Raw genomic sequence first — 110,876 nt, 5'->3', positions numbered from 1 at the left:
TGGTACGAGGTGGCGGTCAGCGCGAGCGGGGTCGACGGATCGGGCACCGCGACGCCGAGCTGGGTCAGCAACGCGGTGGCTGCGACGGTGTTGCCGGTGTAGAAGCCCGGAGCCGGGCCGCTGTTCACGGGCACGGTGCCGAGCTTGCCCAGGCTCAACGTGCTGTTGCTCCACCACTCGTTCGGCGTGTCGCTGGTGTAGGTCACGCCGCCGTAGACGAAGCTGCTCGGCGCATAGATGCACGGTGATCCGCCGCGGGTGGCGATCATCGCTTCGAGGGTCGTGACCGGCAGGCCGTTCGTCGAGGCGTTGGGCGACCTGCAGCCGGTGCCGGCGGCTGGGCAGTCGCATCGCCGCCCGCTGCCACCTCCGCGCTGTACTGCATCACGGTGTTGCCGAGACCGGGCGGGTTGTCGGTGCCGGAGGGGTAGTACGAGATGGCCTCGCTCACCGGGGTGTTGGTGGTGTAGAAGACCGAAGAGCCCGCCGGGAAGACCGCACTGCCGAGCGCCGCCGTGTCCGTGATCTCGAGGTTGCTGTAGCCCGCCGCGCGGATCTGGGCGTAGACCTCGGCCATCGACTTGCCGCCGACCTCGAAGCTGACGCGCACGCTGCGGCCGGTCTCGCGTTGGTCGCAGTAGCTGTAGGTATTGGCGCCGAGACTGTCGCGGACACTCGACTTGCTCTCGAAGTTGACCGGACAGCTGGTCCAGGCGCTGCCGTTCCAGTTCAGGTCGGCGTTGCGCCAGGGATCGCTGCCCGAGCTCCAGGTGGCGAGCTGGCCCGCCACCATGCGCTGACGGCGGTCGACATAGCGCACCTTGTTGTCCGCGTCGGGCGCGCTCTGAGCCTCCGTGCTTGTCAGCACCCGCAGCGCGTAGCTCGTGCCGCTCGTGTAATTCAGGCTCATCAGCTGCATCGACGCTGCGGCCGATGCCGCCGCGGCCGGCGCCGGCGCCTGGTTGTTGACCGCGACGACGGTGACGGCGCCCGCCGCGGTCAGCCCCTCGCTCGCCACCAGCGCAGTGACGGCGGCGGCGATCGCGGCCTCGGCGTCCGCCGGCGAGGCGGCGGCGCGCACGGCGGGGTCCGCCGCCGCGCCGACGATCGAGGGCAGCAGTTCGAGCAGCTTCATCTGCACGATCTTGTCGAGGTCGGCTTGCGTGATCGTCGCGCCGTCGATCGCGGTCGTGCCGAGGGCGGGTGCCAGCGCGGCGGCCTGCTGCTGCATCGTGACGACCACCATGCGCGCCAGCGTGGCGGGTGCCAGGCTGCCGTCGGTCGGTGCGGGCGCCGTGGTGTAGTCCTCGTACAGCGAGCCTTGAATTCCGGTCGCTTCTTGCACGACGCGGGCGGCGTCGGCCGAGCCGGTGCCGCTGCTGGCGATCGTTTGCTGCACCAGCGTGGTCAACGGGCTCACCACCGTGGCGTGGTCGGCCGGCGCGGACATGACGTAGGCGATCGTCACCGACCCGTGGTCCTTGTCGACCGCGTCCGTCCCGACCATCGCGACCAGCGGGCAGCGGCCGGCATCCGCGTTCGGCACCGCCAGCGTCACCTTGCCGTCGGCGTCGGTGCGGCCCTGCGTCTCGTCCGCATCACACGAGTTGTTGGTGTTCTTGTCGATGCAGACCAGCGCGTTGCCGATCGCGCCATCGATGACGGTTGTGGTGAGGGCGGTGGTGGTCGGCGCGTCGTCGCTGCCGCCACCGCAGGCGCCGAGCGCGAGCAGCGTGGCACTGGCGAGCGCGGTCTTGAGTCCGGTGAATCGAGTGGTCATGACACATCCCCTGGTTGATGTCGACAACCGGCGGCGCATTCCGGCCGGTGACCCTCAGCGAGAGGGCCACGCGACCATATCGGGGCATGTGTCTGAAGGCTTCCTCAAACGAGCGGAGAAGCTGCGAGTTCAAGCGGCGCGGCTGCGCCCTGGGCCAGCGGATCGGCCGGGAAGAAATAGGCGAGTCGTTGTCGCATCAGTTCGGGCTCGATGGCGGCGTCGTACCCGCCCTTGCGTCGCTTGATCATCGCGCCCCACGGCAGCGCGTCCGTCTCTTCGGACAGCTTGCGCAAATAGTCGCGGGTGCTGCCGATCTGTCGGGCGGGGACGCCCCCGACGATGCTGCCGGGCGGCACGTCGCGCACCACCACGGCGCCGGCGCCGACGATCGCGTCGGGCCCGATGGTCACGCCCCGCATGATCAGCGCGCCGTGGCCGATGAACACGTTGTCCTTGACCGTGATCTTGCCGACGGCTTCCACACTCTCGCCGTAGGCGGCGTAGAGCACTTCGATGGCGCCGTCGTGACCGATGAACGTGCAATCCGCCAGGACGACGTTGCTCCCGATCGTCACGTAGGCCGGATCGGTGAATGTCACGCCGCGGTTGATGCGGACGTTGTTGCCCACCGCGTGAAGGCCGCCATACAGGCGGAGGTACTCGCAATACTCGCGCGAGTCGGGCTTGCAGATCCGCAGGTAAAGCGACTTGAAGCGCCCATGCCGCAGGGCCAGGCGGCGAAGCAACCGCTTGATCATCGAGAATTCCCAGAAGACATTGCGCAAGTATGGGTGGCGCCCGCGGCGCTGATTCCCCGAACCGGCGCGGATTAGTCCTCCAGTTCCGCCTTCGCCATCTCCACGTCCAGCCGCTCCATCGCGTCCAGCGGCGTCACGGCGGCGGCGTCCTCGTAGAGCTTGGTCGCTTCCTTCATCTTCTTGTCGCCCTCGAGCATCACCAGGCCGTTGGCGTACTCGACCATCGCGATCGCGGAGGTCGGGTTCAGCTTCAGCGCGGTCTTGAACATCGACAGGCCGGCGTCCTTGCTGGCGCCCTGGGTGCGGCCGAGCAGCGAGCCGACCTTGTCGATCACTTCGGCATGGAAGGCGCCGAGCGCGATGTGCGCGTCGGCGTGCTTGGGGGCGAGCTTGATCGCGGTCTCGAGCGCGCTCTTGACCTTGCTGCCCAGGCCCTGTGCCAGCGCCTTCGCGATGCTGATGCCCTGGCTGTAGCGACCGAGCGCATACGCCATCAGGTAGTAGGCGTTGGCGTTCTTCGGATCGGTGCCGATCTGGGCCTCGGCGCGCTCCGCCACTTCCATGAACAGCGCGAGCTTGGCCTTCTCGCTCTTTTCGAGGTAGTTGGCGTAGATCGCCTGCGCCTTGTTCGCGACCGTCACGCCTGCGCCGCCGGCCTTGAGCCCCGCCTCGGTCGCCTTCTGGAACTCCCCGGCGTGGAACAGCGCCCAGGCCGCGAGCACCTTCGCGTCGCTCGGGAGCGGCTCCGCGTCACCGGCGTGCAGGCGCGCCCAGTTCTTCTTGAGGGCGGCGGCGTCGTAGGCGTAGTCGGCGCTGTCGTGCGGGAACGCGGTCCATTTGGTGGCCATGGTCAGTCTCCTTTGCGGTAGTTGCCGACCAGCGTGTGCAGGTGCGCGCGCTGGTCCGGTTCGAGGTAGGGCGAGAGCAGGCTGAGCACGTGGAAGGCGCCGCGCAGCAGTGCGGCGCCGGCGCTCTCGGGCTCGAGCGCATTGCGCGGGTCGCGCACGTACTCGTAGCTCAGCCAGTAGGTGAGCACGACCACCATCGCGGTGGCCACCGGCTCGACATCGCGGATGTCGATCCGCATCGCGTTGCTGCGGGCCAGGCCGTCGAGCACCTGCTGCACCGCCTTGCCTTTGTTCTTGAGCACGAACTGGAAGTGCGTCTCGAGCCGCCGGTTCTTCGACAGCAGATCGTTGAGGTCGCGGTACAGAAACCGGTAGGCCCAGATCAGCTCGAACAGCATGTGGAAGAACAGCCAGGCATCCTCGACGTTGCGCACGTCCTCGGCGGCCCGCATCAGCTCGGTCAGGCCGCGCTCGTAGCGGTCGAACAGGCTGTTGATCAGCTCGTCCTTCGCCGGGTAGTGGTAGTAGAGGTTGCCGGGGCTGATGCCGAGCTCGGCCGAGATCAGCGTGGTCGACACGTTGGGCTCGCCGAAGCGGTTGAACAGCGCCAGCGTCACCTCGAGGATGCGTTCGGCCGTGCGGCGGGGCGGCTTGCGCGGTTCCTTGGGGGGCGTGGGCATGGGGCGGTGGGCGAGGTCTCGGCGGGCAATCTAGCATCAACCCACGGTGCGGCGAATCGGCATCGGCCATAAGTCTGGGCGCTGCCTACAATCCTCCGCTGCATGCCAGCCATCTCATTCCAGAACGTCTCGAAGACCTATATCGGCAAGAGCGGCGCCGTCCACGCGCTCGACGACGTGAGCTTCGACATCCAGCCCGGCGAATTCTTCGGGCTGCTCGGCCCCAACGGCGCCGGCAAGACCACGCTGATCAGCATCCTCGCCGGCCTGGCGCGCGCCAGTGCCGGGCACGTCAAGGTCCTCGGCCATGACGTGGTGAGCGACTACGCCGCGGCCCGTCGCAGCCTGGGCATCGTGCCGCAGGAACTGGTGTTCGACCCGTTCTTCAACGTGCGCGAGGCGCTGCGCATCCAGAGCGGCTACTTCGGCGCCCGTGTCGACAAGAAGGCCAACGACGCCTGGATCGACGAACTCTTGGCGAACCTGGGGCTGGCCGACAAGGCCAACGCCAACATGCGCCAGCTCTCGGGCGGCATGAAGCGCCGCGTGCTCGTCGCACAGGCGCTGGTGCACCGCCCGCCGGTGATCGTCCTAGACGAGCCGACCGCCGGTGTCGACGTCGAACTGCGCCAGACGCTCTGGCAGTTCGTCGCGCGCCTGAACCGCGAAGGGCACACCGTGCTGCTGACGACCCACTACCTCGAAGAGGCCGAAGCGCTGTGCGGCAGGCTGGCGATGCTGAAGCAGGGTCGCGTCGTCGCGCTCGACCGCACGTCCGCGCTGCTGGCCGGCACCGCCAGCACGATGCTGCGCTTCAAGATGGACGCGCCGTTGCCCGCGGCGCTGGCCGCGCAATCGCGCGTCACCGGCCGCATCGTGCAGATCACCGCGCACGATGCGCACGAGGTCGAGACCATCCTCGGCGTGCTGCGCAACGCGGGTTGCCAGCCCGAGGACCTGGAGATCGGCCGCGCCGACCTGGAGGACGTGTTCCTCGAAATCATGAACGGGCCGCCGCGCACCGTGGCTCAGGTGAGGGTGGCGGTATGACGACGTCGACGCTGCTGTCTGGAACGAGCACGCTCCTCTACAAGGAAGTGCTGCGCTTCTGGAAGGTGAGCTTCCAGACGGTCGCCGCGCCGGTTCTGACCGCGATCCTGTACCTGCTGATCTTCGGCCACGTGCTCGAGGACCACGTGAAGGTGTTCGGCAGCGTCGGCTACACGAGCTTCCTGATTCCGGGGCTGGTGATGATGAGCGTGCTGCAGAACGCGTTCGCCAACAGCAGCTCGTCGCTGATCCAGAGCAAGATCACCGGCAACCTGGTGTTCCTGCTGGTCGCGCCGCTGTCGCACTGGGCCTGGTTCCTGGCGTATGTGGGCGCGTCGGTGGTGCGCGGGCTGGTGGTCGGCGCGGGCGTGATGGCCGCGACCGTCTGGTTCGCGCCGCTGCACCTGGCCAACCCGCTGTGGATCGTCGTCTTCGGCATCGCGGGTGCGGCGATGATGGGCGCACTCGGGCTGATCGCCGGGTTGTGGGCGGAGAAATTCGACCAGATCGCCGCGTTCCAGAACTTCATCATCATGCCGATGACGTTCCTCTCGGGCGTGTTCTATTCGGTCGGCTCGCTGCCGCCGTTCTGGAAGGCGGTGAGCCACCTGAACCCGTTCTTCTACATGATCGACGGGTTCCGGCACGGCTTTTTCGGCGTCAGCGACGCGTCGCCGTGGACCAGCCTCGCGGTCGTCGGCGGCAGCCTCGCCGTCGTCTGCGCGCTGTGCCTGCACCTGCTGCGGATCGGCTACAAGATCCGCCACTGATCACTTGTCGTAGATCGCCTCCAGCGACCGGAATCCCTTGACCTCGAGCGGGTTGCCGAACGGGTCCTCGAAGAACATCGTCCACTGCTCGCCGGGCTGACCCTCGAAGCGCAGGCTCGGCGGGACGATGAACGCGACGCCGGCGGCCTGCAGCCGCGCGGCCAGCGCCTGCCAGTCGGCCAGTTCCAGGATCACACCGAAGTGCGGCATCGGCACCAGGTGCTCGCCGACCCGGCCGGTGCGCGCAGTCGCGAACGGCTCGCCGAGGTGCAGCGAGATCTGGTGACCGAAGAAGTCGTAGTCGACCCAGGTCGGCGCGCTGCGGCCCTCCGCGCAGCCGAGCGTCTCGCCGTAGAAGCGGCGCGCAGCGTCGAGGTCGCGCACGTTGAAGGCCAGGTGGAAGATGCTGTTCATGCGCCGATTATCGATAATCGGTCCATGACCCATGGCATGCGCAAGGGGCTCACGTCGTACGGCGACGCCGAGTTCTCGCTCTTTCTCCGCAAGGCGTTCATCAAGGCGATGGGCCTGTCGGACGACGCCCTCGCGCGGCCGATCGTCGGCATCGCCAACACCTACAGCGACTACAACGCCTGCCACGGCAACGTGCCCAAGCTGGTCGAGGCCATCAAGCGCGGCGTGATGCTCGCAGGCGGGCTGCCGATGGAGTTCCCGACGATCTCGATCCACGAGTCGTTCGCCTACCCGACCAGCATGTTCCTGCGCAACCTGATGGCGATGGACACCGAGGAGATGCTGCGCGCGCAGCCGATGGATGCGGTCGTGTTGATCGGCGGCTGCGACAAGACCATCCCGGCGCAGATGATGGCCGCGGCTTCGGCCGACGTGCCGGCCGTGTTCGTGCCGGTCGGGCCGATGTTGGTCGGTCATCACAAGGGGGAAGTGCTCGGCGCCTGCACCGACTGCCGGCGGCTCTGGGGCGAGCACCGCGGCGGCCGGATCGACGCGGCCGAGATCGAGGCGATCAACGAGCGCCTGGCGCCGACGGCCGGCACCTGCATGGTGATGGGCACGGCCAGCACGATGGCGTGCATCGTCGAGGTCATGGGGCTGGCGCTGCCACGCTCCGCCACGATCCCGGCGACGCACGCCGACCGCCTGCGCAGCGCCGAGGCCAGCGGCAGGCAGGCGGTCGCGATGGCGATCAGCGGCCACCCGTTGCCCAGCGAGGTGATGACGCCGGCCGCGTTCCGCAACGCGCTGATCATCATGCAGGCGATCGGCGGCTCGACCAACGGGCTGATCCACCTGACGGCCGCGGCCGGCCGCCTGCGCATCCCGATCGACCTGGCCGAGGTCGACCGGCTCGGCCGCGCGGTGCCGGTGCTGGTCGACCTGAAGCCCAGCGGCGCGCACTACATGGAGCACTTCCACTGGGCCGGCGGTGTGCCGCGCCTGCTGCACGAGTTGCAGGACCTGCTCGATCTCGACGCGCCGACCGTGATGGGCGGCACCCTGCGCGACTGCATGAACGGCGCCGAACTCGACCCGGGCCAGCAGGTCATCCGGCCGCGGTCGGCGCCGATCAACGCGCACGGCAGCATGGCGGTGCTGCGCGGCAACCTGGCGCCGCGCGGCGCGATCATCAAGCAGTCGGCCGCGTCGCCGCGCCTGATGAGCCACACCGGCCGTGCGGTCGTGTTCGACTCGGTCGAGGACATGACGCTGCGCATCGACTCGCCGGAGCTCGATGTGACCGCCGACGACGTGCTCGTGCTGCGCAACGCCGGCCCGATCGGCGCGCCCGGCATGCCCGAGGCCGGCTACCTGCCGATCCCGCGCAAGCTCGCGGTGCAGGGCGTGAAGGACATGGTTCGCCTGTCCGATGCGCGCATGAGCGGCACCGCGTTCGGCACGATCGTGCTGCACATGACGCCCGAGGCGGCGATCGGCGGGCCGCTGGCGCTGGTGCGCAATGGCGACTCGATCCGGCTCGACGTGGCCGGGCGGACCCTCGAGCTGCTGGTCGACGACGCGGAACTGGCGCGCCGCCGGGCCACGCTGCCCGCGATCAGCCCGGGCGCGGCGCCGGTGCCCGACCGCGGCTACGCGGCGCTGTTCCACCGCAGCGTGCTGCAGGCGGACCAGGGCTGCGACTTCGATTTCCTGGTCCCCGGGCCGCTGCCCCTAAAATAGCGCCACCATGGCCGACCCCACCCCCGACGACGTCCAGCGATTCATCGCCCAAGGGCTGGCCTGCGACCACATCGACGTCGAGGGCGACGGACGCCACTTCTTCGCGACCATCGTGTCGGCCGAGTTCGAAGGCACGACCCGCGTGGCCCGCCAGCGCCGCGTCTACCAGGCCCTGGGCGATAGAATGCGCGAGCAAATCCACGCGCTGTCGATGAAGACGCTCACGCCGGCCGAATGGGCCCGTTCCACCACCGCCGCCGAGCCCGGCGCGGCATCCGCACACCACCACTGAACCCGGCCGCAGGGTTCCTGCGGCTGTCGGCGTGGTGACGGCCAGCCCCGATCCACCTGCGCCGAAGGCCGCGTGAACCCTGGGGCTGCCGAAACCCTATGGACAAACTCCTGATTCGCGGTGGCCGCCGGCTCGAAGGCCGCGTCACGATCTCCGGTGCGAAGAACGCGGCGCTGCCCGAACTCTGCGCCGCGCTGCTCAGCGCCGAGCCCGTGACGCTGCGCAACCTGCCGCGCCTGCACGACGTGCGCACTGCGCTGAAGTTGCTCGGCAGCCTGGGCGTCGCGATCGACCGCGATCCGGCACACGCCGAGGTCGTGACGCTGAACGCCGCACAGCTCACCTCGCGCGAGGCTTCGTACGAACTCGTGAAGACGATGCGCGCGTCGATCCTCGTGCTCGGCCCGCTGCTCGCGCGCTTCGGCGAAGCGCGCGTCTCGCTGCCCGGCGGCTGCGCGATCGGCTCGCGGCCGGTCGACCAGCACATCAAGGGTCTGCAGGCGATGGGCGCGGAGATCACCGTCGAGCACGGCTACATCGTCGCGAAGGCCGCGCGCCTGAAGGGCGCACGCATCACGACCGACATGGTCACCGTGACCGGCACCGAGAACCTGCTGATGGCCGCCACGCTCGCCGACGGCGAAACCATCCTCGAGAACGCGGCGCAGGAGCCCGAGATCCCCGACCTGGCCGAACTGCTGATCGCGATGGGCGCGAAGATCGAAGGCCATGGCACCAGCCGGATCCGCATCGAGGGCGTCGAGCGCCTGCACGGCGCCACGCACACGGTGATCCCCGACCGGATCGAGACCGGCACCTTCCTGTGCGCCGTGGCGGCCGCGGGCGGCGACGTGCGGCTCGAGCGTGCGCATGCCGGCCACCTGGAAACCGCGATCGAGAAGCTGCGCGAGGCAGGGGCGCAGATCGAAGTCGGCAACGACTGGATCCGCGTGCGCAGCGCAGGGCGGCTCAAGCCGGTCAGCTTCCGCACCAGCGAGTACCCCGCGTTCCCGACCGACATGCAGGCGCAGTTCATGGCGCTCAACTGCATCGCCGAGGGCACGTCGGTCGTCACCGAAACGATCTTCGAGAACCGCTTCATGCACGTCAACGAGCTGGTGCGGCTGGGCGCGAAGATCGAGGTCGACGGCCACACCGCGGTGGTGCAGGGCGTGTCGCAACTGTCCGGCGCCACCGTGATGGCGACCGACCTGCGCGCGTCCGCGAGCCTCGTGATCGCGGGCCTCGTGGCCGAGGGCGAGACCATCGTCGACCGCATCTACCACCTGGATCGAGGCTACGACCAGATGGAAGCGAAACTGCGCGCGATCGGCGCGGACATCGAGCGCACATCATGAGCGGCGACATGATCACCTTCGCATTGCCCAAGGGCCGCATCTTCGACGAGATCGTCCCGCTGCTGAAGGCCGCCGGCATCGAGGTGGCCGAGGACCCCGAGAAGACCCGCAAGCTGATCGTCGGCACCAGCCGGCCCGACGTGCGGCTCGTGCTGGTGCGCGCCTCCGACGTGCCGACCTACGTGCAGCACGGCGGTGCCGACCTGGGCGTGGTCGGCAAGGACACATTGCTCGAGCACGGCGGCGCGGGCCTGTACCAGCCGCTCGACCTGAACATCGCCAAGTGCCGGATGAGCGTGGCGGTCCGGGCCGACTTCGATTACGCGGCCGCGGTGAAGCAGGGCTCGCGCATCCGGGTCGCGACCAAGTACACCCAGATCGCACGCGATCACTTCGCCAACAAGGGTGTGCACGTCGACCTGATCAAGCTGTACGGCTCGATGGAGCTGGCGCCGCTGACCGGCCTGGCCGACGCGATCGTCGACCTGGTGTCGACCGGCAGCACGCTGCGCGCGAACCACCTGGTGGAGGTCGAGCACATCATGAACATCTCGTCCCGGTTGATCGTCAACCAGGCCGCGCTGAAGCTCAAGCGCGCGTCCGTCCGCGCGATCATCGATGCGTTCGAGCGCGCGGTGGGGCCGTTGCCATGAGCGCCGTGAACATCCGCCTGCTCGACACGACGGCGGCCGACTTCGAGCCCGCGTTCCAGCGCGTGCTGCACTGGTCGGCCGAGACCGACGACGCGATCGAGCAGCGCGTCGCGGCCATCCTCGCCGACGTGCGTGCTCGCGGCGACGCGGCGGTGCTCGAATACACCGCGCGCTTCGACGGCGTGTCGGCCACCAGCGTGGCCGCGCTCGAGATCCCGCGTGCCGAACTGCTCGCCGCGCTGAACGCGATCCCCACCGCGCAGCGCGATGCACTCGAGGCCGCCGCGCAGCGGGTGCGCAGCTACCACGAGCGCCAGCTCGAAGCCTCGGGCCGCTCGTGGAGCTACCGCGACGACGACGGCACGCTGCTCGGCCAGAAGGTCACGCCGCTCGACCGCGTCGGCATCTACGTGCCGGGCGGCAAGGCGACCTACCCGTCGAGCGTGCTGATGAACGCGCTGCCCGCCAAGGTGGCCGGCGTCGGCGAGATCGTGATGACCGTGCCGACGCCTAATGGTGAGCGCAACGCGATGGTGCTGGCCGCCGCGGCGATCGCCGGCGTCGACCGCGCCTTCACGATCGGCGGCGCGCAGGCGGTCGGCGCGCTGGCCTACGGCACCGCGACCGTTCCGGCGGTGCACAAGATCACCGGCCCCGGCAACGCGTATGTCGCGAGTGCGAAGCGGCGCGTGTTCGGCGTGGTCGGCATCGACATGATCGCCGGTCCAAGCGAGATCCTGGTGCTGGCCGACGGCACGACACCGCCCGACTGGATCGCGATGGACCTGTTCAGCCAGGCCGAGCACGACGAACTGGCGCAGAGCATCCTGCTGTGTCCGGATGCCGCCTACATCGCGCAGGTGAAGGCGGCGATCGACCGGCTGCTCGACGCGATGCCGCGGCGGGACGTGATCCGCGCGTCGCTCGAAGGCCGCGGCGCGCTGATCAGGACGCGCAGCATGGAGGAGGCCTGCGACATCAGCAACCGCATCGCGCCGGAGCACCTCGAGGTCAGCTCGCGCGACCCGCACCGCTGGGAGCCGCTGCTGCGCCACGCCGGCGCGATCTTCCTTGGCGCCTTCACCAGCGAGAGCCTGGGCGACTACTGCGCCGGCCCGAACCACGTGCTGCCGACGTCCGGCACCGCGCGCTTCTCGTCGCCGCTGGGCGTGTACGACTTCCAGAAGCGCAGCAGCCTGATCGAAGTGAGCGAGGCCGGTGCGCAGCAGCTCGGCCCGATCGCCGCCGAGCTGGCGTACGGCGAGGGGCTGCAAGCCCACGCGCGCGCCGCCGAAATGCGCCTGAAGCGTTGACACGAAGTTCGTGTAGCACGAAAATAGTGTCGATGAAGAACGTGACCGTGACGATGGAAGACAGCGTGGCCGACTGGGCTCGCATCGAGGCCGCGCGCCGCAACACCAGCGTCTCGCGCCTGGTCGGCGAGATGCTGGCCGAGAAGATGCGGCACGACGATGCCTACGAGCGTGCGATGAACGAATGGCTCAGCCGTGACCGCACCTGGAAGTCCGACGGCCGCCCCTATCCCCTGCGAGACGAGATCCATGACCGCGGTCTTCGTTGACACCAACGTCCTGATCTACAGCGAGGACGGTGCCGATCCTGCCAAGCAGGTAAGCGCCATCGAGTGGCTGCAGGTCCTGTGGACGAGGCGCTGCGGGCGCCTGAGCGCGCAGGTGTTGAACGAGTTCTACGTCAACGTGACGAAAAAGCTCAGACCTGCGATGGCGGCGGGCGACGCGCGGGCGGAGGTGCGGCGCTACCAGCGCTGGCAGCCGTGGGTGCCGGACCACGCCACGGTCGAGACGGCCTGGGCGGTCGAGAGCCGCTTCGGCTTCAGCTATTGGGATTCGCTGATCGTCGCCTCCGCCAAGGCCCAAGGTTGCCGCTATCTGCTGACCGAAGACCTGCAACACGAACAGACGATCGACAGCGTGCAGATCCTCAACCCATTTCTTGTCGGGCCCGACGTGCTCGACGCCCCTGCCGCATGAGTTCCCTTCAGCACCGGATCGACCGCGTCATCCGCCGGGACATCCAGTCGATGCACGCCTATGCGATCCAGGACAGCACCGGCCTGGTCAAACTCGACGCGATGGAGAACCCGTTTCGCCTGCCTGAGCCGCTGCAGCGCCAACTGGGCGAGCGGCTGGGCCGGGTCGCGATCAACCGCTACCCGGTGGGGTGCGTGGCCGACGTGATCGCCGCGCTCACGGCGTACGTCAAGTTGCCCGCCGGCTGCAAGCTGATGCTGGGCAACGGGTCCGACGAACTGATCTCGCTGCTCGCGATGGCGTGTGATCTGCCCGGGGCGAAGATCCTCGCGCCGCTGCCGGGCTTCGTGATGTACGGCATGTCGGCCAAGTTGCAGGGCCTGGGGTTCATCGGCGTGCCGACCACCGCGAGCTTCGAACTCGACGAGGCCGCGATGCTGGCGGCGATCGAGACGCACCGCCCGGCGATCACCTACCTGGCGTACCCGAACAACCCGACCGCGAACCTGTTCGACACCGGTGCCGTCGAGCGCATCGTCGCCGCCGTCGGCCGGCAGGACGGCCTGGTCGTGATGGACGAGGCCTACCAGCCGTTCTCGTCGCGCACCTGGATGGACAAGGTGGCGCAGCACGAGCATGTGCTGGTGATGCGCACACTCAGCAAGTTCGGCCTGGCCGGGGTGCGCCTGGGCTACATGGTCGGCGCGGCGGCGCTGATCGACGAGATCGACAAGGTCCGCCCGCCCTACAACATCAGCGCGCTCAACGCCGAGGCGACGCTGTTCGCGCTCGAGCATGCCGCCGAGTTCGCCGCGCAGGCCGAGGTGCTGCGCACCGAGCGCGCCGAGCTGCTGCGCGTGCTGGCCGAGCTGCCGGGCGCGCAACCGTTCCCGAGCGAGGCGAACATGATCCTGGTGCGCGTGCCCGATTCGAAGCGCGCGTTCGAGGGCATGAAGGCCCGCGGCGTGCTGGTCAAGAACATCGAAGGGCTGCACCCGTTGTTGAAAAACTGCCTGCGCCTGACGGTGGGCACGCCCGAGGAAAACATACTGATGATCGACGCGCTGAAAGCGAGCCTGTGATGACCGAACCGACCGCTCCCCGCCTGGCGGAAGTCGTCCGCAACACCAACGAGACGCAGATCCGCGTCGCGCTGAACCTGGACGGCACCGGTGCCGCCAGGTTCTCGACCGGCATCGGCTTCTTCGACCACATGCTGGACCAGATCGCCCGCCACGGCCTGATCGATCTGGACATCGAGGCCAAGGGCGACCTGCACATCGACGGCCACCACACGGTCGAGGACGTCGGCATCACGCTCGGCCAGGCCATGGCCAAGGCGGTCGGCGACAAGAAGGGCCTGCGGCGCTACGGCCACGCGTACGTGCCGCTCGACGAGGCGCTGTCGCGCGTCGTGATCGACTTCTCCGGCCGGCCGGGCCTGCACATGCGGGTCGACTTCAAGAGCGGCATGATCGGCGCGCTCGACACCCAGCTGGTCTACGAGTTCTTCCAGGGCTTCTCGAACCACGCCGGCGTGACGCTGCACATCGACAACCTGCACGGCGACAACGCGCACCACCAGTGCGAGACGATCTTCAAGGCCTTTGCGCGCGCGCTGCGCATGGCGCTGGAGATCGATCCGCGCGCGGCTGGCGTGATCCCGTCGACCAAGGGGTCGCTCTGACATGAAGCGCACCGTCGCCGTGGTCGACTACGGCATGGGCAACCTGCGCTCGGTGTCGCAGGCGGTCATGCACGTGGCGCGCGACACCGACTTCGAGGTGATCGTCACGTCGAACCCCGACGAGGTCTTCGCCGCCGAGCGCATCGTGCTGCCCGGACAGGGCGCGATGCCCGACTGCATGAGCGAACTGCGCCACTCCGGCCTGCAGGAGGCCGTGCTGCACGCGGCCGCCAACAAGCCGCTGATGGGCGTGTGCGTCGGCATGCAGATGCTGCTGACCACCAGCGACGAAGGGCCTGCTGGGGTCGGAACCCGGGGCCTGGACCTGATCCCCGGTGGCGTGCACCGCTTTCAGCTCGAAGGTCAGCTTCAGCCCGACGGCAGCCGCTACAAGGTTCCGCAGATGGGCTGGAACCGCGTTCTGCAGGTGCGGCCGCACTCGATCTGGGAGGGCGTGCCCGACGGCGCGTACTTCTATTTCGTCCACAGCTTCTACGCGCGCCCGTCCGACCCGCGCCACAGCGCGGGGGAAACCGACTACGGAACGCGCTTTACCTGTGCGCTGGCGCGAGATAACATTTTCGCGACCCAGTTCCACCCCGAAAAGAGCGCCGACCACGGCTTGGCGCTCTACCGCAACTTCCTCCACTGGACTCCCTGAGCGCGTTTTTTGCCTCGCCCCGGCCATGCTGTTGATTCCCGCGATTGACCTGAAAGACGGTCACTGTGTCCGCCTCAAGCAGGGCGACATGAACGACTCCACCACCTTCAGCGAGGACCCGGCACGCATGGCGCGGCGCTGGGTCGACGCCGGCGCGCGCCGCCTGCACCTCGTCGACCTGAACGGTGCCTTCGCCGGCAAACCGGTCAACGAGGGCGCGATCAAGGCGATCCTCGCCGAGGTCGGCGACGAGATCCCGGTGCAGCTGGGTGGCGGCATCCGCGACCTCGACACGATCGAGCGCTACCTGGACGACGGGTTGAGCTTCATCATCATCGGCACCGCCGCGGTGAAAAACCCGGGCTTCCTGCGTGACGCGTGTTCCGCGTTCGGCGGCCACATCATCGTCGGCCTCGACGCGAAGGACGGCAAGGTCGCGACCGACGGCTGGAGCAAGCTGACCGGCCACGAGGTCGTCGACCTGGCGAAGAAGTTCCAGGACTACGGCGTCGAGGGCGTGATCTATACCGACATCGGCCGCGACGGCATGCTCAGCGGCATCAACATCGACGCGACCGTCAAGCTCGCGCAGGCGCTGACCATTCCCGTGATCGCCTCGGGCGGCCTCAGCAACATCGCCGATATCGAGCAACTGTGCGCGGTGGAGGACCAGGGCGTCGAAGGCGTGATCTGCGGCCGTGCGATCTACAGCGGCGATCTCGATTTCGCTGCTGCGCAGACCCGCGCCGACGAGCTCAACGGCGCCTGAGCGCGATGCTCGAAGGCCCACGAGGCAAGCCCTGACATGCTTGCCAAGCGCATCATCCCCTGCCTGGACGTGACCGGCGGCCGTGTCGTCAAGGGCGTCAACTTCGTCGAGCTGCGCGATGCCGGCGACCCGGTCGAGATCGCCGCGCGCTACAACGACCAGGGCGCGGACGAGCTGACCTTCCTCGACATCACCGCCACCAGCGACGGGCGCGACCTGATCCTGCACATCATCGAGGCGGTCGCGTCGCAGGTGTTCATCCCGCTGACGGTGGGCGGCGGTGTGCGCACCGTGGCCGACGTGCGGCGGCTGTTGAACGCGGGCGCCGACAAGGTCAGCTTCAACTCCGCGGCGATCGCCGACCCGCAGGTCATCCACGACGCCTCGGCCAAGTACGGCGCGCAATGCATCGTCGTCGCGATCGACGCCAAGGCACGTGCCGATCGCAGCGGCTGGGACGTCTACTCGCACGGCGGCCGCAAGAACACCGGGCTCGATGCGGTCGAGTGGGCGAAACGGATGACCGCACAGGGCGCGGGCGAGATCCTGCTGACCAGCATGGACCGCGACGGCACCAAGATCGGCTTCGACCTGGCGCTGACCCGCGCCGTCAGCGACGCGGTCAGCGTGCCGGTGATCGCCTCGGGCGGCGTGGGCGCGCTCGAGCACCTGTCCGAGGGCATCCGCATCGGCGGCGCCGACGCGGTGCTGGCGGCGAGCATCTTCCACTACGGCGAGTTCAGCGTCGGTCAGGCCAAGGCGCTGATGGCACGCGACGGCATTCCGGTTCGGACATGACGGCAGCCGCACGGCGCAGTGAAGTGCGCCTGATCGGCGGCCAGTGGAAGCGCAGCAAGCTGCCCGTGGCCGACACGCCGGGGCTGCGCCCCACGCCGGACCGCGTGCGCGAAACCCTGTTCAACTGGCTCGGCCACGACCTGGCCGGCTGGCGCTGTCTCGACGCGTTCGCCGGTTCCGGTGCGCTCGGCTTCGAGGCCGCTTCGCGCGGTGCGTCGAATGTCGTGCTGCTCGAACGCGACCGCCGGCTGGCCGCCGCGCTGACCGCTTCCAAGCTGCGCCTGAAGGCCGACGCGCTGCGCATCGAGAACGTCGATGCGCTCGCGTGGATGGCGCGCTGCCCGCCGGATTCGTTCGAGCTCGTGTTCATCGATCCGCCGTTCGACCTGCCGTTGGTCGAGCCGTCGCTGGCGTTGGCGCAGCGTCTGGTGGTGCCCGATGGCTTCGTCTATGTCGAGGCGGGGCAGGCGATCGCCCCGCCGCCCGGACTGAGATTGCACCGCCAGGGCCGTGCCGGCGCCGTGCATTTCCACCTGTTGCAGCGAGCCGACTCGGCCTGAATCGGCCCGGCTACACTGCGGCCGGAACCAACCGACGGGAGCGCCCCTTGACCTCCGTGACGAAACTGACTGCCGTCTACCCGGGCACCTTCGATCCGATGACGCTCGGTCACGAAGACCTGATGCGCCGCGCCAGCCGGTTGTTCGAGCGTCTGATCGTCGCGGTCGCCGCGGGGCACCACAAGCGCACGATGTTCACGATCGCCGAACGGCTCGACATCGCGACCGAACTGGCTGCCAAGTACCCGAACGTCGAGGTGATGGCCTTCCGCGGCCTGCTGCGCGATTTCGTCGTCGGCAACGAAGGCAAGGTCGTGGTGCGCGGGCTGCGCGCCGTCAGCGACTTCGAATACGAATTCCAGATGGCCGGGATGAACCGCCAGCTGATGCCCGAGGTCGAGACTGTGTTCCTCACGCCCGGCGACCGCTACCAGTTCGTGTCGGGCACCTTCGTGCGCGAGATTGCCACCTTGGGCGGTGATGTCTCCAAGTTCGTGTCACCCTCGGTGCTGAGTCGCCTGCATCAACGCGTCAAGGCGACCGAGGACTGAGCGAGACGTTCCACCATGGCCCTGCTGATCACCGACGAATGCATCAACTGTGATGTCTGCGAACCCGAGTGCCCGAACCAGGCGATCTCGATGGGCGTGGACTTCTACCAGATCGATCCGGCCAAGTGCACGGAGTGCGTCGGCCATTTCGACGAGCCCCAGTGCGTGCAGGTCTGCCCGGTCGATTGCATCCCGGTGAACCCGGAACACGTGGAATCCAAAGAGACGCTGTGGCAGAAGTACCGCCGGCTGCAGGCCGCGGCCACGGCGGGCTGACCTGCCTCAGGCGCCGCTGCGGTGCGCGCGCGGCGCGGGCTCGATGACGAGCACCTCGACGGGTTGAAACGGCGCTGTCGCCAGGCGCTTGCCCTTCTTCTTGTGCTGGACGGTCGGCCTGACCAGCGCGACCTGACGGACAGATGGTGCGCCGCCGAGGTTCGCCGCTCCGGCGGGGCGCACGTCACGCGCTTGCGCCAACCGATCGCGTCGCATGTCGTCGGCGAGGCGCCTTTCATCGGCCGCCACACGTCGTGCTTCTGCATGCTGGGACGCGGTGCGCGAGTCGTCGATGTCCACCGCACGTCCTTGTGCGCAGGCCACCTGGGAGTACGCGTTGCCGCAGCGGTAGACCGTTTGCGAGAGCGCGGGGGTGACGGCGAACGCGACGAGCAGGGCAATGGCGAGCGGCTTCATTCGTCTTTCTCCTTCGGTGGTTCCGACGCGGGAGGGCGCGGCGGCTTGGGCCGCGGCGGCTTGGCATGCACCTTCATCAGCGCGCGGTCCATGTCGCCGGCAAGCAGCAAGTCGAGCGCGGTCAGCGCCTGCTCGATCGACTTGTCGATCGCTTCGCGGTGCTCGGCCATCGGCTTGCGCAGCACGTAGTTCACGACCTCGGCCTTCACGCCCGGATGACCGATGCCCAGCCGCAGCCGCCAGAAATCGGCACTGCCCAGCTGCGCCTGGATGTCCTTCAGCCCGTTGTGTCCGGCGTGGCTGCCGCCGAACTTCATCTTCATCTGGCCAGGCAGCAGATCGAGCTCGTCGTGCGCGACCAGGATCTCGGCCGGCGCGATCTTGAAGAAGCGCGCCAGGGCGCCAACCGACTTGCCGGACAGGTTCATGAAGGTCATCGGCTCAAGCAGCCAGAGCGGCCCGTCGGGTCGGTTCACGCGCGCCGCGAGGCCGAAGTAGCTGCGCTCCGGAACCAGGTTCGCCTTCAGCTCGCGCGCGACCGCATCGATGAACCAGAAGCCCGCGTTGTGGCGGGTGTCTTCGTATTCAGGGCCCGGGTTGCCCAGGCCAACGAGGAGTCGAATCATGGTGCGGATTATCGAGTGGGGCAGGCGAAAAAAAGCGGAAGTATAGACAAAACAAACCCAAAGGCTTATGATCGCTTCAACGACGGAGCAATGACATGGCCGAAGCGATTCTCAACCAGCCGCACTTTCAAGACCCGGACGCCGCGCGCGACTTCCTCGAATCGGTGCGTTGGGCGAACGGCGTTGTCTGCCCGCACTGCGGCGTGATCGACAAGTTCTACAAGCTGGTAGGCGCGGCCCATCGCCCGGGCCTCTACAAGTGCTCTGAATGCCGTGAGCAGTTCAGCGTGACCGTGGGCACCGTGTTTGAGTCGAGCAAGATCAAGCTGCATATCTGGCTTCAAGCCTGCCACCTGATGAGCGCCAGCAAGAAGGGCATTAGCTCCAAGCAACTGGAGCGCATGCTTGGCGTCAGCTACAAGACCGCATGGTTCATGTCGCACCGCATCCGGGAAGCGATGAACGTCGCTCCTTCGGGCCAGCTTGGTGGCAGCGGTTCGCCGGTTGAAGTCGATGAGACTTTCTGGGGCAACACCGGCAAGCAAGCCAAGGGCGCGCGCGGTGGCGACCACAAGATGAAGATCGTTTCGCTTGTCGAGCGCAACGGCGAGAAGCGTTCGTATCACGTTGCCGACGTGACCGCCAAGACTGTCGCCCCGATCCTGCGCGCCCAGATCGACAAGAAGGCTCGCTTGATGACGGACGAGGCTGCGATCTACACCAAGGTCGGCCGCGAGTTCGCAGAACATGGTGTCGTGAGCCACGGCAAGGGCGAGTACACCCGTGGCGACGTGACTTCAAACACCGTAGAGTCGAGCTTCGCTATCCTCAAGCGTGGCCTGTACGGCACCTTCCACAGCGTCAGCGAGCAGCATCTGCAACGCTACGCGACCGAGTTCGATTTCCGTTGGAACAACCGCCAAGCGCTTGGCGTCAATGACGTTCAACGCACTGCCAAAGTGCTGATGAACATCGAAGGCAAGCGCCTCACGTACCGAGCCTAGATTGAGCGCAACAAAGTCTGGAAAGCCATCAAAGCCCAAGCCGCCGAGCGACGGGCAAAGCGGCGACGGGATAGGGTTTGACGAACTGGTCAGGCGGATGCTCTCGACTCCCCCGCCTCCGAAAAAAACAGCGGGCAGAAAAAAGCCCGCCTAGGCGGGCTTCTCTAGCGCGTAGCGCTGAGTCAAGCGGTAGCGCGCGACTTGTTCGCAGCCAGTTGACGTGACATCTCGTTGACCATCGCGCTCAAGTCCTCGCAAGAGCGAAACAGTTCTTCCAGCAAGGCGGAATACTCAGCCTCACTTTGAGGCTGAGCAAAGCCGTAGATGTTGAAGTTCAGATCTTTCATCGTGCTTCCTTTGCTCATTAAATAACGCATTGCTTTTCGAGCGCCGCGAGGGCTTCTTCGTAGTCGCCCCGTTCTCCTGCCAACAACGCCGAACCCAGACGTTCCATATTTGTGATCTGACTCTTCGCGTTCAAGAGTTGACGCTGTTGCTCGTAGGGTTGATCGAACGCATACAGCGCGTCGATCATCGCTCCGATCACTTTCAACAACTTGACCATGTCGTGAATGTTCGGCGACGGAAGATCACCCAGGGCCTCAAAACCGTACAGCTTCGCATCCCGCAGAACCTGGTTGCTGCTGCTGAAAACGATCGCCCAAACAGCTTCAATCCGAGTCTTTTCCCCGTCGCTGATCACTACTTCGGTCATCGCAAGCCCCGTATTGGCAAACCCGCGATTCTACAACCTTGTAAACGCTCAATTCTTAATTCTTGCCGACACTCCGAACGTACAGGTCGTTCAACAGCGTGTCAATCGGCTCCGTCCTACGCCTATTCGGCACCGGTACAACCATCTTGACCGATTTCCATGTCGGGAATGTTGCGCTGCGGCAAAGCCCATGCCAACCCCCCAAGCCGGCGGAAGGTTGCTCTAGGCGGACGAACGGCATCCCGCCGTTGGTCTAAAACGCCAAAACCCGCGCGGGGCGGGCTGGTGGGTCGCTTAACTCGTTGATATCATTACAAGTGCATCCGGCGGGGCTCGAACCCGCACGCTTCTCAGGGCTTCAGTTTTAAAGACTGCCGCGTGTACCAGTTCCGCCACGGATGCATAAGTAAGTGTTCGCCAACCGGCCTCTAGCTCGTGATCTTTCTCAGGGACACGTCGAGCTAGGGGCCGTTCCTATTCCGCCCCGGTTACGGCGAACAGATCGCCGGGGCCGACCTATCTCCTCACAGCGTTCTCCTTGCGGGGCGGCATCAGTTGCCCTCCAACAAGCGCTCGATCCGCTCCATCAGCTTCTCATCCAGTTCGCCTTTCTCGCTCTTTGCCTCAAAGAGCTTGATGAGCGTGGCGACGTACTTGGCCTTCACGTCGGACAGCGCAACATTGGCGGCAGCAGGCTTGAACACCGGGCTTGCAGCCGGGGGCATCCCGCCGTCATCGCCACCACCACCGCCGCCGCCGCCGCCGATCATCGGCATCGCCGGCTCGTCGTTGGAGGCCGATGGAGGTGCCGGTGTAGCGTGGATCATCGGCAGGATCAGATGGGTTCGCGCGCCCAACTTGGTGGCGAAGAAGCCAGCGGTGTCAGCGCTTTCCAAAAGCGACCGATAGGCCAAGTCCACCCGGGCCGGGACGATGCCGTACTGGTTGCGCAGCGCGTTCTTCATCCCGAACTCGGGAGGCAACTCGCGCCCCCTGAAATCTTCGTAGATGCGCTTGAACAACTCGACGTTGAAGAACGCCTCGATAAGCGCCGTTTTTGCTTCGTGCGGATACACTGGCGACAAGATGCGATGCGCCAGCGGGGTAGGCGCGAACAGATTCCCATTCTTGGCGATCAGGCCGAAGGTGCGGGCCGCGCCCACCTTGGTCAGGTAGGCCCCGTTGTTGGTGCCCTTGTAGCCCAGATACGCGGCGAGGTTGTCGGCAGCGGCAGCGCCGCCGCCCTTCACATGGATCGCTCGCGGCACCTCGATAGAAGTCGCCAAGTCGTATCCGGGGAAGCGCACCTCAGACCGGGCGGACGGCACGGAAGGTGACTGATTCGGAAGAGGCTCAACTGCCATGACGTTTACTCCTAAGCGGATGACTAGTTGCGAAGTTTACTCGCAATCAGTCATAGTAGAAGTAAACCGGCGCTAGATCATCTTCGCATAACGAATCGGTTTGTTATGCGGCCGATTTCTGGGTTCGTTTAGTACATACTTCCGAAAAAAAGCCCCACCGAGGTGGGGCCGCGTATCACCCTGACGGGTGCGCTCGCTCTTACTTCTTGTTTTGCTTTTCGGTCTTCTTGGCCTTGCTCTTCTCGGCCGGCGCGGCGGTCACGACCGGCGCGACGATCTCTTCTTCAGCGGCTTGCGCCACCGCCGAGACGATCACCGGGTTCGGCTTGCCCTGCGTCATCACCTTGATGCCGGCGGGCAGCTTGATGTCGTTGACGTGCAGGGTCTGGCCCTTGGTCAGCTCGGCCAGGTCGATCGTCAGGAACTCGGGCAGCTGCGAAGCCAGGCACGAGATGCGCAGTTCGGTCGCGACGTGGTTGACGACGTTGCTGTCGATCTTGACGGCCGGCGAGTTTTCTTCGTTGATGAAGTGCAGCGGCACCTTCTTGACGATCTTGGTCGTCGCATCGACGCGCTGGAAGTCGACGTGCAGCACGATCGGGCGGAACGGGTGCATCTGGTAGTCGCGCAGCAGGACCTGCTCGGTCTTGCCGCCGAGGTCCATCTCGAGCAGCGACGAGTGGAACGCTTCCTTCTTCAGTGCGAAGAAGAGGGCGTTGTGATCGAGCTCGATCATGGCCGGGGTGCCCGCGCCATAGACGATCCCCGGAACCTTTTGCGCATTGCGCAGGCGGCGGCTCGCTCCGGTCCCCTGCAACGTGCGCTCGTAAGCGGTGAATTTCATTGATAGCTCCAAATGTGAAGGCCCGCGACCAGGTCCTTCGTAAAACGCGCGGCCAACCGGCCACGCGACGCGGGGGCGAACCCCCTTGTTCTGCTAGAAGTTCGAGTTCTGTTCGGCGAACAGCGACGTGACCGACTCGCCATCGGAAATGCGGCGAATCGTCTCGGCGAACAGGAAGGCCACCGACAGCTGGCGCACCTTCGAGCAGCTCTTGACGTCGTCGTTCTGCGGGATCGTGTTGGTGATCACGACCTCGTCGAGCTGCGAATTCTTGATGCGCTCGACCGCCGGGCCCGAGAACACGGCGTGGGTGCAGTACGCGAACACGCGCTTCGCGCCACGTTCCTTCAGCACCTCGGCCGCCTTGACCAACGTGCCGGCGGTGTCGGTCATGTCGTCCATGATCACGCAGGTGCGGCCGTCGATCTCGCCGATCACGTGCATCACTTCCGAGACGTTGGCCTTCGGGCGGCGCTTGTCGATGATCGCCAGGTCGCAGTTCAGTTGCTTGGCCAGCGCACGGGCGCGGACCACGCCACCCACGTCGGGCGAGACGACCACCAGGTCGTCGTACCGCTTGCTTTGCAGGTCGGACAGCAGCACCGGCGACGCGTAGATGTTGTCGACCGGGATGTTGAAGAAGCCCTGGATCTGGTCGGCGTGCAGGTCCATCGTCAGCAGACGCTCGACGCCAACGGCCTCGAGCATGTTGGCGACGACCTTGGCGCTGATCGGCACGCGGGTAGAGCGCGGCCGGCGGTCCTGGCGGGCATAGCCGTAGTACGGGATCACGGCGGTGACGCGGCGCGCCGAGGCGCGGCGCAGTGCATCGACCATGATGCACAACTCCATCAGGTTCTCGTTGGTCGGCGCGCAGGTCGGCTGGACGACGAAGATGTCGCGGGCGCGGACGTTCTGCTGGATCTCGCAGTCGACTTCGCCGTCGGAGAAGCGGCCCACGCGGGCCTTGCCGAGTTCGACGCCGAGGTGGGTCGCGATCTCCTGCGCCAGCGCAGGATTCGCATTCCCGGTGAACAGCAAGGTGTTGAACAGCACGTTAGTCATCCCGGGATTCACGAACGCCCGGGGTGCCGGGACCAAGCCACCCGGCCGTGCCGGGATCAGAACCGCCCGGTGCTGCCGGGCTCAAAACGTTTGGCAGGGGAAGAAGGATTCGAACCTTCGCATGTCGGAATCAAAATCCGATGCCTTAACCAACTTGGCGACTCCCCTACACAGGTCGACAGAATCGCTCCTGCCCACCGCAACTGCTTCAGTCCGCGGCCCACCCGACGAGCGGGTGTTCATCGAGGCTGCGGCACATCCTGCCGGTCCACCCCGCCGCCAGCGCCGGCATCTCTGCCGAGGGTTGGGCGCCCGTGCCCGCTCTCGCGAACACCGCACTGCCCGAACCCGTCATGCGGCTGTTGCCGAACTGCTGCTGCAATATCGACGCCGCCTGAACCACCTGCGCGCATTCTGCCTCCGCTGCTGCCTGCAGGTCGTTGGCCCCGTAACCGGGTTCCAGGTAGCCCTGCGGGGCGTTTCCAGCGAAGCTTTCAAGTATAGCAGCTTCGGGGCGACGAACCAGCAGCGGGCTGGCAAAAATGGCACGGGTTTCGATCGCCGCAGGCGGCTTGACGACGGCCAGCCACTGCGCGGGGACGGCGACGGGCGTCAGGCGCTCGCCGATGCCTTCGGCCAGCGCGTTGTGCCCACCGACAAAGAAGGGCACGTCGGCGCCGAGCTTCAGGGCCAGCCCGAGCAGTCGCTTGCGGGGCCAATCCAGCTGCCACAGGCGGTTCAACGCGAGCAGCGTCGAGGCGGCGTCGGAGCTGCCGCCGCCCATGCCCGCGCCCCACGGCACCGACTTCGTGATCGAGATGTCCGCGCCGAATTCGGTACCGCTCTCGGCCTGCAGCAGCCGCGCGGCGCGCAGGCACAGGTCGTCCTCCGGCAGCGCAGCGCCCAGGTCGTGGCGTGCCAGCCGGCCGTCGCTGCGGCGCTCGACGTGCAGCGTGTCGCCCCAGTCGATCAGCACGAACAGCGACTGCAGCAAGTGGTAGCCGTCGGCACGGCGCCCGACGACGTGCAGGAACAGGTTCAGTTTCGCCGGCGCGGCGATGTCGTGGAACGCGGTCACGCTCACGGCTTCTCCAAGCGCGCGCGCACCGTCACCTGCGGTGCGCGTTCACGCCGCGCGACGACCCAGCCTTCGTCGAAGCGGGCGAGGTCCACCGCCCAGCCGAGTTGTGCGAAGCCGCTCGAGGTGGCCCCGGCCGTGCTCGGCGCGCCTGGCCAGGGCCGGCCGCGCAGCCAGTCGAACAGGGCGGCCAGCGGCACGCTCTCGCCGAGCACCTCGCGGGTCAGTTCGTCGAGGTCGGCGAACCGCCGCTCGCCTTGCGGCGTGCTGAGCACCACCGCGCCCGGCGCCCAGCGTGCCTGAGCGACGGTGCTGCCCAGCGGCGTCGTGAGGTTCAATCGCCCGGCGCTCGGGCCACCCTGCAGTTCGAAGGCGGCATTCTCGGCGCGGGCCGGCGTGTTGTCGCCGGCCTCCACGCGCACCGCGAGCCGGCCCGACAACGTGTCGCCGGCCGGCGGCGCCAGTTGCGAGACCGATGCGCACCCCGTCATCAGCAGCGCCATCGCCAGCGCCGCACCCCGGACGCGCCAGTTCACAAGCCGACGCGCAGCCGCGCCAGGGTCTCGCGCAGCACCTCGTTGTTGGCGTCGCGCTTGCGGCCCTCGGCGAAGATGCGGCGCGCCTCGTCGGTCTGGCCGTTGACCCACAGCACCTCGCCGAGGTGCGCGGCAATCTCGGCATCGGGCTGGCCGCGATACGCCTCGCGCAGCAGGCGCACCGCCTCGTCGCGGTTGCCCAGGCGGTACTCGACCCAGCCCAGGCTGTCCGTGATCGACGGTTCGCCCGGGCTCAGCTCCAGCGCCTTCTTGATCAGCGTGCGCGCCTCGGGCAGGCGCACGTTGCGCTCGGCGAGCGAATAGCCGAGCGCGTTGTAGGCGTGCTGATGGTCCGGCTTGAGCTCGATCACCCGGCGCAGCAGGCGCTCCATGTCGGCCAGGCGGTTGAGCTTCTCGGCCATCATCGACTGCTCGTAGATCAGGTCGACATCGTCCGGGAACTTCTTGTTGCCCTGCGCCAGCACGTCGTTCGCATCGCGCCAGAGCTTGGCGTCGCGCAACACCTGGGCCTCGGCCAGTACCTTGCCGCGCGCGTCGTCCGGCGTCTTCTCGGGCAGCCGGCGGATCAGCTCGCGTGCCTGCGCGACCTTGCCCTCGCGTGCGAGCAGCGACGCGCGGCGCGCCTGGACCTCGAGCGCGCGCTTCGGGTTGTCGATCTTCGCGAGCCAGGCTTCGGCGTCCTTGAAGTCCTTGCGCTGATCGGCGGCCTGCGAGAGCAGCAGGTAACCGCGGGTCAACGCCTCTTCCTTCGAGGCGGGCGGCGGATCATCGCCATCGTCCCTGGTCGCGGCGGCTGCCGCGGTGTCGGTGGCCGGCATGTCGGAGGCCTGGATCAACTCGACGTACTTGGTCAGCGCAGCCGTGGCGGCGTCCGGCTCGCGCAGTTGAACGTGCAGCGCGCCGAGCGTGAGCCAGGCCTGCGGCAGCGTCGGCGAGTTGCGCGTCAGCGTCTCGAGTTCGGCGGTGGCCTCCACCAGCCGCTGCGAGCCGAGCAGCGTGCGCACGTAGATCAAGCGCACCGCATTGCTGTCCGGCTTGGCAGTCAGGTGGTCCTTGACGATCTCCTCGGCGGCCGGCGTGCCCGGCAGCATTTCCAGCGCGAGCCCGGCCGGCGCTTCGGCGCTGCGGTCCATCTCGTGCGCGCTCTTGGCCAGCGCGAGCGCCTTCTCGCCGTTGATTGCGCCCAACCAGCCGCGACCGATGGCCACACGCGCCGCGACGCGCGTCTCCGGCAGGTCCGCATACGGCAGCAGCACCTGCTCGATGATCTGCGCCGCCTGCGTGCGGTCGCTGCTGCGCGCGAGGAAGCGCGGCAACGCGTTCATCAGCACCGAACGTTGGTCCACCGGCGTCGCCTTGATCAGCGCCTGCAGCGGCTCCACCACGTCCGCGGTGCGGTTCAACTGCACCAGCAACTGGACCTGGAAGCGCAGCGCGTCGAGCGAATCCGGCGCCGCCTGGCGCCATGCGCGCACTGCCACCAGGGCCTCGTCGCCGGCGCGGGCCTGCAGCGCGATCTCGGTGGCGCGGCGGAACAGCTGCTCGTCCTTGGTGCGACGGGCGGCATCGAGGATCAACTGATACGCGGCCGCCGGATCGCCTTCACGCAGTTCGATCTCGCCGATCAGCAACTGCTGGAACAGCGGCGCGTTGAGGGCCGAGTTTTGCACCTTCGATGCGGGCTCCGCGACCTGCGCCTGGGCCGCCGAGGCGGAGATCAGCAGCGCGGCCAGCAGCGACGACAGCGCCGGTGCGCGAGGGTTGGACGAAGGCATGGAAGTGCTCCTGAAGCTGCGTTTCATTCTAGGTGGGCAGGGTGCGACCGCCGCAGGCCCCGATAATTCCCCGCATGCCCGAACTGCCCGAAGTCGAGGTCACCCGCCTGAGCTTTGCCGAGCGCATCCGCGGTGCCCGCGTCGAGGCGGTGCGCCTGGGCAAGCCGCTGCGCTGGCCGCTCGGCTGCCCCCCCGAGACGCTCGTCGCGCAGGCCGTCGGCGAGGTCACCCGACGCGGTAAATATTTGTGGCTGCCGCTGGAACGCGGCGGACTGCTGATGCACCTGGGCATGTCGGGTTCGCTCGCGTTCGACCCGGTGGTCGGGCTGCCCGGGCCGCACGACCACTTCGACCTCGTCACCGCGCGCGGCACGCTGCGGCTGAACGACCCGCGCCGCTTCGGCGCCGTCGTCTGGTCGCCGGCGCTCGACGCGGGCCCGGCCGCCACGCTGCTCGCCGGGCTGGGGCTGGAGCCGTTCGATCCGGCGTTCGACGGCGCCCACCTGCACGCCGCGCTGCGCGGCCGCCGCGTGGCCATCAAGCAGGCGCTGCTCGGCGGCGCGATCGTCGTCGGTGCCGGCAACATCTACGCCTGCGAGGCGTTGTTCGAGGCCGGCATCGATCCGCGCACGCGCAGCGATCGACTCAGCCGCCCGCGCTGCGACCGGCTCGCAAAGGCCGTGCGCGACACGCTCGCCCGCGCGCTCGACCTCGGCGGCTCGACGCTGCGCAACTTCAGCGACGCGCACGGCATGGCCGGCCAGTTCCAGCTGCATGCGCGGGTCTACGGGCGGGAAGGCCAGCCTTGCGTGCGTTGCAACGGCACCATACGGCGCATCGTTCAGGGCCAGCGCGCGACGTTTTTCTGCCCCGGTTGCCAGCGCCGCTAGTCACAATTGAGCAAAGATTCGCGGTTTGCCGCGAACGCCGTGGTGAGCAGATGTTTCCCCCGGTTGCGGGGACACCCCCTGCGCTACCATGGCCGCCCATCGGAGCTCTGCCCAGCCAAACGCCCATGACGCCTTCGTTCGCGATCAGCCTCGACGCCCTCAGCGGCTGGCGCATGACGCTCGGCCGGCGGCTCGACGATGTGTCGCGCTACCTGGCCGATCACGACATGGTCGATGCGCAGGCGGCCGTGCAGCTCGGTGCGCTGGGCGAGCGCCTGGCGAGCGAGAAGCTCGTGGTCGCATTCGTCGCCGAGTTCTCGCGCGGCAAGTCCGAGCTGATCAATGCGATCTTCTTCGCCGACACCGGCCGGCGCGTGCTCCCCGCGACGCCGGGCCGCACCACGATGTGTCCGGTCGAACTGGCGTGGGACGGCGAGGAGAACGCGGCGCTGATGCTGCTGCCGATCGAGACCCGGCTCGAGGGCCTCTCGCTCGCCGAGTTGCGCACGCAACGCCGCGCGTGGACGGTGCGCCCGCTGGAGATCAGCGACCCCGAGCGCCTGGCCGAATCGCTGCAGGAAGTGACGCGCACGCGCTGGGTCACCCGCGACCGCGCACGCGAACTCGGCTTCTGGGACGACGATCACCCCGACGACAACCCGCCGGTCGACGACGCCGGCCGCGTCGAGGTGCCGGCCTGGCGCCACGCGCTGATCAACTACCCGCATCCGTTGCTCAAGCAGGGCTTGGTCGTGCTCGACACGCCGGGCCTCAACGCGATCGGTGCGGAGCCCGAGCTGACGCTGAGCCTGCTGCCGAGCGCGCACGCCACCGTCTTCATCCTCGGTGCCGACACCGGCGTGACCAAGTCCGATCTCGGCGTCTGGCGCGATCACCTCGGCACGCACGCGCCGGCCCGCTTCGTGGTGCTGAACAAGATCGACGCGCTGCGCGACCCGCTCGCGACCGAGCAGCAGGTCGATCTGCAGATCGTCGCGCAATGCGCCGACACCGCGCGCACGCTCGGCATCGACGTCGACCGGGTGTTCCCGCTGTCCGCGCGTCAGGCGCTCGCGGCGCGCGTCGCCGGTGACGACCGGGGCCTGCTCGAAAGCCGCCTGCCGGCGCTCGAAGCCGCGCTCGGGTCGCAGCTGCTGCCGCAGCGCCGCGAGGTGCTCGAGCAGGTCGTGCTCGAGGGCGCACAGCAGCTCGAGACCCACGTCAGCCGACGCCTGGGCGACCATCGGCGCCAGCTCGCCGAGCAGACGCTCGAGCTGCGCGGCCTGCGCGGCAAGAGCAGCGGCAAGCTGCGCCTGATGCTCGCGCGCGTCGATGCCGAGACGGCGGAATTCGAGCAGTGCACCGTCAAGCTGCAAGCATTGCGTGTCGTCCACAGCCGCATGCTGAAGGATGCGCTGCTCGGCCTGTCGTCCGACCGGTTGCGCGACGAGGTGGCTGCGATGCAGGCGCAGATGCATGCCTCGCTGCTGAACCTCGGCGCCAAGAAGTCCTTCGTCGCGTTGTGCGGCCGGCTGCGCCAGCTCCTGGACGGTGCGCAGACCCGCAGCAACGAGATCCGCGACATGCTCGGCGCCTCGTTCAGCCGGCTCAACGGCGAATTCGGCTTCAGCCTGTCGATGACGCGGTCGCCCGACCTCGGGCGCTTCAGGACCGAGCTCGACGAGATCGAGAGCAACTACGTGCAGTACCTCGGGCTGACCCATGCGCTGCGCCTGTCGCAGCCGCGGTTCATGGAGCAGTTCCGCCGCATGCTGGTGTCCAAGCTGCGCGTCGTGTTCGAGAACGCGAGCGCCGAGCTCGAGCTGTGGAACAAGGCGACTTCGTCGCAGGTCGATTCGCAGCTGCGCGAGCGGCGCCGCAACTTCCGCCGTCGCCGCGAATCGCTCGAGCGGGTGCAATCCGCCGCCAGCGACCTGGAGGCGCGCATCGCCGAGCTCGAAGCGCAGGACGAGCGCCTGCAGGGCCTGGCGCGCCGCGTGCACGAGCGCTTCGATGCGTTGCGCGACCAGGCGCGCGCGGGCCCGGTGGCCGGCAACGACCTGATCTCGCTCGAGTTGCCCGCCGCGCGTGCCCAGGCCTGAGACCGGCGCGTCGTTCGCGACGCGCCTGATCGACTGGCAGCGCACCCACGGCCGCCACACGCTGCCGTGGCAGAACACGCGCGACCCGTACCGCGTCTGGCTGTCCGAGATCATGCTCCAGCAGACCCAGGTCGCTACCGTGCTCGGCTACTACGAACGCTTCCTGCAGCGCTTTCCGGATGTCGCCGCGCTAGCCGCCGCGTCGCTCGACGACGTGTTCGCGCTGTGGAGCGGCCTGGGCTACTACAGCCGCGCGCGCAACCTGCACGCCTGCGCGCAGGCGGTCGTCACACAGCACGGCGGGCGCTTTCCGGCCGGCAGCGCGGCGCTGATGACGCTGCCCGGCATCGGCCGCTCGACCGCCGCGGCGATCGCGGCGTTCTGCTTCGGCGAGCGGGTCGCGATCCTCGACGGCAACGTCAAGCGCGTGCTGACCCGCGTGCTGGCGTTCGAGGGCGACCTGGCCGAGGCGAAGCAGGAGCGCGCGCTGTGGGCCGAAGCGACCGCGCTGCTGCCGGAGCGCGACATCGAGTCGTACACGCAGGGGCTGATGGACCTGGGCGCGACGCTGTGCACGCAGCGCTCGCCGGCCTGCCTGCTGTGTCCGGTGCACGCGCTGTGCGCGGCCGAGCACGCCGGGACGCCGCAGCGCTACCCCGTCAAGACCCGCAAGCTCAAGCGCGGCACGCGCGAGCACGTGTGGCTGTGGCTGCGGTCGAACGACGAGGTCTGGCTGGGGCAACGACCGGCCACCGGCGTATGGGCGGGCCTGTGGAGCCTGCCCGAGTTCGAGTCACGTGCCGCGTTCGACGCGGCGAGTGCCGGCTGGCCCGGCGCCGCCGAATCGCTGCCCAGCTTCACGCATGTGCTGACGCACCTCGACTGGACGCTGCACCCGGTCCGCTGGACGCTGCCCGAGCGCCTGGATGCCGCGCAACGCAACGCGCTGACCAGTGCCTGGCCCGCCGGCCGCTGGTTCGGCCTCGACGAAGCGCTGGCGCTCGGCCTGCCGGCGCCGCTGCGCAAGCTGCTGCTGGCGCACGCCGCACCGGCCGACCCGGTCAGCTGAGGAGCCCCTTGCTGCGCAGGAATTCGTCGACCAGCTGAAGGCGCACGCCAGCGTCGGGCAGTTCCATCAGCTTCTGCTTCGCGGCGCGCGGCAGCGGCAGGATCTCGCACCAGCGGTTCGCGACCCAGCCCGCGTCCTCGAAGTGGTAAGGCGACTGGAACGGCGCCTCGCCCTGCGCCTTCAGTGTCGCGATCGTCGTCGCGAGCGCGCGCACCGTCGGCAGCATCGCCGGTGCCGGCGCGACCACCGGGTCATCCTGGACGTCCGTCACGTCGGCCACCCACAAGCCGTCGGGCTGCTGTCGACTGGACTCGATGCGAAAGCGCTGCGTGCCGGCGCAGCGCACCTGCAGGATGCCCGGCTGCGCGCTGTCCACGTCGAGCACGGCGGCGCGCGTGCCGATCGCCTCGAACGAGACCGCCGTGGCGCGCGCGCCGGCCTCGCTGCCCCGGTTCAGCATCACGACGCCGAAGCCGGTGTCGGTGCGCAGGCAGGCGGCGATCAGGTCCACGTACCGCGCCTCGAACACCTTCAGCCCGAGCAGCCCGCCCGGGAACAGCACCGCCTGCAACGGGAACAGCGGCAGCGTCGCGGTATCAGTCACGCGCGTCGAGCTCGCGATGCCGGATCAGCGTCGCCGACCGACTGCGGAACCGCTCGGCCAGTACCTGCGCGAAATACACCGAGCGGTGCTGGCCGCCGGTGCAGCCGATCGCCACCGTCAGGTAGCTGCGCTGGTCGGCCTCGAAGGCCGGCAGCCAGCGTGCGATGAAGGCCTCGATCTGGCCGAGCATCTCGCCCACTTCGGGCTGCGCGCGCAGGTAGTCGGCGACCGGCGCGTCACGCCCGGTCAGCGGGCGCAGTTCGGGCACGTAGTGCGGGTTCGGCAGCACGCGCACGTCGAACACGTAGTCCGCGTCCAGCGGCACGCCGTGCTTGAACGCGAAGCTCTCGAACACCAGCGTCAGCCGGTTGCTGCCGGCGCGCACCAGGTCGCGAATCCACAGGCGCAGTTGCGCGGCGCGCAGCTGGCTGGTGTCGACGACGGTCGCGAGTTCGCGCAGCTCGGCCAGCAGGCCGCGCTCGATCTCGATCGCGTCGACCAGCGCGTGGCGCGCATCGGGTTCGTCGGCCCGCACCTCGGCCGAGAGCGGATGCGGGCGGCGCGTCTCGGAGAAGCGCCGCACCAGCGCGTCGGTGCTTGCGTCGAGGAAGATCACCTGGATCGCGATGCCTTCGCCGCGCAGCTGCTGGATCAGCGGCAGCAGGTGCGGCAGCGAGCCGGCGCTGCGCACGTCGACCGCGATCGCCAGGCGCCGGTCGTGCCGGCCGTGTTCGATCTGGAGGAACTCGCGCAGCAGTTCGGGCGGCAAGTTGTCGACGCAGAAGAAGCCGGCGTCCTCGAGCGCATGCAGCGCCACCGACTTGCCGGAGCCCGAGATGCCCGTCACCAGCACGATCTCGCGCGGCGACGACGTGAAGGCGGCGGCGTCGCTCATGAGCGCTTGCGCCCGCGTGGGGCCGGCGTCGCGTCGGCGCCGACCGACAGCATCTCCTGCGCGTGCGCGAGGCTGGTGTTGGACAGGCGCTCGCCGCCCAGCATGCGCGCGACCTCGGCCACCCGCACCTCGCCGCCGACGGCGTTGACTTCGCTCAACGTGAGCCCGTCGCGCAACTGCTTCGAGACGACAAAGTGATGATCGGCGCAGGCCGCGACCTGCGGCAGGTGGGTGACGGCCAGCACCTGCCGGTCGCGGCCGAGCTGTTTCATCAGCCGGCCGACCGTCTCGGCCACCGCGCCGCCGACGCCGGCATCGATCTCGTCGAAGATCAGCGTCGCGGCCGCGTCCTTGTTCTGCAGCTGGCTGGTCGTCACCGCGATCGCCAGCGCGATCCGCGAAAGCTCGCCGCCGGACGCCACCTTGCCGAGCGGCCGCGGCGTGCTGCCCGCATGGCCGGCGACCAGGAACTCGGCCGACTCGGTGCCGAACGATTGCGGGGCGTCCTGCTTCAGCAGCGCGACCTCGAACGCGCCGCCGGCCATGCCGAGCTGCTGCATCGCCTGCGTGACCGCGCGGGCGAGCTTCGGCGCGGCGGCGCGGCGGGCCGTGGAGATGCGCTTGGCCTCGGTCTCGAAGGCGGCCAGGGAGCGCGCCACGTCACGTTCCAACGCCTCGAGATCGGCCGCCGCGTCGAGCGCGCGCAACTCGGCCTGCCACTGGGCGAGCACGGCGGGCAACTCCTGCGGCGGGCGCCGATAGCGCCGTGCCAGGCTCATCCAGGCCGACAGCCGCTCGTCCAGCGCCTGCAGCCGCTGCGGCTCCAGGTCGGTGTGGTTCAGGTAGCCGCCGAGCGTGTGGGCCGCATCCTGCAACTGGGCCTGCGCGCTTTGCAGCACCTCGATCAGCGACGCCAGTTGCGCGTCGTACGCGGCCACGCCTTCGAGCGCGTGCAGCGCGCGGCCGGTGAGGGCGTCGGCGTTGTCGTCGGCGTCGGAGAGGGCATCGAGCGCGCTGCGCGCCGCATCGATCAGCGCCTGTCCGTTCGCGAGCTTCTTGTGCTCGGCCTCGAGCTCGGCCCATTCGTCGTCGCCCGGTGCGAGCTTGGCGACCTCGCCGATCTGCCACGCCAGGCGCTCGCGTTCCCGTTCGAGCCCCGCCTGCTGCGTGCCGGCGGCGGCCAGCGCCTCGGTGGCGCGCTTCCATTGCGAGAACAGCGCGCCCAGCGGGGTGCTGTCGATGCCCGCGAACGCGTCGAGCAGGCCGCGTACCGACGGCCCGCGCGTCAGGCTCTGCCACGCATGCTGGCCGTGGATGTCGACGAGGTGATCGGCGGCCTCGCGCAGCTGTGCAATCGTCGCCGGGCTGCCGTTGATCCATGCGCGGGTCTTGCCCTGCGCATCGATCGTGCGGCGCAGCAGCAGCGTCTCGGCGCTCTGGAATCCGCCTTCGTCGAGCCAGCCGGACAAGCTCGTCGGCGTGTCGAACTCGGCGCCGATCTCGGCCCGCGCCGCGCCTTCGCGGACCACGCCCGCATCGCCGCGGCTGCCGAGCGCGAGTTGCAACGCGTCGACCAGGATCGACTTGCCCGCGCCCGTCTCGCCGGTCAGCACCGAGAAGCCGGCGTCGAGTTCCACTTCGAGCGAAGCGACGATCACGAAATCGCGGAGGGACAAGCGCCTCAACACCTCAGTTCACCCCGGAGTTCCAGTGCAGCTTGCGGCGCAGCGTCGCGTAGTAGCTCCAGCCTTGCGGATGAAGGAACCGCACCTGGTTCGCCGACCGCCGCACCCGCACGCGGTCGCCGTGCAGCAGGCTGGCGAGCGACTGCATGTCGAAGCTGACGCTCGCATCGCGCCCGGCGACGATCTCGATATGGATGTCGCCGGTATCGGGCAGCACGATCGGCCGGTTCGAGAGGTCGTGCGGCGCGATCGGCACCAGCACCCAGCCCTTGATGCCAGGATGCAGGATCGGGCCGCCGGCCGACAGCGCGTAGGCGGTCGAGCCGGTCGGCGAGCCGATGATCAGGCCGTCGGAGCGGAAGTTCGCGACGAACTCGTCGCCGATGTCGACCTTCAGCTCGACCATGCTCGCCGCCGCGCCGCGGCTCACGACCACGTCGTTCATCGCGTAGCCCTCGAAGATCTGCGCGTCGTCACGCCAGACGCCGCCTTCGAGCATCGTGCGGCGTTCCTCGATGTAGTCGCCGGCGACCATCGGCGCCAGCGCCTCGGCGAACTGGCCGATGTTGATGTCGGTGATGAAGCCCAGCCGCCCCTGGTTGATGCCCACCAGCGGGGTGCCGTAGCGGGCGAGCTGGCGCGCGATGCCGAGCATCGTGCCGTCGCCGCCGACCACCACCGCGAGGTCGCAGGCGCGGCCCAGTTCGTCGACCGTCAGCGCACCATAACCGTCGATGCCGGTGTTCAGCGCGGTCTGGCGCTCGAGCGAGACCTCGAGCCCCTGGCGCACCAGGAACTGCGCGATGTCCTCCAGCACGCCGCGGATGCCCTGGGCCTGGTACTTGCCCACGAGCGCGGCGTGACGGAAGGGGCTGGACATGCGCGGGATTACACCACAGCACCCCCTGCAAACCGGCCTGGAAAGGGCCCGCCGCCTACAATGACGACATGCTGGACGAGCGCGCGAAAACACTGCTGAAGGCCCTGGTCGAGAAGTACATCGCCGATGGCCAGCCGGTGGGTTCGCGCACCCTGTCGCGGGCCAGCGGCCTGGAGCTGTCGCCGGCGACGATCCGCAACGTGATGGCCGACCTGGAAGACCTCGGCCTGATCGTCAGCCCGCACACCAGCGCCGGCCGCATCCCGACGCCCAAGGGCTACCGCCTGTTCGTCGACACGATGCTGACCGCGCAGCCGCTGGCCAACGCGCCGCCGACGCCGCAACTGCCGCCCGACCAGCCGCAGCGCGTGATCGCCAACGCGGCGCAGCTGCTGTCCAACCTGTCGAGCTTCGTCGGCGTGATCACCGCGCCGCGCAAGGCGAGCGTGTTCCATCACATCGAGTTCATGCGCCTGAGCGAGCGGCGGGTGCTCGTGATCCTGGTCGCGCCCGACGGCGACGTGCAGAACCGCGTGATCTTCACCGCTCAGGACTACACCCAGTCGCAGCTGATCGAGGCCAGCAACTACCTGACCGCCAATTACCGCGGCCGCACGATCGAGGAGGTGCGCGAGCGCCTGAAGACCGAGGTCGACGCGCTGCGCGGCGAGATCGCCACGCTGATGCAGGCCGCGGTCCAGGCCGGCAGCGAGGCGCATGCCGACAGCCAGGAGCAGGTCGTGATCAGCGGCGAGCGCAACCTGCTGACGGTGCAGGACTTCTCCAGCGACATGGGCAGCCTGCGCAAGCTGTTCGACGTGTTCGAGCAGAAGACGCAGCTGATGCGCCTGCTCGAGGTCAGCAGCCGCGCCGAGGGCGTGCGCATCTACATCGGCGGCGAGAGCATGGTCGTGCCGTTCGAGGAGCTGTCGGTCGTCTCGGCGCCGTACGAGGTCAACGGCCAGATCGTCGGCACGCTCGGCGTGATCGGGCCGACCCGCATGGCCTACGACCGCATGATCCAGATCGTCGACATCACGTCGCGGCTGGTCACGAATGCGCTGAGTACCAAGTAGCGCCGCGCCGCGCTGCCTACAATCCCGCACGCCGGGCCGCTAGCTCATGATGGTTAGAGCAGCAGACTCATAATCTGTTGGTGCCGTGTTCGACTCACGGGCGGCCTACCAGTAAGTGCTTGTCAGACATAGTTTTTCTGGCAGGCGAGATGAAGTGTGGCGCATCCCTGCGGGCCTGACAAGGTCCGTGTAGCCATCATGTAGCCAGATTGAGCGGACGCGGGTTTGCGTCCCATGGACCGGTCCTCGAGCGACGGCCCTCGTCCCGCATCGGGCGGGTCTTTGACGAGGCGTTGCCTGCCGCTTCGAAGGGGCTTCGAAGGGGTGGATGGGCGATCCGAAGGGCCTTCGAAGGGCCTCCGAAGGGGCTTCGGCCGGCGGTGGCTCGCACGACGCGGCTGGTGACCGGCAAAGTGTTCTATGTGGCGCCCGACCGCACGCTGGATCGTGCGACCAACCAGCCCTTCTACGTGGCGCTGGTCGAGGCCGATGCCGCCTCGCTGGCCCAAGCGGGGGAAGTGAACTGCAGGCTGGCATGCCGGCCGAGGTCTACATCAAGGGCGACGAACGCACGCCGCTGCAGTATCTAGTGGAACCGGTGACCCAAGTGCTGCGACGCGCTGCGAGAGAGCGCTGACCGCGTTACGTGCGGCGTGGCGCTGCCTTGCCGGCCTACGTTCAGCGCACTAGGCGCCGTACCCTTTCATTCCTCATCGTCGTCAACCGACGGGTCTCGTGAGCCGGGATTAAGCATCAACCAGTCGTGATGCTGCTGAGCATCGAGACCGAGTGGCATCTCGTCGTCGTACTGCGGTGAGCCGTCGAGGCCGACACACGTCTTTGGGGCTATTGGCCTCTTGGCTCCCATCGCGAAGATGAGGCCCTGGTTTTCCTCGGCAAATCTGCGGCCCAGATCCGGATCGAAGCCTTTGCGGATTACTCCCATCGTTTATCTCCTCACGCGGAAGCGCAAGTTTGGCGCAAATTTTCGTGGTCGTCAGTCCTGAGATGATGGCTGCGAACAACGTCCTCGAACTTCTGGGGGAGGGCGGTTCGGCCAAGTGGTGTGGGCGTCCATCGCGAATTGCCAATGCGGGTTGGCAGCGCCGAGGTTGAGACGATCGAATCGCCTCGAACCTGATGGTCGCCACCGGCCGGTGGTGGCCGGCTGTGAGTACGCGCTCGAGCCGGGCAGCCGACACTCGATTGTTGGGGTTCCTCTAGCCCGCTCAGGCTTCCGTGTATCCGCGATACCCCATCATGTCCGATAGCTGCCTTGCCACGTCGCGGACCTGCTCACAGACTGCCTCAATGTCAGGGCTGCCAAGTGGCTCCAGTCTGCCGATGTAGGGCACCGTAAGCGCGGCAATCACCTGCCCAGTAACACCGAAGACCGGGTGCGCGATGTTGGTGACGGACGCCGTATGCCGGCTCGGCATCACCGTGTAGCCCTGGGTGCGCAGCTCTTCCAGTCGGCGCAGCAGCTGCGCAGGGTCCATGCCCAGGTCGCCATGCGTCTTGATCTGCGCCGCCAGCATGCGGGTGCGCTCGGCTTCGTCCCGGAACGCGAGGAGTACGTGGCCGGAGGCAGTCTCGGTGAGGCCCATCACCGCGCCTAGCTTCAGCCCGAATGACCAGAGCCCGGGGCTGTCGATCTGCGCCGCGACGATGATCCGGCCGTCGAAATGAGTGCAAAGGTGGCATGACTGCTTGGCCCGGTTCGCCAGCTCTCGCATCAGCGGCAGAGCGGTCGCCACCAGCGATTTCAGCGGCTGCTGGTGGTGGGCGAGTTCGAGCAGCTTGAGGGTCAGCGCGTAGCGATCGGCTGCGTCGACCTGCACGTAACCACGCTGCTGAAGCGCCACCGCCATCCGGAAGATCTCGCCGACCGTGCGGCCGAGCTTTTTCGCGAGCTCGTTCAGGGTCAACCCCTGCGACTCGTCGACCAGCGCTTCCAGGATGTCCAGCCCCTTTTCCAGGGCAGGGGCGGAATAGCGCGTCGGCTCGTCGGCCGGCAGGGCAGTGGCAGCGTCGTTGCTCATGGCCACGGATTCTGGCACCGAAATTTCATTTCGCCAATGAAATTGAGCCTCGTACGCCGTCTCTTCGTACTTACCCCATGGCGCCGCTTTTAGCTATGGGAGTACAACTGCGGCTCCTAAAATCGATCTAAAACAACGTTTCATCCATAAAACGTTATCCGCCCATGACTTTGGACTTCACCTCTATCTGGCCCTACTGGCGCGACCTCATGGCCGGCGTCTGGTTGACGATCGAGCTGTCGTTCGCGTCAACGCTGCTCGGCTTCCTGCTGGGGACGCTCTGCGCCATCGGCAGCGGCAGCCGACACAGCTGGGTGCGCGGGCTGGTCGGCGCGTATGTCGAGACGATCCGCAACACGCCGCTGCTGGTGCAGATCTTCATCGTGTACTTCGGCCTGGCCACGCTCGGCCTGCGGATCGACGCCATGGTCGCGGCGATAGCCGCGCTGGTGATCAACATCGGCGCCTACACGAGTGAAATCGTGCGGGCCGGGCTGGAGGCGATCCACAAAGGCCAGATCGAGGCCGCCGAGAGCCTGGGCCTGTCGCCGTGGCGGGTGATGCTCGGCATCGTGCTGCCGCCAGCCATCGAGAAAGTCTATCCCGCCCTGACCAGCCAGTTCGTGCTGCTGATGCTGGCCACCAGCGTGACCTCGCAGATCTCGACCGAGGAGCTGACTGCGGTCGCGAACCGCATCCAGTCCGAGACCTACCGCAGCTTCGAGATCTACATCGTCGCGGCGGTCGCGTACATGCTGCTGTCGCTGCTGATGCGGTTGGGCTTCTGGGCGCTGGGGCAGATCCTGTTCCCGCGCCGCCGCCGGCTCGGCACCTCGCTCTGACCCGACGCGAGAACGCAAGTGCACATCACTACGCTGTCATGGCCGCACCTGGCCTCCCTGCTGCAGGGCGCGCTGTGGACGATCGCGCTGTCGCTGCTCGCCTTCCTGTTCGGCGGCATCGCCGGCATGGCGGTCGCGCTGATGCGCACCGCGCGGGCGCGCTGGGTGCGCCAGCTGTCGGGCCTGTACGTGCAGATCATCCAGGGCACGCCGCTGCTGATCGTGATTTTCCTCGCTTATTTCGGGCTGTCGGTGATGGGCTTCAACCTGCCGGCGATCGTCGCCGCGAGCCTGTCGATCACGGTCTACGCGGCCGCCTACCTCGGCGAGATCTGGCGCGGCTGCATCGAGGCCGTGCCGCGCACGCAGTGGGAGGCGGCCGACACCCTGGGCTTCAGCCGCGCCCAGAGCTTGGCGCTGGTGATCATCCCGCAGGCGATGCGCATCGCGACGCCGCCGACCGTCGGCTTCATGGTGCAGATCGTCAAGAACACCTCGATCGCGTCGATCGTCGGCTTCGCCGAGCTCACCTACACCGGCAAGGTCATCAACAACTCGACCTTCCAGCCCTTCGTCGTCTACGTGATCGTGGCGGCCATCTACTTCTGCATGTGCTACCCGCTCTCGCGGTGGAGCCGCGCACTCGAAAGGAAGCTCAATGTCGCCCATCGTTGAACTGCGCGACGTCCACAAGAGCTTCGGCCCGGTCAAGGTGCTGAACGGCGTCTCGTTCTCGGTCGACAAGGGCCAGGTCGTCGCGATCATCGGCCGCAGCGGCTCGGGCAAGAGCACGGCGTTGCGCTGCATCAACCGCTTGGAGACCATCGACCAGGGCGAGATCGACGTTTGCGGCCATGCGGTGCACGACCCGGCGCTGGCGCTGAGCGCGATGCGCGCCGATGTGGGCATCGTGTTCCAGAGCTACAACCTATTCCCGCACCTCACGGTCGAGGAGAACATCACGCTCGCGCCGCGCTGGGTCAAGAAGCAGCCCACCGCCACAGCGCGCGAGACCGCGCAGCGCGTGCTCGCGCAGGTCGGGCTGGCCGAGAAGGCCGCGGCGTATCCCGAGCAGCTCTCCGGTGGCCAGCAGCAGCGCGCCGCGATCGCGCGGTCGCTGGCGATGTCGCCGCAGGTGATGCTGTTCGACGAGGTCACCTCCGCGCTCGATCCCGAACTCACAGGCGAGGTGCTGCGCGTGATGGAAGGCCTCGCCCGAGACGGCATGACGATGCTGCTCGTCACGCACGAAATGTCGTTCGCGCGCCGGGTGGCCGACCTGATCGTCTTTATGCACCAGGGCCGCGTCTGGGAGACCGGCCCGGCCGAAATCCTCGACGCGCCCCGAACCGCCGAGCTGCGCCAGTTCGTCGGCAGCGGCCTTTGATCCTTCGTCCCCGCCTCACTTTCTCACCGAACCGACCAGGAGACTCCCGATGAAACCGATCCGCCGAACCTTCAACTTGCTGACGCTTGTCGACGCCGCTGCCCTGCTGGTCGGTGCGCCGGCCGCCCGCGCCGACGACCTCGACGCCATCCTCGCGAACAAGAAAATCCGCATCGGCGTGGATTTCAGCATCCCGCCATACGGCCTGGTCGACGAGAACATGAAGCAGGACGGCTCCGAGATGGACTGCGCCAAGCTGCTCGCCAGCGACCTCGGCGTGGCACTCGAGATCGTGCCGCTGACCGGCGCGAACCGCGTGCCCTTCCTGCAGACGAACAAGGCCGACGTCGTGATGGCCTCTCTCGGCATCACGCCCGAGCGCATGAAGGTGATCGCGTACTCGAAGCCGTACTCGGTGACGCCAGCTGCGGTCGGCGTGCCCGCGCGCGTGAAGATTGCCGCGCTGCCCGACCTGGTCGGCAAGCGGGTCGGCGCCACCCGGGGCACCGTCAACGAGCAGCTGCTGACGCAGCAGGCGCCGCAGGGCACGAACATCATGCGGTTCGAGGACGACTCGGCCTCGACCACCGCGATCCTGTCGGGCCAGATCGACGCATTCGTCACCTCGCCGGCGGTGCTCTACGCGCTGAACAAGAAGGACCCGAGCATCAAGCTGCGCGCCGCGATCATGCTGAAGTATTTCAAGGTCGGAGCCGGCGTGCGGCAGCAGGACACCAAACTGCGCGACCGGCTCGATGTCTGGGTAGACACCAACATGAAGAACGGCAAGCTCCCGGCGATTTACACGAAGTGGTTCGGCGGGCCGCTGCCGATCGAGCAGCTCAACGCGAAGGAATGAGGCAGACGCGATGAGCATCAGAACGCGCCACCTCGAAGACTACGTGCTCGGCGAAGCACGGGAGACCTTCGGCCGCACGATCACCGAGACCGATATCGTCGTGCACGCCGGCCACACCGGCGACTTCTTCCCGCACCATGTGGACGCCGAGTTCGCGAAGACGCTGGCCGGGGGCCAGCGCATCGCGCACGGCACGATGGTGTTCGCGATCGGCATCGGTCTGACCGCCTCCGAGATCAACCCGGTCGCGTTCTCCTACGGCTACGACAAGCTGCGCTTCGTCAAGCCGGTGCACATCGGCGACACGATCCGCAGCAGGGTCAGCATCACCGACGTGCGGCCCGATCCCAAGCGGCCCGGCTTTGGCCGGGTGACCGAGCATGTCGACATCGTCAACCAGCGCGACGAGACGGTGCTGGTCTGCGACCACCTGCACCTGGTCGAATCGAAAGCGAAGCCCGCATGAGCGCGCCGGTCATCCTCAAGGGCATCACCTGGAACCACACCCGCGGCTTCTGCCCGAAGGTGGCGACCGCGCAGCGTTGGCACGAGTTGAACCCTGGCATCGAGATCCGCTGGGAGAAACGCTCGCTGCAGGCCTTCGCCGACGAGTCAATCGAGGACCTCGCGAAGCGCTTCGACCTGTTGGTGATCGATCACCCCTCGATCGGCGAGGCGGCGGCGCACGGCATCTTCAGGCCGCTCGAAGGTCTCGTGTCGGCGGACGCGATTGCCGATAGCGCGGCGGCCAGCGTCGGCGCCTCGCATGCGAGCTACGAGGTCGACGGCCACCAGTGGGCGCTGCCGGTCGACGCCGCCACGCCGGTCGCGAGCTGGCGGGAAGACCTGCTCCAGCGCCTCGGCGTCGGCGTGCCGACAACCTGGGGCGAGCTGCTCGTGCTGGCGCGGCGCGGTGCGGTGGCGGTGCCTGCAATCCCGATTGACAGCCTGATGAACCTGTACATGCTCTGGCTCGACGAAGGCGAGGCGCCCGGCTCGTGGCCCGAGACGATCGGCCGGCGCGAGGCCGGCCTGGCCGCGCTCGAAGCGTTGAAGGAACTGGTCTCCGCCTGCGATGCCGCCTGCCTGACCCGCAACCCGATCCAGACCTACGAGGCGATGACGCAGGGGGACGCGATCGCGTATCTGCCCTTTGCGTACGGCTACTCGAACTACGCCCGCCCCGGTTACGCCCGCCGTGCGTTGCGCTTCGGCGGACTTGTGCGCCGCATTGCCAAGCTGCGCTCGACGCTCGGCGGCGCCGGCATGGCAATCTCGGCACGCAGCGCGCATCCGCGCGAAGCCGCTGACTATTTGGCCTGGGTGATGAGTGCGCCAGTGCAGCAGGGACTGTTTGCCGACGCCGGCGGCCAGCCCGGGCACCGCGCGGCCTGGCTGGCCGACGAACCGAACCGGACGACCGGGGGCTACTTCGCCGCCACGCTGCCGACGCTGGACGACGCCTGGGTGCGCCCGCGCTACCCCGGCTACATCGGGTTCCAGGACGCCGCGGGCCACGCCGTGCACGCGTACCTGCGCGGCGAGACGAGCGCAGGCGCTGCTTACGAACGGCTCGATGCGCTGCACCGCGCCGCACACCGGGCGGCCACGCAGGGGGCCGCGTCATGAAGCCGCTGCAGGGCCTGCTCGTCCTCGACTTCGCCCAGTTCCTCGCCGGCCCGTCCGCAGCGATGCGGCTCGCCGACCTCGGCGCCACGGTGCTGAAGATCGAGCGGCCGCAGACCGGCGACATCTGCCGCCAGCTCTACATCACCAACCTCGAGCTGGACGGTGACAGCACGCTGTTCCACACCATCAACCGCAACAAGCGCAGCTATGCGGCCGACCTGAAGAACCCGGCCCATCTGGCGAAGGTGCGCGCGCTGATCGCCCGCGCTGATGTGATGATCCAGAACTTCCGCCCCGGCGTGATGGCCAAGATCGGCCTCGACAGCGCGGCGGTGCGGGCGCTGAACCCGCGCCTCGTCTACGCCAGCGTCACCGGCTATGGCGACGAGGGTCCGTGGGTCGACCTGCCGGGGCAGGACCTGCTCGCGCAATCGCGCTCCGGCCTGACCTGGCTCAGCGGCGACGCCGACGACGGCCCGGTGCCGATGGGCCTGTCGGTCGCTGACATGATGGCCGGCGCGCACCTGGTGCAGGGCATCCTCGCTGCTTTGGTGCAGCGCGGGGCGTCCGGCCGCGGCGCCACCGTCGATGTGAGCCTGATGGAATCGGTGCTGGACCTGCAGTTCGAATTTCTCACGACGCACCTGAACGACGGCGGCCTGCTGCCCCAGCGCAGTGCCGTGCGCAATGCCAGTGCCTACTTGGCCGCGCCGTATGGGATCTATGCCACCGCTGATGGCCACTTGGCGCTCGCGATGGGCGCCATTCCGCGGCTGGGTGAGTTGCTCGGTTGCGCAGGGCTCGCCCAGTTCACCGATCCGAAGTCGTGGTTCGAACGCCGCGACGACATCAAGGCCGTGTTGGTCGAGCACCTGCGCCACGAGACCAATGCGCACTGGCTGGCGCGCCTGGAGGCGGCCGACTATTGGTGCGCGCCGGTGATGAACTGGCGCGAACTGCTCGCGCACGACGGATTCAAGGCGCTGGACTTCCTGCAGACCGTCACGCGCGACAACGGCTCCAGCCTGGTCACGACCCGCTGCCCGATCCGCATCGACGGACAACGCCTGAAGGCCTCGCGGGGCGCGCCTCGGGTGGGCGAACACAACGAAGCAATCGAAACTGAGTTTGGAATTTGAGAGAAAGACTTGGCATGCTTGAAGAGCTTTCGCCGCGATGCGACTTTTAGCTCTAGGAAGTCACACCTTGTGAAAGCCGGGCGAGTGCCGGCCTAAGACGACTGCTTGCAGTCACTCGCGCCCCAAGGCCGAGGGCCAGCTCGCGGCCACTTCCAGTCATCCGAGCGATCAAGAAATCGCGATGCCGATGACCGGTTTCAAAGTACAGCCGCCATAGGGCGACGGCCGCTCGAACGCAGCAATTCTCCAAAGCGGACGCTCACGGTCTTGCTGCCACGATCGCCATCCGATGCACGCGGTACGTCAGCAGTTCGATCTACCGACCTGGCGTTGCCGACCCATCACGGACTTTGACAGGATCGAGTTGGTCGCCGTAGAGCCGTCATTCAATGTTGAGGCAAAGGCCGGCTCGCCCGTGACATCCAGCAGCGGCACGAGCTGCTACCCGAACTTCCCCGTGTCAGTCGCGCTTGCCATGATGGTCGCATCGGCGAAGACCAGGGCCGCACCGCCGAGCACGGCGACGGCCGGCCATTTTCAGGCCGACCGGAAAGACAAGCCGCCTGTGCAGGCTGCGGATGAGTAACTCGGCCGCCAGTAGGTTCGGCACGAAGAACAAGACGAGCATGGCCAGGTCAAAGGGCCCGCTGGCGCCGTCTGCGTTTACTCCGATGCAACCCGCCCATTCCGTCCCAGCGATGCAGGGCGCGATGGCGGTTTAGGATCGGGCCCGATAGCAGGATCGGCCAGGCCAGCACCAGCACCACTCCCATAACGAAGGGCAGCCCAATGCCGACATCGGCGATCAAGTCCGATTGCTGAAGAAGCGGCTGATCCAGCCAAGCTGTAGGTCCCGGTCCGATCGCGCAGGGCGCATGATTGCGCCCAGGGCGGGTCGGACTTGGTGATTCAGGGCGATCCTGCCCCTGTCGGCTTCACGGGACGATGCGCAGCACGCTGCCATCCCCAGGCGTGGCGCTGAGCGTGACGTTGGATGTGTAGAGCGCCCCATCGGGCCCGACCACCAGTCCGTTGGGCAGGCTGGCGAACTTCACGGCAAGCTCCTTGCGCTCGCCCGTTGCCGGATTGAACGACACCAGATTCGCGTTGTCGGTCGTCCACGCCTCGTCGCGCGGGAAGATCTCCACGGCGTACAGGCTCTCGCGGTGCCACGCCAGTCCGACGATCGGGTTGCGCGACTTGAACGGCAAGGTGTAGTCCGCGAAGTCAGCCTTGAACACCGCCAGCTCCGACGGTCCGCCGTCCTCACCAAAGGTACCGACATAGAACCTGCCGCGGTGCTGCGTCATCACGATCGGATTGTGTTCGGCTTTATCGCTCGACATGTCGTGGGCCAGCCCGATGGCGCCGGTCGCCGGGTTGACCTTCACCAACATGCCGCGGTTCGTTTCGACCACGTACAGTTCGTTCTGGTAGCTGATCATCGAGTGGAACACGCCGCCGGGCTCGAGGTCTGTGGTGGCCGGGTTCGTGTCCTTGATGAAGTGCGGTGGGTTGGCCGCGAGCCAGGCGCTCAGGTTCGCGACCTGGGTGGTCGAGCCGTCCGCGTTGATGCGAATGATCGCCGCATCGCTGCCGGGCAAGCCATGCGAACAGCCGCCCATTTCGATCAACAAGTACAGCGTGGTGTTAACAAACGCCAGATCGGTGGGGCCATAGTTGCCCCCATACGCGTCGGTCATGCTCGGCAGGCGGTCGGCGACCGTCTGCTTGCTGCCGTCAGGCCTCAATCGCAACACGCGGCCGGTGTAGCCGGCCGTGTAAGGGCTATAGATGTTGATGTTGGTTGGGCAGTCGGCCGTGCCCAGCGGGGCCATCGTTCCGCCCGTACCGGCTTCTGCTACATAGAGATCGCCGTCCGGACCGAAGGCCAGACCGCGAGGGCTGGTCAGGCCGGTCGCGTAATTCGTGACGACAACGGAGCCCTGGGGCTTGCTGCCGGGGCTGCGCGCAACGCTCAGCGCAGTCGGGCGGGTGCCGGCGGTCGATGCGCGGCCATCGTCGCCACCGCCGCCGCAGGCGGTGACGAGCAGGACGGCAGCGACTCCGGGGAAGGCGCATATGATGAGTTTGCGGATCATGTGGGTAACTCCTGGTGGGTTTAGCGGATCGATGCCGGCGCGGCAACGTCGTAGTCCGTTCCGGCCACGTCCCGGAACAGCAACATGTGTGGGATGCGGGCCGAAGCGCCCGGATGGAAGCCGGTTTCGGTCGCGAACTCCTTTGGGTTGCGGAACGTACCGAAAACCATGTCCCACAGTGGGAGGTCGGAGTAGTTGTGGCGGTGGACGCCGCGGGCATGGTGCAGGCGGTGACTCTCCGGGCGCTGCACGATGTAGCCCAGCCACTGCGGTGTGCGGACGTTGGTGTGCTGGAATACCGCCAGCAGGGTTGTCGCGTACATGAACCAACTGACGGCCTGAGCGCCTAGACCCACGCCAATGGTCAAGGTAAGGCTGCTGAGGAGGGTCCAGCCGACGATGTCCAGCGGGCTGAAATAGAAGGCCCCGAAGCTGTCCACGCGCTCAGCGCTGTGGTGCATCTGATGAAAGCTGCGCCACAGCCAGTTTGCGCTGTGCATGGCGCGGTGCCACCAATAAACCAGGAACTCATAGAAGAGCACTGCGATGGCGCAGCCCCAAGCCGGGTGGACCGATTCCAGGTTGAAGAGCTGATACTTCGACAGCGTCGCGTTCCACAGCAGCGGCAGATAGGACGAGAGGAAGAAATAGAAGGCGAAGACGAGCAACGCACGCGTCCGCCAGCCCGGCACCCGAGGGAGCGGGCCAGCGGGGAAAAGGGCTTCGAGAACAATCAGTGCGCCATAAAGCGCAAGGACCGTGAGCGAAACGGGGTCCAGCAGGATGTCCAGTGGGGTCGGCATGAGGTTCCTCCTCGTGGTGGTGGGCTGTGCCAACGATGCAGGGGGTACGCGCTCGATGCATGAGGCTTCGATAATCGATGCGTAATCTTTCGATAACGGATTCCGTGGGGCTTCCATGAAGTACCAAGTCGGCCAGTTCACGATTGACACTGCCACGTTCCGAATCGGTGCCGGGGATACCGTGATACCAGTCGAGCCCAAGGTCTTCGACTTGCTGGTGCACTTGATCCGGCATCGCGACCGGGTCTTAACCCGGGAGGAGCTGTTCAAGAACGTCTGGGAGGGTCGTGAGGTCTCAGACGCCACCCTCAGCAACCACGTCAAGAGCGCTCGCAAGGTTCTGGGCGATAACGGCGATCTGCAGCAGACCATCCAGACCGTGCGCGGGCGGGGCTATCAGTTCGTCGGGCCCGTGCGGGAAATCCCGGATGCCGTCGCCGGTCCCGAGCCGATTCCTGCGCCGGATCCGATGCCTGACCGGTCGGAGCCGGTGGCAGCCAACCCGCCCGCGGCCCACCACCGTTGGCGCGTTCACCTGGTCATCTTGGCCGTCCTGCTGCTGTCCAGCGCAGCGACGGCGTGGTACTTCTTGGCCGCCCCGGCCGGCAAGACAGCGGCTGCTGGCCAGCCTTACGTTCTGGTCGTGCCCTTCAATGTCTCCGGCAGCGCCGCCGAGACCTGGCAGCCTTCCGCTGACCAGACCACCCGCGAGGTGATCCGCAACCTGCGCCAGGTCTCCGGGTTGCGCGTCGTGCCGGTGACGTCGGCATTCACATTCAAGGGCAAGAAGTCGCGCGACTACATCCGCGCGCAGCTGCCCGACGTTCGCTACGTTCTGGACGGCGTGGTCAACATTGCCGAGGACAAGACGCTGCGCATCACCGTGGAACTGGAGGATCTGCAGAAAGGTGGCGTCGTCTGGGACCGGGATTACACCGGTCGAATCGACGACACGAACCTTTTTGCCATCCAGTCGGGCATCGCCGCCGCAGTATCACAGTCGCTGAAGGTGGTCGTACTCGACGACGAACTCCGGGCCCTTGGCCAACTGCCGACAGCCAATCTCAAGGCCTACGAGCTGTATGTGGAAGGGCGACACCAGTTGGACCTGCTCAGCCGCGAGTCGCTTCCGAAAGCCATCTCGCTGTTCAAGCAGGCGATCGTGCTGGACCCGAAGTTCTTCGACGCCTACATCGCCCGCAGCGACGCCTATCGTCAGCTGTTCGCCTACTACGAGCCCCCGATTAATCTGCTGCAGACCGTGATCGACTCCATAGCCGAGGCGCGCGAGTTGCGTCCCGATTCCGCCGAAGCTTGGTCATCACTGGGGCTGACCTACGTCATGGCCTGGCGGTGGAAGGATGCTTGGATTGCCTTGAACACCGCGAAGCGGCGCGACCCCACGCTGGCCCAGACCGAGTTGGGCTTCGCGCTCTATTACGCGGGCTTGGGCGATGCAGATAAGGTGAAGCGTGCGCTGCAGACGGCCAATCGCCTGGACCCGCTGAACGCGGAAATGGCGGATTGGGGAAACTGGGCGCTGTTCATGGTGGGCGAGCCCGACGCGGCGCGCACTTGGTCCGAACAGAAGATGCGGCAGCACCCAGACATCGGGTTGGTCTTCTCCGGCGCCGGCGTCGGGGCTTCGATTGTCGGTGACCATGAACGTGCGATCAAACTCGCGGAGCGAGGAGCGGAACTCGACGGTTCCGCTGTTGCAATGATCATGTTGGCTCAAGCCTATGGCTATGGGGGATTGAAGCACAAGGTGTTGCCACTGATGGAAAGGGCAGAACGCACCGGCTCCTTCGCATGCCCCTATGAATCGGCTGCTGCTTATTTGAGTATTTCCGAGAAGGAGCGCGCCATCGCGCTTCTGGGCGAGGCGGTCGAGAAGCGCTCCAACTGCCTCATCTTCCTCCGCAACGACCCGCGCTGGGCGCCGATTCGGTCCGACCCTCGCTTCGCGGTGCTCCTTCGACGCGTGGGATTGGATGACACTTCGCTGGCTTCCTACAAGCGCTGACTGTCGGCGTACACGATCGCGAGCTCGTGGCCGACCTGAGAGGGCCGGCCCGCCGAATTGCTCGCTCCAAACCGGCCGGCCAGCTCTTGATCTTGTCCTTCAGGAGGGTCGCATCGATTTCGACTACGACAGCACCCGCTCTCGTCCAGCTTCAGCCACTTGGCGCGAAGGCCATCCCAACTCGACCGAGGCCTATGTCCAGGGCGACAGAACCTTGCGCACGATCCGCTGCAGACATTGCGGCTGCGTTACTCACTGGGAGCCTGTCGAGGTGGTGCCCGGCGCCAAACACGGCGTCGGTCTAGGAAACTTCGATCCGGAGCTCATCGCTTCCGTACGCGTTCGCAAATTCGACGGCGCGGACACTTGGACATTCCTGGAGGAATGAGCGAGTCTGTGACTCTATCGGCTCGGATGCCGAGCGACAGTTTCCCTGCTTTTCATCTGACGCCGCGAAATTCGGATCTGGATCGGTGGTGACCAACCCTCCGCCCACTCGCTGCCGCAAAGCTGACCTTGGCATCGAACTAGCCTGAAGCACTCCCCCGTTGCACCCGGAGCCGGACGACAGTCCAGATTGCTGGCCCGACATCGGCCATTCGAAGGGATGCGCGACAGGTTCATCATTCAATCCAGTCAGAATCGCTTACCCTGATGTTGCCGGCTGCAGCGCAGCTTAGGAAGTCGTTCTCTCCCAGCACAGGTCACAGACTCATGCTCATGCTCCAATGAGCCTGGGTCGGTCGATCACCTGGGGCGGGCCAAGACGAGTAGGCCGGGCCATGCCGGTCCCAGAGGTGTGTGCACCATGAAATGCGGAAGCTGCGGTTGTGCGACGCGCGACGGACTACGCTTCTGCGAGGCCTGCGGTACCGCACTGGAAAAGAAGTGCCCAGGCTGCGGCGCCACAGCGAGCGCCGTGGCGCGCTTTTGCGGCACCTGCGGATCTACGTTTCGGGCCAATCCGAGCGCGCCGGCCCTTGTCGCGACGCCCGCCGAAGAATCGCCACCGATTCTTGGCGACGGCGAGCGCCGGCAGCTTACTGTGATGTTCGCTGACGTCGTCGGCGCGACCGTGCTGTCCGGACACCTCGACCCCGAGGCTTTGCGTGCACTGCTGCGCGCCTATCAGCACGTTTGCGTGGAATGCACCGAGCGTTACGGAGGCCACATTCACCAATATGCAGGCGATGGCGTGTTGGCCTACTTCGGTTACCCGGCGGCGCACGACGACGACGCCGAACGTGCAGTGCTGGCTGGACTGGCTATTGTCGAGGGTACGCAACGCCTGGCCTTGGACCTGCGACAACGCGGGGAGGAGGCGATCGCCGTGCGTGTCGGCATCCACACTGGCCTGGTGGTGGTCGGCGAAATGGGCGCCGGCAACGTGCGAGAAGTGCATGCGATTGGTGAGACACCGAACATCGCTGCACGTATCCAAGGTGAAGCGGCGGCCGATTCGGTGTGCATCAGTGCAGCCACAGCGCGTCTGCTCGGCCCCCGGTTTCCGACGCGGTCGATGGGTGCGCGGCCGCTCAAGGGTGTGGCCAGGGAACTTAATCTCTTCGCCATCGACGCCGCCTTTGCGGCCTCAGGCCCGGAGGCGAGACGGCCTACCGCGACGCTGGTTGGGCGCGAGAAGGAACTTCTGCATCTGCAGGAACGCTGGACGCTGGCGCGCAGTGGACATGGGCAGGCCGTCTTGATTTCCGGCGAAGGCGGGATCGGCAAGTCGTGTCTGCTGGCGGCATTTCGCGAAAGCGCGGGCGCCGACGGGCCGGCCTGGAGAAACGTTTTCTGCTCGCCCTTCTTCCAGAACAGCGCGCTGCATCCGATGATCGACCTGATCGAGCGTGGCGTGCTACGCGACAGCGGCGATTCACCTGCCGAGCGTTCCGGGGCGCTTTCGCGCGCGCTCGAAGTGGCGGGTCTTGGCGACGAGACGACCTTCGCACTGCTCGCGTCGCTGTTGGGCGTCGCAGGTGCGAACGAGGAATCATTGCACGGGCTCGCGCCCGACCAGCGCAAGCGCCGCACACTGGACGCGCTGATCGCCTGGCTCGGCGCCGACGCTCAGCAGACGCCGCTGGTGATGCTGGTCGAAGACCTGCACTGGGTCGATGCCTCGACCCGCGACCTGCTCGGCACGCTGCTCGAGCGTATCGCGCAGATGCCGATCATGGTGGTGCTGACTTTCAGGCCCGAGTTTGTTCCGGCGTGGGCGCTTCACGGCCAGGTCTCCACTCTGCCGCTCTCGCGCCTAACGCCCGAACAAAGCACGCAGGTGGCCCTGGGCATCAACGGCGGCAAAGAGTTGCCGCTGCACATCGTTGAGGCAGTGGCACGGCGCACGGACGGCGTGCCGCTGTTCGTCGAAGAGCTGACCAAGGCAATGATCGAAGCTCAGGTCATCGCCGAGCGAGAGGTGCCGGCGCTGCGAACTGACGCCACTGCCGCCGCGTTGGAGGTGCCGGCCACTCTGCGCGATTCGCTCACCGCCCGGCTGGACCGTCTTGGCGACGCAAAGATGGTGGCGCAGGTAGCGTCGGTGCTGGGGCGAGAGTTCGACTATGCCGTGCTGCACGCGATCTGCGGTCTGCCACATGCCGACCTGGAGGAAAGACTGGCGGCGCTGAATCGCGCAGAGATCATCCATCAGCGCGGCGTTCCGCCGCGCTCGCACTACGTCTTCAAGCATGCGCTGATTCAGGAATCGGCATACGACACGCTGCTGAAGAGCACGCGCTCGCAATATCACCGGCTTGCGGCCAATGCCTACGTGCAAACATTTGACGAGTTAGCGCAAGCACATCCGGAACTGGTAGCGCACCACTACAGCCGTGCGCTGATGCCGGCGCAAGCCATTGATTACTGGCAGCGCGCGGGTGACGTGGCCATACTGCGCTCTGGCTACAGCGAAGCCATCGGGCACCTGGGTGCAGCGCTGGAACAACTGGCCCTGCTGCCCGAATCGCCGGAGCGCACAAAGACGGAACTCGTGTTGCGCGTAACGATTGGCCCGGCGTTCTTTGCAACGAAGTCCTTCGCGCCCGAAACGGTAGACAACTATGCGCGTGCGAGCGGCATCGCGGAGACCTTAGGCGATAGTCCAGAGGGCTTCATGGCCTTGTGGGGCGACTGGATCACGAAGAACGGCACCTCCCGCATGCTCGAGGCGGCCCGGCGCACCGACGACTTGGTGGCGCTGGCTCGGCGGTTGGGCAACGAGGAATTTGTGCTCCAGGCGCATCACGCGCGCTGGACCAACTCCTACATGATGGGTGACGCGCGCGCCAGCCGGACCGATACATTGGTCGGCATTCGGCTTTACGACCGCGAGCGGCACCAGCATCATCGCCACATCTACGGTGGCCACGACCCTGGAATCTGCGCCTGCGGCACCGGTGCCAATGCGGCGTGGTTGACGGGCTATGCCGACGAGGCCTTGCAGCTTGCGGACAGGGCCGTTGCTATCGCCGAGGAGATCGAGCACCCGTTCAGCCAGTCCATTGCATGCATGTGGGCGACCCTGGCTGCCTGCGGAACACGCGACTACGCGCGGGCGCGGGAGCGTGCCGAGACCTTGCTGCAGCTGGCAGACCGGCACAGCTTCCCGGTGTGGCGGGGTGTGGCAATGGTGGCTTGCGGCGCCTGCCGGGCCCTTGCGGGCGAGACCGAGTTCGGACTCAAGTTGATCGGCGAGGGGCTCGTCGAACAACGCCGGAACGGCAATGGGAGCTGGCTCGGATTCACACTCGTGACAGCCGTGACGGCCCACATGCAATGCGGCAACCTCGGTCGTGCGCTCGAACTCCTGACGGAAGGGCTGGCCCATGCCGAAAAGTCTCATGCCAGGGTGCTGCTCCCGGAGATAGAACGTCTGCACGCGGAAGTGCAGCTTCTCACCGGACAGATCGACACGCGGCAGGCGATCTTGCGCGTCGAAGCAGCTGCGACGCACGCCAGGCAACAGGGGGCGCTAGCCCTCGAGTGGCGCGCCACGATGGCGCTGGCGCGTTTGTATGCAGGGGTCGGACGCGACGACGAAGCCCGCGCGATGCTGCGCGGCAACTATGCAGCGTTCACGCAAGGGTTTTCGTCGCCTGACCTCGTCGAAGGCAAACAGCTGCTGGATGGCATGAGCTGAGCTCGCTCGCCAAGATCGCTGCGTGAGGTGCCTGAAAGCAGTCCGTGGCCAGTGGCAGGAAGTGGCCGGCACCGGGTCTACGTCGGAGTCGCCGCAAGCTGACTTTGGTCGGCGCGGCTATGGATCCGAATGTCGGCCTACTGGCGTTTTCTCGTACCGCCGGTGCCGGCCAGAAGCAGCCGTTCGCGTCAGGCTGCTTTGGATGGTGCCGGGGGCCGCCAACCATTGTTAAATCGGATAGGCGCGCTCCCTCAGTTCCCATTGACTGCGCGAGCTTCAGCGGCTGTGTCCAGTTACTCTCCGAAGCCGCTTGTTAATGCCGCGCCCCGGCAGTTGGCGAGCCCGCGTAAGCCTCCCGAGAACCCTTGACGGTGACTCGATCGTGCAGCCTCAACCGCCAGCTGCGCATTGCATCTAAGTCGCACTACGCAGGCAGCGCCCCGGAAGTGCAGACTGGGCTAAGTCCCTTGCCGGCGGCGGGCCACCGCGCCGAAGGCGGCCACGCCCAGGAGCATCAGCGCATAGGTAGAGGGCTCGGGCACCGCTGCGACTGCGACGCCGCCCCCCACGTAGTCGAGCGAGATGGCGGCAGTGGCAACGGCGACACCGTAATCAATCGGCCCGGCACCTGTGCCGCTGAAGTCGCCGTTGCTCCACAAGTTGACCACTTGGCCGTTTCCGATGCTGAACATCAAACCATAGATGTCGAGAAAGCCGCCGTGAACCGGGTAGTCGGAAGCGGTCGGCGGCGAGCCGGCTGGATAGAACAGGTTGTCGTAGCTCAGCGTGCCGGTATGAGGCGGCGGAAGCCCGGCAGCCACGGAAAACCGGCTGAAGTCGTTCGGCGCCAGCAGGTTGTCTGCCTCAGGAGTGTCATGCGTGATGGGCACCAGCGGCCCAATAGCGGCATTAACGATGTTGAGCCCGTTATTCGAATCTGAGAACGTTCCGCTGATTCCCGTGACCTCGAAGGCCTGCGGGTACTTCGCATCAGTTGCAGCACCGTAGGTCAGCGTAACGGCGCCACTGACGCCCGAACCCGAGAATGTGAAGCTGAAAGATTGCGCAGCAGATTGCAGCGGGTACGACGTGGTCAAGCAAAGCGTGGCCAACAGGGCGAGAGTCTTCTTCATGGTGTAAGGAACTCCTGTGGGTTGACTAGAACCCGAACAGTCGACACCGGGTGCCGCGCAATTCGGGGCATCGGATTGTGATTTTGGGTCAACTGGGCCGACGCCGGCTCCCCCTAGATTGCATCTAAGCTCTCGCCGGCCAGGGACGCCCAGTCAAATGTTCCTAGAGCTTTGTCTCGTCCGATTCGAAACCACCTTCGCGGTCACCCTTTCTTTTTTTCTCAAGACTGCCCCAAAAGGAGTTGATGTCGCGCATGGGCTGTATGCGGCGTAATCTTCGTTCCGTCAGTCCACGGTGAAGCGCATGCCGACGATTTTCCCGGCGATGTGCTGCAAGAGCGTCACCTCATCCCGCGCATATTGATCGATCGTGAAAGTCCCCTCGAAAGTCGATCCTGAAGCGCTCAGCGTCACCGTCTCACGAATGATCCCGGGCCCCACATAGGCCGCCGGGGCAACCGGGCCACCTTGCGAGGCAGGCGTATCGGAGCTGGCGTACGCCAACGCAATGTGCTTGAGCTTGTAAGTACGGCCGCTGACATGCTCCCACACACCCATGCAGACATCACCGGTGCTGGGAGCGCGGCCGCCGGAGACCAGAAGCTCGGTACCGTCGCTGTGCCATTGTTGAGTTCCGAAATCCACTACGGCGCCGAATGGAACGGGATGGGGATAGGCCGTTCCATCCGAGACGAAGGTGACTCTCCACAGGCCAACGATGCCAGCGCCGTGCTGGTGGTCGTCTGAGACCCTGACGAAGCCTTCCGCGCCTGGACGGTAGACGGCCGGAATAAACCTGGGTGGACTGTGTTCCTGGCTTGCGGGCGTAGGCGAACTCGTCCGGTCAAGCCAGCTGCACCCTGCCATTGCTTGACTTGACATGACCGAGCCCAGACAGATCAATCCGGCCAACAAGGCAGGGCGTGCGTACAGTTGCGAAATTCTCGTTGCGTGCATGCGAATCTCCGTGAAGAAGCAAGGGAACTTGCCGACCCATTGCTGGCTGGCCGGCATTGCCAGATTGAACAAGCCGAAGCTACCGTCCGAGGGAGGGAGTGGACCGAACTCTTGGCTTCGGAAGGCCGCGCTGCTACCCTAGACGGACCGGCGGAATCGGCCACCGAAAGCGTGCCGAAAGTTCGCCGATAGCGCGCCGAGATCAGGCGCCGCGGAAGGAAGAACCAAGTGCTGGCGACCGATCTCCGCGGACCGCACCCCGACATCCTCCTGTTCGAGGGGTTCAGGCTCGACGTTGCGCGTGCCGACTTCACGCGTGACGGCAAGGTTGTCCCCCTCCGACCGAAGGTATTCGCGCTCCTGCTTTATTTGGCGTGTAACGCTGGTCGTGTCATTTCGAAGGCGGAGTTGCTGGCGCAGGTATGGCCGGGAGTCGTCGTTACCGACGACTCCTTGAGCCAGTGCGCTGGTGAATTGCGCGCGGCACTCGGCGAGCGGGGTCCCGTCTTGATCAGAACGCTGCCGAAGCGCGGCTATCTCTTTGACACGGTGGTGACTGGCGAAGTGGCACCTCCGCAGACAACACCGTCGGCCGGTAATGCGGGCGTTTCAGTGTCGTCCCAACAACCTCAACCTCGCGCCGGGTTGCTGGCGGCGACGGTTACGGCCATCGCTCTCGCGTTTGCTCTATTCATCATCGGTGGCAGTTCGCTCGATTCTGCGAGACCACAGCGTATCGATGCAACGCTGGTCGCATGGCGCTCGATGGTGGTCATGCCGTTTGTGGACATGAGTTCACCTAAAGCGTCGTATTTCGCTGATGGCGTGACCCAGGAGATCGTCGACACCCTCGGCCGCCTACCCGATGCGTTGGTGATCGTTGGCGCTTCCGGCAACCGGCCCGATGAGGCGACGGTCAGTGCCAGGAATGCTGGCCGCGAATACGGCGTTCGTCACGTCCTGACCGGGTCGGTGCAGCGCGATGCCGAGCGGACCGCCATAACGGTACGAATGGCGCGCACCGACACCGGCGCGCTTGTATGGAGCGAGCGCTTTGAAGTGGTCAAGGGCGATGCGCACTGGGTGCACGACATCGCCGAACGTGTCGCCGCGTCACTCGAGATCAAGCTCGCTCGGAGCGCGATCGATCCGAGCCTGCGAGTTCGCAGCGGCGAGGCAATGGATCTGTGGATGCACGGCGACCACTTGATGCGTCATGTCAAATCGCATTCCGAGTTGCTTGAGGCACGGCGCGACTTCGAGGCAGCGCTGGTAGCAGACCCGCAGTCGCTGCACGCGTTGAGCATGCTTTCGATGACGCACGTCAGCGAGGTTCTTTATCGCTGGAGCCCTGACCGTGCGCGCTCACTTGCGCTGGCCAAGGAGCTTGCGCAACGCGCCCTCAGTCTTGACCCGGATCACACCCTCGCGCTGGATGCACTGGGCAACGCCTACTCGTTCGACTCCGATTTCGATGCCGCCTATGTCGTTTTCAGAAAGGCACTCGCAGTCAACCCCAGTAGCGCTAAGGCGCAACTGAACATGGCTTCATTGCTGTACTTCATGGCTCGCTTCGAAGAGCTCAAACCGTACATCGCCAATGTGATGCGACTCGGCCGACTTGACGCGACGATTGTTGGCAAGGCCCACTCCATCCTCGCCTTCTCGCTGATGGCGCAGGGGAAAGATGAAGAGGCGTACCGGGAAATGCGGCAGGCTGTCATCGCTGCGCCGTCGCTGCCCGGCGCGCGGTACGGGCTAATTTCAGCTGCCGCACTCACCGGACGCATTGACGAGTCACACCGACTTGTCGCAGAGCTGTTGCGGGATAGACCCGAAACGACCATTGCACTCATCCGTTCTGCCCGCTCCTCCGCGAACTCCGAGTTTCGGAAGGGGCATGCGCACTACTTCGATGGCCTGCGCCTTTCCGGCCTGCCCGAAGGTAACGGCGCAGGGCAAAAAGTTGCGGCCACGATCGACCCCAATAGGAAGTAGTTTCCTGCGTTCAGATGCACCTTCCGCCAGGCCATGCACGGGAACGAAGCTCACTACCGAGGGCCTATTTGCCGGTACGCAAGCTGACGAAGACGTCGCCCGGATCTTCAGGCGTGAGCTTGCGACCGAAGTAAAGCCGCTTGCCGTCACCAGACAGGGACGCGCGAGTCTCGGAACCGGGCGTGTTGATCGATGGGTTGTCGATGCGCTGCGGCGTCGACCAGGGCGCGCTGGTGCTCGACCGGGTCGAAACATAGATGTCTTGGTCGAACGGGGAGTTTCCGGCACGGTTCGAACTGAACACGATCTCGAGACCGTCCTGACGGACGCTGGGCATGCGGTCATCGGATGGGCCGCTCAATTCTGTCACCCGGGTTCCCGCCAACACAGTGCCATCTTCCAGGACCTTGCTGACATAGATGTCCTGACCTTGGCTGCCCGGATAGCCGTTGCTGGAAAAGTAAAGGAATCGGCCGTCAGAGGTATGCACGAGCGACGGGCTGTATTCGGCCCCGGCGGTATTCGGCCCGGCCGGATAGCACCCCAGGTTGAGGGGCGGCAACGAACCACGCACCGGGTCTTCCTGAGTGCGCAGCCCGGCGCAGGAACTCCCGGCGGTGCCGTGGGAGGCGTGTCACCGGGATGGCAATCGCTCGCTGATGGCATCGAAGAGACGAAATACAGAACGTCGCCCGTCAACGGCGTGGGGCAATAGTCGAACTCCGGCGTGTTCACCGTCTATCGGACGGGGCTTGGCGATCCACGCCCTAACTGCGCTTGGATGCGATCGGCGTTGGAAGCACCGTTCGCTGTGTGGTCGGCACGGCGGCAGTCGGCCACAAGCTGACCTCGGCCAGCGGCTGCTTTGCTGCAGCTCAGTTTCGTCCTCGTGCTCGTCGATGTCGACCGACCAACGCGACTGCACATTTGGCGGCACGGGCGGTACCTGAACCAGCTCGTAGAACTGGGGCGCGTCCGTCGTTCACGATCCGGCATTTTTCCCGCCGGCGGCTACTGCATTTCGCTCTTCCAGCCGATGACCAGGACATCGTCGCGCTCTCCTCACGGTCGACTAAGGTCGGGCCTCAGCGGCACAAGCGCATCACAGGAACCCGATCGAGATCCAGGGAATGAATGCTATCGCGACAAGGCCCAATAACAGGACGCCAAGATAGAGCCAGATCCGCTTCAGGCCCGCCTCTGACGGTACTTGGCCGATGATGCACGCCGCGTAGTAGCACAGCCCGAACGGCGGAGCGAAAAGGCCCAGACCCATCGCCAAGATGACGACCATTGCATAGTGAACCTCGTGGATCCCGAGTTGATGCGCGATCGGGAACAGCAACGGGCCGAAAAGTACGATCGCAGGAATGCCTTCGAGAACGCTGCCCAGCACGATGAAGGCCACGATCGAAATCAACATGAAGCCGGTCGCGCCACCCGGCACACCGGCCATCTTGACCGCGAGGTCATGCGAGAAGCCTGACTGCGTCAGCGCCCACCCCATTGCACTCGCGGCCCCGACGATGAACAGGATCGCGCCCGAGAGCGACGCGGTCTGAACCAGCATCGGAAGCACGGCCTTCCACTTGAGACCGCCACGGTAGATGAACAGGCCGGCGATGACCGCGTAGGCGATGCCGATGGTCGACACTTCAGTGGCAGTGGCCACACCTTCGACAACCGCGCTGCGAATCACGAACGGCAACGCCAGGGCGGGCAGCGCGACCATGAACGTCTTGCGCACAAGGCTGAAAGGCGCACGCTCGACAACAGTGGCGTCCTCTTCACGGCCTGCGCGCCACCGCGCGACGATGCCGAGCACGACCGCCAGCACGATCGCAGGTAGGATTCCCGCGGTGAAGAGTGCGGCGATCGAGATGCCCGTGACAGACGCTATCGCGATCAGCACGATCGAGGGCGGAATCGTTTCGCTCATCGCACCCGAAGCCGCCAACAGAGACACAAGTTCGCCGTCTTTCATGCCGCGCTTGCGCATTTCCGGGAACAACACCGGAGCCACCGCGGCCATATCTGCCGTCTTTGATCCCGAAATGCCGGAAACCAGCAGCATCGCGCCAAGCAACACATACGACATGCCGGCACGCACGTGGCCGAGCAACGCGGCTAGGAACTCGACCATCACGCGGGCCAGGCCGGTGGTGTGAACGAGCTGCCCCAGCAGTACGAACATCGGCACCGCGAGCAGAATCAGGGTGCTCATGCCTTCATCCATTCGACCGACCACGACTGCGAGCGGTGTCGAGGTGCAGGTCAGCAAGTACGCGGAGGTGGCGAGCGAGAACGCGAACGCGATCGGAACCCCGGCCATCACCGAGGCACCGAGCAGGCCGATGAAGAACACCAGCAGCGCGCCTTGCCCCATGGCCGTCAGGCTCGGCGCAGCAAGGTAGCACCCGCCGGCAATCGCCGCCATGATCGCGGCGATGCCGATCAAATCTCGCTTTTCGTGGTGGACTATTCGCAGCAAGCAACTCGCGAACGCGATCACGAAGCCAAAGGGAATGGCCAGAGCCCTGACCATTCCGGACCAGCCCAGCGCGGGCGTTTCGACGAAGGCCTGATCCTGCAGATACTCATAGGCCGGGTGCAACGCCAGGCCCAGGAACGCCAGGGTCGTTCCCACAGCCAGCGTTTCCGCCCAACGCTGGGCTCGCGGCCCCATCAGGAACACGAAGAACGTCAGCCGCATGTGGGTGCCGCGCTGCACCGCGAGTGCGCTGCCCAACATCGCCAGCCACAAGAAGAGGATCGAGGCCAGTTCGTCCGACCAGATAAGCGGCCGATGGAACACAGCTCGCGCGACGATGCCCGAGAGCAGGATCCCCACCTCAGCCAGCACGACAGCCGCAGCCAGGATTTCAACGCCACGTCGCAGCCATCGTTCCGCGATGAACTCGGGCGCCTCCGACAGCGGCGCTTCGATTTCATCACCGGCGCTCAACGTAAGGTGTGCGCCGGCCGCGGTCATGACAAAGGTCCGGTGATGGATTCGAGCACCGCCCAGTTTTCCGCCCCGAACTTGTCCTTCCACTCCTTGTAGAAGCCAGCCTTGGAAAGCGCGGCACGGAAACCGGCGCGGTCGGGCGTCTCGAAGGCGAGACCCTTGCCGACGAGTTGCTCTTTAAGCGACGCGTTGAGCTTGTCAACGTCGGCGCGCTGCTCCATGCTGGCGCGGTCGAACTCGCGACGTACGATGTCCTTCACGTTGTCGGGCAGCGCACCGAATGCACGGCGGTTGCCGAGCAGCCAGAACGGATCCCAGATATGGTTGGTCTGGGAGACGTACTTCTGCACTTCGTAGAGCTTGCCCGCTTCGATCGCGACAAGGCCGTTCTCCTGCCCATCGACGAGCTTGGTTTGCAACGCGGTATAGAGCTCGTTGAAATTGATCGAGGTCGGTGTGGCACCCAACGCCTTGAACAGCGAGGTGAAGATCGGCGACACCGGCACGCGGATCCGGTAGCCCTGCAGATCAGCCGCCGACTTGATAGCTTTTGACGAAGACGTGATCTGCCGAAAGCCATTGTCGGAGGCTTTAGATACTGCGACGAAGCCGGCCTTCTCGATCTGGCCGCGAATGTTCTTGCCCAGCTCGCCGTCGATGCCAGACCAGACCTGGTCATAGCCAGAGAACGCGAACCCCACGTTCGTGAGCGCAGCGCCGGAGACGACGGTGGACAACACCGAACCCGAGATGTTCAGAAACTCGACACCCCCGGATCGCACCTGGCTCAACAAATCTGTATCGGAGCCGAGTTGGCTGGCGGGAAAGAACTTGATTTCGAGACGTCCAGAACTGGCCTCGAGTATGCGGTCGCAGGCTTGCTTCAAGCGCGGATTGATCGGCTGCGTAAGGGACTGACCGGTCGCAAGCTTGTAGGTAAATTCGGCGGCGCTCGCGTCCCTCATCCCGATCGAGAACAACGGCAGCGCCGCGGTCGTTTGCAGCAATGCGCGGCGCGAGATGCCGCTGCGCGGCTTCGGTGTCGTCATGGTTCTTGTCTCCTGGCGTTCGTGGCGCTTTTAGGCGGGAGCGAGACCCTCTTCGAGGTCTGAACCCACCGATCCACGAGCCAAAGGATAGAAGAGCGCTCGTTGAAGTGCCATTGAGTTATTCTTCCCTATCGTGAAGGCCGTCTAATCAATCGTATGCCCTTGCCCTTGCGCGCGATTGTGGTGTTCCATGCCGTGGCCCGCAGCGGCAGCCTGTCCAAGGCGGCAGCGGAGTTGTACGTCACAGCCTCGGCCGTAAGTCAGCAGATACAGGCTCTCGAGGTGCATCTTGGCACCACGCTGCTGAGCAAAGCGGGACGCGGCATCGTGCTGACCGAAGCGGGCGAACGCTACTTCGAGATGATCGGCGACCAGATCGAGCACATTTCTGAAGCGACGCAGCGCATCCGGGGCTTTCGCTCCCGCTCGATCCTGACGGTGCGGGCGACGCCAACGCTCGCTTCCAAGTGGCTGTTGCCGCGGCTGAAGGGATTTCTCGACGCAAACCCCGACATCGAACTGCGTCTGAACGGCACGACAGAGCCCACGGATTTTTCCCGCGAAACGGTCGATGTAGAGATTCGCCACGGCGAGGGCCGGTGGCCAGGTGTCTTCGTCGAGGGCTTGGCCGAAGAGGCCTTCCTGCCAGTCTGTTCGCCGTCATATCTCGCGCCGGCCAGCATCGACGCGACCGACGTCCCGCAGCATCGCTTGATCCATTCAATAAAGTCGCAGGTGCAATGGGCGCAATGGTTTTCGCTCGCCGGCGCGCCGCCGGCCGTGGACTGGCGTCGGATCCTGTTCGATCGCAGCCACATGGCCATCGACGCCGCAGCCGATGGGTTCGGCCTGTCGCTGGAAAGCACCCTGATGATGTGGCGCGAATTGCGTGACAGCACGCTGATCTGCCCCGTGCGCAACCCGCCCCGCGTGTCGTTGACGACGCAGTGGATAGTCTGCCCGTTCGACCATCTCCATAAGCAGAAGGTGCGCTTGTTCCTTGAATGGCTGCGGGCCGAGCGTGCCGCGTGGCAAGACCAGCGGTCGTCCACGAGCACGGTTCAGACAATTTAGGCGCTCTAACTTTTCGGGTCGGAAATCTACGTTGTCCTAATCGAAGTCGGTTTCTAAACTGACCGTCAGAAGTCGCGATGCTCGCGGGCTTCACAGACGCACAACGAAGGACGACAAACCCATGAATCTTTACACCATGCTGGCCGCGCGTGCCGCGGCAGGGCGCCCTGTGCGGGTGGGCCTGATCGGCGCAGGTAAGTTCGGCTCGATGATCTTGTCCCAGGCCCGTCACATCAAAGGCATGCACATCGTCGGCGTGGCCGACCTGGACGTGACTAAAGCGCGCGCCTCGTTCGCACGCGTGGGATGGGGAGAGGATAGCTACTCGGCCAAGACCTTGGGCGACGCGATCAAGACGGGCAAGACTTGCGTGCTCGACAACGCTGCGGCGCTCGCCGAGTGCGACGAGATCGAATGCATCGTCGAAGCGACCGGCCATCCGATCGCTGGCGTGCGCCACGCGCTGGCCGCCATCGACGGCAACAAGCACGTCATCATGGTCAACGTGGAGGCCGACGCGATGTGTGGGCCGCTGCTGGCCGCGAAGGCTAAGGCGAAGAACCTGGTCTACAGCATGGCGTATGGCGATCAGCCGGCGATCATCTGCGAGTTGGTCGACTGGGGGCGCTCGTGCGGATTCGAGATCACTTCCGCCGGCAAGGGGATGAATTTCGAACCGCGCTACCGCTATTCGACGCCGGACACGGTCTGGGGCTTCTTCGGCTGGACCGAAGAAGAAGTAAGGGCCGGCGACTTCAACCCGAAGATGTACAACTCGTTCACCGACGGCACCAAGGCCGCGATCGAAATGGCCGCGGTAGCCAACGGCACCGGCCTGGATTGCCCGGACGACGGCCTGGCGTTCCCGCCGACCGGCCTGCACGATCTGGCGAAGGTGTTCCGTCCCGCCGCCGACGGCGGGCGCCTGGCGCGCAGCGGACTGGTCGACATCGCAGCGAGCCAGGAGCCCGACGGCCGCGAGGTCTTCAACAACATCCGCTACGGTGTGTTCGTCACGTTCAAGGCGCCGAACGAGTACGCGAAGGCCTGTTTCAAGCAATACGGCTTGTTGGTCGACCCGTCGGGTTGGTATGGATCGATGTGGAGGCCTTTCCACATGATCGGCCTGGAGACCAGCATCAGCATTCTGTCGGCCGTGTTGCGAGGCGAATCGACCGGCTGCAGCAAGGAGTTCCGCGGCGATGCCGTGGCCACAGCAAAGCGTGACCTTAAGCCGGGTGACTATCTAGATGGCGAAGGCGGCTTCGCGGTCTGGGCCAACGCCATCCCGGCGTCCCGCAGCTTGCAGATCGGCGGCCTGCCGATCGGACTGGCGCACAACGTCAAGGTCAAGCGCGCGGTCGCGAAAGACACCATCGTGACCTTTGCGGACGTTGTGCTGGAACGCGATCTGGACGTCGTCGCCTTGCGTCAGCAGATGGAGCGGGACGCCCTCGGGACGATGAAGAGTGCCGCCTGAAGTGCGGTGCCTTGTCATCGTGGCGGAGTTCGAGGTCAAGGCAGCAGAGTTCGCAGACTTCATTGCCCTCGCTCGCCGCTTCGCGCGGGAGTGCCTCGCGAGCGAGCCGGGCTGCCGGCAGTTCGACGTCGTCGAGCTCGAGTCGCCGGCGAACGGGGTGCTTTTCTACGAAACCTATGACGACGCCGCGGCGTTCCAGGCGCACTGCGCATCAGAGCATCTGGCGCGGTTCAAGTCTGCATTTCCACCCATGATCATCGGCGAGCGGCCGTTGCGAACAGGACTGATATGAGCGCGCCACTCTCGGTCGGATTTGTCGGTACCGGCATCATGGGTGGCCACATGGCGCGCCGCCTCGCCGCCGCGGGCCACCGCGTGAAAGCCTGGAATCGCACGCCGGAGAAGGCGCAAGCGCTGAGCGATTGCGGGGTTGTCGTTGCGACGCGTGCAATGGACGTGGCACGAGAGGCCGACGTCGTGCTCTGCATGCTCAGTTCCGGTCCGGTCTGTGACGACGTCTTGCTCGGCAGCGGGTCGGTCCTCGCTGCGATGCGTCCGCGCAGCATACTGATCGTGATGAGCTCAATCCCTGTGGAGTCGGCACGCCATCAGTCGCGCGAGGCCGCCGCACGCGGTGTCGACTATCTGGATGCACCGGTGTCTGGTGGAGAAGTGGGCGCCGAGGGCGGAAAGCTAGCGATCATGGTGGGTGGCGAGGAGTCAGCATTCGAGCGTTCACGCGCTGTATTCGAGACCATGGGGCGGCCGGTTCGCGTCGGCCCGGTGGGATCGGGACAGCTGTCGAAGCTCGTCAACCAGATGATGGTTGCCAGCTCGATCTCATCGGTCGCCGAAGCTTTGCTGTTCGCGGAGCGTGGCGGTGCAGATCCGGCAAAAGTACGCGAAGCGCTGCTTGGCGGATTCGCCGACTCCACCGTACTCCGCCAGCACGGTCAACGCATGATCGATGGCAACTTCGTTCCCGGTGGGCCCGCCAAATACCAGGTTAAGGACACCAGCACGGCACTCGCGTTGGCACGGAGCATTGGGCTGGAATTGCCGATCCTGGGCCTGGTCGATCGCCTTTTTACCGACATGGTCGCCCACGGCGATGGCGACCTCGATCACAGCGCCATCCTTCTTGAACTTCGACGCCGGCAACCTTCGCGGCACCGGCAAAGCTGACTTTTCGACAGTCGACAGTTGGCCGAGGCAGACACCCTCCGTTCCGGATGAACGCAAGCATCGCCCGGAAGACGTGCAAGGCGTCGTGGGTGAATGCGCCATGAGTGCGTTTCCCAGATGATTCGCCCATCCGAGCGTGAATCACACCAGTCGCACCCGTCAGTGTGTCGCCGCGAGCCGATCACTCGATGCGTACGATGAATGGATCAATCACCGCGGAGTTCACGTGACAACAGTTCTCGACAAAGAGGTCAAGCGGCAGATCACCATTGACGGTGTTGAATACACATTGGCGCTTGATCCCGAAGGCTTTCGTTTGACCGGCAAAGGCAAGCGAACTCCCGAGGCGCAACTCCGCTGGAGCGACCTGCTAAGCGGCGATGCCGCGTTGACAGTTGCCCTCAACGCTTCTCTAACAACAAAGTCCGCTTCCAAGGCTGGGCGAGGACAAGTGTCGGCGCCGACGAATCGCGGGGTGACAAAGAAATCGCCGCGCTAGATTTGGAGTGGGGCGTCACGCGAAAGAAATGCGGTAGCGGCCCGAGTCACACAAATGAACCGCCCCGGAAATCGCGGAGGCCATTTGGTTTAAGTCAGACCGCCCCCGCGACGGTTTGACTGGCGAGATGCCGGTAGTAGTTTGCCTCAGCCTCTGCGGGCGGGATGTAGCCGATCGGCTCAAGCAGTCGATGGTTGTTGAACCAGGCGACCCATTCGAGCGTCGCCAGTTCGACAGCTTCCTTGGTCTTCCACGGCGCGCGGCGATGATCAACTCGGCCTTGTAGAGCCCGTTGATGGTCTCGGCCAGCGCGTTGTCGTAGCTGTCGATCGGTGGCCGACCCTGAGCCGCCAACCGGTCACTGATGTTGCCTCTTTAGAGATGCCGGCCGGACCGGCACGCAGGCACCCGAATAATCCGGGCCTCCTTCTTAACGCGCGGATCGTCCGCCTGATTGACATAGGTGAAGGTCCACGGCCCTACGCCATGCGGTTGGAGCACGGTCTCACCCTCGCTCCACGCGAAGTGGCGCATCTCAGGCGACCAGTGACCGAACGTTCCTGGGCATCTCACGCGTCTTCGACACGTCGAAAGTTTCGCCCATGCCCAGGTCGAAGTCCCCGAGATGACCGTTATTCGCTCCGCCTTTGGATGATGGGGCGCGATCTTGAAGCCGTCTGGAAAACACAGCCGCATGACGAACGGGCCTTCCTTGGCAGGGTCGCCTTCCAGCACCGCGAACTTCGCGCCGGGCTGCATCGAACCGGGTCCATCCCGCTACTTAATCTCGGTAGGCGAATAAAGGGCAATGTCCTGGCCAAAGGTTGGAGCGGCAGGGGAGCGAGTGCGCTTCCCTGGCCATGTTGAGATCAGCGGTGTCTGGACCCACCCCGACTTCGGCGGAAGGGGTTCCGCACCGCGGGTGTCAGCCGCAGTGACGGCCGAAATCCACCGACGCGGCGAAAAACGACCGTTCCTGCACGCCCGGGCGACGAACACTGCTGCGATCACGCTCTACGAGAGCCTGGGCTTCGAAGTTCGCACGTAGGTGAGTGTCGCGGTCTCCTGCGCGGGCCAGCCTAAAGTAAGGCGGGCAGCCGTCGATACGCGCGCTATTGGCGCCGGCTGGGTTCAGTACGAAGCGAAGCAATAGGACAACTCCGGCGGCCTCAACGTGGATACGACGGGCGGGTTCCCAGCATGTCATGCTCTACCTTCGATAGGCCGGCTCCGGCGCGATGTTTACAACGGCCGTGCGCCCGTTAAATTTGCATTCGTCGCTCGCCAAGACGACCGACGTAGTGTGTGCGGAACCAGTCTGGCATCGCGGATGTGTCCGGCGGGCCGAACGCCAGCCTCTGCTGCGTCAAGTCCGCGAAGACCGCCGTTGCGAAGTCGCCAAAGGCTCTAACTGCTGCTGAGCTGCGGCCGCCTCGTCTGTACATAAGCGAGATTGGCGGTGCTTCATGCCCTATCCACTCCACCAAAACCTGCTCAAGCCGGGCCTGAAATAGCCATGGGAGCAGCGTGATGTCGTTCGCGAAGATGATGCCCTCGCCAGAGGTAGCGGCGAAGGCCTGCGAGTCCCGGTCATCGAAAACCACGGCCGGCTTGACGTCCACCTCGCGCTTCTCCTCACCGCGACTGAATTTCCAGCGATCCAACACCACGCCGCGAGGGACGCGGTGCGCGAAAACGGTTAAGCCCACGAGCTCGCTCGGGTCTGTGGGCCGGCCATGGCGCTGCCAGAATGAAGGCGCGGCGACGACGGAATGCCGGCCGCGCGCAATCTGATGGGCGACCCAATCACTCGCCTCTTGCCAGCCCACCACGAGCAGTACGTCGCACACGGAGGCGGTCGGCTCATAGGCATAGTTCACCGAACGAAATTCGAGCTCCAGCTCGGGTTGGTTGCGCCTGAACTCCTCTAGTCGAGGCAATAGGCAGTTGAGCGCCACGGTTCTCGAGATCCCTACGACCAGACGGCCGCGGGCCTTCGTTCGCCCGTCGGCCATGGACTGCTCAGTCTCGCGCAGCTCTGCGAGCATCCGCGTGCACGTTTTCAGGTACCTATCACCGTCTGCGGTCAGCAGCACGCGCCGGTGCTCCCGACGCAGCAGCACCGTCTGAAGTTCGCGCTCCAGCGCTGCGACCATCTTGGTCACTGCCGGTGGACTCACGTCGAGCTGACGAGCGGCCGCGCTAAAAGAGCCGGTGCCGACGACTTTCACGAAGTATTCGATTGCTCGCAGTTTGTCCATGGTTGCGTCGGGTGTCATTAACTAATGGTTAATCGTCGATGAATTCGAACTCTCTTGTCCAGCGACTTCGCGCGCACTAAGGTCGGCAAACGGCATTAACGCCAAACTCAGGAACAAAGCATGAATCGACGGGAGCACTTAGTGCATATGGCAGGGTTGAGTGCTGCACTGATGGCGCACAGCGCGCGTTCGCAGTCTCCTGGCTGGAGCCCTCAGCGGCCAGTGCGCATCATCACCGGCGCCACCGGCGCGGTACTGGACGTGGCAGCCCGACAGATTGCAGACCGGATGGCGACGCCGCTTGGTCAGCCAATCCTTGTCGAGAACAAGCCGGGTGCCGGTGGTCTGGCGATGATGGACGCAGTGGCGAGGGCGGTGCCAGATGGCCACACGTTGGGTTTAGTGAGCTTTGTCGAGCTGACAGTAAATCCTTGGCTGTTCGAGCGCATCTCCTATGACCCGGTGCGCGACTTCGCGCCGGTCACGGTGCTGTATACCGGGCCTCAACTGCTCGTTGCGCATCCTTCGATGCCCGCACAAAGCCTCGCCGACCTGATACGACATGTCAAGGCCGAGCCCGGGCGCTACATGTATGGCAGTTCGGGCGTTGCAAGGCCGCCTCATATCTTTATGGAAAAGTTCAAGCTGGCGACCGGGCTTCAGATCCCGCATGTCCCTTATCGGGGCGGCCCGCCACTCATGCAGGCGGTCATCGGCGGCGAGGTTCCACTCGCGATGGAAGGGACTTCGGTGACTGTGCCACTCGTCCAGGCTGGGCGACTTAAGGCTCTTGCCGTCACGGGCGACAAGCGCTTGGCCGCTCTGCCTGACGTCCCCACCTTCACTGAAGCGGGGGTGCCAGGAATCGGGCTGGCCTGGGTCGCCCTGATTGCGCCGGCGGCCACGCCGCCGGCTGCGGTGGCTCGGCTTCAGTACGAAGTCGCACAGCTCTTGAAGTCGCCGGAGATTCGTAACGCCTACGAACCAGCAGGGCGAACCCCTGTTGGCAACACCCCGCAGGAGCTCGGACAGTGGATTAGCCGCGATCTGGCGGAGTGGCGCACAGTGGTGCGAGACGCCGGCATAAAACCCGAGTAGAGCCTATGGACGCCACCGATCCTCAGCACCTTCTGGACCTCATCCATGGCTGCTGGACCACTCAAGCACTGTGTGCCGCCGTCGAACTGGGTGTCGTTGACGCGCTCGTCCCAGGACCGCTAGATGCGAGGGCGCTCGCCGACCTCCTGGACACCGACAAGGACGGTTTGGTTCGTCTACTGCAGGCGCTGGTGTCGCTGGGCATTTGCGCACTGGAGCGCAATGCGACTTTTGGCCTGACCGACACGGGTCGGCTACTTTCGAACGACCATCCGGCGTCGTTAGGCGCCTGGGCGCTTCTTGTCGGACGACAACTTTGGGTGCCCTGGCACGGGCTCGCCGAGAGCGTGCGCACGGGCCTCGGCCATCACGCGCGTACGGGCACCGACCGGTTCGAGGTACTTGGCACAGTGCCCAGTGACGCGGTCACGTTCCATTCAGCTATGGCTGGGCTGACTTCCATGGTCGTCTCATCGGTGGCGGAGGTAGCGGCGGATTGGCTTACCGGGCCCGGTTGCATCGTTGATGTCGGAGCTGGACAGGGTCTGCTGCTCGCGACGCTTTTAAAGCGAAATCCGCGGCGTGTCGGTGTTGCCTTTGACCAAGCGCATGCGCGCGAGGGGGCGCAACGCACTTTTAAGCACGCCGGCCTCGAAGAGCGTGCAGCGTTCATAAGCGGTAGTTTCTTCGACTCAGTCCCCGCCGGCGACGTCCTCTTGCTCAAGAGCGTATTGCACGATTGGGACGATGCGCGCTGCAAAACAATTCTGGAGCGCTGCGCCACAGCGATGAAAATGGGCGCCGTTCTGCTGGTTGTCGAACGCGTACTACCTAACGTACTGAACGACGCCCTAGACGACCGGCGGATCTGTCGCTCCGACCTGAACATGTTGGTCGGCCCCGGTGGAAGAGAACGTACCCAAGCCGAGTTCGCATCGCTGTTCCAATGCTCCGGGCTGGAGACGTCCGCTATTCAATCGCTCGCAGGCGGATTCAGCCTACTGGTTGTTAAGGCTGGGCGCATCCGCACACCCACATGTGAGTTCGCGTCAGCGACGCCGTCCTATCTGGCGGCGACATGACCCCGGAGCAAACGTGTGTGCCGCCCGGTTGGACGCAGAACTGCATCCAAGCACTGAGGCGACGTGATCCATCGCTGCCGCCAGGCGTCGCGGAGGAGTTGGCGAAACAGATGGCTGGCCTTGGACTCTGGCGCGAGAACGGTCCCGCAGGGGCGGTGAACTCAATCTGCGATCCGCTCCGAGGGGCCGCGGAGTCGCCTTAGCGGCCGTTCCAACCTCGGCTGCACCGCCGAGTTCCACCACAGCATCGACAGCGGGCGGTCCCATTTCTTAACGGCGAAGAGAGGCAGTCCTCTGCGCGCCGGGACAGTTCCTTTAGGTTCCCAAGGCTATTTCTCCTCCCGGGCTGTTTGCAATGATGTAGGAGCAGGAGCGATGGTGCACGGCAGCACACGCCCCCCCGGCGGACTCAACGTTTCCGTTCGTCATAAATCGGCCACAAGCAGTCTCCCGCGACAGTCCGCTTTCAGTCGCGCGACCTTGCATGTGCTGTACCGGCTAGCCCATCAGCGCGACGGGGTCACGCTCCCGAAACGCCTCGCCCGCTTATCATCGGCGTGTGAAACGCCTGTTCGTCCTGCTGATGATCGTGCTGCTGCCGCTTCGCGGCTGGGCGGGCGATCTGATGGGCGTGCAGATGGCGGTTGGCGGCCTCGCCTCGCAGGCCACCAGCGCGATGCCGGTCGACTGCCCGATGAAATCGATGCACGCGCCGGCGATCGCCGACGACGCATCGCCGGCGCCCGCCGGCACCGAAGGCTGCACCTCGTGCGACCTTTGCCTGCCGATGGCGGAAGTGGCGAGCCTGCGCTTCGACGTGGTCACCCTGGCCGTGCATGCTGCGCCGCCGATGGGCGGATTCGCGTTCTTCAGCGCCTCGCCGGCGCTCGCGTTCAAGCCGCCCATTTCCTGATCTCCAAGCCCGAGTTGCGTTCGCGGTTCGCCGCGCCGCCGAACTGAATCGTGGCCCACCCCGGGCCAATGCTGGAGATTGCATGAGAGCACTGTTTTTGGCCGCCGCCTTGGCCGGTGCCAGCCCCGCGTGGGCGGCGACCGAATGGGTGCGCGGCGAGGTCGTACGGCTCGACCCCGCGCGCAGCCGAATCACGCTTAAGCACGCGCCGATCAAGCTCGTGAAGATGGCCGCGATGACGATGCCGTTCAAGGTGCGCGACGCCGCGCTGCTCGAACCGCTGAAGGTCGGCGACCGGGTGCGCTTCGAGGTGCTCGAGCACGACAGCGAGCTGATCGTGCAGGCGATCGAGGCGCAGCGATGAGGCGGCTCGCCGTCTCGATCGTGTGGGCGTCGGCGGTCGCGTTCGGCCCGGGTGCCGCCGTCGCGGCGCCGATGGGCTTCAAGGGCAGCGTGATGGCGATGGGCGACCTCGGTCCGAACTGGCGCGAGTCGTGGGCGAACTACGCGTTCACGGCGCGCGACGCGATCGGCGCCGGCGGCCTCTACATGCGCTCCGACGACGAGACGAAGACGCGCACGCTGGCGGAGCTCAACTACACCCGCCTGCTGCAGCGCTGGAACCTCGAGGACGCGCAGGCCAACGTTTGGCTCTTCGCCGGCATCGGCTCGATCCGCGGCAACGACTTCGCAGGCTCGAAGCTCGCCTGGGCGCCGGGCGTGCAGGTCGACTTCGAGACCACGCGCGTCTACCTCGCCGCCACCGCGCGCCTGTACCGCGCCTCCGGTCTGAACCACGACTTCGGCTCGCTGCGCGCCGGCTTCTCGTTCTACGAGGTCGACTACGACGAGATCCAGCCCTGGCTGGTGCTCGAGGCGCGGCGCATGCGCGGGCTGTCGGACAAGACGGAGATCACGCCGATGCTGCGCCTCATCCACAACCGCTACTTCGTCGAGCTCGGCGTCAACACCGCCCGCCAGGCGCGCGCCAACTTCATGTACGTCTTCTGAAAGGAACACCCCGATGAACCACACCACCAAACTCCTGATCACCGCCGCGCTCGCCGGCATCGCCACTTCGTCATTCGCTGCCACCAGCGTGAAGGCAAGCGTCAACGGCATGGTCTGCGCGTTCTGCGCGCAGGGCATCGAGAAGCGCTTGTCCAGGCTGCCGGCCACTAAGGCGGTGTATGTCGACCTGAAGCAGAAGGTCGTCGCGGTCGAGGCCAAGGACGGCCAGATGCTCGACTCGAAAACCATCACCGCCGAGATCACCGACGCCGGCTACGACGTGACCCGGCTCGAGACCGTCGAGCTGTCGGTCGCCGAGATCAAGGCGGCGACGAAGGGGAAGAAATGAGCCCCGACGGCAGCGTCGAATCGCGCGCGAGCCTGTGGACCTCGCTGCTGAGCCTGTTCGCGAGTTCGAGCACGCTGGTCTGTTGCGCGCTGCCGGCGCTGCTGGTCGCGCTCGGCGCGGGCGCGGCGCTATCGTCGCTGGTGTCGGCGTTTCCGCAGGTCGTTTGGCTGAGCCAGCACAAGGAGGCGCTGTTCGTGATCGCCGGCCTTGCGATGGTGGTGAGCGGCGCCTTGCAGTGGCGCAACCGGAACGCGCCGTGCCCGACCGACCCCGCGCTGCGCCGCGCGTGCCTGCAGACGCGCCGCGCCTCGCTGCGCGTGTACGGCTTCAGCGTGCTGGTCTACGTGGTCGGCGGTTGGTTCGCGTTTGTGCAGCCCTGGTTGGGCGAGAGGTGAGACAGGCGCGACGGTCCGCTTAGTTCTACCCGAAGAGACGGCGTGACTGGCTTTTGTGGGTCGAGATGGTGATCTCGCGCCCTTGAGGATCCGCCGTTCAGCCCGTGCCGGATTGAACGGCTGCTGTCGGCGTTGGCCACGAACAGGCAGTCCCGGCCAGTAGCAGGCATCGGCGAACGTCTGCTCCCCGAGGCGCCGCGCCTTTCTAAGCACCGACCGGCTTGCGAGGGGGCTTTCCCGGAGCGCAAATATGGCCGTTAGGGATGCATGTCCTGTGCGTGACGTCGTCGAGGATTACCGTTTATGAACCGCAAGGTGCTGGCCTCTATCGAGAATTTCGACTGCTCACACTGCGTGGACATACTCGTGCGCGACGACAGAACTTTCGGGTTCGAAGAGTTCCGCGGAGAGCGGACGGCGCCGGGCGATGGCAGTCGCTAGGCAAGCGCCAGTCGCTAGTGTTTGCCTCTGGCGAGGAGGCGCTCACCAAGGCGAAATGCCGGATACCGTAGCTCAAAGCGTCAGAGTCCTGGCGATGGTGAGCTGCTGCGAGATCCATTGCGAACGAGTCTCGGCCAGAAGCTGCCCGCAGCAAAAGCGCGCTTTTCCTTACGCGATCGCTGGATCAGCTCGCCGACGCGATAGCCGCTTCCAGCGCTTCCCAGGTGTAGGGCTTGCGCAGCACCGTGGGGCCCGCGTCGGGGTGATTCGGCGCCCTGATGCTCTCCAGCCCGGTGGCGAAGACCACGCGAAGCGTGGGCCGCAGCGCGCGCGCCTCCGCGGCGAAGACGTCGCCGGATTCGCCGGGCAGGCCGATGTCCGTGATCAGCACATCGACCTCGTGTTCCGCCAGGACGACGAGGGCTGCCTCCGCGCTCTCTGCTTCCTGCACGATGTGGCCGTGCATCCGCAGCTCCTTCGCGATGGCATAGCGCAGGGCGGGGTGGTCTTCAACGAAGAGGATGTGCACGCTCGTTCTCCTTGCCCGCCATCAGCCGCTGGACCACATGCACCAGTTCGATCGCCCGGACCGGCTTCGAGCAATGCGCGTCGAACCCGCGCGCGAGCGCGAAGACCCGGTCCTGCTCGCGCGCGTACGAGGTGATCGCCACGGCGGGCACATGGCGCAGCGTTGCGTCGCTGCGGATCTGCTCGATCAGCGCGTAGCCGTCCCTGCCGGGCATGCCGATGTCGCTCAGCAGCACGTCCGGCAGCTCGTTCTTCAACGCGGACAGCGCCTCCTCGTAGTTGGTGGCCACGCGCACCCGGGCGCCGCGGTCCCGCAGGATCAGCGACAGCGTCGCGCCGATGTCGGGGTCGTCCTCCACCACGAGCAGCGAGGCGCCCGCCAGCGTGGCGTCCGCATCGCCAGTGTCCAGGTCTGCGGGGTCCACGCTGGCCTCGTCGCCGCCGGGGCCGGCGGTCGGCATCCAGACGTCGAAGGTCGCGCCGTGGCCCAATCCGTCGCTGTGGACCGAGACGGCGCCGTCATGCGATTCGGCCAGGTGCCGCACAATCGAAAGCCCCAGACCCAGACCGCCGTGGCGCCGGTTGCTGCCGGCGTCGGCCTGCGAAAAACGATCGAAGAGATCGGGCAGGAACTCCTTCGCGATCCCGACACCGTGGTCCGAGAACGAGAGGCGCAGGCCGGCGCCCTCGGGCTTCAGGGCGATGGCGATCGCGCTCCCGGGCGGAGAGAACTTGATCGCGTTGCCGAGCAGGTTCGAGGCGATCTGCTGCAGGCGCGCGGGATCGGCGCGAATGACCGGGCAATCCGCATCGACGCGCAGGTCCACGGTCACGCCCCGGTCCTTGATCGAGGCTTCCGACGCCTCGACGACCGATTGAACTATCTCGGGAACGTTCACTCTGGTCAGCGAAAGCCGCATCTTGCCGAGGTTGATGCTGGACATGTCGAGCAGGTCCGAGACCAGTCGCGCCTGCAGCGCGAGGTTGCGCTCGATGATCTCGAGGCCCTTCTGCTGCTTGGCTTCGTCCAGCGGGCCGCGCCGGAAGATCTGCATCCAGCCGATCATCGTGGTCAGCGGCGTGCGCAGCTCGTGCGACAGCACGGCCACGAACTCGTCCTTGATCCGGCCCAACCGCTCGGCATCGGCGCGCGCGGCCCGCTCGCGTTGCAGGGCCAGCTGGCGCTGCTCCTCGAGCAGCACCGGGGCGGTTACGTCGGTCGCCAGCATCATGTGCACGCCGTGCTGCAGGAGCGGCAGCATGGACCAGTTCACCCGCAGCGTGGAGCCGTCGCCGCGCAACAGCGGGAACTGCAAGTCCTCGCCGGTCGGCGCCTCGATCGCGAGGAACGCCTGCGCGGCCTCGCGGAACTCGCCGGGAACCCACTCGCTCAACGGCCGACCGACCACGTCCCCGGCCGCGCGGCCCAAGATGGACAGCATGCAGGGATTGGCCTCGATCACGCGGCCCGACAGGTCGAGCAGGCACATGCCGATCGGCGCACGCTCGTACATGGTGCGGAAATGCTGCTCGCTTCGCCGCAGCGCCCCCTCGGCCACGCGCGTTCGCACCAGCGCCTGGACGGTGGCCACCAGCACGGCCGGGTCGACGGGGTGGGTGAGGTAGGCATCGGCCCCGGAGTCGAGGCCGCGCACCTTGTCCTCATCGGTCACGTAGGCCGCGCTCAGGTGCAACACCGGCAGGTAGTCGACGCTGTCGCGCGAGCGGATCTGTCGGCACAGGTCGAACCCGTTGATGTCCGGCAGGTACACGTCCAGCACCATCGCCGAGACTGACGCGTCCGCCAGCTCCAGCCCGCGCGCGCCGCTGGCCGCCTCGCGGGTCTGGAAGCCGGCGTGCTGGAGCCAGCGGATCGTGGTGTAGCGGCTGACCGGGTCGTCGTCGACGACCAGCACCACGTGGTCGGCGCGATCGATGGGGTTGAACCCGACCGCCTCGCTCATGGTGCCGTGGCCGCCTCGGAAGGCGGCTCCGCCGGGAGCGTGACCCAGAAGACCGAGCCCTTGCCCTGGTCGCTCGAGAACCCGACGCTGCCGCCCAGCAGCTGGGCGATCCGCTTGCTGAGCGACAGGCCCAGCCCAGTACCGCGCAGCCGCTTCTGCAGCGGCGAGTCGACCTGCACGAAGTCGTGAAAGATCGAGCCATGGGCCTCGGGCGCGATGCCGATGCCGGTGTCCGAGACGGCGAAGGTGATCGTCGCGTCATCGTTCAGCACGGCCGAGACGCGCACCTCGCCCTGCACCGTGAACTTGAGCGCGTTGGAGATGAAGTTGCGCAGGATCTGCGAGAGCTTGCGGTCGTCGGTGAACAGGCGCGGCACGCCCTGCGGCTCCTCGAAGATCAGGTTTACCTCGGGGTTTACCAACACCGGGCGGAACATGCCGCGCAGCGCGGAGAACAGGTCGACCATCTCGAACCAGGCCGCGTTCACGTCGACGCGGCCGGCCTCGACCTTGGCCAGGTCCAGCAGGTCGTTAACCATGTCGGAGAACTCGCCAGCGGTGTCGCTGATGAAGCGGATCTGCTTCTCCTGCTCGGGGGTCAGCGGGCCGTCGGCGTGGCTGAGCAGCAGGCGGGTCAGGCTCTGGAACGAGGCGATCGGGGTGCGAAACTCGTGGCTCATGTACGCCAGGAACCGGCTCTTCAGTTCGGTGGCCTGGCGCAGCTGGTCGGCCTGCGCGTCGAGCTCGCCGTAGAGCGCGACGACCCCGCGGTTCGTCTCCTCGAGCTCGGCACGCAGCGCCTCGAGTTCCGCGTCGCGCTCGGCCAGTGCGATCTGCAGGCTTTCGATCGAAACGTCGACATCAGCCATGGCGGACATCGGCTAGTGACACTGCATCACCACGACGGTCGCGTCGTCGCGTCCGCGCAGCTTGGTGTGGATGAGATGGGCGGCGAGGATGATCGGGTCGCACGACAGCAATTCGGGCACCTCCTTCAAGTCCCAGCGACTGGCGATGCCGTCGGAGTGGGCCACCAGCACCGCATGGTCCGGCAGCTCGTAGACGACTTCCTGGATCTTACGGATCTGCACGCCCACCGTCCCGTGCTGCGAGAGCAGCGAGCGGTCCTGCACGCCGCTGAGGATGCGCGCGGCGATGTTGCCGGCGCCGCAGAAGCTCACCGATCGGGCCGCCACGTCGATGTCGATTGACGCCAGCGCGGCACCGCGGGTCGACCGCAGCGCCGCGTGGCAGCGCTCCACGACTTCGCGCGCGTCCGCGCCGGGGTGCATCGCGAACACCTGCATCGCCGCATCGGCGGCCTCCGCCGCATCGCGCCCGTGCCCGAGGCCGTCGGCAACGATCATCGAGGCGCAGGTTCCGTCGCGCCTGCAGGCCCAGGCGTCGCCGGAGACCGTCTCGGCCGGGGCGGCGACGCAGATGCCGGCGTACGCGAGCGAGTCGTCGTGCAGCGCGGTCTCGGCCAGCGATGAACTGTCCGCCGTGAGGCGCGCGACGATCACGCTGCACGCTCCCGGCTTGGAGAAGATCAGGAACTGGGATGCCGCACGGCGCACGGCGCCCAGTCCGGTGCCGGCGCTGCCACCGGTCGAGACGCCATCGGACAGCGAACGCGCCACGTCCCGCATGCCGGGCCCGCGATCGACCGAGATGACCTCGATCGTGGCCATCGCGGCGTCGGCCCGCAGGCCGATCAGCAGCTGGCCGTCCTGTGCATGCCGCACGAGGTTGGTGGCGAGTTCGGTGACCACCAGCGCCAGCCGACCGAGCGCCAGGTCGTTGAATCCCGCTTCGGTGGCCAGCCGCGCCGCTTGCCGGCGCGCATCCCCGATCTGGCTCGACTCGAGCATGGGACAAGCCAGGTGTGGAATCACGAGCTCATTTCCAGCGGGCGATCATCACCGACGTGCCTGCGCCCACGGCGGTCTCGATGGCGAATTCGTTGACCAGCCGCTTGCTGCCCGACAGGCCGATGCCCATGCCCTTGCCCGACGTCCAGCCGTCGGTCAGCGCGCGTTCGATGTCCGGGATGCCCGGTCCCTGGTCCTCGAACCACAGGCGCAGGGCGGTGCGCAGGCCCTGGGGCTGGATCTCCCAGCGCATGTGGCCGCCCCCGCCGTAGACGACTGTGTTGCGGGAGAGCTCGCTCGCCGCGGTAATCATCTTGGTCTGGTCGACCAGCGAGAACTTGAGCTCCTGCGACAGCTTGCGGACGGTCTGCCGGCACAAGACGATGTCCGGCTCACCGCGCAACGGGATCGATCCCTTAGTCTCCATGGGCGTCGATCCCGTCGCCCATGGACGCCAGCATTTGCAGGCCGCGCTCCACGTTGAGCGCCGTCTTCACCCCCTCCAGCGACAGGCCCAGTTCGACGAGCGTGATCGCCACCGCGGGCTGCATTCCGACAACCACAGTCGCCGCGCCCAGCACGCTGGCGATCCCGGAAATGCCGGCGAGCATGCGGCCGATGAACGAATCGACGATCTCAAGCGCCGAGATGTCGATGACCACGCCAGTCGCGCCGATCGCGTCGATTTTGGCCGACAGGTCGTCCTGCAGCGCCAGTGCGGTCTGGTCCTGCAGGTCGACCTGGATGGTGACGAGCAGGCACTTGCCCATCCGCAGGATGGGGATCCGCTGTTGTCCGTCGGACATGGGGGTCAGGCCTTGTTGCGCGTGACGATGTAGCCGCTGCGCTTGAGTGCCAGCGCCAGCGCATCGGCGAGCGAGGCCTTGGTGGTAATCCCCTGCAGATCGATGCCGAGGTGCACGATCGTCTGCGCGATCTGCGGGCGCACGCCGCTGATGATGCAGTCGGCGCCCATCAGGCGGATGGCGGTCACGGTCTTCAGCAGGTGCTGCGCCACGAGCGTGTCCACGGTCGGCACGCCGGTGATGTCGATGATCGCCAGCTCCGAGCCGGTGTCGACGATGCGCTGCAGCAGCGATTCCATCACCAGCTGCGTGCGGTAGCTGTCGAGCGTGCCGATCATCGGCACGGCCAGCACGCCCTCCCACAGCTTGACCACCGGCGTCGACAGCTCCAGCAGCTCCTGCTGCTGACGCTCGATCACCGCCTCCCGGGAGCGCTGGTACGTCGTCAGAGTGTGCTGCGAAATGCTGTCCACCAGGGTCGAGATCGCCCAAACGCCGCTGGCGAGCCGCGCCGGGTCGTCAGCGAACCGGGCCTGGATGCGCTCGAACAGCGGCCGCTTGAGCGCCAGCACGAAGGCGCTCGTCTGGGCCGCGCTGATGCCCTGGGCGGCGCCAGACTTCGAGATGTCCTCCAGCGTCTCCCGCAGCGTCGTCCAGGCGCCACCTTCTAAACCGGCTGCGAGCTTGCCGCTGCGCAGTCCTTGCTCGAGGCCGTCGATGAGTTTTTCCGTGTCGGCGGCCAGCGTTTTAGTGGTGGTGCTCTGACCGGCCGATGCGCGGATCTCTCCGATCCACGCTTGCAAGATCGCGGGGCGGTCGTCTGCCAGAAGCTGACCGATAAGGAGGAGTTCTTCGCTCATGTGCATGTCGTCGAGTTGGAGGCCGCCCGGCGCGGCAGCCGCGATTATGACGGTCCCAAGACACAAACGGGTTGCAAACGGAGCGGCGGCAGAACCTGTTCCCTTTGCCGATGGTGGAGCGAAACGCGGCGCTTTTAGCGAAGGCAAGTCGCATGTTGAGCGGCATCTCTCGGGCGTCGGGATCTCACTGGAGGATCGCTGCGGGTCGTGGCTGACTCTGGCGGCTTCGATCAGCCGTCCGAGAACTGCCGTTCAAGTTTGTCGGCAGCACAGCTGACGTTCGGGAAACCCGGAGCAGAACCGCTCCAGTCTTTGAAGGCTTCCAGTAGCACGCCGCATTGCTGCCAGGCGCCTCAGTCATGCGAGCCTGGCCTTGCCGAGGGGGACTGTGGATGGGCCGACCGTTCCAGGAACGTCATACTTGCTGTGAGGCGGTTGAATTCCTAACCGCGGAGACACCGATGCCCGACGCCGCCCTGCTAAAGCCGCTGTGCGAAGACCTGGCGCTCGCGCTGCGCGCGGCCGCCCATCACGGTCTGAGCGAAGGCGTGTGCAACCATTTCAGCGTGGCGCTGCCGGACGACAGCCGCAGGTTCCTGATCAACCCGCGCGGGCTGCACTGGAGCGAGATCGGCCCCGACGACATCGTGCTGATCGACGAACACGGCACCGTGCTGCAGGGCCGCCACCGCGTCGAGCCTACCGCCATGTTCATCCATGCCGCAGCGCACCGCATCACAGGCCATGCGGTGGTGCTGCACAGCCACATGCCCTATGCCACCGCGCTGACGCTGACCAGCGACCGAGCGCTCGACACCTGTTCCAGCCAAGGCGCAATGCGCTTTCATGGCCGCATCGGCATCGATGCCGACTACAACGGCCTGGCGTTGGACTGGGCCGAAGGCGAGCGCATCGCGCGGTCGATGCAGGGCAAGGACGTGGCCTTCCTCGGCAACCACGGCGTCATCGTCTGCGGCGCGACCGTGGCGCATGCCTATGACGACCTGTACTACCTGGAGCGCGTGTGCATGCACCANGTGGCCTTCCTCGGCAACCACGGCGTCATCGTCTGCGGCGCGACCGTGGCGCATGCCTATGACGACCTGTACTACCTGGAGCGCGTGTGCATGCACCAGGTGCTGGCGATGAGCACCGGCCGCCCGCTCGCGCGGGTCAACGAGGAATTGTCCGCGCATGTGGCCCGGCAGATCCAAGGTGAGCGCGAGCAGTCTGACCTCTACTTCGAGGCGCTGCGGCGGATGCTGCCGACGCCGCGGTGAAACTCGCCGTCGGACTCGCCTACCAGGGCATGAAATGAGTGCGAGCGACGCCTTGCATTCGGGCATCACCTCGATGGCCAGATTGTGGCCCAGAGTCGCGTGTGTCGACAGCCTCATGCTCTCGGCCAATAGCTGTCGCTGGCCTTCGGCAGCTTCTCGCCATGCTTGTGAGGACGGTGATCGGCGATCGCGACGCTGTCTGAGTTCAGCACTTGCGGTGCCATGCGGACCGATTGCGACAGTCGACTTTTCGAGTAGCTACTTCAGCCAGACATTCAACTGCTTCGCTCGCCGATCCGGGCAGGACATCGGGCCGGTGTACCGGTCTGATGACAAGCGTCCTGAAAATCGACACTCCAGACCGTCGAACTTCAATGTGGCTTGCAAGTCGGACCGCGACTCCGACAGTTTCACGCGAATGTCGCCCGACTTCTCTTCGGGACCGTCTTGGGTACAAACACCTGTATGACGCAACAGCAGCGGACCCCGAAATTCTTTCGCTCGATCCGAAGGATTCACGGCCACATCGGCCGACATCTCCCACTCACCGAGATCGCCAAAATAGCCGAAGAGGCGCAGCGCCTGAGCATGCGCGTGCGTGGCCAGGGAGACCAGCACCAGCAGGACACAGGTCGACTTCATGTGGCTCGCCCACGACTTGGGGGTGAAGCGCCTCAAGGCCTCCTCGCCATGAAGTCGCGCGCGTCAGCGATTTCCGGGCGGGACTTGTCGGCGCCGTCCGCCAACGCCACGACCTTGCCGAAATAGACGCGTGCACGCGCCGAATCGCCGATCTTCTCGGCTGCCTTTGCGGCGCCGACAGAAGCACCCAGTCGGTTGGGCTCTTTCTTCAACGTCGCTTCGAAGGCCACGAATGCGTCCTCGGCCTTGCCGCGTTCAAGCAACATGACGCCGTAGAGTTCGCGCGCGGGCTTCAACACACCGGGCGTCACCGGATGCTTCTCGGTTGCGTCCTCGGAATCTGCAGCGAGCTTCATGGCGCTCAGCGCGTCGTCGTACTTCCCCTCCGCAAACATCACCCAGGCGATTGCAACCTGGCGCTGGATGTCCACCTGCTGGGACCAGTACGCATCCTGTCCCTCGCGCAGCTTGTCCCGCAACTCGGCGAGCCGTGCAATGTCATTGTTGGCCGCCGCCACGTCGCCCGAGCGCGCCGCGCCGAGCGCGCGCGCAAAATGAGTGATGGCCTGCGTATGGGCGAGCGGGCTTGGCCGCACTTGCAACTGCGCCGCGGCCTGCCAGTCGCCGCGTTCGACGGCGTAGCGCGCTGGTGACGCGGCCAATGCATACGGTCCCGCCAGCGCTGTCTCGGTGAAACCGCTCACAGCCTTCATCTGTTCGATGACGGTCCTGGCCTTGCCGTCCTGGCCGATCTGCAGGTAGGCATAGACCATGTAGTCCATGGCATGCAACTGATCATGGCCCTCCCTGTCGCTTGCCGCCACGCGCGCAGATACCGCGTTCGATTCAATCGATTCAGTCCAGTAGCCGACGCGCGTGAAGACGTGCGAAGGCATGTGTTGCGCATGGGCTGCCGCAGGCGCGATCTTCGAATATCGCCGTGCAGCATCGAGCCCTTTTTCAGCCAGGGCCGGGGTGTCGTACAGGTGAATCAGGTAGTGGGTGACGCCCGGGTGTTCGGGTTGGCGTTTCGCGATCTCCTCGAGGATCGCTGCGCCCTTCAACTGGTTCGAATAGGTCTTGTCGGCTGGCGAGGCGGAGGTGTTAAGCGCCAACGCGTAGTAGATCTGTGCTTCGTCGTCCTTTGGATAGCGTTGCGCGAGTTGCTCCATCTTCTTGGTGTACGCGAGCATTCGCGTGCGGTGATCCACCTTGCCGTAATCGGCATACATCGCACCCAGGGCATCGAGGTAGTCGCGTTCGCGCTCGGTCCGTGCGCCAATGGTGTTCGCTTTGGCCAGCGCTGCTGAACCCTCGACAAGGTTCTTTTCTGCTGGCGCGGAGTGAGGGTTCCACAGCAAACTCAGCGCAACGCCCCAATAGGCCATTGCGCACGTCGCGTCCGCCTTCGCCACGTCCTCGAAAACGTTTTGCGAAGCGCGATACCAGAAGGAGTGCTGATAGAGCATCCCTCTGTCGAAGAGTTGCTGCGCTTGCGGCGTGCACGACGTTTCGAAGTGCACCTTGCCCAGCTTTTCGTCAGCCGCCTGTCCGAAAGCCGGCAGCGTCCAGGAGCCTGCTGTCAGAGCAGCAATCTGGAAGACCATTGACCATTTGATCATGACCATCTCCTCGCCAGAGCAGGATCAGTCAGTCTACGCCGATCGGGTCCGGGTGTCGCCAAGTTTGGAAGTGGCAAACCACGATCATCGGCTTGCGCGCAACCTTCAATCCATCCCGCCTCGCGCGGCCACTCGCCGGCCATTTCAAGGGGTAGGCCGTTTCGACTGGCTTGGGGCCAAATCGTAAGCAATGCGGCTGAACATCGCCGGCTGTGCCCGGCGACCAAGAGTCGGTCGCCACGGCTGCTCCAAGGCACGCGCAGGCCCATTTGACCCATGCGAGAAACAGAACGCCGGGACTCGATGCGTCTGCCAAGGTAGCGTTGAGAGGCGATCGACGAAAACACGAGGCGCTACTGCCTTAAGAGTGTCCTGCGACGCGCATCCGAGCTCAGCTCTTAGCGCGGCCACTGCCTCAGCTCGGCTTGCTTGAGCGGCACCGTCCTGGGTACCGCGTTTCAGCACAGCTGAGCAGAAGCACCAGCATCGACTTACTTGCCACGCTGGCACCAATGACCGCGAGCAACTCGCCGGCCTCCAGCTGTACCACTCTTCGGCGAGCAGCATGGTGCGTGAAATATAGTCTCTTAACTGCTAGACGAATCGAAGGGAGGGCCGGGGCTAGAAGGACGCGATCTCCACTTGCGCAATGGTGGTGGTCGACTCTGCAAATACGGCACTTGCCGCAGGCAAGGAAGGGTCGCGGTCTGGCGAGGCAAATGAATCGAGCGAAGCGCCCGCCGGGCCAGCCAACGACAGTGCGATGTGACTCGCTCCGGGGGAAACTCCGCCCATTAAACTAACGTATGAACCCGCCGCGGTAGCGGCCAGGGCAGCTACCGCAACTACTGCAATCAAGCCGCCGAAAACTTTGGCATGCGGTGAGGAAAGGTTCTGAGTGCGCATCGCTGACTCCTTCGCTACTGCATTAACGTAGGAGGTGCTACTCAGATCACCATCCCTAAGATCGATGCTCACGATGGCTGAGCAGCGCCGGATCAGGGGGTTGGATCAAGCGCTCGGTGCGAGAGCTGCCGATCGATCAGTAGCGAGACTATGCGGAGCCGCGAGCCTGTCGCGTGGGGGTTTCGTCGTCACCCGGATGGCGCACCGCCAACCCTACAAGTTTCTCGGCGGCCTCCTCCGGGACGAGAAGCTGCGCGCTCGGATAGGCAGCCTCGGAAAGCCAGTCAGCCTCTGTCGGGCTGCTCGATGCGTCGAGGACTAGCAACGCGTTCGCGAAGCGCCTGCACCAGTCGGCGCGCGAGATTTCCATAGTGGGCATTCGCCGGCAATCAACGTTCCCGGTCGGCGCTCGGCGGCTGATGCGTCGACTTTCGGGAAGAACCGGCATAGGCCTCAAAGACTTTTGAATTACCGAGCGGAGCGCCCTCGAGCCCTTCGGTAATATGGCGCGATGTCCTCCCATGCTTGGCGCAACCATGCCAAGTTTTCGGAATGCCATGGAAAACGACCCGGCGCTTGTATTTGGCCGATTTGTGCTGTCACCTTCGAAGCGCGAGCTGTTGATTGACGGTGTGCCGGTGGCGGTCGGAGAGCGGGCGCTCGACCTGCTGCACGCACTCATCAGGCGTCGGGATCGCACGGTTTCCAAGGCCGAGCTGCTCGATGTCGTGTGGCCGGGTGCGTTCGTGGAAGAGGGCAATCTCTATGTGCAAGTCAGCGCCTTACGCAAGGTGCTTGGCGAGCGGGTAATCGTCACCGTACCTGGCCGGGGATACCGATTTGTCGCCCCGCTTTTGGAGCCTGCTGCGGCTCCGGCCTTCGAAAGAATGCATCCGCGTGACATCTCGGAACTGCCGGCCGAGCCGCCGCCGTTGATAGGCCGGGAAGACGCACTGGTCTTGCTTTCCGAGTGGGTCCTCGAACATCCTCTCGTGACAGTCACTGGTGCAGGGGGCATCGGCAAAACCAGGCTCGCACTCGCTGTTGCTATAACTCATCGGTCGCGCTGGCCCGACGGCGTCGCGTGGATAGAGTGTTCCGCGGTCCGGGAAGGCGGGCAGCTCGCGCAGGCCGTGGCCCAGGCGACGCGGGTCGCCTTGGGCAATGCACGCTCGGCCGAGCAACTCGCATCAGAACTTCGGGGCCGCTCGATGCTGCTATTTCTGGACAACTGCGAGCACCTCCTGGACGCGACCGGCGCCCTCGTCTCGACACTGCGTCGATTGACGCCGGAAGTTCATCTGCTTGTCACGAGCCAGCAGGCGTTGCGGACTTCGGGGGAACGGGTGTTCCAAGTTTCACCGTTGGCGGTACCCGGCACGCACGACGTACCCGATGAGAGCTTTGGTGCGATTCGCCTGTTCGCCGAGCGTGCACGGGCGATTGACCGACGTTTTCGAATCGACGCGAGCAACCGCGCAACAGTGGGTGACATCTGTCGGCAGCTCGATGGCCTGCCGCTCGCCATCGAGTTGGCTGCTGCGCGCGTCAAGCTGTTGGGGGTCAAGGGGTTGCACGAGCGGCTTGACGACCGATTGCGCCTGCTGACGGGGGGAATCCGCGATGCCGCACCGCGCCACCAAACGCTCAGAGCGGCGTTGGAATGGAGCCATGGGTTGCTGAGCTGTGCCGAGCAGACCGTTCTGCGGCGCCTGGGGGTGTTCATCGGTGGCTTCACGCTCGAATTGGCGCAGGACGTTGCGCGTGACGCCGGTGGTTCCGAGCTGGACGAGTGGGCGGTCCTGGAAGCAGTCTCGGCGCTCGTCGACAAGTCCCTGATCAGTGTGGAACTCGGCGAACCGGTGCGCTATCGACTGCTAGAAACGATCCGCCTGTTCGCGTTAGAGCAACTCGACGCGGCCGGCGAGTCCTCAAGTCGGCGTACGCGCCATTCCCACGCGGTCAGTGACCTCTTTGCAAGCGTCGACGAGTCGAGGTGGGGAGACCACGCGACCGCAACGGCCAGCGAAGTAACGCAGCGCCTGCGACCGGAAATCGACAATGCCCGCGCCGCACTTGAATGGTCGATGCACATCGGTGATGCTCCGACTGCGATCAGCTTGGCTGGCGCAGCCGCTTCACTGTATGTGCAGCTGGGGTTGACCTCGGAGTTGGTGCCCATCCTGCAGACCTTGCGTGCCCGCCTCGAAGAAGCACCGGCAAGCGCGCAGGTGAACGTGCTGTGGCGCCTTGGCACGCTTGGGGTACAGGCGGGGATGCGCCAAGACGAGCTTTTGTTCATCAAGATGGAGGCCGTTGCCAAGGCCCGCGCCGCCGGATTCCGACGCCGTCTGCAAGTGACTTTGGCGGCGCTCGGATTCACGCGCGCGCGACAAGGCGAACTGAACGCGGCGCAGGCAATTCACGCCGAATTGCTGGGTCTGGAACGACCAAATGACCCGGCCTACCTTCGTGGTCTGCGCTTGACGGTCGAAATGATGATTCATGAGCACCGGAATAATATCGAGCAGGCCGTAGTCTGCTTGCGCAAGCAGCGCGAAGTCCTTCGCAGTGCGCCTGATGAGGTCTTGCCCTTGATGACGTGCGAGTCGAACCTAGTGATGTATCTCGACATCCTGGGGCGCTTCGAAGAAGCTGCGGAACTGGGAGCGACCATCGTCGCGCGGCCTGACCTGCCGCGCACGTTCATCTTCGCAATCTGCTGGACCGCCTACGCGCTGGCTGCGCTCGGCCGACTCGACCAGGCGCTGCTCATGATGCGGTCTCGTCGCCGAGAGATCGCTGCCAGTCCGATTGGTGTGTACAGCGCCGAGTCGCTCGCAATGCTTTGCCTGGCGGGCGGACGATTGCACGACGCCGTCGCCATTGATGCGGCCGCGCGGCTCCAAGAAAACCTTGCCCGAAAAATGCCGCATCCATTGACGCAGGCCTTCCGCGCACGCTTGGACAACGAAATCGCGCGCGCGGACGTAGGTCCTGCGGATCTCGCGCGCTGGCGTTCGGTAGGTGAATCGCTCAGCGATGAAGCCGCAGTTGAACTGGCCCTCGGCTAAGTCTCCTTCTCGAGTCAAATTCGGTAGGCGACGATAAGGGCAACAGTCCCGATACACATAATCGCGTTGCCCACGCTCACCGCAATGGCTCGGTTGGCGCACTGGCCGTTTTGTTCGTAGAGCCACGCTGCCATGGTCGCATTGGCGCCGGCCCACGTCACCCAAGTCCACAGCGAGTGCTGGCTCGAGTCACCGCTCGAATAGATGGCCAAAATTGTCGGCAGGTACGCGACTACTCGCACCGAGTTGAAGATCGCGAATGCCCAGGTAAGGAGGCGAAGGTACAGCGTTCGGTTCTTCTGTCGCGGCTCGGACCGACGGCCGGATGCGGCGAACGCGAGACGCAACGCGGAACGGGCCGTCACAGCGCTACCCACCAAACTCGGTCACGACCGCCGGCAACCAAGAGGTCCAGCACTTCGGCTGCCGACCGCGGGTCACCGCTCACGAGCAGGGCGGGCGACGCGTTGGTGTCGGAGGCCAAGGCTGCCGCGACAGCGTTTGCGGCTTCCGCCGCCCCGCAGCAGCCGACATGAACCCAACGCGCTTCCGCGCCCAAGGCGCGTTGCAGGTCCCGCGCTTGTTCCAGTGTGGCGTACCGCCGCCGGTACCCAGTCGACGCATTCGCTGGAACGGCGAAAGGGTCTGTAGGCATGATGCCGCCGTCGTCATCAAGGAGCGTGGTCGCCGCCAGAAGGCTCGATTCCGTCGACCCCTCAGGACCGGGCTCGCCACCACCGCCGCAGGCAGTTAGCAGGCTCGATGCGCAAACGACCCCGGCTGTGGCCCACTTGCGTTGAAATGAATTTGCGAACATCAGACTCTCCGGACCGACCGCGGATTGCGGCGATAGAGGACTATCTGCCCGTGCTTCTGTGAAGTCCTTAAAAGTTCTTAAGCGATGACCTGAAGCGAGCGATCCGTTTCCTCGAGTCCCTTGCTCGAGCGCGCCATCATCGGCAAAGTACACCCTGAACGGACATCACACCCCGGGGCGGACTCCCATCGGCATAAGGAAATGGCGGACATCTTCATCAGCTACCGCCGCGACGACAGCGGTAGTGCCACCGGACGCTTGGCCGACGGTCTCCAGGCGACCTTTGGCGAAGGTCAAGTGTTCCGCGATCTTGACTCCATTGCGCCAGGGCAGGACTTCGAGGCAGCGCTGGCGCGCGCGGTGGGCGGAGCTCGCGTCATGCTCGCTGTCATCGGTCCGCGCTGGACAGACGCCGCATATCCTTCCGGCACGCTGCGCCTCGACGATCCACAAGACTTCGTGCGACGCGAACTGGAGGCCGGACTGGAGGCAGGAATCGCCGTCATTCCAGTCTTGGTCGAAGGAGCTGCCATGCCGCCAAGTGCGTCGCTGCCGCCGTCGCTTGCACCGTTCGCCCGCTGTCAAGCTGTCGCGCTGCACGACGTCGGGTGGCGCGACGACGTCGCGCGCCTCGCCAATGAGCTGCGGCGGCGCCACGGTCTCGAGCCAAGCATTCGCTCGTCGCCGAGCAACCGGGCGGGGGCCGTGCTGCTTGAGGGACTTGAACTGCTCGGCCGCCCGCTGCCCGTCATCGTGCGACTGGCCGGCGTGGGCGGTCGCGATGCGCTCACACGCGCTGTGGTTTTGCTGACCACGGCGCTTGTGCTGGGCAATGCGCTTATCGGGTCTGCGTTAAGTCTGGGCTGGGAACTGCCCAGTTGGATATTGAGCGGCACGGTGGTGTGTCTCGTCGCGTGCGCGCTGCTGGCTCCAATCCTCGCGTTGGGCTGGCGGCTTACAGGTATAAACGTCGGCTGGCAGCGAGCGTCGAGCGGTGCGGCATGCCTGCTGAGCGGCGGCTGGATGTATCTGTCAGCCGGCATCATGTGCTTTGCACTCGGTTTGGCCCTTGCCGAGCCCGGGGTCTTCACGACGATGTTGAGCAGCTGGCGAAGTGGCGACCCCGCAGCATCGACCCATGCCCTCACAGCAGTGCACGGGCCAGCACTCGCGGGTATCGTTGTGTCGACCATCGTGTGGCTCGGAGGGCTCGCCTGGACCTTTGCCGCATGGAACGGTCTGAAGGTCGCATTCGGCGCGCGAGTCTGGCAGTCGTGCGTGGCCGCTACGTTTGTCGGCGGGCTTCTTCTGATTCTTGGTCGCGTCGCGACGTGGGCTGCAAGTTGAGTAGGTTTGGGAGTCAGGCCGCTCCGAGAAAGTGCGAGAAGGCAGCGAGGGTAGCACCGACTACGGAACCCGGTGACCGCCAAACGCATGTCGCCAAAGCCGGGAGGTCACGGACTTGCACGAGAGGTTGCAAATAGTCACTTGGCTATGTGCGGGCTCTGGCGCGAAAGCAACTTCGGGTGTGTCGCTTTGATCTGACCGGCGGCTTCAGGGGGACGAATTTCAGGGCGTGGGTGTCGGCGTAGGGTCGGAAGATGACAGCGGAGAAGGACAGTTCCGGCCAGAAGCTGCCCGCCGCAAAAGCTCGCTTTCGGCTGCTTTACGCTATCGCTGGATCAGCTTGCCGACGCGATGGCCGCTTCCAGCTTTTCCCAGGTGCAAGGCTTGAGCAGCTCAGTTGTGAGCATCCTGCAGAACATGTCACACGTAAGTCACGCGGGCTGCGTGACAAGTACTGGATGAGCGCGTCGTCTGGTCCGCGTTTCGTCCGCACGCACTGCGCACACTTTGCGGGCAGGTGATGCTTCCACGAGCGATTCAGGAGCGGGAGCGCCAAGCTCGCTGATCGCACCTCGACGCTTCGGTCCTGTTTCGCGTCACTGTCACGCTTGCAAGTGACAGCTGATGGGCGGCGATGCGGCGATGCGGCGATGCGGCGATGCGGCAATGCCGAGAGTTGCCGGTTGAGGCTGTCGACCAATCCAGGCTGACAGAATATCTTTCTAGTTCTATCGTCACCTGAAGGCCCCCCTACCCCCACGGGGTGAGTGCACCCGGGAGCTAAGAGGGAGGCACTTCGGGATGGCGACAACTGTCACCCTCTCTCGAGGTTCCGCGCTTGCCAAGAAGCTTGGCCCCAGACTTGCGGATTCGGCCCGTCCCCAGGTGCCTTCGGGATCTGCCCCCTAAGCCGTTACGGCACGCCCTGGTTGCGGTTTAGCGAGATCGCCGCTCGGTGTTTCTTGTCCTGATAGCCCATTCAAGCCCATACATTTTGCGCGGGACCCACGCCTGCATCGCGTTTTCTGTTGTTTCGCCCTCGAAGTCCCCTTGTCGATGGAGTCGACAAGAATCATGAGCTTTATTATACAAACAGTTAGTTTGATAACAAACGGGATGTATGCGAGGTGGCATCGCTCCCGGCTGACGTGTCCGGCATACTTCAGCAGGAGACCTCTATGCGCATCAAGGATCAAATCCGCCTGCGGCGCGATGCCGCCGGCCTTTCGCTGAAAGGCCTAGGCGATCGTGTTGGGGTGACCGAGCAGGCGGTGCGGCATTGGGAGAGCGGGCGGAGCAATCCTGGCAAAGCGACAGCTCGCTTGCTCGAGGAGGCTCTCAACTTCAGCCTGGACTGGAGTGAGGGTGCGAACCGTAAGATTGACGCCACGGCGCTCTCGATGGTGCAACCCGGCGATATCGAATTATTGGTAAAGATCGCTCGTCTGCCCAAGGGCGCCAAGAAGGCTCTCGCAGAGCTAGTAGACGTCCTCGACATTGCGGCAAGGACGCCGGGAAGCAGCCTCCAAGCAGACTTGCCTCAGACCCGCAAGTCGCGGGCGATGGCCTAGCACTACGGCTGCTTTACCGCCCGGCCGAACTTGAAGCCGCTGATAAACCGCGCTCGCCCGAGACAGGTTAGTGCTCGGTTAGTGCGCTTTGGCTTCGCTAACGTCACGCGGACTAACTGGTTTCCAACCAACTTTCCATGCTTTCGGACGATTCGCAAACTAGATCTTGGAAACCTTGTTGGCTAGGCTATTGAAAGCTAGGCCGCTGCGCCGACGAGACGCAGATCGTGCCGGAACGCCGGGGTCGCCTGGAATTCGATCTCTGCCTCCCGAAGCACCCACTCCTCCAGCTTGCGGTGCCACAGCCGCAACAGATCCATAGGCCGAACGCGGTAGTGCTTCTCGACCAAAGCACTCGGCTTGTGCCCCTGGATCTGCGCGACGATCCCGACCGGCGCTTCCAGCCATTCCGCCAGCGACCCAAACGAGCGCCGCAGCCCGTGCAGCGTGATGTGAGGTAGGCCGGCCGCCTGGAGCGCTTTGTTGTGGTTGAGCCTCGGTTCCTGCAAGCGACCGCTCTTGGCCGCTGGACTTGAAAACACCCACGGGTTCTTCTTGAGCCTGGGAAGCCCAGCGAGGAGGCTCGCCACATACGGCGTCAGCGGGATGTCGCGCCGCCCCTCCACCTTGTCCTTGATGGTCATCCTGTTCCAGTTGAAATCCACGTCGTCCCACTGCAGGCCCAGGATCTCCTCCCGCCGCGCCCCAGTCAGCAGCAACACCTGGAGGTAGGCGGCGATGACCGGGTTCGCGATCTTGCGGACCTCGGCGAACCACGGGCCGAGCTGCTCCCGCTCAAGCGCATCTTGCTTCGCCTTCGGCTTGGGCAGCAGCGCGCGGGTCTTCTTCGAAGCGCAGCAATCGCGCTGCACGACCGACTTGTAGTCGTCGTGCTCCGCGCACCAGTTAATGAAGGCGCGCAGCATGCGGAAGCTTTTTCCGGCGACAGCCGGGCGGCGGTCGGCCTCTCCCTGCAGCCAGGCACCGACCGTCGTGGCGTCCACGGTAACCAGCGGGCGCGCCAGTAGCTTGCGCAGCGGGCCGGGCTGGGTCAGTTTCGCCTTGGACCGCAGCCGCGGCGCGCCGCCCGCCTGAACGATCGTTTCGTGGTCGTGCCGACCTAAATCGCCCCACCGGCTCGCTCGGGCCGAGCGGTAGGCTTCCCAAGCCTGCAAACCGGTCAGGTCGTTGCGCAGCCGCTCCGCCTTTGCGGAATTGCGGTCGGCCAGGTCAGTGGCAATGCGCTTCTTCTTCTCTTGGCGCGGGTCCTTTCCGGTATCGATCATGCTGAGCAACCGCCGCGCCTCGGCACGAGCGCCGATCTGTCTGATTGACTGTGCCGGCCCCGCGCCTTCGCGAATCGACTCCAGCGGCCAGTCATCCGAGCGGCCGATCGTCATTCGCATCGTCTCGCGGCCGATCTTTCGCTCGACGACGTAGGCCTTGGCCCCGTTCTTGGTGACCCGTAGGCCGAGGCCGCGCACTTCGGTGTCCCACAGGAAGACCTGCATCTTGCCCGGCGGGCACACAAATGCCTGGATTCGCGGCGGCGTGAACTTGACGCGGGAAGGTTCTGCTTTCATGTAGCCACCATGTAGCCGAAATTTTGGACAACAAAGCGGTAGTGTATCAACAATTACTTCGAACGAATGTGACGTAACGTTATGATTTCATTGACGTTTCCAGCTGAAAGCTGAGGATAAAGGTTGACCTATCAACGGTTCCAAAAAGCCACTTTACGAGACTCATAATCTGTTGGTGCCGTGTTCGACTCACGGGCGGCCTACCAAATTCCGGTCAACCGCGTCCGGTCAACCGCGCCGCGCCGCCTCGATCGCGGCGACGTCGATCTTGCGCATCGTCATCATCGCGTCGAACACGCGCTTCGCCACGGCCGGGTCGGGATCGGTCCATCCTTCGATCAGGGCGCGCGGCGTGATCTGCCACGACAGGCCCCAGCGGTCCTTGCACCAGCCGCACGCGCTCTCCTGACCGCCGTTGTCGACGATCGCGTTCCACAGCCGATCGGTCTCCGCCTGGTCCTCGGTTGCGATCTGGAACGAGAACGCCTCGCTGTGCTTGAACGCGGGCCCGCCGTTCAGTCCCATGCACGGGATGCCGGCGACGGTGAATTCGACCGTCAACACATCGCCCTTCCGGCCGGACGGAAAGTCGCCCGGTGCGCGATGGATGGGGCCGACCGCGCTGTTCGGAAACGTCTTCGCATAGAAGTTCGCCGCGTCGACGGCCGTGCCGTCGTACCAGATGCACAGGGTGTTCTTGCTGACCATGTTGCTGCTCCTGTCGGGTGGGAAGTCGTGTCGGGCTGGAGCGCCCGATGGTAGACCTGATGGAGAATGGCGCCCCGTGCACGCCCTCATTCCCCCGATCGCCGACTCGCCCGCGCGCCGCCACCTGTTGCGCGGCGCGGCTGCGGCCCTATTGCCCACGCTCGGGCTGCCCGCCGCGGCGGCCGGGCCGGCGCCGCTGCAGGTCGGCGGCTTGCCGGTCACCTGCAACCTGACGCTGCCGGTGGCCTGCGTCGCCCGCGCCACGACCAACGCGGCCGACAGGAGCGGCGGCCCGCAGTTCACCTACGAATACAGCAAGTACAACGGCTGGCCGGAGATCAAGGAATCGCTGATGACCGGGCGGATCCAGGCCGCCTACATGCTTGCGCCGCTGGTGATGGACCTGGCCGACAGGAAGATCCCCGTCAAGATCGTCTCGCTCGGCCACCGCTCGGGCGCGGTGATCATGGTGCGCACCGACTCGCCGTACCAGAAGTTCAAAGACCTGACCCGCAAGCGCATCGCGATCCCGAGCCGCTTCGCGGTCGACTTCCTGTTCCTGCGCAAGATGCTGGCGCGCGAGGGCATGACACCGAAGGACATCGAGGTCGTCGAGATGCCGCCGCCCGACATGCCCGCCGCGCTTTACGCCAAGGCGGTCGACGCCTACTGCACCGGCGAGCCCTTCGGTGCCGCCGCGCAGCGCGCCGGCTACGCGCGGGCGCTGCGCATGACGCGCGACGAGTGGCGCAACTACATCTGCTGCGTGCTGACGGTGCGCGAGGAACTGATCCGCGACAACCGCCCGTTGGTCCAGGACCTGGTCAACCACGTGCTCGGCGCCGGGCAGTGGCTCGACCAGAAGCAGGACAACCGCAACAAGGCGGTCACGATCGCCGCCGGCCGCAAGTTCTTCAACCAGGACCCGAACATCATCCGTTTCGTGATGGAGAACCCGGTCGACCGCGTGACCTACGGCGACCTGCGGATGATCCGCGCCGAGTTCGAGGACCTGATGCAGCTGTCGATCGAGGCCGGTACGATCAAGGGCCCGATCGCCTACGAGAAGTACATGGACGAGAGCTTCGCGAAGGCGGCGCGGGCCGCCACCATTCCGCTGTGAACCTGTCTTTGCCCCCGATGCCTGTTCCGCTCCGCGCCGCGCTGCTGGCGCTGTCCTTGTTCCTGCTGCCGACCGCGCACGCGGTGCCGACGCTGAAGGCCGGCGTGTTCGAGCCGCCGCGCCAGGCACCCGAGTTCGCGCTGCGCGCCTCCGATGGCGGCGAACTCTCGCTGGCGCGCTACCGCGGCAAGCTCGTGCTGCTGTCGTTCGGCTTCACCCACTGCGCGGCCGTCTGCCCGGTCACGCTGGCGACGCTGGCGCAGGCGCGCCAGTCGCTCGGCGCCCAGGCCGCCGCGGTGCAGGTGGTGTTCGTCACGGTCGACCCGGAGCGCGACGACCCCGCGCGGATGAAGACCTACCTCGCCGCGTTCGACCCCAGCTTCGTCGGCGGTGCCGGCCGGCCCGAGACCCTGGCCGCGATGCGCAAGGACTACGGCATCGTCGCGACCAAGGTGCCGATGGCGTCGGGCGGCTACGCCGTCGACCACACCTCGTCGATCTTCCTGATCGACCGCGACGGCAAGTTGCGCGCGATGATGCCCTACGGCCGCGATGCCAAGGACTACGTGCACGACCTCCAGCTGCTGCTCGCGCCCTGATGCCGGGCCATGACGATGCGCCGCGTCCGCTGGGTCGCACCGGGCGTTCTGGCGCTGGGTCTGGCCGGCCTGGCGTGGGCCGCGTTCGCGCCGCTGGCGGTCGCTTCGCGCGACGCGCTGTTCGAGATCCCGAAGGGGACCTACGCGCGCCGGATGGCGGGCGACAAGGTCGAGATCCTGCCCGACACGATCGGGTTGACGCTCGGCCTGAAGGACGTGCTGCTGCTGCGCAACCTGGACGACGTGCCGCAGGTCTTCGGCCCCGCGCTGATCATGCCGGGGCAAAGCTTCCGGCTGCCGTTCGAGCAGGCCTCGACCTACAGCTTCGCGTGCACCGCGCACGCCAGCGGGCAGATGAACATCGTCGTCGCGCCGCACCCGGCCCCGGGCTGGCCGACGCTGCGCTATCGCTGGCAGCAGTGGCGTCAGCAGGCGGGATGATCCGATGAACGCGCCGCTGGAGTGGGCCCGCAAGATCCTGCCGCCGCTGGCCGTGATGGTCGTCGTCGTCGCGCTCTGGTGGGTGCTGGTCGTGAAGTCCGAGAGCCCGATCTTCCCGACGCCGTGGCAGGTCGTCACCGGCGCGTGGGAACTGGCGGAGGACGGCACGCTGTGGGAGCACATCGGCGCGTCGCTGTTCCGCGTCGGCACCGGCTTCGGCCTGGCCGTGCTGGTGGCGGTGCCGCTCGGGCTGTGGATGGGCTGGGTCGGCGGCGCGTACCGCACCTTCAACCCGATCTTCCAGATGCTGCGCCCGATTTCGCCGATCGCGTGGATTCCGCTGGCGATCCTGTGGTTCGGCGTCGGCGACGTCTCGCCGATCTTCCTGATCTTCATCGCGTCGGTGTTCCCGATGATCGTGCAGACGACCTCGGGCGTGCACACGATCGAGCGGCGCTACCTGCGCGCGGCCGCGAACTTCGGCGTCTCGCGCGCGGTGCTGTTCCGCCGCGTCGTGATCCCGGCGGTGCTGCCCGAGATCATCGTCGGCATGCGCATCGGCATCGGCGTGGCCTGGCTGGTGGTGGTGGCGGCCGAGATGATCGCGCTGCGCTCGGGGCTGGGCTACCTGATCATGGATTCGCGCAACGCCGGCAACCGCTACGACCTGGTCATCGCCGGGATGATCATCATCGGCGCGATCGGGCTGCTGCTCGATGGCGCGACAAGGCTGCTGGAGCGGCTGCGGACGGTGAGGTGGCGCTATGTCCGCTGAGCCCAAGATCGTCGTCACCGACCTGCACAAGGGCTTCGCGTCGCGCCAGGGCGCGCTGCCGGTGATCGGCGGCGTCAGCTTCAGCGTGGCGGACGGCGAGTTCGTCGCGATCGTCGGGCCTTCGGGCTGCGGCAAGTCGACGCTGATGAACATCGTCGCCGGCTTCGAGCGCGCGGACCGCGGCACGGTGCGGATCGATGGCCGCGAACTCGCCGGCCCGAGTCCCAAGGGCATCGTGATCTCGCAACACGGCTCGGTGTTCCCGTGGCTGACGGTGCAGCAGAACCTGATGTTCGGGCTGAACGGCGACGGCCATGGCGACAAGGCGGCGCTGGCCGATCACTACGCCGAGATGGTCGGCCTGAAGGGCTTCGAGAACGCCTACCCGCACGAGCTGTCGGGCGGCATGCTCAAGCGCGCCGAGCTGGCGCGCGCCTTCGTCGTCAAGCCCGACATCCTCTACATGGACGAGCCGTTCTCGGCGCTCGATGCGCTGATGAACCTGCGCATGCGCAACGAGCTGCTGCGCATCCTCGGCGAGGAGCGGCACACGGTGCTGCTGATCACCCACGATGTCGAGGAGGCGCTCTACATGGCCGACCGGATCATGGTCCTCTCGCCCCGGCCGACGACGATCCAGGCGACCTTCGAGGTCGATCTGCCGCACCCCCGCCAGCTCGCGAGCGCGCCGGCCCAGGCCCTGCGCGTCGCGATCCTGAAAGAGCTCGGGCTGTAGCGCCTCGGTCAGGGCGCCGCGTAGGGCTGCCAGCGGCCCGGCGCCTGCTGCAGGCGGTCGGCGAGCACGCGGTAGACATCGGCATTCCAGCCCAGGCCGCAGTGGCTGCCCGGGACTTCGATGTTCTCGAACTGCCCGCGCGCGCCGTCCTGGATGCAGGCCTGCCAGGCCACGACGCCGTCGCTGCGGCTGTAGATCGAGGTCGTCGGCACCGGCGGCGCGGTCCGCAGCCGGCGCTGCAGGGTGGTGTCGAGCGTCGCCTCGCGGCCGTTGAGCAAACGGTAGACCAGCCCGGCGCGCGTCTGCGCGGTCGAGCCGGCGAACGGCGTGCCGATCGTGATCACCTGGCGGGCGCGCGCGCCCAGTCGCTTGGCGACCTCGCGGGCATAGATGCCACCGAGGCTCCAGCCGACCAGGCTGATGCGGTCGCCCTCCGCGGGGGCATGCGTGAGCACGTCGTCGGCCAGGTCGTCGAGCCAGCGGTCCGGGTCGCCTTTCGGGCCGGCGTTGAAGCCGCGGCCCCAGTCGCGCGCGTCGTAGCCGAGCTGCCGGCAGAAGTCCTTCAAGGGTCCGATGGCGCGCTGGTCCGAGGCCAGTCCCGGGAACAGCACGACCGGGTGGCCATCGCCGCGCGGCAGCCTCGACTTGTCCATCAGGCGCATCGCCGCGTACTCGAGCGCGGCCCGGGCCGGCTCGAAGCTGGTCAGCGTCCACGACGGTGCGGGCGCCGCGGCGCGTTCGTGAGGGGTCAGGGTGAGGGAGGCGTTCATTCGGTGCGAAAAGATTGGTGCAATGCAGCAATCCTGCGCCGGCGGCGGGCCGATGGGGAGGAGCCGTCCGCCCGTGCGGGCGTCGGACGAGGCCTACGCCGGCCGACGGGCCATGCGCCCGAATGGCTCCTTTGGCCGATGTTTCCGAACGTGCGGATTTCGACAATGCGGACAGCTTCTTCCACCCCAACCCGAGGACGACTCCGATGAACACCACCTCCCGACCCACCCGCAGGCGCAGCCGCCTGAAGACCCTGGCGCTGGCCGCCTGCCTGGTCGCCGCGGCCACCGCGGCGCACGCCGACCCGACCGTGCTGCTCGCCGACGACTTCAACGCCGAGCACGGCGGCGTCGGCAGCGCCGAATACAGCGGCTTCGCGAACTTCAGCGCCGCCAACGTCGACCTGCTCGCGCCGGGCTACTTCTACAGCCTGTGCCAGCTGGCGGGCGGCAGCACGCCGTGCGTCGACATGGAAGGCAGCGGCAACGGGACGCTGACCACGCTGACCGCCTACGACCTGGCGCCCGGCACGGTGACGATGCAGTTCGACCTGGCCGGCGACCAGCGCGGCCGCAGCGGCAACAGCGTGGTCGCGTCGCTGGTCAGCATCTTCGGCGAGGTGCTGTTCAGCGAGAGTTTCTCGCTCGCGTCCGACGCCGACTTCACGACGTTCAGCCGGTCCGTCACGCTCGCCGACCCGACCCAGGCACGCCTGCGCTTCCAGAGCGTCGGCCCGGCCGACTCGATGGGCATGCTGCTCGACAACGTGGTGCTGACTGCAGGCGGCGCCATCACCCCGGCGGTGCCCGAGCCGTCGACCTGGGCGCTGTTCGCCGGCGGCCTGATGGCCGTGGCCGGTTGTGCGCGCCGCCGCGTGAACGCGGCCGCGCGCTGATCAGACGGCGAGGTTCGGCAACACCTTGCGCAGCTGCTCCAGGTCGATCGGCTTCTGCAGGTAGTGGTCGACGACCACGAACGCGTCGGCCACGCGGGCGTCGGTCGGCGAGCGGCCCGTCACGGCGACCAGCACGATGTCGTCGCCATACTGGCTGCGCAGGGTGCGGGCCAGTTCGAGCCCGTCGACGTCCGGCATGTGGACGTCGAGCAGCACGCAATGCGGCCTGAACCGGGCGACCAGCTCGAGTGCCTCGGCCGCGCTGTTCGCCGAGCGCACGGTGTAGCCATCGAACTCCAGGTGCATGCCCAGCGTCAGGCAGGCGTCCGGCAGGTCGTCCACGACCACGACCCTCACCCCGTCGTCGGGCTCGCTCATGGTCGGCGCCGCATCAATTGTGTCTCGGACGATTCCATCGAGACACAATCTTACGCCGGCCGGTCAGCGCCGCTCAGTTTCGGTGCGCAGTCGCTCCAGCAGGGCCTGCGCGTCGCTGAAGTCGATCGGCTTCGTCAGGTGGTGGTCGAAGCCGGCGTGCCGCACCCGCACGCGATCCGTCTCCTGCCCCCAGCCGGTCACCGCGACCAGCATCAGCGGCGGCGCCGACGGCCGGCCGCGCAGCAGGCTCGCCAGCTCCAGCCCGTTCATCCGCGGCATGCCGACGTCGAGGAACGCGACGCTCGGTGCGTGCTCGTCGATCGCCTGCAGCGCCGTGCGCCCGTCGTGCGCGACGCGCACCCGGTGGCCGTCCAGTCGCAGCATCGCGGCGAAGCTGGACGCGAAGTCCACGTTGTCGTCGGCCACCACGATGTCGATCGTTCCCGCGGCGGCGGGCGGCGTGGCGAGCCGCGTCGCGCTCGCCGCTGCGTCCGTCTGCGGCGCTTCGGCCAGCGGCAGCGCCGCGGTGAAGGTCGAGCCCTGGCCGGTGCCGGCACTGCGCACGTCGAGCGTGCCGCCGTGCATCTGCATCAGCTGGCGCGCGATGGTCAGCCCGATGCCGAGGCCGGCCGCACCACGCTCGAGCGAAGTATCGAGCTGGACGAACAGCTCGAAGATGCTCTGCTGGCGCGCCGGATCGATGCCGAGCCCGTTGTCCGCGACCGCCACCGTCGCCGTGCCGCCTTCGACCTCGAGGGTGAGCGCGATCCGCCCGTGCGCCGGCGTGTACTTGGCGGCGTTGTTCAGCAGGTTCACCAGCACCTGGATCATGCGGGCGACGTCGACGTCGACCCACACCGGCACGTCCGGCAGGCGGACGGTCACGTCGTGCGATTTGGCGACGAGTGCCGCATCCGCCGCCTCCAGCGCCTGGCGGGCCAACGCGACCAGGTCGGTGCGTTCGCGCCGCAGCTCGAGCTTGCCGCGGGTGATCCGCGAGACCTCGAGCAGGTCGTCGATCAGCCGGACCATCTGGGTCAGCTGCCGCTTCATCATCTCGCGCATCCGGTGGCGCACCTCCGGATCGTGGTCGGCGCGCTCGAGCAGCGCGAGTCCGGTGCGCAGCGGCGCCAGCGGGTTGCGCAGTTCGTGCGCCAGGGTCGCGAGGAACTCGTCCTTGCGGCGGTCGGCCTCGCGCAGCGCCGCCTCGGCGCTGCGCCGCTCCGTCATCTCGGTGGCCAGCTCGTCGAGCATCCGGTTGAACGCGGTGACCAGCATGGCCACCTCGTCGTCACCCTGCGGCACCACGACGCGCAGATCGTAGTTGCGATCCTCGATGATGCGGCGCGAGACATCGGCCATCGCGACCACCGGCCGCGTGATCGCCGGGTGCAGCTGGCGGAAGATCAGCGCCGCCAGCGCCAGCCCGGCCGCGCTCGCCAGCGCGAGGATGCCGACGTAGCCGAGCACGCGCCGCATGACGTCGTGGCGCGCCCGCAGGTAGACCGTACCGACGCGTTCGCCGGCGTGCATCACGGGGCGCGTCAGCTCGAGTTCGGCGCCGTCGAAGCGGACGTCGCGTTCGGCCCGCAGCGTCGTCGGATGCGCCTCGGCCGGGTCCGCGCCGTAGCTGGCGAACGGTCGACCGCCGGCGTCGAAGAGCACCGCCGCGCGGATCTGCGGCCGCAGGCGGAAGGCGGCGAGCGCTTCCTGCGCGGCCTTCGGGTCGTTGAACACCAGCGTCGGCTCGACCGACTGGCCGATCAGGTCGGCCTGGGATTGCAGGTCGCTGACCCATGCGCTGCGGTTCGAATAGAGCTCGTAGGTCAGCAGGGCGAGGGCGCTGAGCAGCAGCGCCGCGCCCGTGGCCGTCATCACGACCAGCATGATCTTGCGGCGCAGCGAGCGCCGGGGTTGCAGGCCGGTCATGGGTTCACCACCCGTTCGGCCACGGCGAGCAGCCGGGCGCTGAGCTTCAGGCCGGCGCGTTCGGCCGCGGCGGGCGAGGCCTCGAAACGGATCCGTCCGCCGGTCGGCAGCAGGCCGAGCATGCCGCCCGCGTCCACGCCCCGGGGCACGTCGGTCACGATCAGCACCGGCTGGTCCCGGGCCTTCTGCACCCACCCCGGCAGCGACCCTGCCGCGCCGACGAACAAGGCGTGGACGCCGTCGACGCCGTCGCTCTCGCCGAGCCGGCGCACCACCACCGGGTGCCCGTCGATCGAGCGCCCGGCGACCAGCGTCTGCAGTTCGCGCAACACCTCGTCGGCCCCGGCGACACCGACGACCAGCGGCGTCGCGCCGGGCGCCAGCGCCCGGGCAGGCCAGTCGACGTAGCTCAGGAACCGGTACAGGTAGGCGGCCTTGACGGTGACGTCGGGGACCACCGCCTGGACCTGGGCGCCCGCCGGCGCGATGCCGAGCGCCAGCAGCAGGCCGAGGCACAGGCCGTGACGCCGCGCCGTCGGGTTCATGGCTGCCAGCGCAACTGCAGCAGGACCGACCGTTCGAGCTCCACCCGGTTCGCCGGGTTGCCCCATTCGGCATGGCTCGGGTCGAACAGGTTCTGCACCACCAGCGCGATCTCGGTGCGTGGCGCGAGGCGCCAGGCGAGCCGCGAATCGACCGCGGTGTAGGAGGGCACGCGCGGTGCGGGCAGCTCGCCCACGTGCCGCACCGACACGTCCCAGCCGACGCGCGCCGACAGGTCGACCGACGAGCGCAGCGACCAGGACTGGCGCGGATCGTTGCCCAGGCCCTGCACGCCGACCACATCGATCGCGCCGGGACTGAGGGCGAGCTTCTGCTGCAGCAGGCTCAACCCGGCGTCGAGCCGCCAGGCGGGGGTGACGCGCCACCGGGCCCAGGCCTCGACCCCGCGGGTGCGACCCCGGTACCCGTTCTGGAACTGCAGCCCCTGGGCCGTCGGCGCCAGCGAGCGCAGGCGGCTGTGCTCGTGCTGGAACAAGGTCACCGAATAGGACAGGGCCGGCACCGGCTGGGCGCGGAAGCCGAGCTCGTAGACCTCGGCGATCTCGGAGACGAAGTCCGGACCACCTGCGATCAGGTAGGGCGGGCGTGCCGGCTGCACGTAATCGCGGTCCACCCGCGACGGCGCCCGCGAGGCCCGCGAGATGGCGCCCCACCAGGTCGATTCGGCGTTCGGCCGGTACGCCAGCCGCACGCTGGGCAGCAGCTGCGCGCCGGTGTACGGATTGGTTTCGACGCTGGCCGCGAGCGTGACGGCGAGCCGGCGGGTCAGGCCGATCTCGTCCTGGGCGAAGACGCGGCCCCAGCCCATCGTCCGGACCGCCGGGATCATCGCGATTGCATCGAAGCTCGTGACGTCGTCGCGGGCATGGCGGTAGCCGGCCCCCAGCAGCACGCGGTGCGCGTCCGCCGGCCGGAAGCCGTACTGCGCGATCAGGTCGACGGTGTCCAGCTTGTCGATCACGGCCCCCGGCTGGTCGCGCGTGGTGCGGTCGACGTAGGCCTGGACGCTCATGTCGCTGCCGTCGGCGAAGGTGCGCTCCCAGCGGCCCAGCAGGTTGGCCCCGCCGAGGCGGCGCGTGGTCGCCCCCTGGTCGATGTGGCTGCGGTACGCGTCCCCTTGCAGCGTCAACGTCGATTGCGCCAGCGCCCAATCGCCGCGGAAGCCGACCTGCGTGCCGGCCGCGGCATCGCCGACCGACAGGCCGTCGGCGCGGTGCGTGTCCTGCCGGTCGTAGGACTTCGCATACAGGCGCAGGTGGCCGCCCGCGCCGCCGTCGAAGCCGTAGCGCAACGCCGCGCTGCGCTGGCGGTCGCCCCAGTTGGCCGACACCAGCGCCCCCGCGGTGGCCGCGGCGTTGCGCGTGACGATGTGGATCAGCCCGTTGACCGCGTTGCTGCCCCACAGTGCGGTACTCGGGCCGGTGACGACCTCGATGCGTGCGACATCCTCGAGCATCACGTCCTGCACTTCCCAGAACACCCCGGAGAACAGCGGCGTGTAGACCGGACGGCCGTCGATCACGACGAGCATCTTGTTGGCCAGCACGTTGTTGAAGCCGCGCGCGCTGACGGCGTACTGGTTGGCGTCCGCCCGCGCGACGCTCAGCGTCGGGGCCAGGCGCAGCGCCTCGGGAATCGTGGTGGCGCCGGCGCGGCGGATGTCATCGGCGCTGATCACGTAGACCGAGGCCGCGGTGGCTTCCAGCCGCTCGGGCCGGCGCGCGACGGTCGTCACGACGACCTCGCGCAGCTGTTCGAGCGACAGGTCGGCCAGGCTCGCCGCCGCCGGCGCGCCGGCCTGCGCCGCCGGCCCGAGTGCGAACGTGGCGCCGAGCAGCAGCGCCACCGGCCAGGCCGGGGCGCTCACGCCGGAAGGCCCCGCGGGCCGGCCCCGCAGGCGATCGGCAACTCGTCGTCTACGTCGTCAGGGATGTGGTGGGCGTTCACGTGAGACTCCAAGGTGGGTGAAGTCTAGGGGAGACGCACATAATCGGTGCGAGCCGGGGTTCCGGCCGCTACCCACTTCACGCGCGATGACGGACGACCAACTGGAACAACGGCTGACCGAGCTGGAGATCAAGGCCAGCTTCGCCGATGACCTGGTCGATCACCTGAATCGCCTGGTCGCCCGGCAGCAGGACCAGATCGATCTGCTGATGCGCGAGCTGGCCGCGCTGCGCCAGCAGCCGTCCGACGCCGGACAGGCCGAGCCGCGCAACCTGCGGGACGAGCTCCCGCCGCACTACTGACCGGCGCGCTGGAGCGGGCGTGCCGGCGCCGCGGCCGGCCCCGTGAATTCGGGGCCCATCAGGTCCGCCGGCGCGAAGCCGCGGTTGACATCGAGCCCGGTGATGCGCCAGTCGTGCGCCGGCAGGGCGATCGGGTGCACGACCCGCTCGAACGACCGCATCGGCCACAGCACGCCGAAACGCCGCTCGTGGTCGAAGGTGTCGACCTCGGCGACGGCGCCGCGCGTGGTCGCGAACCCCTCGAGCGTGAAGCGGATGCGGCGGGTCACGCGGTCGCGCCGGTCCACGCACAGCGCCACCCGGTCGGTGGCCGCGCGGCCCAGCCCGGGCGAGAGCCAGACCTGCACGACGTCGCACACCCGCCCGTCGACCACCTCGATCCCGGCCAGCCGGGCCGGGGCGTCGCGGTCCACAAGCCACAGCGGCCCGAGCAGGAACAGCCCGTAGCCCTCGGCCACCAGCGCCGCGGCCTGCTGTACCGCGGGGTCGGCGCTGCGCGCGCCATTGAGCCACACCGTCGCCTCGCCGAGATCACCGGGCGCCCCGCGGACGCGGCGCCACGCCACCTGCTTGCGTCCGCGCTCGCCGGTGTAGGCCTGCGCGACGACGCCGGCGCGCGGGATCAGGCGCTCCTCGGAGCGGCCGCGGAAACCCGTGTCGGTCACCTCGGGCTGGATGCGTCCGATCAGCGCGCGCCACTCGCCCGCGTAGGCCACGCTGATGTCGGCGATCTGCCGGTAAGCCGCCAGGCCGTGCGCCTCGGCGCTGTCGCGCAGCAGCCGCTGCGCGTCGGGCTCGGCGACCGCGGGGACGCCGAGCGGCAGCGGCGTGCTGCAGGCGCCGAGCAGCGGCAGCGCCAGGCCGCCGAGCAGCGTGCGTCGGGTGACGCCGCGGCTCGACCGGCCGGCGCCGCCGCTTGTCGGCATCAGGCCTTCTTGGCCCATGCGCTGCACCACCCCTTCGCGGCGACCTGCTTGCCGGCGAACAGCGGGCAGGCGCCCGCGGCGTCGCCCGCCTTGCCCTGGTACAGCGCGCAGTTGGCGCACACCTGGCCGGCGGCGTACTTCGGGAACTTCTTCGCGTCGGCCTTGGTGGCGTCGGCGACATAGCCGAGCGCGACGGCCTGGGCGTCCTTCTCGCCGACCATGGCCTGGGCGAGGGCTCGTGCGCTCAAAGCAGCGCTGCCGGTGGCGGCGACGGTGATCAGAAAGACGCGACGGGTGGCGTTCAAGGTGTGCATGGCAAATCTCCTTCGGGTGGTCGGATGCCGAGCCTACTTGGGCATCAACACGGTATCGATGACATGGATCACGCCGTTGTCAGCCGCCACGTCCGCCGCCACAACCTTGGCGTTGTCGACCGTCACGCCGCCGGCGGTGCCGATCGTCAGCTCGCTGCCCTGCACGGTCTTGACCTTGCCCGGCTTGATGTCGGTGGACATCACCTTGCCCGGCACGACGTGGTAGGTCAGCACGGCGGTCAGCTTGGCCTTGTCCTTCAGCAGCGCGTCGAGGTCGGCCTTGGGCACCTTGGCGAAGGCCTCGTCGGTCGGCGCGAACACGGTGAACGGGCCCTTGCCCTTCAGCGTGTCGACCAGGCCGGCGGCCTGCAGCGCGGTGGCGAGCGTCTTGAACTTGCCGGCAGCGACGGCGGTGTCGACGATGTCGGCGGCCTGGGCGGACACGGCGGTGAGGGCGACAGCGCCGGCGATCAGGAGTTTCTTGTACATGGAAAGCCTCGTGGGATGGTGGTTGGAGATGCCGGATCATAGAAAGCACCGCCCGGAATGAGTCAATATTGAGTCAATTAATGTGGCTATGTGCCGCATAATTGCGTTTCAAACTCGTGTCAGTTGAATTCATCATGCCCTCGGACGCCGACGAATCCCCCTCCACCACCTTGCTGCGCAGCGGCACGGCAGCACGGCTCGCCGGCGTCTCGCCCGCCACGCTGCGCATCTGGGAGCACCGCTACGGCGTGGTCGCGCCGCCGCGCTCGCCGGCCGGCCAGCGCACCTATTCGATGGGCGACGTGCAACGCCTGCGGCTCATCAAGCGGCTGACGCTCGAAGGCCACGCGATCGGCACGCTGGCGCGGCTCGACGTCGACGAGCTGGCGCGGCTGTCCGCCGGCCATGCCGCGCCGACCGGCGAGCAGCGCGTGCTGGTCGTCGGCCGCGCTGCGGCGCGTCGGCTGGAGGACCACCTGCGCCCGGCGCCGGCCTTCGTGTACGACGAACTCGAGCAACTGGAACGGGCGCTGGCTCAGGCGGGCAGCGCCGACGTGCTGGTGATCCAGGTGCCGACGCTGCATGCGCAGCTGGCCGCGCGCGTGCTCGCGGTGCGTGCCGAGCTGCCGGTGCCGGCGGTGATCCTCGTCTACGGCTTCGGCACCGAGGCGGCGGCCGACGCGCTGCGCGCGGCGGGGGTGACCGTGCTGCGCGAGCCGGTCACCGGCAAGGCGCTGGCGCGGCTCGTCGTCGCCGCGCGGCCGGCGCCCGCCGTGCGCGCGATGATGCCCACGGCCAAATCGACCCCGCGGCGCTACAGCGATGCCGAGCTCTCGTCGCTGCGCGAGACGCCCTCGCGCATTGCCTGCGAGTGCCCGCGCCACCTGGCCGAGATCGTCACGCTGCTGTCCAGCTTCGAGGTCTACAGCGGCGAATGCGTGGCGCGCAACGACGCCGATGCCGCGCTGCATCGGCACCTGCACGACGTGACCGCCGCCGCGCGGACGATGTTCGAGCAGGCCCTCGAGCGCGTGGTGCTGGACGAAGGGCTGGCCCTCTAGGCGTGTGGAGCGCAGCTATGCTTGCGCGCTGTTGTGCGCCTCCCCTTCCACCCCGGAGATCCCTCGATGAACCTGCTTCCGACTGCCCGCCTCGCGGCCCTGGCGCTGGCCGCCCTGACGACCCTCGCCGCGCAGGCGCAACTGAAGATCGGCGTGATCGCCTCGGCCACCGGGCCGACCGCCGCGGTCGGCATCCCGCAAAAGAACAGCGCGGCGCTGCTGCCGAAGAAGATCGGCAACCTCGATGTCGAGTACACCGTGCTCGACGACGCGTCGGATTCGACGATGACCGTCACGCTGCTGAAGAAGCTGATGGTCGAGCAGAAGGTCGACGCCATCATCGGCCCCTCCGGCTCGCCGAACTCGATGGCGGCATTGCAGTTCATCGCCGAGAACAAGACGCCGATGCTCGCGCCGGTCGGCACCACCGCGGTCGTGCTGCCGATGACCGAGCAGAAGAAGTGGGTCTTCAAGACCACGCAGAACGACAGCCTGATCTGCGAGGCGCTGGTCGCGCACATGGTCAAGAAGGGCGTCAAGACGGTCGGCTTCATCGGTTTCGGCGATGCCTACGGCGAATCCTGGTACGGCGTGTTCGTGCCGATGATCGAGAAGGCCGGCATCAAGCTGATCGTCAACGAGCGCTTCCAGCGCACCGACCAGAGCGTGATCGGCCAGGCCACGAAGATTGCGGCGGCCAACCCGGACGCGGTGCTGATCGGCGCCGCCGGCGGCCCGACGGTGCTGCCGCACACCACGCTGGTCGAGCGCGGCTACAAGGGGCAGATCTACCAGACCCACGGCGCGGCGACGCCCGACTTCGTGCGCCTGGGCGGCAAGGCGGTCGACGGCGCGGTGATGGCGGCCAGCCTGATGCTGGTGCTTGGCGAGGTGCCGGACAGCAACCCGTCGAAGAAGGTCGCGCTCGACTACATCGGCGCGTACGAGAAGCTGTACGGCGTCAAGCCCGCGACCTTCGGCGCCAACGTGTTCGACGCCGGCCTGCTGCTGCAGCGGGCCGTGCCCGAAGCGCTGAAGAAGGCGCAGCCCGGCACCGAGGCGTTCCGCGTCGCGCTGCGCGACGCCCTCGAAGGCACCCGAGAGCTGGTCGGCACCCAGGGCGTCTACACGATGTCGGCCGCCGACCACTCGGGCTTCGACAAGCGCGGGCGCGAGCTGATGCAGCTGCAGGGCGGCGTCTGGCGGCTGATCCCCGAGTGAGCATGCCGCGGCGGCTTCAGGCTTCGGTCGCCGCCGCGGGCTCGGCGGGTGCGGACATCGCGTCCGGCAGCAGCGGCAGCGGCTGGTAGCGCTCCAGCACCCAGGCCTCGAATTCCGCGGCCGGCAGCGGCCGGCTGAAGAAGAAGCCCTGCACCTCGGTGCAGGCCCGCGCGCGCAGCGAATCGAGCTGCTGCGGGCGCTCGACGCCCTCGGCGACGATCGTCAGCTTGAGCGATCGGGCCATCTGGATCATCGCCTCGACCAGCGCCTCGTCGCCGCCGTTCTTGCCGAGGTCGCGGATGAAGGACTGGTCGATCTTCAGCTTGTCGATGTGGATGCGCTTCAGGTAGCTCAGCGACGAGTAGCCGGTGCCGAAGTCGTCGATCGAGATCCGCACGCCGAGCTGGTGCAGCTGTTCGAGCAGGTCGAGCGCGACCTCGGGGTTGCTGAACGCGGCGCTCTCGGTCAGTTCGATCTCGAGCCGGCGCGGGGGCAGGCCCGATTCGCGCAGCGCATCGGCCACCATCGCGGCGAAGTCGGGGCGACGCAGCTGGATCGACGAGACGTTCACGGCCATCAGGCGCATCGGCAGGCGCGCGTCGAGCCACTTCTTGGCCTGGCGCGTGGCGGTACGCAGCACCCACTCGCCGAGCGGCACGATCAGGCCGGTCTCTTCGGCCATCGGGATGAACTCGCCGGGCGAGATCAGGCCCAGCTCGGCGCTGTTCCAGCGCAGCAGCGCCTCGGCGCCGACGCAGTCGCCGGTCTCGATCTCGATCTGCGGCTGGTAGTGCAGCACCAGCTCGTCGCGGGCGATTGCCTGGCGCAGCAGCGATTCCATGTGCAGCAGCCGCGACGACCGGTCGTGCATCTCCTGCGTGTAGAAGCGGAAGGTGTTGCGCCCCTCGCGCTTGGCGCGGTACATCGCGATGTCGGCGGCCTTGGACAGGGACGCGAAGTCGCGCCCGTCGCCCGGGTACATCGCGATGCCGATCGACGGCGTGATCGCGAGCGCGGTCTGGTCGAGCGTGAACGGCTGGACGATGCGGGCGAGCAGTTTCTCCGCCACCACCATCGCGCCGGCGACCGGTGTGTCGGGCAGCAGCAGCACGAACTCGTCGCCACCGATGCGGGCCACGGTGTCGGGCTGGCGCACCGTGCTGACCAGACGCTGCGCCACCTCCTGCAGCAGGCGGTCGCCGCAGTCGTGGCCGAGCGAGTCGTTGACGTACTTGAAGCGGTCGAGATCCAGGAACACCAGCGCGAACGGCTCCTTCGAGCGTTCGGCGCTGCGGATCGCCTGGTTCACGCGGTCGGTCAGCAGCGTGCGGTTCGGCAGGCCGGTCAGCGGGTCGTTGTTGGCCAGGTGGCGGATGCTTTCCTCGGCCGCCTTCTGCTGCGTCACGTCGGTCGCCTCGGGCAGCAGGAATGCGACCGCGCCGTCATCGCCGAAGATCGGGCGCAGCGAGAAGTCCAGGATCATCGTCGTGCCGTCGGCACGGGTGTGGACCGTCTCGAAGCGGCTCGCCAGCCCGTGCACGGCGCGCTCCACCGCCTCGCGCACCGCCGCCTGCTGCTGCTCCGACTCGGCCCACACCGGCACCTCCCAGAAGCGCTCGCCGATCAGGGCGTCGAGCGGCAGCGCGAGCAGCTTCAGCACCTGCTGGTTCACATGCAGCACGCGGCCCTGGGTGTCCAGCAGGCCGATGAACTGCATGCTGCTGTCCAGCATCGCGCGCAGTTTCAGCTCGCTGCGCTGCAGACTCTGCTGCAGCCGGCGCTGCTCGAGCAGGGTGGCCACGCGCCGGTGCAGCACCGGCAGGTCGACCGGCTTGGTGAGGAAGTCGACCGCGCCCAGTTCGAGGCCGCGCACTTCGCTGCCCTCGGAGGTGTCGGCGGTCACGAACACCACCGGGATGTCGCGCGTCTCGGCGTCGGCCTGGAGCCGGCGCAGCACGTCGTGGCCGCTCATCGACGGCATCATCACGTCGAGCAGGATCAGGTCGGGCGGGTCGGTCTCGCGGCCGGCCAGTTCGAGCGCCGCCGCGCCTTCCAGCGCCACCTTGATGCGGTAGTCGGCACGCAGCGCGGTGGCCAGCACGTGCAGGTTGGCCGGCACGTCGTCGACGATCAGCACCAGGGGCTTGCGCTGCATCATCGGCATCTGTCTGTCGGGCGACCCCATCGGTGGCACTCCATCGCTTGTCATCGACCCTGGATCACGTCGAGATCGGCCAGCGCCGCGGCGTGGTCGAAATCGACGATGTGCTGAAGCAGTGCGGCGAGGCGCCCGGTGAGATCGGCCTTCGTGGCCGCGCGCTTCAGTTCATCGAGGAGCGTGTCGGGAATCAGCTCCTGCTCCTGCACATATCGGCGCAGCTCGTCGAGAAGCTGAGTGCATGTGGACGCGTCGAATGTCAACAATGATTTGCCACTCGGATCGTCAGCCTGAGGGCTCGCTGCGATCGCCGCGACGGCCTCGGCCAGGCTCGCTGCGAGTGCGTTTGATGCAGCCGGCGGGGTGGCGGCGTCGAGCTCGATCTCGCGGGCTCGTGCGTCGTGCGCGACAGCCGACAGGCCGAGCGTTGCGGCCGTCCCCTTGAGGGTGTGCAACGCGGCGCGCGCGGCTGCGGCGTCGCCGCGCTCGAGCAGTGCATCGACGTGCGCCGCCGCATCGCGGTGCTGGGTCGCGAACGCACGCAGCAGCCGCAGCAGCTGGTCGGCGCGGCCGTGCAGGCGACGCAAGGCCGGCGCGCTGTCGAAGCCCGGGAAGCTCGGCAGCGGTGGTGCCGGCAGGGCCGCCGCCGCGCCGGCGCCGTGCCCCGGACCCTGGCGCCGCGCTGGCAGCCAGCGCCGCAGCACGCGCACCAGGTCGTCCGATTCCACCGGCTTGGGAACGAAGTCGACCATGCCGGCCGCGGCGCAGCGCGCCCGATCCTCGCTCAGCACGGCCGCGGTCATCGCGACGATCGGCGGCCGCAGCGACCGCTCGAGTTGGCGGATGCGCTCGGTCGCGGTGATGCCGTCCATCACTGGCATGTGCATGTCCATCAGCACGAGCTCGAATGCCTCGTCCTCGACGCGCTCGACCGCCTCGCGCCCGTCCTTCGCGATCGTCACGTCGATGCCCAGACCGCGCAGGAAGCCGCTGGCCACCTCCTGGTTCAGCACGTTGTCCTCGACCAGCAGCACGCGCGCGCCGTCGAAGCGCTGCGGCCCCGCGACCGGAAGCGGCGCGCCGACGCGGCGGCTGCCGTCACGGTGCTGCAGCCGCACGAGGATGTCGAACAGCGCGGACGGCACGACCGGCTTGGTCAGCACCATGTCGAGCCCGAGGTCCGCCGCATCGGCCAGCAGCTCCTCGCGGCCGAACCAGGTCACCATGATCGCGAACGGCGGGCACACGTGCGTCGAGCCGTCGGCCGCGGTCCCGGCCTCGCGGGTGCGCTCGCGCATCGCGCGCGCCATCTCCAGGCCGTCCATGCCGGGCATGCGCCAGTCCAGCAGCACCACGTCGTACGGCGCGCCCTTGGCGCGGCTGCGGTCGACGAGCACCAGGCCTTCCTCGGCTGTCGCGACGACGTCGGCCTGCACGCCCCAGGCCTCGAACAGGTGACCGAGGATCATCCGCGACGTTTCCTGGTCGTCGAC

The 110,876-nt window shown here is 66.6% G+C and carries 111 protein-coding genes, 2 tRNA genes and 2 pseudogenes (2 of these 115 only partly in view); 61 read left to right on the top strand and 54 right to left on the bottom strand.

The features are described 5' to 3' along the window. The 5 genes from ASC76_RS11345 to ASC76_RS11325 all read right to left on the bottom strand — a co-directional run. Nucleotides 1–269 carry the 5' end (the start) of a hypothetical protein gene (locus ASC76_RS11345; RefSeq protein ID WP_056465531.1) on the bottom strand. 286 nt of this gene lie to the left of the window's left edge, so the window shows 269 of its 555 coding nt (coding positions 1–269); the start codon lies at nt 267–269; the stop codon falls past the left edge of the window. Further along, a complete protein-coding gene (locus ASC76_RS11340; RefSeq protein WP_056465530.1) occupies nt 266–1,780 on the bottom strand; it encodes a hypothetical protein in 1,515 nt (504 codons plus the stop codon). The genes ASC76_RS11345 and ASC76_RS11340 overlap by 4 nt, the downstream gene beginning before the upstream one ends. A 104-nt stretch (nt 1,781–1,884) precedes the next feature. Next, nucleotides 1,885–2,565 carry a hypothetical protein gene (locus ASC76_RS26445; protein WP_305815755.1) on the bottom strand — a complete coding sequence of 227 codons (681 nt, stop codon included), beginning with the start codon at nt 2,563–2,565 and terminating at the stop codon, nt 1,885–1,887. A gap of 44 nt (nt 2,566–2,609) precedes the next feature. Next, entirely contained in the window at nt 2,610–3,386 is a 777-nt protein-coding gene (locus tag ASC76_RS11330) for a hypothetical protein (RefSeq protein ID WP_056465529.1), read from the bottom strand. Nucleotides 3,387–3,388: 2 nt separating this feature from the next. Beyond that, a complete protein-coding gene (locus ASC76_RS11325; protein ID WP_056465527.1) occupies nt 3,389–4,066 on the bottom strand; it encodes a TetR/AcrR family transcriptional regulator in 678 nt (225 codons plus the stop codon). A gap of 102 nt (nt 4,067–4,168) precedes the next feature. On the opposite strand from ASC76_RS11325, the gene ASC76_RS11320 reads away from it, so the two are divergent. Together ASC76_RS11320 and ASC76_RS11315 are read left to right on the top strand one after the other, a co-directional pair. Beyond that, a complete protein-coding gene (locus tag ASC76_RS11320) occupies nt 4,169–5,116 on the top strand; it encodes an ABC transporter ATP-binding protein (RefSeq protein WP_056465525.1) in 948 nt (315 codons plus the stop codon). After that, a complete protein-coding gene (locus tag ASC76_RS11315) occupies nt 5,113–5,886 on the top strand; it encodes an ABC transporter permease (protein ID WP_056465523.1) in 774 nt (257 codons plus the stop codon). Before ASC76_RS11320 ends, ASC76_RS11315 begins: the two co-directional genes overlap by 4 nt. Here ASC76_RS11315 and ASC76_RS11310 read toward each other — a convergent pair whose 3' ends face one another. Further along, entirely contained in the window at nt 5,887–6,300 is a 414-nt protein-coding gene (locus ASC76_RS11310; protein ID WP_056465521.1) for a VOC family protein, read from the bottom strand. A gap of 24 nt (nt 6,301–6,324) precedes the next feature. Here ASC76_RS11310 and ASC76_RS11305 point away from each other — a divergent pair, with 24 nt between their 5' ends. From ASC76_RS11305 to ASC76_RS11235, 15 genes are all read left to right on the top strand, one after another. Beyond that, nucleotides 6,325–8,043 carry an IlvD/Edd family dehydratase gene (locus ASC76_RS11305; protein ID WP_056465518.1) on the top strand — a complete coding sequence of 573 codons (1,719 nt, stop codon included), beginning with the start codon at nt 6,325–6,327 and terminating at the stop codon, nt 8,041–8,043. A 7-nt stretch (nt 8,044–8,050) separates the two neighbouring features. Beyond that, nucleotides 8,051–8,335, top strand: coding sequence for a BolA family protein (locus ASC76_RS11300; RefSeq protein ID WP_056465516.1), 285 nt, complete (start codon nt 8,051–8,053; stop codon nt 8,333–8,335). A gap of 98 nt (nt 8,336–8,433) precedes the next feature. Continuing rightward, nucleotides 8,434–9,693 (top strand): UDP-N-acetylglucosamine 1-carboxyvinyltransferase, encoded by a 1,260-nt coding sequence (gene murA / locus ASC76_RS11295; protein ID WP_056465514.1) that lies wholly within the window; start codon nt 8,434–8,436, stop codon nt 9,691–9,693. A gap of 8 nt (nt 9,694–9,701) precedes the next feature. Beyond that, entirely contained in the window at nt 9,702–10,346 is a 645-nt protein-coding gene (gene hisG, locus ASC76_RS11290; RefSeq protein WP_056467302.1) for an ATP phosphoribosyltransferase, read from the top strand. Next, complete coding sequence (gene hisD / locus ASC76_RS11285; protein WP_056465512.1) at nt 10,343–11,659, top strand: histidinol dehydrogenase; 1,317 nt, start codon at nt 10,343–10,345, stop codon at nt 11,657–11,659. Before hisG ends, hisD begins: the two co-directional genes overlap by 4 nt. Before the next feature lie 32 nt (nt 11,660–11,691). After that, nucleotides 11,692–11,928, top strand: a complete 237-nt coding sequence (locus ASC76_RS11280; RefSeq protein ID WP_056465510.1) for a hypothetical protein — start codon at nt 11,692–11,694, stop codon at nt 11,926–11,928. Beyond that, the gene (locus ASC76_RS11275) at nt 11,909–12,358 is read left to right on the top strand and encodes a PIN domain-containing protein (RefSeq protein WP_056465508.1); all 450 of its coding nucleotides are present in this window, start codon (nt 11,909–11,911) and stop codon (nt 12,356–12,358) included. Before ASC76_RS11280 ends, ASC76_RS11275 begins: the two co-directional genes overlap by 20 nt. Continuing rightward, nucleotides 12,355–13,440, top strand: a complete 1,086-nt coding sequence (hisC, locus tag ASC76_RS11270; RefSeq protein WP_056465506.1) for a histidinol-phosphate transaminase — start codon at nt 12,355–12,357, stop codon at nt 13,438–13,440. Before ASC76_RS11275 ends, hisC begins: the two co-directional genes overlap by 4 nt. Next, nucleotides 13,440–14,045 (top strand): imidazoleglycerol-phosphate dehydratase HisB, encoded by a 606-nt coding sequence (hisB, locus tag ASC76_RS11265; RefSeq protein WP_056465504.1) that lies wholly within the window; start codon nt 13,440–13,442, stop codon nt 14,043–14,045. The genes hisC and hisB overlap by 1 nt, the downstream gene beginning before the upstream one ends. Nucleotide 14,046: 1 nt before the next feature. Further along, a complete protein-coding gene (gene hisH / locus ASC76_RS11260; protein ID WP_056465501.1) occupies nt 14,047–14,706 on the top strand; it encodes an imidazole glycerol phosphate synthase subunit HisH in 660 nt (219 codons plus the stop codon). A gap of 25 nt (nt 14,707–14,731) precedes the next feature. Beyond that, complete coding sequence (gene hisA / locus ASC76_RS11255; RefSeq protein WP_056465499.1) at nt 14,732–15,475, top strand: 1-(5-phosphoribosyl)-5-[(5-phosphoribosylamino)methylideneamino]imidazole-4-carboxamide isomerase; 744 nt, start codon at nt 14,732–14,734, stop codon at nt 15,473–15,475. 36 nt (nt 15,476–15,511) lie between these two features. Beyond that, complete coding sequence (gene hisF / locus ASC76_RS11250) at nt 15,512–16,273, top strand: imidazole glycerol phosphate synthase subunit HisF (protein ID WP_056465497.1); 762 nt, start codon at nt 15,512–15,514, stop codon at nt 16,271–16,273. Next, a complete protein-coding gene (rsmD, locus tag ASC76_RS11245; RefSeq protein WP_056465495.1) occupies nt 16,270–16,833 on the top strand; it encodes a 16S rRNA (guanine(966)-N(2))-methyltransferase RsmD in 564 nt (187 codons plus the stop codon). The genes hisF and rsmD overlap by 4 nt, the downstream gene beginning before the upstream one ends. A 47-nt stretch (nt 16,834–16,880) precedes the next feature. After that, on the top strand, nt 16,881–17,384 hold the full coding sequence (gene coaD / locus ASC76_RS11240) for a pantetheine-phosphate adenylyltransferase (protein WP_082549052.1): 504 nt from the start codon (nt 16,881–16,883) through the stop codon (nt 17,382–17,384). Nucleotides 17,385–17,399: 15 nt separating this feature from the next. Beyond that, a complete protein-coding gene (locus ASC76_RS11235) occupies nt 17,400–17,660 on the top strand; it encodes a YfhL family 4Fe-4S dicluster ferredoxin (protein WP_056465492.1) in 261 nt (86 codons plus the stop codon). A 6-nt stretch (nt 17,661–17,666) separates the two neighbouring features. Here the strand turns inward: ASC76_RS11235 and ASC76_RS11230 are convergent, their stop codons facing one another. Together ASC76_RS11230 and pth are read right to left on the bottom strand one after the other, a co-directional pair. Then, entirely contained in the window at nt 17,667–18,077 is a 411-nt protein-coding gene (locus tag ASC76_RS11230; protein ID WP_056465491.1) for a hypothetical protein, read from the bottom strand. Next, nucleotides 18,074–18,703 carry an aminoacyl-tRNA hydrolase gene (pth, locus tag ASC76_RS11225; protein WP_056465489.1) on the bottom strand — a complete coding sequence of 210 codons (630 nt, stop codon included), beginning with the start codon at nt 18,701–18,703 and terminating at the stop codon, nt 18,074–18,076. Before pth ends, ASC76_RS11230 begins: the two co-directional genes overlap by 4 nt. Before the next feature lie 95 nt (nt 18,704–18,798). Between pth and ASC76_RS11220 the strand changes: the two genes are divergently transcribed. Beyond that, nucleotides 18,799–19,707 carry an IS1595 family transposase gene (locus tag ASC76_RS11220; RefSeq protein ID WP_056465487.1) on the top strand — a complete coding sequence of 303 codons (909 nt, stop codon included), beginning with the start codon at nt 18,799–18,801 and terminating at the stop codon, nt 19,705–19,707. Nucleotides 19,708–19,889: 182 nt separating this feature from the next. On the opposite strand, the gene ASC76_RS25335 is transcribed toward ASC76_RS11220, so the two are convergent. From ASC76_RS25335 to ASC76_RS11175, 9 genes are all read right to left on the bottom strand, one after another. Continuing rightward, nucleotides 19,890–20,054, bottom strand: a complete 165-nt coding sequence (locus ASC76_RS25335) for a hypothetical protein (RefSeq protein ID WP_157615570.1) — start codon at nt 20,052–20,054, stop codon at nt 19,890–19,892. A gap of 17 nt (nt 20,055–20,071) precedes the next feature. Further along, entirely contained in the window at nt 20,072–20,422 is a 351-nt protein-coding gene (locus ASC76_RS11215; protein ID WP_056465485.1) for a hypothetical protein, read from the bottom strand. A 551-nt stretch (nt 20,423–20,973) separates the two neighbouring features. Beyond that, nucleotides 20,974–21,786 carry a hypothetical protein gene (locus ASC76_RS11205; protein WP_157615568.1) on the bottom strand — a complete coding sequence of 271 codons (813 nt, stop codon included), beginning with the start codon at nt 21,784–21,786 and terminating at the stop codon, nt 20,974–20,976. A 199-nt stretch (nt 21,787–21,985) separates the two neighbouring features. Beyond that, a complete protein-coding gene (locus ASC76_RS11200; RefSeq protein WP_056465481.1) occupies nt 21,986–22,630 on the bottom strand; it encodes a 50S ribosomal protein L25/general stress protein Ctc in 645 nt (214 codons plus the stop codon). A 93-nt stretch (nt 22,631–22,723) separates the two neighbouring features. Next, the gene (locus ASC76_RS11195) at nt 22,724–23,695 is read right to left on the bottom strand and encodes a ribose-phosphate pyrophosphokinase (RefSeq protein WP_056465479.1); all 972 of its coding nucleotides are present in this window, start codon (nt 23,693–23,695) and stop codon (nt 22,724–22,726) included. Between the two features lie 91 nt (nt 23,696–23,786). Continuing rightward, nucleotides 23,787–23,863, bottom strand: a tRNA-Gln gene (locus ASC76_RS11190). 40 nt (nt 23,864–23,903) lie between these two features. Beyond that, a complete protein-coding gene (gene ispE / locus ASC76_RS11185) occupies nt 23,904–24,773 on the bottom strand; it encodes a 4-(cytidine 5'-diphospho)-2-C-methyl-D-erythritol kinase (protein ID WP_056465477.1) in 870 nt (289 codons plus the stop codon). Nucleotides 24,774–24,775: 2 nt separating this feature from the next. Then, the gene (locus tag ASC76_RS11180) at nt 24,776–25,309 is read right to left on the bottom strand and encodes an outer membrane lipoprotein LolB (RefSeq protein WP_157615566.1); all 534 of its coding nucleotides are present in this window, start codon (nt 25,307–25,309) and stop codon (nt 24,776–24,778) included. Next, nucleotides 25,306–27,105, bottom strand: a complete 1,800-nt coding sequence (locus tag ASC76_RS11175; protein ID WP_056465475.1) for a tetratricopeptide repeat protein — start codon at nt 27,103–27,105, stop codon at nt 25,306–25,308. Before ASC76_RS11175 ends, ASC76_RS11180 begins: the two co-directional genes overlap by 4 nt. Nucleotides 27,106–27,179: 74 nt before the next feature. Between ASC76_RS11175 and mutM the strand changes: the two genes are divergently transcribed. The 3 genes from mutM (at nt 27,180) to mutY (ending at nt 31,166) form a co-directional block, all read left to right on the top strand. Continuing rightward, nucleotides 27,180–27,995 (top strand): bifunctional DNA-formamidopyrimidine glycosylase/DNA-(apurinic or apyrimidinic site) lyase, encoded by an 816-nt coding sequence (gene mutM, locus ASC76_RS11170; protein ID WP_056465473.1) that lies wholly within the window; start codon nt 27,180–27,182, stop codon nt 27,993–27,995. 125 nt (nt 27,996–28,120) lie between these two features. Beyond that, a complete protein-coding gene (locus ASC76_RS11165) occupies nt 28,121–30,097 on the top strand; it encodes a dynamin family protein (RefSeq protein ID WP_056465470.1) in 1,977 nt (658 codons plus the stop codon). Continuing rightward, nucleotides 30,084–31,166, top strand: a complete 1,083-nt coding sequence (gene mutY, locus ASC76_RS11160; protein ID WP_056465467.1) for an A/G-specific adenine glycosylase — start codon at nt 30,084–30,086, stop codon at nt 31,164–31,166. The genes ASC76_RS11165 and mutY overlap by 14 nt, the downstream gene beginning before the upstream one ends. Here the strand turns inward: mutY and ASC76_RS11155 are convergent. The 4 genes from ASC76_RS11155 to ASC76_RS11140 are packed head-to-tail and all read right to left on the bottom strand — an operon-like array spanning nt 31,159 to nt 35,230. Then, the gene (locus ASC76_RS11155) at nt 31,159–31,770 is read right to left on the bottom strand and encodes an LON peptidase substrate-binding domain-containing protein (RefSeq protein WP_056465466.1); all 612 of its coding nucleotides are present in this window, start codon (nt 31,768–31,770) and stop codon (nt 31,159–31,161) included. The two genes, mutY and ASC76_RS11155, sit on opposite strands and share 8 nt — an antisense overlap. Continuing rightward, nucleotides 31,763–32,665: an RNase adapter RapZ gene (gene rapZ / locus ASC76_RS11150; RefSeq protein WP_056465464.1), complete on the bottom strand. Its 903-nt coding sequence runs from the start codon at nt 32,663–32,665 to the stop codon at nt 31,763–31,765. Before rapZ ends, ASC76_RS11155 begins: the two co-directional genes overlap by 8 nt. After that, complete coding sequence (gene recN, locus ASC76_RS11145; protein WP_056465462.1) at nt 32,662–34,353, bottom strand: DNA repair protein RecN; 1,692 nt, start codon at nt 34,351–34,353, stop codon at nt 32,662–32,664. Before recN ends, rapZ begins: the two co-directional genes overlap by 4 nt. A gap of 1 nt (nt 34,354) precedes the next feature. Next, nucleotides 34,355–35,230: an NAD kinase gene (locus ASC76_RS11140; protein ID WP_056465460.1), complete on the bottom strand. Its 876-nt coding sequence runs from the start codon at nt 35,228–35,230 to the stop codon at nt 34,355–34,357. A gap of 68 nt (nt 35,231–35,298) precedes the next feature. Here ASC76_RS11140 and hrcA point away from each other — a divergent pair, with 68 nt between their 5' ends. Continuing rightward, nucleotides 35,299–36,306, top strand: a complete 1,008-nt coding sequence (hrcA, locus tag ASC76_RS11135; RefSeq protein WP_056465458.1) for a heat-inducible transcriptional repressor HrcA — start codon at nt 35,299–35,301, stop codon at nt 36,304–36,306. Nucleotides 36,307–36,339: 33 nt separating this feature from the next. After that, a tRNA-Ile gene (locus ASC76_RS11130) sits at nt 36,340–36,417 on the top strand. Between the two features lie 592 nt (nt 36,418–37,009). Here the strand turns inward: ASC76_RS11130 and ASC76_RS11125 are convergent. Both ASC76_RS11125 and ASC76_RS11120 read right to left on the bottom strand, forming a co-directional pair. Then, entirely contained in the window at nt 37,010–37,252 is a 243-nt protein-coding gene (locus ASC76_RS11125; protein ID WP_056465456.1) for a hypothetical protein, read from the bottom strand. Between the two features lie 283 nt (nt 37,253–37,535). Then, entirely contained in the window at nt 37,536–38,348 is an 813-nt protein-coding gene (locus tag ASC76_RS11120; RefSeq protein WP_056465454.1) for an IclR family transcriptional regulator, read from the bottom strand. Nucleotides 38,349–38,512: 164 nt separating this feature from the next. On the opposite strand from ASC76_RS11120, the gene ASC76_RS11115 reads away from it, so the two are divergent. From ASC76_RS11115 to ASC76_RS11080, 8 genes are all read left to right on the top strand, one after another. Next, nucleotides 38,513–39,190 (top strand): amino acid ABC transporter permease, encoded by a 678-nt coding sequence (locus ASC76_RS11115; RefSeq protein ID WP_056465452.1) that lies wholly within the window; start codon nt 38,513–38,515, stop codon nt 39,188–39,190. A gap of 24 nt (nt 39,191–39,214) precedes the next feature. Next, entirely contained in the window at nt 39,215–39,865 is a 651-nt protein-coding gene (locus ASC76_RS11110; RefSeq protein ID WP_056467294.1) for an amino acid ABC transporter permease, read from the top strand. Further along, nucleotides 39,849–40,577, top strand: coding sequence for an amino acid ABC transporter ATP-binding protein (locus tag ASC76_RS11105; protein WP_056465449.1), 729 nt, complete (start codon nt 39,849–39,851; stop codon nt 40,575–40,577). The genes ASC76_RS11110 and ASC76_RS11105 overlap by 17 nt, the downstream gene beginning before the upstream one ends. A gap of 49 nt (nt 40,578–40,626) precedes the next feature. After that, nucleotides 40,627–41,436 (top strand): transporter substrate-binding domain-containing protein, encoded by an 810-nt coding sequence (locus ASC76_RS11100; RefSeq protein WP_056465446.1) that lies wholly within the window; start codon nt 40,627–40,629, stop codon nt 41,434–41,436. A 10-nt stretch (nt 41,437–41,446) separates the two neighbouring features. Beyond that, complete coding sequence (locus ASC76_RS11095; protein ID WP_056465443.1) at nt 41,447–41,902, top strand: MaoC/PaaZ C-terminal domain-containing protein; 456 nt, start codon at nt 41,447–41,449, stop codon at nt 41,900–41,902. Continuing rightward, the gene (locus tag ASC76_RS11090) at nt 41,899–43,065 is read left to right on the top strand and encodes an extracellular solute-binding protein (protein WP_056465441.1); all 1,167 of its coding nucleotides are present in this window, start codon (nt 41,899–41,901) and stop codon (nt 43,063–43,065) included. The genes ASC76_RS11095 and ASC76_RS11090 overlap by 4 nt, the downstream gene beginning before the upstream one ends. Next, nucleotides 43,062–44,204, top strand: coding sequence for a CaiB/BaiF CoA-transferase family protein (locus ASC76_RS11085; protein ID WP_056465440.1), 1,143 nt, complete (start codon nt 43,062–43,064; stop codon nt 44,202–44,204). The genes ASC76_RS11090 and ASC76_RS11085 overlap by 4 nt, the downstream gene beginning before the upstream one ends. A gap of 289 nt (nt 44,205–44,493) precedes the next feature. Further along, nucleotides 44,494–44,790, top strand: a complete 297-nt coding sequence (locus tag ASC76_RS11080) for a hypothetical protein (RefSeq protein ID WP_056465438.1) — start codon at nt 44,494–44,496, stop codon at nt 44,788–44,790. 349 nt (nt 44,791–45,139) lie between these two features. On the opposite strand, the gene ASC76_RS11075 is transcribed toward ASC76_RS11080, so the two are convergent. Together ASC76_RS11075 and ASC76_RS11070 are read right to left on the bottom strand one after the other, a co-directional pair. Beyond that, complete coding sequence (locus ASC76_RS11075) at nt 45,140–46,306, bottom strand: ScyD/ScyE family protein (protein ID WP_056465436.1); 1,167 nt, start codon at nt 46,304–46,306, stop codon at nt 45,140–45,142. 20 nt (nt 46,307–46,326) lie between these two features. Then, the gene (locus ASC76_RS11070) at nt 46,327–47,109 is read right to left on the bottom strand and encodes a sterol desaturase family protein (RefSeq protein ID WP_056465434.1); all 783 of its coding nucleotides are present in this window, start codon (nt 47,107–47,109) and stop codon (nt 46,327–46,329) included. Between the two features lie 115 nt (nt 47,110–47,224). Here ASC76_RS11070 and ASC76_RS11065 point away from each other — a divergent pair, with 115 nt between their 5' ends. Beyond that, the gene (locus ASC76_RS11065; RefSeq protein ID WP_056465432.1) at nt 47,225–49,135 is read left to right on the top strand and encodes a winged helix-turn-helix domain-containing protein; all 1,911 of its coding nucleotides are present in this window, start codon (nt 47,225–47,227) and stop codon (nt 49,133–49,135) included. Between the two features lie 808 nt (nt 49,136–49,943). Further along, nucleotides 49,944–53,282 (top strand): AAA family ATPase, encoded by a 3,339-nt coding sequence (locus ASC76_RS11060; protein WP_082549047.1) that lies wholly within the window; start codon nt 49,944–49,946, stop codon nt 53,280–53,282. Between the two features lie 458 nt (nt 53,283–53,740). On the opposite strand, the gene ASC76_RS11055 is transcribed toward ASC76_RS11060, so the two are convergent. Beyond that, nucleotides 53,741–54,415 (bottom strand): PEP-CTERM sorting domain-containing protein, encoded by a 675-nt coding sequence (locus ASC76_RS11055; RefSeq protein WP_056465428.1) that lies wholly within the window; start codon nt 54,413–54,415, stop codon nt 53,741–53,743. A gap of 285 nt (nt 54,416–54,700) precedes the next feature. After that, nucleotides 54,701–55,429: a hypothetical protein gene (locus ASC76_RS25330; RefSeq protein WP_162247114.1), complete on the bottom strand. Its 729-nt coding sequence runs from the start codon at nt 55,427–55,429 to the stop codon at nt 54,701–54,703. 171 nt (nt 55,430–55,600) lie between these two features. On the opposite strand from ASC76_RS25330, the gene ASC76_RS11045 reads away from it, so the two are divergent. Further along, a complete protein-coding gene (locus ASC76_RS11045; protein WP_056465424.1) occupies nt 55,601–57,370 on the top strand; it encodes a winged helix-turn-helix domain-containing protein in 1,770 nt (589 codons plus the stop codon). Nucleotides 57,371–57,434: 64 nt separating this feature from the next. Here ASC76_RS11045 and ASC76_RS25325 read toward each other — a convergent pair whose 3' ends face one another. From ASC76_RS25325 to ASC76_RS11030, 3 genes are all read right to left on the bottom strand, one after another. After that, the gene (locus tag ASC76_RS25325; RefSeq protein WP_157615561.1) at nt 57,435–57,944 is read right to left on the bottom strand and encodes a PD40 domain-containing protein; all 510 of its coding nucleotides are present in this window, start codon (nt 57,942–57,944) and stop codon (nt 57,435–57,437) included. Nucleotides 57,945–58,472: 528 nt separating this feature from the next. After that, nucleotides 58,473–60,362, bottom strand: coding sequence for a TRAP transporter large permease subunit (locus ASC76_RS11035; protein WP_056465420.1), 1,890 nt, complete (start codon nt 60,360–60,362; stop codon nt 58,473–58,475). After that, a complete protein-coding gene (locus tag ASC76_RS11030) occupies nt 60,359–61,387 on the bottom strand; it encodes a TRAP transporter substrate-binding protein (RefSeq protein ID WP_056465417.1) in 1,029 nt (342 codons plus the stop codon). Before ASC76_RS11030 ends, ASC76_RS11035 begins: the two co-directional genes overlap by 4 nt. A 156-nt stretch (nt 61,388–61,543) precedes the next feature. Between ASC76_RS11030 and ASC76_RS11025 the strand changes: the two genes are divergently transcribed. From ASC76_RS11025 to ASC76_RS25885, 5 genes are all read left to right on the top strand, one after another. Continuing rightward, on the top strand, nt 61,544–62,461 hold the full coding sequence (locus tag ASC76_RS11025) for a LysR substrate-binding domain-containing protein (RefSeq protein WP_056465415.1): 918 nt from the start codon (nt 61,544–61,546) through the stop codon (nt 62,459–62,461). A gap of 121 nt (nt 62,462–62,582) precedes the next feature. Beyond that, a complete protein-coding gene (locus tag ASC76_RS11020; protein ID WP_056465413.1) occupies nt 62,583–63,941 on the top strand; it encodes an NAD(P)H-dependent oxidoreductase in 1,359 nt (452 codons plus the stop codon). Continuing rightward, on the top strand, nt 63,931–64,233 hold the full coding sequence (locus tag ASC76_RS11015; RefSeq protein ID WP_056465411.1) for a putative quinol monooxygenase: 303 nt from the start codon (nt 63,931–63,933) through the stop codon (nt 64,231–64,233). The genes ASC76_RS11020 and ASC76_RS11015 overlap by 11 nt, the downstream gene beginning before the upstream one ends. Then, nucleotides 64,230–65,126, top strand: coding sequence for an NAD(P)-dependent oxidoreductase (locus ASC76_RS11010; RefSeq protein ID WP_056465409.1), 897 nt, complete (start codon nt 64,230–64,232; stop codon nt 65,124–65,126). Before ASC76_RS11015 ends, ASC76_RS11010 begins: the two co-directional genes overlap by 4 nt. Nucleotides 65,127–65,262: 136 nt before the next feature. After that, nucleotides 65,263–65,625 carry a hypothetical protein gene (locus tag ASC76_RS25885; RefSeq protein WP_200947130.1) on the top strand — a complete coding sequence of 121 codons (363 nt, stop codon included), beginning with the start codon at nt 65,263–65,265 and terminating at the stop codon, nt 65,623–65,625. A gap of 94 nt (nt 65,626–65,719) precedes the next feature. On the opposite strand, the pseudogene ASC76_RS24690 reads toward ASC76_RS25885, so the two are convergent. Next, nucleotides 65,720–65,988 (bottom strand): annotated as a pseudogene (locus ASC76_RS24690) (integrase core domain-containing protein); the annotation flags it as partial. A gap of 445 nt (nt 65,989–66,433) precedes the next feature. Between ASC76_RS24690 and ASC76_RS24685 the strand changes: the two are divergent. Continuing rightward, nucleotides 66,434–66,673 (top strand): GNAT family N-acetyltransferase, encoded by a 240-nt coding sequence (locus ASC76_RS24685; RefSeq protein WP_082549044.1) that lies wholly within the window; start codon nt 66,434–66,436, stop codon nt 66,671–66,673. 214 nt (nt 66,674–66,887) lie between these two features. On the opposite strand, the gene ASC76_RS11005 is transcribed toward ASC76_RS24685, so the two are convergent. Continuing rightward, the gene (locus tag ASC76_RS11005) at nt 66,888–67,886 is read right to left on the bottom strand and encodes a LysR family transcriptional regulator (RefSeq protein WP_162247113.1); all 999 of its coding nucleotides are present in this window, start codon (nt 67,884–67,886) and stop codon (nt 66,888–66,890) included. A 222-nt stretch (nt 67,887–68,108) separates the two neighbouring features. On the opposite strand from ASC76_RS11005, the gene ASC76_RS11000 reads away from it, so the two are divergent. From ASC76_RS11000 to ASC76_RS10970, 7 genes are all read left to right on the top strand, one after another. Beyond that, the gene (locus tag ASC76_RS11000) at nt 68,109–68,984 is read left to right on the top strand and encodes a tripartite tricarboxylate transporter substrate binding protein (RefSeq protein ID WP_056465406.1); all 876 of its coding nucleotides are present in this window, start codon (nt 68,109–68,111) and stop codon (nt 68,982–68,984) included. 5 nt (nt 68,985–68,989) lie between these two features. After that, nucleotides 68,990–70,066, top strand: coding sequence for a methyltransferase (locus tag ASC76_RS10995; RefSeq protein ID WP_056465404.1), 1,077 nt, complete (start codon nt 68,990–68,992; stop codon nt 70,064–70,066). Between the two features lie 559 nt (nt 70,067–70,625). Beyond that, complete coding sequence (locus ASC76_RS10990; protein ID WP_056465402.1) at nt 70,626–70,979, top strand: hypothetical protein; 354 nt, start codon at nt 70,626–70,628, stop codon at nt 70,977–70,979. Nucleotides 70,980–71,061: 82 nt separating this feature from the next. Continuing rightward, nucleotides 71,062–71,343 carry a copper-binding protein gene (locus tag ASC76_RS10985; RefSeq protein ID WP_056465401.1) on the top strand — a complete coding sequence of 94 codons (282 nt, stop codon included), beginning with the start codon at nt 71,062–71,064 and terminating at the stop codon, nt 71,341–71,343. Further along, the gene (locus tag ASC76_RS10980) at nt 71,340–71,990 is read left to right on the top strand and encodes a hypothetical protein (protein WP_056465399.1); all 651 of its coding nucleotides are present in this window, start codon (nt 71,340–71,342) and stop codon (nt 71,988–71,990) included. Before ASC76_RS10985 ends, ASC76_RS10980 begins: the two co-directional genes overlap by 4 nt. A gap of 13 nt (nt 71,991–72,003) precedes the next feature. Further along, nucleotides 72,004–72,339, top strand: coding sequence for a heavy-metal-associated domain-containing protein (locus ASC76_RS10975; RefSeq protein ID WP_056465398.1), 336 nt, complete (start codon nt 72,004–72,006; stop codon nt 72,337–72,339). After that, on the top strand, nt 72,336–72,734 hold the full coding sequence (locus ASC76_RS10970) for a hypothetical protein (RefSeq protein WP_056465396.1): 399 nt from the start codon (nt 72,336–72,338) through the stop codon (nt 72,732–72,734). The genes ASC76_RS10975 and ASC76_RS10970 overlap by 4 nt, the downstream gene beginning before the upstream one ends. A gap of 625 nt (nt 72,735–73,359) precedes the next feature. Here the strand turns inward: ASC76_RS10970 and ASC76_RS10965 are convergent. From ASC76_RS10965 to ASC76_RS10935, 7 genes are read right to left on the bottom strand one after another with little or no spacing between them, the layout of a single operon-like run. Continuing rightward, complete coding sequence (locus tag ASC76_RS10965) at nt 73,360–73,704, bottom strand: response regulator (RefSeq protein WP_056465394.1); 345 nt, start codon at nt 73,702–73,704, stop codon at nt 73,360–73,362. Further along, complete coding sequence (locus tag ASC76_RS10960) at nt 73,685–75,667, bottom strand: response regulator (RefSeq protein WP_056465392.1); 1,983 nt, start codon at nt 75,665–75,667, stop codon at nt 73,685–73,687. Before ASC76_RS10960 ends, ASC76_RS10965 begins: the two co-directional genes overlap by 20 nt. Then, the gene (locus ASC76_RS10955) at nt 75,664–76,536 is read right to left on the bottom strand and encodes a sensor histidine kinase KdpD (RefSeq protein WP_056465390.1); all 873 of its coding nucleotides are present in this window, start codon (nt 76,534–76,536) and stop codon (nt 75,664–75,666) included. The genes ASC76_RS10960 and ASC76_RS10955 overlap by 4 nt, the downstream gene beginning before the upstream one ends. Before the next feature lie 12 nt (nt 76,537–76,548). After that, nucleotides 76,549–77,538 carry an anti-sigma regulatory factor gene (locus ASC76_RS10950; RefSeq protein ID WP_056465388.1) on the bottom strand — a complete coding sequence of 330 codons (990 nt, stop codon included), beginning with the start codon at nt 77,536–77,538 and terminating at the stop codon, nt 76,549–76,551. A gap of 28 nt (nt 77,539–77,566) precedes the next feature. Then, complete coding sequence (locus ASC76_RS10945) at nt 77,567–77,965, bottom strand: anti-sigma regulatory factor (protein WP_056465386.1); 399 nt, start codon at nt 77,963–77,965, stop codon at nt 77,567–77,569. After that, complete coding sequence (locus tag ASC76_RS10940; protein WP_056465385.1) at nt 77,955–78,344, bottom strand: STAS domain-containing protein; 390 nt, start codon at nt 78,342–78,344, stop codon at nt 77,955–77,957. Before ASC76_RS10940 ends, ASC76_RS10945 begins: the two co-directional genes overlap by 11 nt. Before the next feature lie 5 nt (nt 78,345–78,349). Then, nucleotides 78,350–79,204, bottom strand: coding sequence for an STAS domain-containing protein (locus ASC76_RS10935; protein WP_056467291.1), 855 nt, complete (start codon nt 79,202–79,204; stop codon nt 78,350–78,352). Nucleotides 79,205–79,665: 461 nt separating this feature from the next. Between ASC76_RS10935 and ASC76_RS10930 the strand changes: the two are divergent. Both ASC76_RS10930 and ASC76_RS26190 read left to right on the top strand, forming a co-directional pair. Next, nucleotides 79,666–80,240, top strand: a pseudogene (locus ASC76_RS10930) (aldolase); the annotation flags it as partial. 1 nt (nt 80,241) lies between these two features. After that, nucleotides 80,242–80,484, top strand: a 243-nt coding sequence (locus ASC76_RS26190; protein ID WP_235580418.1) for a class II aldolase/adducin family protein, incomplete at its 5' end; no start/stop codon positions are given. A 258-nt stretch (nt 80,485–80,742) separates the two neighbouring features. Here the strand turns inward: ASC76_RS26190 and ASC76_RS25320 are convergent. Together ASC76_RS25320 and ASC76_RS10925 are read right to left on the bottom strand one after the other, a co-directional pair. Continuing rightward, complete coding sequence (locus ASC76_RS25320; protein ID WP_157615557.1) at nt 80,743–81,126, bottom strand: hypothetical protein; 384 nt, start codon at nt 81,124–81,126, stop codon at nt 80,743–80,745. A gap of 32 nt (nt 81,127–81,158) precedes the next feature. Further along, nucleotides 81,159–82,748, bottom strand: a complete 1,590-nt coding sequence (locus tag ASC76_RS10925; protein ID WP_157615554.1) for a hypothetical protein — start codon at nt 82,746–82,748, stop codon at nt 81,159–81,161. 1,463 nt (nt 82,749–84,211) lie between these two features. Between ASC76_RS10925 and ASC76_RS10915 the strand changes: the two genes are divergently transcribed. Beyond that, nucleotides 84,212–86,728: a winged helix-turn-helix domain-containing protein gene (locus ASC76_RS10915; protein ID WP_162247112.1), complete on the top strand. Its 2,517-nt coding sequence runs from the start codon at nt 84,212–84,214 to the stop codon at nt 86,726–86,728. A gap of 14 nt (nt 86,729–86,742) precedes the next feature. On the opposite strand, the gene ASC76_RS25720 is transcribed toward ASC76_RS10915, so the two are convergent. Further along, nucleotides 86,743–87,093, bottom strand: a complete 351-nt coding sequence (locus ASC76_RS25720; protein ID WP_162247111.1) for a hypothetical protein — start codon at nt 87,091–87,093, stop codon at nt 86,743–86,745. 653 nt (nt 87,094–87,746) lie between these two features. Between ASC76_RS25720 and ASC76_RS10905 the strand changes: the two genes are divergently transcribed. Next, a complete protein-coding gene (locus ASC76_RS10905; RefSeq protein WP_056465373.1) occupies nt 87,747–88,892 on the top strand; it encodes a toll/interleukin-1 receptor domain-containing protein in 1,146 nt (381 codons plus the stop codon). A gap of 1,178 nt (nt 88,893–90,070) precedes the next feature. Next, a complete protein-coding gene (locus ASC76_RS10900; protein WP_157615552.1) occupies nt 90,071–90,463 on the top strand; it encodes a helix-turn-helix transcriptional regulator in 393 nt (130 codons plus the stop codon). A 197-nt stretch (nt 90,464–90,660) separates the two neighbouring features. On the opposite strand, the gene ASC76_RS10895 is transcribed toward ASC76_RS10900, so the two are convergent. Both ASC76_RS10895 and ASC76_RS10890 read right to left on the bottom strand, forming a co-directional pair. Further along, nucleotides 90,661–92,046: a site-specific integrase gene (locus ASC76_RS10895; protein ID WP_056465369.1), complete on the bottom strand. Its 1,386-nt coding sequence runs from the start codon at nt 92,044–92,046 to the stop codon at nt 90,661–90,663. 228 nt (nt 92,047–92,274) lie between these two features. After that, nucleotides 92,275–92,754, bottom strand: coding sequence for a VOC family protein (locus ASC76_RS10890; RefSeq protein ID WP_056465367.1), 480 nt, complete (start codon nt 92,752–92,754; stop codon nt 92,275–92,277). Nucleotides 92,755–92,830: 76 nt separating this feature from the next. Here ASC76_RS10890 and ASC76_RS10885 point away from each other — a divergent pair, with 76 nt between their 5' ends. Genes ASC76_RS10885 through ASC76_RS10865 form a run of 5 tightly spaced genes read left to right on the top strand, consistent with a single transcriptional unit; the run spans nt 92,831 to nt 96,428 of the window. Next, nucleotides 92,831–93,877 (top strand): ABC transporter substrate-binding protein, encoded by a 1,047-nt coding sequence (locus tag ASC76_RS10885; protein ID WP_235580417.1) that lies wholly within the window; start codon nt 92,831–92,833, stop codon nt 93,875–93,877. 17 nt (nt 93,878–93,894) lie between these two features. Beyond that, complete coding sequence (locus ASC76_RS10880) at nt 93,895–94,476, top strand: SCO family protein (RefSeq protein ID WP_056465366.1); 582 nt, start codon at nt 93,895–93,897, stop codon at nt 94,474–94,476. Nucleotides 94,477–94,485: 9 nt separating this feature from the next. Then, nucleotides 94,486–94,917 (top strand): hypothetical protein, encoded by a 432-nt coding sequence (locus ASC76_RS10875; protein WP_235580416.1) that lies wholly within the window; start codon nt 94,486–94,488, stop codon nt 94,915–94,917. Between the two features lie 4 nt (nt 94,918–94,921). After that, a complete protein-coding gene (locus ASC76_RS10870; protein ID WP_235580415.1) occupies nt 94,922–95,692 on the top strand; it encodes an ABC transporter permease in 771 nt (256 codons plus the stop codon). Continuing rightward, on the top strand, nt 95,682–96,428 hold the full coding sequence (locus ASC76_RS10865) for an ABC transporter ATP-binding protein (protein ID WP_056465364.1): 747 nt from the start codon (nt 95,682–95,684) through the stop codon (nt 96,426–96,428). Before ASC76_RS10870 ends, ASC76_RS10865 begins: the two co-directional genes overlap by 11 nt. 8 nt (nt 96,429–96,436) lie before the next feature. Here the strand turns inward: ASC76_RS10865 and ASC76_RS10860 are convergent, their stop codons facing one another. Next, nucleotides 96,437–97,198, bottom strand: a complete 762-nt coding sequence (locus tag ASC76_RS10860) for a triacylglycerol lipase (protein ID WP_056465362.1) — start codon at nt 97,196–97,198, stop codon at nt 96,437–96,439. Nucleotides 97,199–97,404: 206 nt separating this feature from the next. On the opposite strand from ASC76_RS10860, the gene ASC76_RS25880 reads away from it, so the two are divergent. Next, the gene (locus tag ASC76_RS25880; protein ID WP_056465360.1) at nt 97,405–98,094 is read left to right on the top strand and encodes a PEP-CTERM sorting domain-containing protein; all 690 of its coding nucleotides are present in this window, start codon (nt 97,405–97,407) and stop codon (nt 98,092–98,094) included. Here the strand turns inward: ASC76_RS25880 and ASC76_RS10850 are convergent, their stop codons facing one another. From ASC76_RS10850 to ASC76_RS10835, 4 genes are all read right to left on the bottom strand, one after another. Then, nucleotides 98,095–98,472: a response regulator gene (locus ASC76_RS10850; protein WP_056465359.1), complete on the bottom strand. Its 378-nt coding sequence runs from the start codon at nt 98,470–98,472 to the stop codon at nt 98,095–98,097. Between the two features lie 63 nt (nt 98,473–98,535). Next, complete coding sequence (locus tag ASC76_RS10845) at nt 98,536–100,401, bottom strand: ATP-binding protein (protein WP_056465358.1); 1,866 nt, start codon at nt 100,399–100,401, stop codon at nt 98,536–98,538. Further along, entirely contained in the window at nt 100,398–100,946 is a 549-nt protein-coding gene (locus ASC76_RS10840) for a YfiR family protein (RefSeq protein ID WP_056465357.1), read from the bottom strand. Before ASC76_RS10840 ends, ASC76_RS10845 begins: the two co-directional genes overlap by 4 nt. Further along, a complete protein-coding gene (locus tag ASC76_RS10835) occupies nt 100,943–102,832 on the bottom strand; it encodes a TonB-dependent siderophore receptor (RefSeq protein ID WP_056465355.1) in 1,890 nt (629 codons plus the stop codon). Before ASC76_RS10835 ends, ASC76_RS10840 begins: the two co-directional genes overlap by 4 nt. Nucleotides 102,833–102,998: 166 nt before the next feature. On the opposite strand from ASC76_RS10835, the gene ASC76_RS10830 reads away from it, so the two are divergent. Next, complete coding sequence (locus tag ASC76_RS10830) at nt 102,999–103,214, top strand: SlyX family protein (protein ID WP_056465353.1); 216 nt, start codon at nt 102,999–103,001, stop codon at nt 103,212–103,214. On the opposite strand, the gene ASC76_RS10825 is transcribed toward ASC76_RS10830, so the two are convergent. From ASC76_RS10825 to ASC76_RS10815, 3 genes are read right to left on the bottom strand one after another with little or no spacing between them, the layout of a single operon-like run. Further along, complete coding sequence (locus ASC76_RS10825; protein WP_157615550.1) at nt 103,208–104,140, bottom strand: hypothetical protein; 933 nt, start codon at nt 104,138–104,140, stop codon at nt 103,208–103,210. The two genes, ASC76_RS10830 and ASC76_RS10825, sit on opposite strands and share 7 nt — an antisense overlap. Further along, a complete protein-coding gene (locus tag ASC76_RS10820) occupies nt 104,140–104,454 on the bottom strand; it encodes a high-potential iron-sulfur protein (RefSeq protein ID WP_056465349.1) in 315 nt (104 codons plus the stop codon). The genes ASC76_RS10825 and ASC76_RS10820 overlap by 1 nt, the downstream gene beginning before the upstream one ends. A 33-nt stretch (nt 104,455–104,487) precedes the next feature. Beyond that, nucleotides 104,488–104,943, bottom strand: coding sequence for a fasciclin domain-containing protein (locus tag ASC76_RS10815; protein ID WP_056465347.1), 456 nt, complete (start codon nt 104,941–104,943; stop codon nt 104,488–104,490). A gap of 134 nt (nt 104,944–105,077) precedes the next feature. On the opposite strand from ASC76_RS10815, the gene ASC76_RS10810 reads away from it, so the two are divergent. Together ASC76_RS10810 and ASC76_RS10805 are read left to right on the top strand one after the other, a co-directional pair. Then, the gene (locus tag ASC76_RS10810) at nt 105,078–106,004 is read left to right on the top strand and encodes a MerR family transcriptional regulator (RefSeq protein ID WP_056465346.1); all 927 of its coding nucleotides are present in this window, start codon (nt 105,078–105,080) and stop codon (nt 106,002–106,004) included. Between the two features lie 66 nt (nt 106,005–106,070). Beyond that, nucleotides 106,071–107,225: an ABC transporter substrate-binding protein gene (locus ASC76_RS10805; RefSeq protein WP_056465343.1), complete on the top strand. Its 1,155-nt coding sequence runs from the start codon at nt 106,071–106,073 to the stop codon at nt 107,223–107,225. A gap of 16 nt (nt 107,226–107,241) precedes the next feature. On the opposite strand, the gene ASC76_RS10800 is transcribed toward ASC76_RS10805, so the two are convergent. Continuing rightward, a complete protein-coding gene (locus ASC76_RS10800) occupies nt 107,242–109,410 on the bottom strand; it encodes a bifunctional diguanylate cyclase/phosphodiesterase (RefSeq protein WP_162247110.1) in 2,169 nt (722 codons plus the stop codon). Between the two features lie 20 nt (nt 109,411–109,430). After that, on the bottom strand, nt 109,431–110,876 hold the end of the coding sequence (locus tag ASC76_RS10795; protein ID WP_162247109.1) for a response regulator. Its footprint extends 1,557 nt past the window's final position; the window shows 1,446 of its 3,003 coding nt (coding positions 1,558–3,003); its start codon lies beyond the right edge, outside the window; it ends in the stop codon at nt 109,431–109,433.

The organism is Rhizobacter sp. Root404 (assembly GCF_001425865.1).
In the GTDB taxonomy this organism is placed as follows: domain Bacteria; phylum Pseudomonadota; class Gammaproteobacteria; order Burkholderiales; family Burkholderiaceae_C; genus LMDS01.
Note: the sequence above shows the minus strand (reverse complement) of the source record. Positions and strands in the feature narration are given on the sequence as shown.

Excerpts from the sequence above, each read along its gene's own strand:
- ASC76_RS11340 (WP_056465530.1), bottom strand. The coding sequence starts at position 1,780 with ATGACCACTCGATTCACCGGACTCAAGACCGCGCTCGCCAGTGCCACG.
- ASC76_RS11330 (WP_056465529.1), bottom strand. The coding sequence starts at position 3,386 with ATGGCCACCAAATGGACCGCGTTCCCGCACGACAGCGCCGACTACGCC.
- ASC76_RS11325 (WP_056465527.1), bottom strand. The coding sequence starts at position 4,066 with ATGCCCACGCCCCCCAAGGAACCGCGCAAGCCGCCCCGCCGCACGGCC.
- ASC76_RS11320 (WP_056465525.1), top strand. The coding sequence starts at position 4,169 with ATGCCAGCCATCTCATTCCAGAACGTCTCGAAGACCTATATCGGCAAG.
- ASC76_RS11315 (WP_056465523.1), top strand. The coding sequence starts at position 5,113 with ATGACGACGTCGACGCTGCTGTCTGGAACGAGCACGCTCCTCTACAAG.
- ASC76_RS11310 (WP_056465521.1), bottom strand. The coding sequence starts at position 6,300 with ATGAACAGCATCTTCCACCTGGCCTTCAACGTGCGCGACCTCGACGCT.
- ASC76_RS11305 (WP_056465518.1), top strand. The coding sequence starts at position 6,325 with ATGACCCATGGCATGCGCAAGGGGCTCACGTCGTACGGCGACGCCGAG.
- ASC76_RS11300 (WP_056465516.1), top strand. The coding sequence starts at position 8,051 with ATGGCCGACCCCACCCCCGACGACGTCCAGCGATTCATCGCCCAAGGG.
- murA (WP_056465514.1), top strand. The coding sequence starts at position 8,434 with ATGGACAAACTCCTGATTCGCGGTGGCCGCCGGCTCGAAGGCCGCGTC.
- hisG (WP_056467302.1), top strand. The coding sequence starts at position 9,702 with ATGATCACCTTCGCATTGCCCAAGGGCCGCATCTTCGACGAGATCGTC.
- hisD (WP_056465512.1), top strand. The coding sequence starts at position 10,343 with ATGAGCGCCGTGAACATCCGCCTGCTCGACACGACGGCGGCCGACTTC.
- ASC76_RS11280 (WP_056465510.1), top strand. The coding sequence starts at position 11,692 with ATGAAGAACGTGACCGTGACGATGGAAGACAGCGTGGCCGACTGGGCT.
- ASC76_RS11275 (WP_056465508.1), top strand. The coding sequence starts at position 11,909 with ATGACCGCGGTCTTCGTTGACACCAACGTCCTGATCTACAGCGAGGAC.
- hisC (WP_056465506.1), top strand. The coding sequence starts at position 12,355 with ATGAGTTCCCTTCAGCACCGGATCGACCGCGTCATCCGCCGGGACATC.
- hisB (WP_056465504.1), top strand. The coding sequence starts at position 13,440 with ATGACCGAACCGACCGCTCCCCGCCTGGCGGAAGTCGTCCGCAACACC.
- hisH (WP_056465501.1), top strand. The coding sequence starts at position 14,047 with ATGAAGCGCACCGTCGCCGTGGTCGACTACGGCATGGGCAACCTGCGC.
- hisA (WP_056465499.1), top strand. The coding sequence starts at position 14,732 with ATGCTGTTGATTCCCGCGATTGACCTGAAAGACGGTCACTGTGTCCGC.
- hisF (WP_056465497.1), top strand. The coding sequence starts at position 15,512 with ATGCTTGCCAAGCGCATCATCCCCTGCCTGGACGTGACCGGCGGCCGT.
- rsmD (WP_056465495.1), top strand. The coding sequence starts at position 16,270 with ATGACGGCAGCCGCACGGCGCAGTGAAGTGCGCCTGATCGGCGGCCAG.
- ASC76_RS11235 (WP_056465492.1), top strand. The coding sequence starts at position 17,400 with ATGGCCCTGCTGATCACCGACGAATGCATCAACTGTGATGTCTGCGAA.
- ASC76_RS11230 (WP_056465491.1), bottom strand. The coding sequence starts at position 18,077 with ATGAAGCCGCTCGCCATTGCCCTGCTCGTCGCGTTCGCCGTCACCCCC.
- pth (WP_056465489.1), bottom strand. The coding sequence starts at position 18,703 with ATGATTCGACTCCTCGTTGGCCTGGGCAACCCGGGCCCTGAATACGAA.
- ASC76_RS11220 (WP_056465487.1), top strand. The coding sequence starts at position 18,799 with ATGGCCGAAGCGATTCTCAACCAGCCGCACTTTCAAGACCCGGACGCC.
- ASC76_RS25335 (WP_157615570.1), bottom strand. The coding sequence starts at position 20,054 with ATGAAAGATCTGAACTTCAACATCTACGGCTTTGCTCAGCCTCAAAGT.
- ASC76_RS11215 (WP_056465485.1), bottom strand. The coding sequence starts at position 20,422 with ATGACCGAAGTAGTGATCAGCGACGGGGAAAAGACTCGGATTGAAGCT.
- ASC76_RS11205 (WP_157615568.1), bottom strand. The coding sequence starts at position 21,786 with ATGGCAGTTGAGCCTCTTCCGAATCAGTCACCTTCCGTGCCGTCCGCC.
- ASC76_RS11200 (WP_056465481.1), bottom strand. The coding sequence starts at position 22,630 with ATGAAATTCACCGCTTACGAGCGCACGTTGCAGGGGACCGGAGCGAGC.
- ASC76_RS11195 (WP_056465479.1), bottom strand. The coding sequence starts at position 23,695 with ATGACTAACGTGCTGTTCAACACCTTGCTGTTCACCGGGAATGCGAAT.
- ASC76_RS11175 (WP_056465475.1), bottom strand. The coding sequence starts at position 27,105 with ATGCCTTCGTCCAACCCTCGCGCACCGGCGCTGTCGTCGCTGCTGGCC.
- mutM (WP_056465473.1), top strand. The coding sequence starts at position 27,180 with ATGCCCGAACTGCCCGAAGTCGAGGTCACCCGCCTGAGCTTTGCCGAG.
- ASC76_RS11165 (WP_056465470.1), top strand. The coding sequence starts at position 28,121 with ATGACGCCTTCGTTCGCGATCAGCCTCGACGCCCTCAGCGGCTGGCGC.
- rapZ (WP_056465464.1), bottom strand. The coding sequence starts at position 32,665 with ATGAGCGACGCCGCCGCCTTCACGTCGTCGCCGCGCGAGATCGTGCTG.
- ASC76_RS11140 (WP_056465460.1), bottom strand. The coding sequence starts at position 35,230 with ATGTCCAGCCCCTTCCGTCACGCCGCGCTCGTGGGCAAGTACCAGGCC.
- hrcA (WP_056465458.1), top strand. The coding sequence starts at position 35,299 with ATGCTGGACGAGCGCGCGAAAACACTGCTGAAGGCCCTGGTCGAGAAG.
- ASC76_RS11125 (WP_056465456.1), bottom strand. The coding sequence starts at position 37,252 with ATGGGAGTAATCCGCAAAGGCTTCGATCCGGATCTGGGCCGCAGATTT.
- ASC76_RS11120 (WP_056465454.1), bottom strand. The coding sequence starts at position 38,348 with ATGAGCAACGACGCTGCCACTGCCCTGCCGGCCGACGAGCCGACGCGC.
- ASC76_RS11115 (WP_056465452.1), top strand. The coding sequence starts at position 38,513 with ATGACTTTGGACTTCACCTCTATCTGGCCCTACTGGCGCGACCTCATG.
- ASC76_RS11105 (WP_056465449.1), top strand. The coding sequence starts at position 39,849 with ATGTCGCCCATCGTTGAACTGCGCGACGTCCACAAGAGCTTCGGCCCG.
- ASC76_RS11100 (WP_056465446.1), top strand. The coding sequence starts at position 40,627 with ATGAAACCGATCCGCCGAACCTTCAACTTGCTGACGCTTGTCGACGCC.
- ASC76_RS11095 (WP_056465443.1), top strand. The coding sequence starts at position 41,447 with ATGAGCATCAGAACGCGCCACCTCGAAGACTACGTGCTCGGCGAAGCA.
- ASC76_RS11090 (WP_056465441.1), top strand. The coding sequence starts at position 41,899 with ATGAGCGCGCCGGTCATCCTCAAGGGCATCACCTGGAACCACACCCGC.
- ASC76_RS11085 (WP_056465440.1), top strand. The coding sequence starts at position 43,062 with ATGAAGCCGCTGCAGGGCCTGCTCGTCCTCGACTTCGCCCAGTTCCTC.
- ASC76_RS11080 (WP_056465438.1), top strand. The coding sequence starts at position 44,494 with ATGCACGCGGTACGTCAGCAGTTCGATCTACCGACCTGGCGTTGCCGA.
- ASC76_RS11075 (WP_056465436.1), bottom strand. The coding sequence starts at position 46,306 with ATGATCCGCAAACTCATCATATGCGCCTTCCCCGGAGTCGCTGCCGTC.
- ASC76_RS11070 (WP_056465434.1), bottom strand. The coding sequence starts at position 47,109 with ATGCCGACCCCACTGGACATCCTGCTGGACCCCGTTTCGCTCACGGTC.
- ASC76_RS11065 (WP_056465432.1), top strand. The coding sequence starts at position 47,225 with ATGAAGTACCAAGTCGGCCAGTTCACGATTGACACTGCCACGTTCCGA.
- ASC76_RS11060 (WP_082549047.1), top strand. The coding sequence starts at position 49,944 with ATGAAATGCGGAAGCTGCGGTTGTGCGACGCGCGACGGACTACGCTTC.
- ASC76_RS11055 (WP_056465428.1), bottom strand. The coding sequence starts at position 54,415 with ATGAAGAAGACTCTCGCCCTGTTGGCCACGCTTTGCTTGACCACGTCG.
- ASC76_RS25330 (WP_162247114.1), bottom strand. The coding sequence starts at position 55,429 with ATGCCGGCCAGCCAGCAATGGGTCGGCAAGTTCCCTTGCTTCTTCACG.
- ASC76_RS11035 (WP_056465420.1), bottom strand. The coding sequence starts at position 60,362 with ATGACCGCGGCCGGCGCACACCTTACGTTGAGCGCCGGTGATGAAATC.
- ASC76_RS11030 (WP_056465417.1), bottom strand. The coding sequence starts at position 61,387 with ATGACGACACCGAAGCCGCGCAGCGGCATCTCGCGCCGCGCATTGCTG.
- ASC76_RS11025 (WP_056465415.1), top strand. The coding sequence starts at position 61,544 with ATGCCCTTGCCCTTGCGCGCGATTGTGGTGTTCCATGCCGTGGCCCGC.
- ASC76_RS11020 (WP_056465413.1), top strand. The coding sequence starts at position 62,583 with ATGAATCTTTACACCATGCTGGCCGCGCGTGCCGCGGCAGGGCGCCCT.
- ASC76_RS11010 (WP_056465409.1), top strand. The coding sequence starts at position 64,230 with ATGAGCGCGCCACTCTCGGTCGGATTTGTCGGTACCGGCATCATGGGT.
- ASC76_RS24685 (WP_082549044.1), top strand. The coding sequence starts at position 66,434 with ATGTCCTGGCCAAAGGTTGGAGCGGCAGGGGAGCGAGTGCGCTTCCCT.
- ASC76_RS11005 (WP_162247113.1), bottom strand. The coding sequence starts at position 67,886 with ATGGACAAACTGCGAGCAATCGAATACTTCGTGAAAGTCGTCGGCACC.
- ASC76_RS10995 (WP_056465404.1), top strand. The coding sequence starts at position 68,990 with ATGGACGCCACCGATCCTCAGCACCTTCTGGACCTCATCCATGGCTGC.
- ASC76_RS10985 (WP_056465401.1), top strand. The coding sequence starts at position 71,062 with ATGAGAGCACTGTTTTTGGCCGCCGCCTTGGCCGGTGCCAGCCCCGCG.
- ASC76_RS10980 (WP_056465399.1), top strand. The coding sequence starts at position 71,340 with ATGAGGCGGCTCGCCGTCTCGATCGTGTGGGCGTCGGCGGTCGCGTTC.
- ASC76_RS10975 (WP_056465398.1), top strand. The coding sequence starts at position 72,004 with ATGAACCACACCACCAAACTCCTGATCACCGCCGCGCTCGCCGGCATC.
- ASC76_RS10970 (WP_056465396.1), top strand. The coding sequence starts at position 72,336 with ATGAGCCCCGACGGCAGCGTCGAATCGCGCGCGAGCCTGTGGACCTCG.
- ASC76_RS10960 (WP_056465392.1), bottom strand. The coding sequence starts at position 75,667 with ATGAGCGAGGCGGTCGGGTTCAACCCCATCGATCGCGCCGACCACGTG.
- ASC76_RS10955 (WP_056465390.1), bottom strand. The coding sequence starts at position 76,536 with ATGGCTGATGTCGACGTTTCGATCGAAAGCCTGCAGATCGCACTGGCC.
- ASC76_RS10950 (WP_056465388.1), bottom strand. The coding sequence starts at position 77,538 with ATGCTCGAGTCGAGCCAGATCGGGGATGCGCGCCGGCAAGCGGCGCGG.
- ASC76_RS10945 (WP_056465386.1), bottom strand. The coding sequence starts at position 77,965 with ATGGAGACTAAGGGATCGATCCCGTTGCGCGGTGAGCCGGACATCGTC.
- ASC76_RS10940 (WP_056465385.1), bottom strand. The coding sequence starts at position 78,344 with ATGTCCGACGGACAACAGCGGATCCCCATCCTGCGGATGGGCAAGTGC.
- ASC76_RS10935 (WP_056467291.1), bottom strand. The coding sequence starts at position 79,204 with ATGAGCGAAGAACTCCTCCTTATCGGTCAGCTTCTGGCAGACGACCGC.
- ASC76_RS25320 (WP_157615557.1), bottom strand. The coding sequence starts at position 81,126 with ATGAAGTCGACCTGTGTCCTGCTGGTGCTGGTCTCCCTGGCCACGCAC.
- ASC76_RS10925 (WP_157615554.1), bottom strand. The coding sequence starts at position 82,748 with ATGATCAAATGGTCAATGGTCTTCCAGATTGCTGCTCTGACAGCAGGC.
- ASC76_RS10915 (WP_162247112.1), top strand. The coding sequence starts at position 84,212 with ATGGAAAACGACCCGGCGCTTGTATTTGGCCGATTTGTGCTGTCACCT.
- ASC76_RS10905 (WP_056465373.1), top strand. The coding sequence starts at position 87,747 with ATGGCGGACATCTTCATCAGCTACCGCCGCGACGACAGCGGTAGTGCC.
- ASC76_RS10900 (WP_157615552.1), top strand. The coding sequence starts at position 90,071 with ATGCGCATCAAGGATCAAATCCGCCTGCGGCGCGATGCCGCCGGCCTT.
- ASC76_RS10895 (WP_056465369.1), bottom strand. The coding sequence starts at position 92,046 with ATGAAAGCAGAACCTTCCCGCGTCAAGTTCACGCCGCCGCGAATCCAG.
- ASC76_RS10890 (WP_056465367.1), bottom strand. The coding sequence starts at position 92,754 with ATGGTCAGCAAGAACACCCTGTGCATCTGGTACGACGGCACGGCCGTC.
- ASC76_RS10880 (WP_056465366.1), top strand. The coding sequence starts at position 93,895 with ATGCCTGTTCCGCTCCGCGCCGCGCTGCTGGCGCTGTCCTTGTTCCTG.
- ASC76_RS10875 (WP_235580416.1), top strand. The coding sequence starts at position 94,486 with ATGACGATGCGCCGCGTCCGCTGGGTCGCACCGGGCGTTCTGGCGCTG.
- ASC76_RS10870 (WP_235580415.1), top strand. The coding sequence starts at position 94,922 with ATGAACGCGCCGCTGGAGTGGGCCCGCAAGATCCTGCCGCCGCTGGCC.
- ASC76_RS10865 (WP_056465364.1), top strand. The coding sequence starts at position 95,682 with ATGTCCGCTGAGCCCAAGATCGTCGTCACCGACCTGCACAAGGGCTTC.
- ASC76_RS10860 (WP_056465362.1), bottom strand. The coding sequence starts at position 97,198 with ATGAACGCCTCCCTCACCCTGACCCCTCACGAACGCGCCGCGGCGCCC.
- ASC76_RS25880 (WP_056465360.1), top strand. The coding sequence starts at position 97,405 with ATGAACACCACCTCCCGACCCACCCGCAGGCGCAGCCGCCTGAAGACC.
- ASC76_RS10850 (WP_056465359.1), bottom strand. The coding sequence starts at position 98,472 with ATGAGCGAGCCCGACGACGGGGTGAGGGTCGTGGTCGTGGACGACCTG.
- ASC76_RS10845 (WP_056465358.1), bottom strand. The coding sequence starts at position 100,401 with ATGACCGGCCTGCAACCCCGGCGCTCGCTGCGCCGCAAGATCATGCTG.
- ASC76_RS10840 (WP_056465357.1), bottom strand. The coding sequence starts at position 100,946 with ATGAACCCGACGGCGCGGCGTCACGGCCTGTGCCTCGGCCTGCTGCTG.
- ASC76_RS10830 (WP_056465353.1), top strand. The coding sequence starts at position 102,999 with ATGACGGACGACCAACTGGAACAACGGCTGACCGAGCTGGAGATCAAG.
- ASC76_RS10825 (WP_157615550.1), bottom strand. The coding sequence starts at position 104,140 with ATGCCGACAAGCGGCGGCGCCGGCCGGTCGAGCCGCGGCGTCACCCGA.
- ASC76_RS10820 (WP_056465349.1), bottom strand. The coding sequence starts at position 104,454 with ATGCACACCTTGAACGCCACCCGTCGCGTCTTTCTGATCACCGTCGCC.
- ASC76_RS10815 (WP_056465347.1), bottom strand. The coding sequence starts at position 104,943 with ATGTACAAGAAACTCCTGATCGCCGGCGCTGTCGCCCTCACCGCCGTG.
- ASC76_RS10810 (WP_056465346.1), top strand. The coding sequence starts at position 105,078 with ATGCCCTCGGACGCCGACGAATCCCCCTCCACCACCTTGCTGCGCAGC.
- ASC76_RS10805 (WP_056465343.1), top strand. The coding sequence starts at position 106,071 with ATGAACCTGCTTCCGACTGCCCGCCTCGCGGCCCTGGCGCTGGCCGCC.
- ASC76_RS10800 (WP_162247110.1), bottom strand. The coding sequence starts at position 109,410 with ATGGGGTCGCCCGACAGACAGATGCCGATGATGCAGCGCAAGCCCCTG.